This is a genomic window from Pseudomonas sp. RL_5y_Pfl2_73, assembly GCF_963970515.1.
Lineage (GTDB): Bacteria > Pseudomonadota > Gammaproteobacteria > Pseudomonadales > Pseudomonadaceae > Aquipseudomonas.
Genome location: NZ_CAXAPD010000002.1, coordinates 1 through 113553 on the forward strand (window position 1 = coordinate 1; position 113553 = coordinate 113553).

At 60.9% G+C, this 113553-nt stretch carries 106 protein-coding genes and 5 pseudogenes (1 of these 111 only partly in view); 43 read left to right on the plus strand and 68 right to left on the minus strand.

Annotated elements, in window-relative coordinates:
• Positions 1-458: 458 nt before the first annotated feature.
• Positions 459-941 (minus strand): Lrp/AsnC family transcriptional regulator, encoded by a 483-nt coding sequence (locus tag AACY42_RS01725; RefSeq protein ID WP_339475731.1) that lies wholly within the window; start codon positions 939-941, stop codon positions 459-461.
• A gap of 144 nt (positions 942-1085) precedes the next feature.
• Between AACY42_RS01725 and AACY42_RS01730 the strand changes: the two genes are divergently transcribed.
• The 3 genes and pseudogenes from AACY42_RS01730 to AACY42_RS01740 all read left to right on the plus strand — a co-directional run bounded on the left by AACY42_RS01730 (position 1086) and on the right by AACY42_RS01740 (position 2951).
• The gene (locus AACY42_RS01730; RefSeq protein WP_339475733.1) at positions 1086-1715 is read left to right on the plus strand and encodes a LysE family translocator; all 630 of its coding nucleotides are present in this window, start codon (positions 1086-1088) and stop codon (positions 1713-1715) included.
• 608 nt (positions 1716-2323) lie between these two features.
• Positions 2324-2500: pseudogene (locus AACY42_RS01735) on the plus strand (type II toxin-antitoxin system HicA family toxin); the annotation flags it as partial.
• A 40-nt stretch (positions 2501-2540) separates the two neighbouring features.
• The gene (locus AACY42_RS01740) at positions 2541-2951 is read left to right on the plus strand and encodes a type II toxin-antitoxin system HicB family antitoxin (RefSeq protein WP_339476459.1); all 411 of its coding nucleotides are present in this window, start codon (positions 2541-2543) and stop codon (positions 2949-2951) included.
• 152 nt (positions 2952-3103) lie between these two features.
• Here the strand turns inward: AACY42_RS01740 and AACY42_RS01745 are convergent, their stop codons facing one another.
• The gene (locus tag AACY42_RS01745) at positions 3104-3250 is read right to left on the minus strand and encodes a hypothetical protein (RefSeq protein WP_003198724.1); all 147 of its coding nucleotides are present in this window, start codon (positions 3248-3250) and stop codon (positions 3104-3106) included.
• A 176-nt stretch (positions 3251-3426) separates the two neighbouring features.
• Here AACY42_RS01745 and AACY42_RS01750 point away from each other — a divergent pair, with 176 nt between their 5' ends.
• Positions 3427-3831, plus strand: coding sequence for a low affinity iron permease family protein (locus AACY42_RS01750; RefSeq protein ID WP_339475736.1), 405 nt, complete (start codon positions 3427-3429; stop codon positions 3829-3831).
• 88 nt (positions 3832-3919) lie between these two features.
• On the opposite strand, the gene AACY42_RS01755 is transcribed toward AACY42_RS01750, so the two are convergent.
• Together AACY42_RS01755 and AACY42_RS01760 are read right to left on the minus strand one after the other, a co-directional pair.
• On the minus strand, positions 3920-4423 hold the full coding sequence (locus tag AACY42_RS01755) for a DUF4142 domain-containing protein (protein WP_339475739.1): 504 nt from the start codon (positions 4421-4423) through the stop codon (positions 3920-3922).
• Between the two features lie 343 nt (positions 4424-4766).
• The gene (locus AACY42_RS01760) at positions 4767-6116 is read right to left on the minus strand and encodes a sensor domain-containing protein (protein ID WP_339475742.1); all 1350 of its coding nucleotides are present in this window, start codon (positions 6114-6116) and stop codon (positions 4767-4769) included.
• 248 nt (positions 6117-6364) lie between these two features.
• On the opposite strand from AACY42_RS01760, the pseudogene AACY42_RS01765 reads away from it, so the two are divergent.
• Positions 6365-6578, plus strand: a pseudogene (locus AACY42_RS01765) (CopG family ribbon-helix-helix protein); the annotation flags it as partial.
• Between the two features lie 74 nt (positions 6579-6652).
• On the opposite strand, the gene fos reads toward AACY42_RS01765, so the two are convergent.
• Entirely contained in the window at positions 6653-7069 is a 417-nt protein-coding gene (gene fos, locus AACY42_RS01770; RefSeq protein ID WP_339476462.1) for a fosfomycin resistance glutathione transferase, read from the minus strand.
• 258 nt (positions 7070-7327) lie between these two features.
• On the opposite strand from fos, the gene AACY42_RS01775 reads away from it, so the two are divergent.
• A complete protein-coding gene (locus AACY42_RS01775; protein ID WP_339475745.1) occupies positions 7328-8563 on the plus strand; it encodes an aminotransferase class I/II-fold pyridoxal phosphate-dependent enzyme in 1236 nt (411 codons plus the stop codon).
• A gap of 13 nt (positions 8564-8576) precedes the next feature.
• Positions 8577-9740 carry an MFS transporter gene (locus tag AACY42_RS01780; RefSeq protein WP_339475748.1) on the plus strand — a complete coding sequence of 388 codons (1164 nt, stop codon included), beginning with the start codon at positions 8577-8579 and terminating at the stop codon, positions 9738-9740.
• Here the strand turns inward: AACY42_RS01780 and yiaY are convergent.
• Positions 9737-10885, minus strand: coding sequence for an L-threonine dehydrogenase (gene yiaY / locus AACY42_RS01785; RefSeq protein ID WP_339475751.1), 1149 nt, complete (start codon positions 10883-10885; stop codon positions 9737-9739). The genes AACY42_RS01780 and yiaY overlap by 4 nt on opposite strands.
• A 140-nt stretch (positions 10886-11025) precedes the next feature.
• Here yiaY and AACY42_RS01790 point away from each other — a divergent pair, with 140 nt between their 5' ends.
• A complete protein-coding gene (locus AACY42_RS01790) occupies positions 11026-12045 on the plus strand; it encodes a DUF4917 family protein (RefSeq protein ID WP_339475753.1) in 1020 nt (339 codons plus the stop codon).
• Positions 12046-12148: 103 nt separating this feature from the next.
• Here the strand turns inward: AACY42_RS01790 and AACY42_RS01795 are convergent, their stop codons facing one another.
• The 6 genes from AACY42_RS01795 to AACY42_RS01820 form a co-directional block, all read right to left on the minus strand.
• The gene (locus AACY42_RS01795) at positions 12149-12493 is read right to left on the minus strand and encodes a YegP family protein (protein WP_003198702.1); all 345 of its coding nucleotides are present in this window, start codon (positions 12491-12493) and stop codon (positions 12149-12151) included.
• Between the two features lie 82 nt (positions 12494-12575).
• On the minus strand, positions 12576-13157 hold the full coding sequence (locus tag AACY42_RS01800) for a DJ-1/PfpI family protein (protein ID WP_339475757.1): 582 nt from the start codon (positions 13155-13157) through the stop codon (positions 12576-12578).
• A gap of 140 nt (positions 13158-13297) precedes the next feature.
• Positions 13298-14515, minus strand: a complete 1218-nt coding sequence (locus tag AACY42_RS01805) for a class I SAM-dependent methyltransferase (protein ID WP_339475760.1) — start codon at positions 14513-14515, stop codon at positions 13298-13300.
• 210 nt (positions 14516-14725) lie between these two features.
• Positions 14726-15343: a TPM domain-containing protein gene (locus AACY42_RS01810; protein WP_339475763.1), complete on the minus strand. Its 618-nt coding sequence runs from the start codon at positions 15341-15343 to the stop codon at positions 14726-14728.
• A 27-nt stretch (positions 15344-15370) separates the two neighbouring features.
• On the minus strand, positions 15371-16114 hold the full coding sequence (locus tag AACY42_RS01815; RefSeq protein WP_339475766.1) for a TPM domain-containing protein: 744 nt from the start codon (positions 16112-16114) through the stop codon (positions 15371-15373).
• Between the two features lie 40 nt (positions 16115-16154).
• Positions 16155-16763, minus strand: coding sequence for a LemA family protein (locus AACY42_RS01820; protein WP_339475768.1), 609 nt, complete (start codon positions 16761-16763; stop codon positions 16155-16157).
• Positions 16764-17014: 251 nt separating this feature from the next.
• On the opposite strand from AACY42_RS01820, the gene bglX reads away from it, so the two are divergent.
• The gene (gene bglX, locus AACY42_RS01825; RefSeq protein WP_339475771.1) at positions 17015-19306 is read left to right on the plus strand and encodes a beta-glucosidase BglX; all 2292 of its coding nucleotides are present in this window, start codon (positions 17015-17017) and stop codon (positions 19304-19306) included.
• 140 nt (positions 19307-19446) lie between these two features.
• Here the strand turns inward: bglX and AACY42_RS01830 are convergent, their stop codons facing one another.
• The 5 genes from AACY42_RS01830 to AACY42_RS01850 all read right to left on the minus strand — a co-directional run bounded on the left by AACY42_RS01830 (position 19447) and on the right by AACY42_RS01850 (position 23693).
• A complete protein-coding gene (locus AACY42_RS01830; protein ID WP_339475773.1) occupies positions 19447-20604 on the minus strand; it encodes a phospholipase D-like domain-containing protein in 1158 nt (385 codons plus the stop codon).
• Position 20605: 1 nt separating this feature from the next.
• Positions 20606-21196, minus strand: coding sequence for a YceI family protein (locus AACY42_RS01835; protein ID WP_339475776.1), 591 nt, complete (start codon positions 21194-21196; stop codon positions 20606-20608).
• Between the two features lie 151 nt (positions 21197-21347).
• Positions 21348-21659, minus strand: a complete 312-nt coding sequence (locus AACY42_RS01840) for an amidase (RefSeq protein ID WP_339475779.1) — start codon at positions 21657-21659, stop codon at positions 21348-21350.
• Positions 21656-22750: a serine hydrolase domain-containing protein gene (locus tag AACY42_RS01845; RefSeq protein ID WP_339475781.1), complete on the minus strand. Its 1095-nt coding sequence runs from the start codon at positions 22748-22750 to the stop codon at positions 21656-21658. Before AACY42_RS01845 ends, AACY42_RS01840 begins: the two co-directional genes overlap by 4 nt.
• A 25-nt stretch (positions 22751-22775) precedes the next feature.
• Positions 22776-23693, minus strand: coding sequence for an acyl-CoA dehydrogenase (locus AACY42_RS01850; RefSeq protein WP_339475783.1), 918 nt, complete (start codon positions 23691-23693; stop codon positions 22776-22778).
• 153 nt (positions 23694-23846) lie between these two features.
• Here AACY42_RS01850 and olsB point away from each other — a divergent pair, with 153 nt between their 5' ends.
• On the plus strand, positions 23847-24602 hold the full coding sequence (gene olsB / locus AACY42_RS01855) for an L-ornithine N(alpha)-acyltransferase (RefSeq protein WP_339475785.1): 756 nt from the start codon (positions 23847-23849) through the stop codon (positions 24600-24602).
• Positions 24602-25396, plus strand: a complete 795-nt coding sequence (locus AACY42_RS01860; RefSeq protein WP_339475787.1) for a lysophospholipid acyltransferase family protein — start codon at positions 24602-24604, stop codon at positions 25394-25396. Before olsB ends, AACY42_RS01860 begins: the two co-directional genes overlap by 1 nt.
• A gap of 122 nt (positions 25397-25518) precedes the next feature.
• On the opposite strand, the gene AACY42_RS01865 is transcribed toward AACY42_RS01860, so the two are convergent.
• Complete coding sequence (locus tag AACY42_RS01865) at positions 25519-26103, minus strand: acyl carrier protein phosphodiesterase (protein WP_339475789.1); 585 nt, start codon at positions 26101-26103, stop codon at positions 25519-25521.
• A 156-nt stretch (positions 26104-26259) separates the two neighbouring features.
• Here AACY42_RS01865 and AACY42_RS01870 point away from each other — a divergent pair, with 156 nt between their 5' ends.
• The 4 genes from AACY42_RS01870 to AACY42_RS01885 all read left to right on the plus strand — a co-directional run bounded on the left by AACY42_RS01870 (position 26260) and on the right by AACY42_RS01885 (position 29527).
• Positions 26260-26562, plus strand: coding sequence for an ArsR/SmtB family transcription factor (locus AACY42_RS01870; RefSeq protein WP_339475792.1), 303 nt, complete (start codon positions 26260-26262; stop codon positions 26560-26562).
• 17 nt (positions 26563-26579) lie between these two features.
• Positions 26580-27746 carry an MFS transporter gene (locus AACY42_RS01875; protein WP_339475795.1) on the plus strand — a complete coding sequence of 389 codons (1167 nt, stop codon included), beginning with the start codon at positions 26580-26582 and terminating at the stop codon, positions 27744-27746.
• Between the two features lie 32 nt (positions 27747-27778).
• Entirely contained in the window at positions 27779-28828 is a 1050-nt protein-coding gene (locus AACY42_RS01880; RefSeq protein ID WP_339475797.1) for an alkene reductase, read from the plus strand.
• A gap of 174 nt (positions 28829-29002) precedes the next feature.
• Positions 29003-29527, plus strand: coding sequence for a hypothetical protein (locus AACY42_RS01885; protein WP_339475799.1), 525 nt, complete (start codon positions 29003-29005; stop codon positions 29525-29527).
• 199 nt (positions 29528-29726) lie between these two features.
• Here the strand turns inward: AACY42_RS01885 and AACY42_RS01890 are convergent, their stop codons facing one another.
• Positions 29727-30359: a TetR family transcriptional regulator gene (locus AACY42_RS01890; RefSeq protein WP_339475802.1), complete on the minus strand. Its 633-nt coding sequence runs from the start codon at positions 30357-30359 to the stop codon at positions 29727-29729.
• 267 nt (positions 30360-30626) lie between these two features.
• Here AACY42_RS01890 and AACY42_RS01895 point away from each other — a divergent pair, with 267 nt between their 5' ends.
• From AACY42_RS01895 to adeC, 3 genes are read left to right on the plus strand one after another with little or no spacing between them, the layout of a single operon-like run.
• A complete protein-coding gene (locus AACY42_RS01895) occupies positions 30627-31784 on the plus strand; it encodes an efflux RND transporter periplasmic adaptor subunit (protein WP_339475805.1) in 1158 nt (385 codons plus the stop codon).
• 3 nt (positions 31785-31787) lie between these two features.
• A complete protein-coding gene (gene emhB / locus AACY42_RS01900; RefSeq protein WP_339475808.1) occupies positions 31788-34952 on the plus strand; it encodes an efflux RND transporter permease subunit EmhB in 3165 nt (1054 codons plus the stop codon).
• Positions 34949-36403 carry an AdeC/AdeK/OprM family multidrug efflux complex outer membrane factor gene (gene adeC / locus AACY42_RS01905; protein WP_339475811.1) on the plus strand — a complete coding sequence of 485 codons (1455 nt, stop codon included), beginning with the start codon at positions 34949-34951 and terminating at the stop codon, positions 36401-36403. The genes emhB and adeC overlap by 4 nt, the downstream gene beginning before the upstream one ends.
• A gap of 211 nt (positions 36404-36614) precedes the next feature.
• Here adeC and AACY42_RS28510 read toward each other — a convergent pair.
• From AACY42_RS28510 to pcaR, 12 genes and pseudogenes are all read right to left on the minus strand, one after another.
• Positions 36615-36913 (minus strand): annotated as a pseudogene (locus AACY42_RS28510) (DUF6124 family protein).
• 53 nt (positions 36914-36966) lie between these two features.
• Complete coding sequence (gene pcaC, locus AACY42_RS01915; RefSeq protein ID WP_025212299.1) at positions 36967-37359, minus strand: 4-carboxymuconolactone decarboxylase; 393 nt, start codon at positions 37357-37359, stop codon at positions 36967-36969.
• A gap of 10 nt (positions 37360-37369) precedes the next feature.
• The gene (pcaD, locus tag AACY42_RS01920) at positions 37370-38170 is read right to left on the minus strand and encodes a 3-oxoadipate enol-lactonase (protein WP_339475816.1); all 801 of its coding nucleotides are present in this window, start codon (positions 38168-38170) and stop codon (positions 37370-37372) included.
• A gap of 12 nt (positions 38171-38182) precedes the next feature.
• Positions 38183-39547, minus strand: a complete 1365-nt coding sequence (locus tag AACY42_RS01925; protein ID WP_339475819.1) for a 3-carboxy-cis,cis-muconate cycloisomerase — start codon at positions 39545-39547, stop codon at positions 38183-38185.
• Between the two features lie 44 nt (positions 39548-39591).
• A pseudogene (locus tag AACY42_RS28515) lies at positions 39592-40206 on the minus strand (MFS transporter).
• 242 nt (positions 40207-40448) lie between these two features.
• Complete coding sequence (pcaG, locus tag AACY42_RS01940; protein WP_339475821.1) at positions 40449-41015, minus strand: protocatechuate 3,4-dioxygenase subunit alpha; 567 nt, start codon at positions 41013-41015, stop codon at positions 40449-40451.
• A gap of 1 nt (position 41016) precedes the next feature.
• A complete protein-coding gene (pcaH, locus tag AACY42_RS01945) occupies positions 41017-41721 on the minus strand; it encodes a protocatechuate 3,4-dioxygenase subunit beta (RefSeq protein WP_339475824.1) in 705 nt (234 codons plus the stop codon).
• Between the two features lie 37 nt (positions 41722-41758).
• Positions 41759-42964 carry a 3-oxoadipyl-CoA thiolase gene (gene pcaF, locus AACY42_RS01950; RefSeq protein WP_339476463.1) on the minus strand — a complete coding sequence of 402 codons (1206 nt, stop codon included), beginning with the start codon at positions 42962-42964 and terminating at the stop codon, positions 41759-41761.
• Positions 42961-43740 (minus strand): CoA-transferase subunit beta, encoded by a 780-nt coding sequence (locus tag AACY42_RS01955; RefSeq protein ID WP_053178376.1) that lies wholly within the window; start codon positions 43738-43740, stop codon positions 42961-42963. The genes pcaF and AACY42_RS01955 overlap by 4 nt, the downstream gene beginning before the upstream one ends.
• Positions 43737-44597 (minus strand): CoA transferase subunit A, encoded by an 861-nt coding sequence (locus AACY42_RS01960; RefSeq protein ID WP_339475836.1) that lies wholly within the window; start codon positions 44595-44597, stop codon positions 43737-43739. The genes AACY42_RS01955 and AACY42_RS01960 overlap by 4 nt, the downstream gene beginning before the upstream one ends.
• A gap of 228 nt (positions 44598-44825) precedes the next feature.
• Positions 44826-46172, minus strand: coding sequence for an MFS transporter (locus AACY42_RS01965; RefSeq protein WP_339475838.1), 1347 nt, complete (start codon positions 46170-46172; stop codon positions 44826-44828).
• Between the two features lie 140 nt (positions 46173-46312).
• Positions 46313-47155, minus strand: a complete 843-nt coding sequence (pcaR, locus tag AACY42_RS01970; protein WP_339475841.1) for a pca regulon transcriptional regulator PcaR — start codon at positions 47153-47155, stop codon at positions 46313-46315.
• A gap of 577 nt (positions 47156-47732) precedes the next feature.
• On the opposite strand from pcaR, the gene AACY42_RS01975 reads away from it, so the two are divergent.
• Positions 47733-47933, plus strand: coding sequence for a hypothetical protein (locus AACY42_RS01975; RefSeq protein WP_339475844.1), 201 nt, complete (start codon positions 47733-47735; stop codon positions 47931-47933).
• Positions 47934-48296: 363 nt separating this feature from the next.
• The gene (locus AACY42_RS01980) at positions 48297-49772 is read left to right on the plus strand and encodes an inorganic phosphate transporter (RefSeq protein ID WP_339475846.1); all 1476 of its coding nucleotides are present in this window, start codon (positions 48297-48299) and stop codon (positions 49770-49772) included.
• Between the two features lie 254 nt (positions 49773-50026).
• Here the strand turns inward: AACY42_RS01980 and ccoM are convergent, their stop codons facing one another.
• The 3 genes from ccoM to AACY42_RS01995 all read right to left on the minus strand — a co-directional run bounded on the left by ccoM (position 50027) and on the right by AACY42_RS01995 (position 50885).
• The gene (ccoM, locus tag AACY42_RS01985) at positions 50027-50143 is read right to left on the minus strand and encodes a cytochrome c oxidase subunit CcoM (RefSeq protein ID WP_014336959.1); all 117 of its coding nucleotides are present in this window, start codon (positions 50141-50143) and stop codon (positions 50027-50029) included.
• A gap of 144 nt (positions 50144-50287) precedes the next feature.
• Positions 50288-50449 carry a hypothetical protein gene (locus AACY42_RS01990; RefSeq protein ID WP_265066463.1) on the minus strand — a complete coding sequence of 54 codons (162 nt, stop codon included), beginning with the start codon at positions 50447-50449 and terminating at the stop codon, positions 50288-50290.
• Between the two features lie 94 nt (positions 50450-50543).
• Entirely contained in the window at positions 50544-50885 is a 342-nt protein-coding gene (locus AACY42_RS01995) for an aspartate-semialdehyde dehydrogenase (protein WP_339475857.1), read from the minus strand.
• A gap of 229 nt (positions 50886-51114) precedes the next feature.
• Between AACY42_RS01995 and rapA the strand changes: the two genes are divergently transcribed.
• A complete protein-coding gene (rapA, locus tag AACY42_RS02000; protein ID WP_339475859.1) occupies positions 51115-53961 on the plus strand; it encodes an RNA polymerase-associated protein RapA in 2847 nt (948 codons plus the stop codon).
• 98 nt (positions 53962-54059) lie between these two features.
• Here the strand turns inward: rapA and AACY42_RS02005 are convergent, their stop codons facing one another.
• The 4 genes from AACY42_RS02005 to AACY42_RS02020 form a co-directional block, all read right to left on the minus strand.
• Positions 54060-54902: a cache domain-containing protein gene (locus tag AACY42_RS02005; protein WP_339475862.1), complete on the minus strand. Its 843-nt coding sequence runs from the start codon at positions 54900-54902 to the stop codon at positions 54060-54062.
• Positions 54903-55090: 188 nt separating this feature from the next.
• Positions 55091-55960 carry an ATPase gene (locus AACY42_RS02010; RefSeq protein ID WP_339475865.1) on the minus strand — a complete coding sequence of 290 codons (870 nt, stop codon included), beginning with the start codon at positions 55958-55960 and terminating at the stop codon, positions 55091-55093.
• A gap of 106 nt (positions 55961-56066) precedes the next feature.
• Positions 56067-57059, minus strand: a complete 993-nt coding sequence (locus tag AACY42_RS02015) for an NAD-dependent epimerase/dehydratase family protein (protein WP_339475867.1) — start codon at positions 57057-57059, stop codon at positions 56067-56069.
• 85 nt (positions 57060-57144) lie between these two features.
• Positions 57145-58044, minus strand: coding sequence for a LysR family transcriptional regulator ArgP (locus tag AACY42_RS02020; protein WP_339475870.1), 900 nt, complete (start codon positions 58042-58044; stop codon positions 57145-57147).
• Between the two features lie 97 nt (positions 58045-58141).
• Here AACY42_RS02020 and AACY42_RS02025 point away from each other — a divergent pair, with 97 nt between their 5' ends.
• From AACY42_RS02025 to AACY42_RS02040, 4 genes are all read left to right on the plus strand, one after another.
• A complete protein-coding gene (locus AACY42_RS02025; RefSeq protein WP_339475872.1) occupies positions 58142-58744 on the plus strand; it encodes a LysE/ArgO family amino acid transporter in 603 nt (200 codons plus the stop codon).
• A gap of 175 nt (positions 58745-58919) precedes the next feature.
• Complete coding sequence (locus tag AACY42_RS02030) at positions 58920-59516, plus strand: superoxide dismutase (protein ID WP_339475874.1); 597 nt, start codon at positions 58920-58922, stop codon at positions 59514-59516.
• Between the two features lie 294 nt (positions 59517-59810).
• Positions 59811-61862 (plus strand): putative bifunctional diguanylate cyclase/phosphodiesterase, encoded by a 2052-nt coding sequence (locus tag AACY42_RS02035; RefSeq protein ID WP_339475876.1) that lies wholly within the window; start codon positions 59811-59813, stop codon positions 61860-61862.
• Between the two features lie 268 nt (positions 61863-62130).
• Complete coding sequence (locus tag AACY42_RS02040) at positions 62131-63474, plus strand: imelysin family protein (protein WP_339475878.1); 1344 nt, start codon at positions 62131-62133, stop codon at positions 63472-63474.
• Positions 63475-63682: 208 nt separating this feature from the next.
• Here the strand turns inward: AACY42_RS02040 and AACY42_RS02045 are convergent, their stop codons facing one another.
• From AACY42_RS02045 to AACY42_RS02060, 4 genes and pseudogenes are all read right to left on the minus strand, one after another.
• Positions 63683-64918 carry an RNA polymerase sigma factor gene (locus AACY42_RS02045; RefSeq protein ID WP_339475880.1) on the minus strand — a complete coding sequence of 412 codons (1236 nt, stop codon included), beginning with the start codon at positions 64916-64918 and terminating at the stop codon, positions 63683-63685.
• Between the two features lie 8 nt (positions 64919-64926).
• Positions 64927-65049: pseudogene (locus tag AACY42_RS02050) on the minus strand (polyketide cyclase); the annotation flags it as partial.
• Positions 65050-65076: 27 nt separating this feature from the next.
• Positions 65077-65421 carry a YciI family protein gene (locus tag AACY42_RS02055; RefSeq protein ID WP_003198606.1) on the minus strand — a complete coding sequence of 115 codons (345 nt, stop codon included), beginning with the start codon at positions 65419-65421 and terminating at the stop codon, positions 65077-65079.
• Between the two features lie 67 nt (positions 65422-65488).
• Positions 65489-65923: a YybH family protein gene (locus AACY42_RS02060; protein ID WP_339475885.1), complete on the minus strand. Its 435-nt coding sequence runs from the start codon at positions 65921-65923 to the stop codon at positions 65489-65491.
• A 142-nt stretch (positions 65924-66065) separates the two neighbouring features.
• Here AACY42_RS02060 and AACY42_RS02065 point away from each other — a divergent pair, with 142 nt between their 5' ends.
• The gene (locus AACY42_RS02065; protein ID WP_339475888.1) at positions 66066-66551 is read left to right on the plus strand and encodes a GNAT family N-acetyltransferase; all 486 of its coding nucleotides are present in this window, start codon (positions 66066-66068) and stop codon (positions 66549-66551) included.
• A gap of 115 nt (positions 66552-66666) precedes the next feature.
• On the opposite strand, the gene AACY42_RS02070 is transcribed toward AACY42_RS02065, so the two are convergent.
• Together AACY42_RS02070 and AACY42_RS02075 are read right to left on the minus strand one after the other, a co-directional pair.
• Positions 66667-67164: a GyrI-like domain-containing protein gene (locus AACY42_RS02070; RefSeq protein WP_339475891.1), complete on the minus strand. Its 498-nt coding sequence runs from the start codon at positions 67162-67164 to the stop codon at positions 66667-66669.
• Positions 67165-67243: 79 nt separating this feature from the next.
• Positions 67244-67906: a LysE family translocator gene (locus AACY42_RS02075; protein ID WP_339475893.1), complete on the minus strand. Its 663-nt coding sequence runs from the start codon at positions 67904-67906 to the stop codon at positions 67244-67246.
• A gap of 207 nt (positions 67907-68113) precedes the next feature.
• Here AACY42_RS02075 and alaC point away from each other — a divergent pair, with 207 nt between their 5' ends.
• On the plus strand, positions 68114-69331 hold the full coding sequence (gene alaC, locus AACY42_RS02080; protein ID WP_207966956.1) for an alanine transaminase: 1218 nt from the start codon (positions 68114-68116) through the stop codon (positions 69329-69331).
• Between the two features lie 120 nt (positions 69332-69451).
• Here the strand turns inward: alaC and AACY42_RS02085 are convergent, their stop codons facing one another.
• Both AACY42_RS02085 and AACY42_RS02090 read right to left on the minus strand, forming a co-directional pair.
• Complete coding sequence (locus AACY42_RS02085) at positions 69452-70804, minus strand: GntP family permease (RefSeq protein ID WP_339475902.1); 1353 nt, start codon at positions 70802-70804, stop codon at positions 69452-69454.
• A 92-nt stretch (positions 70805-70896) separates the two neighbouring features.
• A complete protein-coding gene (locus tag AACY42_RS02090) occupies positions 70897-71430 on the minus strand; it encodes a gluconokinase (protein WP_339475905.1) in 534 nt (177 codons plus the stop codon).
• A gap of 215 nt (positions 71431-71645) precedes the next feature.
• On the opposite strand from AACY42_RS02090, the gene AACY42_RS02095 reads away from it, so the two are divergent.
• From AACY42_RS02095 to AACY42_RS02105, 3 genes are all read left to right on the plus strand, one after another.
• Complete coding sequence (locus AACY42_RS02095; RefSeq protein ID WP_339475908.1) at positions 71646-72677, plus strand: LacI family DNA-binding transcriptional regulator; 1032 nt, start codon at positions 71646-71648, stop codon at positions 72675-72677.
• 169 nt (positions 72678-72846) lie between these two features.
• Entirely contained in the window at positions 72847-73401 is a 555-nt protein-coding gene (locus AACY42_RS02100) for a hypothetical protein (protein ID WP_339475911.1), read from the plus strand.
• Between the two features lie 306 nt (positions 73402-73707).
• Complete coding sequence (locus AACY42_RS02105; protein WP_339475914.1) at positions 73708-74130, plus strand: GNAT family N-acetyltransferase; 423 nt, start codon at positions 73708-73710, stop codon at positions 74128-74130.
• Between the two features lie 100 nt (positions 74131-74230).
• Here the strand turns inward: AACY42_RS02105 and def are convergent, their stop codons facing one another.
• Positions 74231-74770 (minus strand): peptide deformylase, encoded by a 540-nt coding sequence (gene def / locus AACY42_RS02110; RefSeq protein WP_339475917.1) that lies wholly within the window; start codon positions 74768-74770, stop codon positions 74231-74233.
• Entirely contained in the window at positions 74767-75717 is a 951-nt protein-coding gene (locus AACY42_RS02115; protein ID WP_057448927.1) for a YihY/virulence factor BrkB family protein, read from the minus strand. The genes def and AACY42_RS02115 overlap by 4 nt, the downstream gene beginning before the upstream one ends.
• A 247-nt stretch (positions 75718-75964) precedes the next feature.
• On the opposite strand from AACY42_RS02115, the gene AACY42_RS02120 reads away from it, so the two are divergent.
• Positions 75965-76342 (plus strand): hypothetical protein, encoded by a 378-nt coding sequence (locus tag AACY42_RS02120; RefSeq protein WP_339475923.1) that lies wholly within the window; start codon positions 75965-75967, stop codon positions 76340-76342.
• A gap of 176 nt (positions 76343-76518) precedes the next feature.
• Here AACY42_RS02120 and fadD1 read toward each other — a convergent pair whose 3' ends face one another.
• Complete coding sequence (gene fadD1, locus AACY42_RS02125; RefSeq protein ID WP_339475926.1) at positions 76519-78210, minus strand: long-chain-fatty-acid--CoA ligase FadD1; 1692 nt, start codon at positions 78208-78210, stop codon at positions 76519-76521.
• A 368-nt stretch (positions 78211-78578) separates the two neighbouring features.
• Complete coding sequence (fadD2, locus tag AACY42_RS02130; protein ID WP_339475929.1) at positions 78579-80267, minus strand: long-chain-fatty-acid--CoA ligase FadD2; 1689 nt, start codon at positions 80265-80267, stop codon at positions 78579-78581.
• A gap of 210 nt (positions 80268-80477) precedes the next feature.
• On the opposite strand from fadD2, the gene AACY42_RS02135 reads away from it, so the two are divergent.
• Positions 80478-81422: an alpha/beta hydrolase gene (locus tag AACY42_RS02135; protein ID WP_339475931.1), complete on the plus strand. Its 945-nt coding sequence runs from the start codon at positions 80478-80480 to the stop codon at positions 81420-81422.
• A 44-nt stretch (positions 81423-81466) separates the two neighbouring features.
• Positions 81467-81937 carry a MaoC family dehydratase gene (locus AACY42_RS02140; RefSeq protein ID WP_072342114.1) on the plus strand — a complete coding sequence of 157 codons (471 nt, stop codon included), beginning with the start codon at positions 81467-81469 and terminating at the stop codon, positions 81935-81937.
• A gap of 183 nt (positions 81938-82120) precedes the next feature.
• On the opposite strand, the gene AACY42_RS02145 is transcribed toward AACY42_RS02140, so the two are convergent.
• The 4 genes from AACY42_RS02145 to AACY42_RS02160 form a co-directional block, all read right to left on the minus strand.
• Entirely contained in the window at positions 82121-82984 is an 864-nt protein-coding gene (locus tag AACY42_RS02145; RefSeq protein ID WP_339475937.1) for an HlyD family secretion protein, read from the minus strand.
• 9 nt (positions 82985-82993) lie between these two features.
• Positions 82994-83200, minus strand: coding sequence for a DUF1656 domain-containing protein (locus AACY42_RS02150; RefSeq protein WP_003198565.1), 207 nt, complete (start codon positions 83198-83200; stop codon positions 82994-82996).
• The gene (locus AACY42_RS02155) at positions 83187-85187 is read right to left on the minus strand and encodes an FUSC family protein (protein ID WP_339475938.1); all 2001 of its coding nucleotides are present in this window, start codon (positions 85185-85187) and stop codon (positions 83187-83189) included. The genes AACY42_RS02150 and AACY42_RS02155 overlap by 14 nt, the downstream gene beginning before the upstream one ends.
• Positions 85188-85563: 376 nt before the next feature.
• Entirely contained in the window at positions 85564-86031 is a 468-nt protein-coding gene (locus AACY42_RS02160) for a PA2169 family four-helix-bundle protein (RefSeq protein WP_339475940.1), read from the minus strand.
• Between the two features lie 207 nt (positions 86032-86238).
• On the opposite strand from AACY42_RS02160, the gene AACY42_RS02165 reads away from it, so the two are divergent.
• Both AACY42_RS02165 and AACY42_RS02170 read left to right on the plus strand, forming a co-directional pair.
• The gene (locus tag AACY42_RS02165) at positions 86239-86475 is read left to right on the plus strand and encodes a DUF3820 family protein (RefSeq protein ID WP_339475943.1); all 237 of its coding nucleotides are present in this window, start codon (positions 86239-86241) and stop codon (positions 86473-86475) included.
• 17 nt (positions 86476-86492) lie between these two features.
• A complete protein-coding gene (locus AACY42_RS02170) occupies positions 86493-87680 on the plus strand; it encodes an aminotransferase class V-fold PLP-dependent enzyme (RefSeq protein ID WP_339475945.1) in 1188 nt (395 codons plus the stop codon).
• Positions 87681-87966: 286 nt separating this feature from the next.
• Here AACY42_RS02170 and AACY42_RS02175 read toward each other — a convergent pair whose 3' ends face one another.
• Genes AACY42_RS02175 through zwf form a run of 3 tightly spaced genes read right to left on the minus strand, consistent with a single transcriptional unit; the run spans position 87967 to position 90819 of the window.
• The gene (locus AACY42_RS02175; protein ID WP_339475947.1) at positions 87967-88632 is read right to left on the minus strand and encodes a bifunctional 4-hydroxy-2-oxoglutarate aldolase/2-dehydro-3-deoxy-phosphogluconate aldolase; all 666 of its coding nucleotides are present in this window, start codon (positions 88630-88632) and stop codon (positions 87967-87969) included.
• Positions 88633-88649: 17 nt separating this feature from the next.
• Positions 88650-89363, minus strand: coding sequence for a 6-phosphogluconolactonase (pgl, locus tag AACY42_RS02180; protein ID WP_339475949.1), 714 nt, complete (start codon positions 89361-89363; stop codon positions 88650-88652).
• A complete protein-coding gene (gene zwf / locus AACY42_RS02185; RefSeq protein ID WP_339475951.1) occupies positions 89350-90819 on the minus strand; it encodes a glucose-6-phosphate dehydrogenase in 1470 nt (489 codons plus the stop codon). Before zwf ends, pgl begins: the two co-directional genes overlap by 14 nt.
• A 196-nt stretch (positions 90820-91015) precedes the next feature.
• On the opposite strand from zwf, the gene AACY42_RS02190 reads away from it, so the two are divergent.
• Complete coding sequence (locus AACY42_RS02190; protein ID WP_339476465.1) at positions 91016-91876, plus strand: MurR/RpiR family transcriptional regulator; 861 nt, start codon at positions 91016-91018, stop codon at positions 91874-91876.
• A gap of 140 nt (positions 91877-92016) precedes the next feature.
• Here the strand turns inward: AACY42_RS02190 and AACY42_RS02195 are convergent, their stop codons facing one another.
• The 11 genes from AACY42_RS02195 to edd all read right to left on the minus strand — a co-directional run bounded on the left by AACY42_RS02195 (position 92017) and on the right by edd (position 105726).
• A complete protein-coding gene (locus tag AACY42_RS02195) occupies positions 92017-92871 on the minus strand; it encodes a D-hexose-6-phosphate mutarotase (protein WP_339475954.1) in 855 nt (284 codons plus the stop codon).
• A 299-nt stretch (positions 92872-93170) separates the two neighbouring features.
• Entirely contained in the window at positions 93171-94517 is a 1347-nt protein-coding gene (locus AACY42_RS02200; protein WP_339475957.1) for a carbohydrate porin, read from the minus strand.
• A gap of 127 nt (positions 94518-94644) precedes the next feature.
• Positions 94645-95805 (minus strand): ABC transporter ATP-binding protein, encoded by a 1161-nt coding sequence (locus AACY42_RS02205; RefSeq protein ID WP_339475960.1) that lies wholly within the window; start codon positions 95803-95805, stop codon positions 94645-94647.
• Between the two features lie 2 nt (positions 95806-95807).
• On the minus strand, positions 95808-96653 hold the full coding sequence (locus AACY42_RS02210) for a carbohydrate ABC transporter permease (protein WP_339475962.1): 846 nt from the start codon (positions 96651-96653) through the stop codon (positions 95808-95810).
• Positions 96646-97554, minus strand: a complete 909-nt coding sequence (locus tag AACY42_RS02215; protein ID WP_339475964.1) for a carbohydrate ABC transporter permease — start codon at positions 97552-97554, stop codon at positions 96646-96648. The genes AACY42_RS02210 and AACY42_RS02215 overlap by 8 nt, the downstream gene beginning before the upstream one ends.
• Positions 97555-97727: 173 nt before the next feature.
• Entirely contained in the window at positions 97728-99029 is a 1302-nt protein-coding gene (locus tag AACY42_RS02220; RefSeq protein ID WP_339475966.1) for an ABC transporter substrate-binding protein, read from the minus strand.
• A gap of 116 nt (positions 99030-99145) precedes the next feature.
• Positions 99146-100405, minus strand: coding sequence for a D-mannose isomerase (locus AACY42_RS02225; protein WP_339475969.1), 1260 nt, complete (start codon positions 100403-100405; stop codon positions 99146-99148).
• A 228-nt stretch (positions 100406-100633) separates the two neighbouring features.
• Complete coding sequence (locus AACY42_RS02230; protein WP_339475972.1) at positions 100634-102103, minus strand: ATP-binding protein; 1470 nt, start codon at positions 102101-102103, stop codon at positions 100634-100636.
• Positions 102093-102824, minus strand: coding sequence for a response regulator transcription factor (locus AACY42_RS02235; protein WP_339475975.1), 732 nt, complete (start codon positions 102822-102824; stop codon positions 102093-102095). The genes AACY42_RS02230 and AACY42_RS02235 overlap by 11 nt, the downstream gene beginning before the upstream one ends.
• A gap of 119 nt (positions 102825-102943) precedes the next feature.
• Positions 102944-103903: a glucokinase gene (locus AACY42_RS02240; RefSeq protein WP_339475977.1), complete on the minus strand. Its 960-nt coding sequence runs from the start codon at positions 103901-103903 to the stop codon at positions 102944-102946.
• Positions 103900-105726, minus strand: coding sequence for a phosphogluconate dehydratase (edd, locus tag AACY42_RS02245; RefSeq protein WP_339475979.1), 1827 nt, complete (start codon positions 105724-105726; stop codon positions 103900-103902). Before edd ends, AACY42_RS02240 begins: the two co-directional genes overlap by 4 nt.
• Positions 105727-105956: 230 nt before the next feature.
• On the opposite strand from edd, the gene gap reads away from it, so the two are divergent.
• From gap to AACY42_RS02280, 7 genes are all read left to right on the plus strand, one after another.
• Positions 105957-106958 carry a type I glyceraldehyde-3-phosphate dehydrogenase gene (gene gap, locus AACY42_RS02250; RefSeq protein ID WP_339475982.1) on the plus strand — a complete coding sequence of 334 codons (1002 nt, stop codon included), beginning with the start codon at positions 105957-105959 and terminating at the stop codon, positions 106956-106958.
• Between the two features lie 177 nt (positions 106959-107135).
• The gene (locus tag AACY42_RS02255; RefSeq protein ID WP_339475984.1) at positions 107136-107657 is read left to right on the plus strand and encodes an RNA polymerase sigma factor; all 522 of its coding nucleotides are present in this window, start codon (positions 107136-107138) and stop codon (positions 107655-107657) included.
• Between the two features lie 98 nt (positions 107658-107755).
• Positions 107756-108718 carry a FecR family protein gene (locus tag AACY42_RS02260; protein WP_339475987.1) on the plus strand — a complete coding sequence of 321 codons (963 nt, stop codon included), beginning with the start codon at positions 107756-107758 and terminating at the stop codon, positions 108716-108718.
• 119 nt (positions 108719-108837) lie between these two features.
• Positions 108838-111432, plus strand: a complete 2595-nt coding sequence (locus AACY42_RS02265; protein ID WP_339475989.1) for a TonB-dependent receptor — start codon at positions 108838-108840, stop codon at positions 111430-111432.
• Between the two features lie 181 nt (positions 111433-111613).
• A complete protein-coding gene (locus tag AACY42_RS02270) occupies positions 111614-112204 on the plus strand; it encodes a biliverdin-producing heme oxygenase (RefSeq protein WP_339475991.1) in 591 nt (196 codons plus the stop codon).
• Between the two features lie 72 nt (positions 112205-112276).
• A complete protein-coding gene (locus AACY42_RS02275; protein ID WP_339475994.1) occupies positions 112277-112702 on the plus strand; it encodes a YbaN family protein in 426 nt (141 codons plus the stop codon).
• Between the two features lie 34 nt (positions 112703-112736).
• Positions 112737-113553, plus strand: partial view of a CoA transferase gene (locus tag AACY42_RS02280; protein WP_339475996.1) — the 5' portion only. 530 nt of this gene lie beyond the right edge of the window; 817 of the gene's 1347 nt are visible here — the first part of the coding sequence; it begins with the start codon at positions 112737-112739; its stop codon lies beyond the right edge, outside the window.

Here is a 113553-nt window from a genome sequence, read left to right on the forward strand (position 1 = left end):
GACCAATGCTCATCACTGAGCAATAATCGGGGCATCGAAAGCTCGCATCGGTGTTGGGTCAGATCTTCAACGATGCGGGCTTTCTTTTTTATATCAATAGCTTAGATACAAACGGCAACAGCCCCTAGGAACCCGCTGAATTCAAGGCGCACAGCGCCCATAAAATTGCAGGCGCTTTTTGTGTTTGCGATGATGTTTTATGGTGGCTGTGCGTGGGACACCCTCGGGTGTGCCGGGTGCCTTGACTCCCGGTTCCTAGCCCACGTACGGCCGCCACCCGAATCTAGGAAAGGATGGCGGCGGTTTCTCAAGTCAAGGAGTGAATCTATGCGAAACGTAATTCCATCCTAGTACGTTTGAGAATGGGAGCCGCGAGACTCCCACCTAACGACAGAACAAAAAGCCCCGGTGTTTTTCACAGCGGGGCTTTTTGTATCTTGGCCGCCCACTTGTGTCGTTCATTGCTCGGTCCCCGGTAAATGCCCCAACGGCAGCGCCCCCGGCGTCTTCACCGTATGAATCGCAAAGTTGCTGCGGATATCACTCACACCCGGCAGTTTCAGCAGCCGCCCAGTGAGAAAACGATCGTAAGCCCGCAAATCCGGCACCACCACTTGCAACAGAAAATCCGATTCGCCTGAAACCAGAAACGCCGAGATCACTTCCGGCAACGCCGTGACGGCCTGGCGAAACACTTCGGCTTGTTCGTCGTTGTGCCGTTCAACCTTCACGCCGACAAATATCGTTAATCCGAGGCCCACTTCATCGCGGTCCAGGACGGCTTGGTAACCGCGAATGACACCGGCTTCTTCGAGTATTCGCACGCGGCGCAGGCAGGGTGACGGGGACAGGCCGATTTCTTCGGCCAGTTGCACATTGCTCAGGCGGCCATCGCGTTGCAGCGCGGCGAGGATTTTGCGGTCAAAGGCATCCAGTTTCATTAATTGGCAGTTTCCAATGGAATGACGCGAATAGCTGGCAGGTTATGCCAATTGGCGCAGCTTTAGAAGCCGACTTCGCAACCACCTGCCCTGCCCCTGCGCCATAGACTTGGCACTTGCGAATCGTCGATGAAGGGGTGTGGCATGGCAGAGCTCTGGTTGTTCCTGATGGCCTTGATGGTGGTCTACGTATTGCCCGGGCCGGACATGATTCTGCTGCTACAAACCGGGGCCCGTCAGGGCAGGGGCGCGGCGCTAGCGACGGCGGTGGGCCTGGGGATTGCTCGGGGGTGTCATGTTGCATTGGCGGCGCTGGGGCTTTCGGCCTTGTTCAAGACCGCGCCGTGGACGTTCGACATCGTGCGTCTGGCCGGTGCTGCTTACTTGTTATGGATCGGTTTTCAATGCCTGCGGACCACCTTGTTGCCGAGTTTTGAAGCTGCCGCAATCGAGGTCGGGAAACGGCGTTGCTACCAGGCGATTCGGCGTGGGCTGCTGACCAATCTGCTCAATCCCAAAGCCTTGCTGTTTTGCTCGGTGTTATTGCCGCAGTTCATCGATCCACGGGGCGGGCCGGGGCTGGGGCAATTCGTGACCCTGGGCGTGATGCTGGTCGGCGTCGGCCTGCTATTCGATAGCGCCTACGCGTTGGTGGGTGTCGCACTCGGTCGCTGGCTTCAGCGTTCGCCTTCGGCCCAGCGCGTGCAGCAGTGGTTATTTGGCAGTCTTCTGATTGGTTTTGCGGTACGGCTGACGTTTGTGCAGCAGTCATAGGACCTGGGGATAGGCTGATCGGACTCACAGATGGGAGCCCGGCAAATCGTACCGAAAAAACTGATGGCTGCTTCACAGCCCAGCGGAAGTCGGGCTCGCTCACGAATGCGTCGGGGCAGCTTGCGATGATGTTGACTGTGCCGACGCCATCGCGAGCAGGCTCGCTCCCACATTTTTTCCGAGTTGCTCTCAGGGATCGCATTCACCACAAATCCCCTGTGGGAGCGGGCTTGCTCGCGAAAGCGGTGTGTCATTTAACATTGATCCTGGCTGACCCGACGCATTCGCGAGCAAGCCCACAGGTTCCCGTTTCGCTTCTTAACTGACTGGCATTAGTCCCAAGTGGTCGGCATTTTTCAGCAGCAGCTAAACATCCAGGCTGCTGCGCCCCCCAGCGGGAGCAAGTTCCCTCGCCACACAAGCAATACGTCCGGCTTCACATCCCGAAATAAACCCGCCCCACCCCGCTGCCGTCCTTGTGCGACGCCGCTTCTAGACTTCGTTGCGATGACTGCGCATACCTCCCGAGGTTGCCTTCGGCGGTTATAGTGTTGATCACTCACCTCCAGTAGGTATAGTACCCACCAAGCACTCCACACGGAAGTGTTGTGAATAGCCGATTTTTGATAAGCCAGATCATTGCAGACGGTTGGTATCTGGTACGAGTTCGGGGCAGCCACCATCACTTCAAGCACCCGACCAAGCCGGGGCTGGTCACGGTTCCTCATCCGAAGAAGGACCTGCTCAAGAAAACGGCCATCAGTATTTTGCAACAGGCGCTGCTTCAGCCGGCCCGTTGCGCGACGTTCGTGGAGGACGATGAATATGCTTTACCCGATTGCGATTTCCATGGGCGATGACAAGCACGCCTGGGGGGTTGAAGTGCCGGATATTCCCGGATGTTTTTCCGCAGGCGACGACCTGGACGAGGCCATGGCGATGGCGCGTGAGGCCATTGAGGGGCATTTCGAGATTCTGGCTGAGGACGGCTCGCCGATTCCGCCGGCCAACACCGTCACCCTACACGCCGCCAATGCGCAATATGCCGGCTGCACCTGGGCGCTGGTGGACATTGATGTGACCAAGTACCTGGGCAAGGCGCAGAAACTCAACATCACGTTGCCCGGCTACCTGCTCAACCGAATCGATGAATATGTGTTGCACCATCCTGAAGAGAAGAGCCGTTCCGGCTTCCTCGCTTCGGCAGCGCTCAAGGTGTTGCAGCAAGGGCGGTGACCATCAATGCTGGAGAAAGAACTTGTGGGAGCGAGCCTGCTCGCGATAGCGGTGTGTCAACACCCTTGATGTTGCTGACCCAACGCCATCGCGAGCAGGCTCGCTCCCACAGGGTTTTGCGACAGCCCATTGGAGGGGTTGCGGGCGGCGGTCTATTTCTTTTCCGCTCCCGACTCTTGCATCTGCACCGAGGACTTAGTGCCATCGGTGTTGTCCTTGGTCTCGTTACCCGAATTGTCGAAGCAGCCTTGCAGGGCGAACAAACAGCAGGCAAGGCAAACAGTGCGTGCGAGGTTCATGGTGGACTCCGAAGCTGAGGGCCTTAAGGAGTGACCCGCCAACATGGCAATTGGTTGCGATGATTTTCAGGCTGCACGAAAAACCTTGCCGAACAGCGGCGCCTGAAAATGTAAGCAGAATTTTCATCAATTCATTGCTGTCACAAAGGACAGGTGCATCCATAAGGAACACAGCAATGACCTTCGCAAAAATCGCTCAAAAACTGGCCCTTTGGGCGGGGAGCCCCAAGACGTTTCTGGGGGCCATCGTGTTGTTGGCACTCTGGGCCCTCAGCGGGCCTTTTTTCCAGTTCAATGACACGTGGCAACTGATCGTCAACACATCAACAACGATCATTACCTTCCTGATGGTATTCCTGATTCAAAACACGCAGAACCGCGATACCGACATCTTGCACCTCAAGGTCGATGAGTTATTACGAGCGACCAAGGAGGCACAGAATGCAATGCTCGGCCTTGAGTCGCTGGACCTAAAGCAACTGGAGGCGTTGAGAAAGCATTACCAGGCCATGGGCCAGGGCGAAGCCAAGAGTCTTGAAGGGTTGGACGAAAAGAACAAAGTAGACCTGAACCAGTGCTGACGCAGATGCGCTGGAGGGTTCTCCTTTTGGCGGGCAAAAATCAGCCGGGACGCGAACGTCCCGGCCGTGAGTACAAAAACACAGCAGATCAGCGGCTGGCCTGCAGCGCCCTGGCCATTTCGAGATGGGTCTGCAGTTTAGGCAGGGTTTCATCGGCGAAGGCCTTGATCTCAGGCACTTCGGTGGTCTGGGCCTGCTGCTGGATCTGCGCGATGGCCTCTTCGGTGGCCTTGACCTGGCTGGCGGCATACGCAGCTTCGAACGACTCGCCTTCCTTTACCTGCGGCATCAGGGCCTTGGCCTTGTCCGCCACCTCCTCCCGGGGGGCGACAGGCAGGTCGAGCTTCTTGGCGATCTTCGCCAGGTGTTGATTGGCCGTGGTGCGGTCGTTGATGACCATGATGGTGTAATCCTTGACCTCCCTGGATTCGGCCTTCCCATGGGCCATACGACTGGCCTCGATGTCGGCCATGCCTTTGGCTGAAGCATCGTTGATGAATTCGGCAGGCGATTGGGCCCAGGCACTGCTGGCACCCAGGCCCATCAACACGATGAGACTGGTGGTGCGAAAAAAGCTGGCCATACGACTCATGGTAGCGCCCTCCTCTGATGAAAGTTCTGGTGGGTTATCCACCGTTGAATCAGAACCCACCATGAATTCAGCGATACGTGCGACCCGGCTTCCGGCCAATTTCGGCTTTCGGCGGGCTTTTATCGACGGTCGTGATGGTGGTTCTCCCACTTTTGCGACCCGATTCGGACACCTTCGTTCGATCATGAGCAATGTTTATCGGATAAATACCGCTTGAACCGGGCATGGTCCAACCCTCCCTATTCGTGAATGCAGGGCGCGCAGAGCCCTTCTTATATTCGAATTGGATACGAGATGAAGGTTTGAGAAAGGTACTTGTGCCACGACGAACGGTCGCACCCTATCAGATGCCGAACGTCCTGTGATTGTGGCGTTTGGCGGCATACATCGCCTCGTCGGCGTGGCGAAACAGGGCGACATCTTCAGTGCCATGGTCCGGGAAACAGGCCACGCCGATGCTCGGTTCGATGCTCAGGCAGTGCCCTTCCAGACGTAGCGGCTGGACCAGTGCATGGCGGATTTTTTCCTGCACGCTTTGGGCATCCTCCAAGGCCTGGATGCTGTGCAGCAGCACCACGAACTCGTCCCCGCCAATGCGCGCCACGGTGTCGGTGTCGCGGATACATCCCTTGAGACGCTTGGCCACCGCTTGTAACAGCATGTCGCCAACCCCGTGGCCATAGGTGTCGTTGACCTGCTTGAAGCGGTCAAGGTCGATGTACAACAAGGCCATGCGCCCGGACGCAGCGCGAGCGGCCGCCAGTGCGCACTTGAACCGCTCACGGAGCAATTCACGGTTGGGTACCTGGGTCAACTGATCGTACTGAGCCATGTGCTGCAACCGGGCATGCAACTGCTTGCGCTCGATGGCAATGGTGATCTGTGCGCAGACGTATTGCAGCAGTTCCTTGTCCTGCTCGGTATAGCGCTCGGTGTCTGGCGCGCTCTTGACGATCAGCGCGCCAATCGTGCCACTCTGCGAGTTCAGCGGCACACCCAGCCAGCACGGCGCGTCTGGCTGCGCCACAAGGTCGTCGAACTCCGGCGGCAACTGGCTGCAACCGGGCGTCAGGAGGATTGACTGGCCACTGCGAATCACCTCGGCGCACAAACGCGCGGTGACCGTGCCCGGTAATTCGGGCTGCCCTTCCCGGTCGTTGACGTGATAGGGGAAGTTAAGTTGCGAACATTGTTCGTCACACAACGCCACCGAAAAATTCAGCGCCGGCAGCCACTCGCCAATAATCAGGTGGATGCGCTCGAACAGCGCCAGCAGGTCCGCCGCAGCATGGGCCGCCTCGGAAATCGCATATAACGCGGCCTGTCGGGACTCAGCCTGCTTGCGTTCGGTGATGTCCCGGGCCACGGCAATGCGCAGTTGGTCCACCGGCGACCAGCGCGCCGACCACAGGATGTGCACCACCCGCCCGTCCTTGCGCAGGTAACGGTTCTCGAAATTGAGCTTGGGCTCGCCGTCCATGATCTCCCGCGCCGCCTCGAGGGTTCGCTGGCGGTCGGCAGGGTGCACCAGATCGATCATCGGCAGGCCGATCAGTTCCTGCGGCGTGTAGCCAAAGATCTGTTCGCAGGCAGCGCTGACAAATACGAAACGCCCTTGGCCGTCGACGGCACACACGGCGTCCAGCAGAAGGTCGATGTAGCTGGCCAGCGGCGCGGAACTTCGAGTTTCCATGGGGCTGGTGGTTATCCGGATAATGCTGCGGTGAGCGGAGCGGGTGATCGTCAGTTCGTAATGCTGACATAGCATCCAAGACTAACGCGCCCCCACGATACGATGAGAATAGCGCAGGCGATCAGACTGTAGAGGATGAGCCTCGTTATCGGGCGAACATTCACACATACAATGGAGACCAACGGGACTGGCGGCACTTCAAGGACGACGTAGGATGTTGTATTACAAATCACTACATCGAGATCATCATATCCGTCATGTCATTGCGCTTGCCCGATGAAGTCGCCGAAACCCGGCGGTATTGGCCAAGGCTACCGGCGCAGCAAGTCATTCCTGGCCGTCGATGCGCTACGCGGATACCTGGCCCGTGAAGCCTGGCAGATCAAGGAAATCCAGGAAGCCTTGCATGAGGCCGATGCAGCTGATTTCGCCAGCAACCAGGGGGTAAACGCGGTTGCAAACCCTGCGGCTGTTCGACACACGACGATGACCGCCCAACGCCTGATAGGCCAGTCACTCGACTCGATACAGCCCCATCACGGCGCCGAAAAAAACGCCATGCCGGCATACGGTGCCTGCCGACAGGCCTTCAACCGAGACGCCAGGTCACCCACATGGACTTCGAGTTTGTGCCCGTCCGGGTCGAGAAAGTAGAACGAATCACCCTCGCTGCGATTGTCTCGCCACGATGACACCTGGGCTGCGTTCAGCCGCGCCACCAGTAGCGGGAAATCCCCGGCATTGATGCTGAAAGCGTAATGGGTGTAGTCCGCCGCCGGCACGGGCCTGCGCAACGGGCCGAAAGCCAGGCACACCCACAAACCTGGCAGCGACAAATAGGCCCCGCTGTCCCACTTGGCTTCGAGACGCAGCTGCAATAGCTCGCCATAAAAAACCACACTGCGATCCAGGTCGGTGACGGCAAGGGTCAGATGATTGAGGCCTGAGAGCATCAGCAAGCTACCTTCCAGAAAAGAGTGATAACCCCGCGGGCTTGGGGCAAATCCAGGGTGCTCCGAAGCTCCGACACCACTGATGGATTCCCCGTCCAAGGTCCTAGGCAAAGTCCTACGCAGAAATCTCCAGTGACACTCAAGCACGCCGGAAACAGCCGATTCAAAGCCCTGCACAACAATCTGTAAAGTCTGGAAACACACCGCTATCGAAACACCCCACGGACAGCACCACCCACCAAGGAATGTAATCGCACCATGAACCAGACTGCTCAAGCGCCCCATCACTTCACCCACTACCGCAAGGTGATTTCCCTCGCAGACCAGAACTGGCAGGGCACTGAAGCCGGAAAAATCTCAGGGCTGAATGTCGAGGTCAAGACACCCAATGTGCTGGTCGACCAATACGGTCGCACCTTTCATCATTTCTGTACCACGTCCTACCTGGGCCTGGACTATCACCCCGCGTTGCTGGACGGCGCCATGACTGCCCTGTGGGAAACCGGAACCCTGCGGGTCGCCAACTCAAGGAATCGCTGCAAGCTGTCGATCCTGGACCAGTACGAAACCCAATTGTCGGAGCTGTTCGGGGCCAGTTGCCTCAGTGCCCTGTCGTGCAGTGCGGCAAGCGCCGGAATCCTGCCGCTGCTGGCCAGCGGCGCGTTCACCAACCAGTGTTCGCCGGTCATGGTGTTCGACAAATACGCCCATTACTCGATGAACCACAGCAAGGCCGCCTGCGCCGATGAAACCCAAGTCATCACCTGTCCGCACAACGACATGGATTTCATCGAAGACCTGTGCAAACGCCAGCGCTGCGTGGCATACGTGGCCGACAGCGCCTACAGCATGGGCGGATTGGCGGACCTGGACAGCCTGATGTATCTCAAGCAGCGCTATGGCCTGTTTCTCTATCTGGACGATTCCCACGCGCTGTCGGCGGTCGGGGAGTTCGGCGCAGGCCTTGTCCGTTCGCGCATCCCAGCCGTGGACGAGCGCACCCTGATCGTTGCTTCATTGGCCAAGTCATTCGGCGCCAGTGGCGGGCTGGTCATGCTTGGCAGTGAACGGCACAAGGCGCTGGTGCAGCGTTACGGTGGGCCGAGCTATTGGTCCCAGAGCCTGAACGCAGCGGCCATCGGCGCTGGCATGGCGTCGATTCGCCTGCACCGCAGTCGAGAATTCAGCGCCCTGCAGGAGAGTTTGCAAGCTAATATCCGCTTCTTCGACAGCCTCGTGCGCACTGAACAGCGTGGCAATCCCATGGCAATCCGCATGCTGCCCTGCGGTGAAGCGGCCCTGGCCAACAGCCTGGCCGTCGAACTGGCCGAACTGGGATATTTCACTTCAGCGGTTTTTTTCCCCGTAGTGCCGCAAGGCAAGGCCGCCATTCGCATTACCCTGCGCGCCGACATGGAGCCGAACGTGATTCGCTCGTTTTGCGAAAAGATCACCGAACTGCTGCTGACCCACGGGCGTGACATCCGCCCTTGAGACAGGACGCTCGATGAAGAACCGTACAACCCTGATCGTCACCTGCACCACCGTTTTCCTGGCACAACTGGGCATGAGCATCTACTTGCCGGCCCTGCCCGATATCGCCCGGGACCTGGGCGCCGATGCGTCCCGGGTTTCCTGGGGCTTGTCGGTGTACCTGATCGGCATGGCGTTGCCCATGTTGCTGTGGGGCAGCCTGAGCCAGCGGCTGGGGCGCAAGCCGGTCTTGCTGGCGGCCTTGGGGCTGTACGGTTTGGGCAATCTGGCCCTGCCGCTGGGCACCACCGTGGAGGCGTTCCTGACGCTCAGGTTGATTCAGGGCATCGGCGCCAGCGGTATCTCAGTGATGGCGCGGGTATTGATTCGGGACAGTTTCAGCGGCGACCTGTTGGCCAAGGCGCTGTCATGGATATCGATCGCCTTTGTGATTGCCCTCGGTATCGGCCAGTACCTGGGCTCGCTGATCCAGGCCGCTTTTGGCTGGGAGGCGATTTTCTACGGTTTGGGCGCCGTCAGCCTGGCCATGGCAGCGGCGGTGTCCCGGGCCAGGTTCCCGGTGCTGGTGCAAGCCGGCAACGGGCAATCGGCATGTGGCATCTACGGGCACATTCTCCGGCAACGCGCGTTCCTGCTGCCGGCCTTGGCCGGTGGACTGGGTTACGGCGTGATCGTCGCCTTCAACACCGCCGCGCCGCTGATCCTGCAGGAGCGCTTCCACTGGTCGCCCATTGAATACGGCCTGCTGGGCTGGCCGGTCAGTGCCGCGTACTTGCTTGGGGCGCTGGTGGTGAACGCTTTTGTACTGCGTACTGGTCAACGGCGAATGATGGGCTGGGGCATCGCGCTGGTGTTGGGCGGGAGCACGACCATGCTGGCAGGCAGTCTCACCCTGAGCAGCATCGCGCTGCTTTTCTGGTTGCCGTATTGCTTTGCGGTGTTCGGCCAGTCGTTGAACTACCCCATCAGCTTGTCCCTGGCCAACGAAGGTTCACCGGTGGCCGGCGCTTATGCCATGGCATTGAGTGGGTTCCTGCACCAACTGATGGCCTCGGTGATCGGCGCCATGGCCAGCCTGTTGTTGAGTCAACAGGCTTGGCCACTGGCGGCGTTGTGCGCACTGCTAGGGGCGGCGGCGATGCTCTGTGTGAGGTTCGTGCCGCCCCGGGTTGCTTAGAACGCGCTGCGGAAAATCTCTTCGATCTGTCGTTGGTCCGCGGCCCGTGGGTTGGTCAGGCCACAGGCGTCTTTCAAGGCGTTGGCAGCCAGCACCGGGACGTCGTTGAGGCGTACGCCCAGGTCACGCAAACCGGTCGGAATGTCCACGTCCAGGGCCAGTTTGCGGATCGCCGCGATGGCGTCCCGGGCCCCCTCTTCCGGACTGAAGCCGCGCGTATCTGCGCCCATGGCATGGGCCACATCGGTCAGGCGAACGGCGCACACCGACGCGTTGAAGCTCTGCACATGAGGTAACAGCACCGCGTTGCACACACCGTGAGGCAGGTCATAGAAACCACCCAGTTGATGCGCCATCGCGTGCACAAACCCTAGCGACGCATTGTTGAACGCCATCCCCGCGAGGAACTGCGCGTAGGCCATATTCTCCCGCGCGGTCAGGTCATTGCCGTCACGCACGGCCAGGCGCAGGTTGTTGCTGATCAGGGTGATGGCCTTCAGGGCGCAGGCATCGGTGATGGGATTGGCGGCAGTGGAGACATAAGCCTCGATCGCGTGGGTCAGTGCATCCATGCCGGTGGCGGCCGTCAGGCCCTTGGGCATCGCCACCATCAGCGCGGGGTCGTTCACCGACATCAATGGGGTCACGTTGCGATCGACAATCGCCATTTTCACGTGGCGTGTCTCGTCGGTGATGATGCAAAAACGGGTCATTTCGCTGGCGGTACCCGCCGTGGTGTTGATGGCGATCAGCGGCAACTGCGGCTTGCTCGAACGGTCGACGCCTTCATAGTCGCGAATCTGCCCGCCGTTGGTGGCGCACAGGGCGATGCCCTTGGCGCAATCGTGGGGTGAACCGCCGCCCAGCGACACGACGAAATCACACTGGCTCTCCTTCAGCAACCCCAGCCCGAGCTCGACATTGGCGATACTTGGGTTGGGCTTGGCGCCGTCGAAAATCACCGAGTCGACGTCTTGTATCGCCAACAACTCAGCCACCTTGGTGGCGACGCCGGCCTTGGCCAGCCCCGCATCGGTGACAATCAGGGCTTTGCGAAAGCCGTAGTTGCGAATAGCGGTCATCGCTTCATCGAGGCAGCCCAGCCCCATGATGTTCACGGCGGGAATGAAAAAAGTGCTGCTCATGGGGTCACGCTCCTGGTTGAGGCCGGATCGGCAGGGCCTACAGAATGACCGAGTAGTCATGACGTATCTTGATCTGGCTCAAGACTGGGTCGTGATAAAGTCGCGCCCTGCCTTTGCCACGTTTTGAGATGATCCTTGCGATGACCGATTTCCAGGAATACGACACCCGGCTCGAAGACTGGGAGGCCTTGCGCGCCGACACCGCCTTCAGCGGCCTGCTGGTGGGCAATGGAGCCAGCCGCGCAGTGTGGGATGATTTCGGCTATGACTCGCTGTTCGAAAATGCCCGCACCGTCGAGGAAAAACCCCTGAGCCCGTCGGAGCTGAGCGTGTTCGACGCGATGCAGACGCGCAGTTTCGAACAGGTGCTCGCGGCGCTGAAAACCACCAGTCGAGTGAACAAGGCCCTGGCCGTCAGCTCCGCCGCGCCGCGCAATCGCTACTACGCGATCAAGGAAGCACTGATCAACACCGTGCATGCGGTGCACATGCCATGGCGCCTGGTGCAACCATCGACCCTGGCGACGCTCAACCAGGAGCTGAGCCACTACCACACGGTGTTCACCACCAACTACGACCTGCTCAACTACTGGGCGATCCAGCAGGCGCCCGAGACCATCAGCGACCTGTTCTTCGGTGAAAACCACAGTTTCGACCTGAGCCAGGCGACCACGGACAAACCACGCCTGCTATATCTGCACGGCGGCCTGCACCTGGTACGCAACCAGGACGGCACGGCGCGCAAACTCACGTCCACCGAAGGCACCTTGCTGGGCAGTTTCGCCATCAACAACACGATCAAGACCCTCGACGACGTACCGTTGTTCGTCAATGAAGGCCCGAGCCAGGACAAGCTCAAGACCATCCGCAGCAGCGATTACCTATCGTTCTGCTACGACCAGTTGCTGCAGCAGGGCGACAACCTGTGCCTGTTCGGCCATGCCCTGGGCGAGCAGGACAACCACATCGTGCAAGCCCTGCGCCTGGCCGCACCGAAAACCGTAGCGATTTCGATCTACCCCCGTAGCCAGGCGTTCATCCAGCATCAGAAGCGGCATTACGCCAAAGTCTTCCAGGGGCTGGAGGTGCAATTACGCTTCTTCGATGCCAAGAGCCACCCACTGGGCGATCCGAAATTGTCGGTGCCGGTGGAGGTTTAAAGGCCAGGTAAAAACGTGTGGAGGGGGATGTATGTGTGGGAGCAAAGCTTGCTGCCACACATAAATCCCCCTCCACAGGCTAGGCGCCCTTATTGCTGCCCTGTCAGAGCGCAGCCACCGTCTTGTCCTTGATGACCGTCGTCGGTCCGTTGGCCTTGACGCTGGCAATGCCTTTGTCCCTGGCCGCGTCCGATGAATAAGCCTCACTGCTGCCAATCACTTCATGGTTGGCCGCCTTGAGGTTGAAGTACGGATGGCCATCCTTGGTGTTCTTAAGTTCATAGCGCTCGGTCAACGGACTGTTTTTCTGCACCGACGCAATGCCACCGTCGACACCGCTGCGGGTGGTGTACAACTCACTGGTCAAGATTGTCTCGGCGTTGGCCGCTTTGAGTACAAACCGAAACTGGCCGCTGCTGCTTTTGCTGATTTCGTACCATCCAGACATGATTTTTCTCCTGGCAATAGAAGACAAGCCCCGAGAGCAAAGACCCAGCGCACTTGCCCTGCCAGTCCGCTGTGCCGCGCCATTACAACGTGATGGCCGTGCCCAGCAGCGTCAGGAACCCCGCCAGCCAGTTTGGATGCGCGGGCCACGCCGGTGCCGTTGCGAGATTGCCCTGGACATGGCCTTCGGTCACGGGGATGTCGATATAGGTCCCGCCCGCCAGCCGTACTTCTGGGGCACACGCCGGGTAGGCGCTGCATTCACGTCCTTCGAGGATCCCCGCCGCCGCCAGCAACTGCGCACCGTGGCACACCGCGGCAATCGGCTTGCCCGCCAGGTCGAAATCACGCACCAGTTGCAGGACGGTTTCATTCAGGCGCAGGTATTCCGGCGCTCGCCCTCCCGGCAGCAGTAGCGCGTCGTAGTCGGCGGCCTGGACGTTGGCGAAGTCATGGTTAAGGGCAAACAAGTGCCCCGGCTTTTCACTGTAGGTCTGGTCGCCTTCAAAATCGTGGATCGCCGTGCGCACCGTCTGCCCCGCGGTTTTGTCCGGGCACACGGCGTGCACGGTGTGGCCGATCATCTGCAGGGCCTGGAACGGCACCATGACTTCATAATCTTCGACGTAATCGCCGACCAGCATGAGGATTTTCTTGGCGGCCATGGGAAGAGCTCCTTTGGGATGCGTGAGTGGTTAACGCATTAAAGGTAGCCCGGAGTGTTGGCAGGCGGGGGATAACCGCTCATTACCTGACGGGATGCACCTCTGCCCTTGCGGGAACGGGTCCTGTGGGAGCACCAGCCTCAGGCAAGGTAACCATCGGCCCGCAGCAGCGTTTCGAGGCAGTGCTCGGTAACGTGGTAGAAGGCCTTGAGTTCCTGAATCTTGGCCAGCAGCTCGGTGGGGTCCGCAGGCTCGGCGCGTTTGACGGCCAGGATCATCTTGTTCTTGTTGGTGTGGTCCAGGGAGATGAACTCGAAGACCTTGGTCTCGTAGCCGCATGCTTCCAGGAACAACGCCCGCAGGCTGTCGGTGACCATTTCCGCCTGCTGGCCAAGGTGCAGGCCGTATTGCAACATCGGCTTGAGCAAGGCCGGGCTCTGGATCTGCAAGCGGATCTGCTTGTGGCAGCACGGCGAGCACATGATGATCGAAGCGCCCGAGCGAATGCCCATGTGGATCGCGTAGTCGGTGGCGATGTCGCAGGCGTGCAAGGCGATCATCACATCCACCGCGCTCGGCGCCACGCTGCGCACGTCACCGTGCTGGAAGCTCAAGCCCGGGTGTTCCAGCCGCGCGGCGGCTTCGTTGCACAGCTTGACCATGTCTTCGCGCAGCTCGACACCGGTCACCACGCCTTCGGCCTGCAAGGTGTTGCGCAGGTAATCGTGGATGGCAAACGTCAGGTAACCTTTGCCCGAACCGAAATCCGAGACCCGCACCGGTTTGTCCAGGGCCAGCGGCGAAGACGTCAGCGCATGGCTGAAGACCTCGATGAACTTGTTGATCTGCTTCCACTTGCGCGACATCGCCGGAATCAGCTCGTGCTTGTGGTTGGTCACGCCCAGGTCGGCCAAAAATGGCCGGCTCAGGTCGAGGAAGCGATTTTTCTCACGGTTGTGCTCGGCAGATGGCACTTCCCGCAGTTGCTGGGGCTTGCTCTTGAACAGCGAGCTCTTACCCTTCTTGCTGTACTCCAACTGCGCCTCGTCGGTGACCGCCAGCAAATGCGCGTTTTTGAACGATGCCGGCAACAGTGCAGCAATGGTTTCCACACCTTCGGCCAGCGGAAAATTCTTGGTGATGTCGCGGGTCTTGTAGCGGTAGACGAAGGACAGGTACGGCTGGTCCTTGACCGTCAGCTGCTTGATGATCAGCCGCTGGAGGTCCGCTTCTTCACCCACGTACTTGGCCAGCACCAGCTTGATGAAGCCGTTCTGCTCAAGGCTGGTGCGCAGCAGCTCGATGAACTGGGCGTGATGATCCGGCGCGGGACGGACGGGCGTTGCGATGGCGGACATGAAAAAACGGCCTCGGGCGGGGCGAATCGGGAATGGCGGTATTTTAGGGGGGATGGGCAGCGAGGGCACGGAAAAGTTCGTGTGACGAGCAGTAACCTCTGTGGGAGCAAGGCTTGCCCGCGATGAATACGCCGCGCTTTGGCAGGCCAAACCGAGTGATCGTTCATCGCGAGCAAGCTTTGCGCCCACAGGTTTGTGCTGGCAGAAACTTCAGCCCAGCACCACCAACCGATTCGGCAATTCATTGCGCTCCTGGGTCACCGGCACGTGCTCCTTGAGCAATTCGCCGCAAGCTTCGATGCAGGTCACGAAACCCTGCAGGGTGTGCCCTTGGCGAACCTGCTGGGTGAACACTGCGACGATGGCATCCCAGCATTTGTTGTCCAGGCGCTTGGAAATGCCTTCATCGACCAGGATTTCCACGTACCGCTCCGCCTCGCAGACAAAGATCAGCATCCCCGTGCTACCCACGGTGTGGTGCAGGTTCTGTTCGAGGAATTGCCGGCGCGCCAGGTTGGAGGCCCGCCAGTGACGCACGGAACGGGGGATCAGGTGCGTGGTGATCCTGGGGATGCGAAACACCAGGCACAGCACAATGAAACTGACCCACTGCACCAACAACAGGCTGTGCATCGCCAGCCAGCCGCTGAGGTAATGGACCACACCGGGTACCACCAGGGCCAGCAGGCTGGCCCATAACAGTGGGATATAGGCGTAGTCGTCGGCGCGGGCGGCCAGCACCGTGACCAGTTCAGCATCGGTATGCCGCTCGACCCGGGCGATGGCCTCGGCGACCTTGCGTTGTTCGTGTTCCGTCAGTAATGCCATGTTAAAAGTGCCCGCTCATTATTATTGTCACCAGCCGCCCGACGAACCGCCGCCCCCGAAACTGCCACCGCCACCGCTGAAGCCCCCGCCACCTGCGCCGCTGAAACCTCCCCCACCGGAACCGCCCGAGCCGCCACGACCCGCCGGCAGGATACCGAGCATCTGGCAGACCAATATCGTCAAAATAAACAGGATCACCAGGAAAACGAACAGCCCTGGATGGCGCTCGACAAAATCGCCCTGCCCCTGCTGCCCATCCGCACGGTATACCGGCGCCGGCTCGTCCAACGGGCTGCCGCCCAGCACCACCAGCATCGCCGCGACACCGTCGTTGATGCCTTTGTTGAAGTTGCCGCTCTTGAAGGCCGGGGTGATCACCTGGTTGATGATCACCGAACTCTGCGCATCGGTCAGGCGATCCTCCAGGCCGTAGCCCACCTCGATGCGCAGCTTACGGTCATCCCGGGCGACGATCAGCAGCGCGCCGTTGTTTTTATCCTTCTGCCCGATGCCCCAATGGCGCCCCAGTTGATAACCGAAGTCTTCGATGCTGCTGCCCTGCAGGTCCGCCAGCGTGACCACCACCACCTGTTCGCCGGTGGCCTGTTCGTGGGCCTTGAGCTGCGCTTGCAGTTGCGCGCGCACCGACGGTTCGAGCATCTGCGCGGCGTCCACCACCCGCCCGGTCAATGCCGGAAATTTCAGCTCGGCCTGGGCCGTGATGGCAAACATCCAGAGCAACAGCACCAGGCCAAATTTCAACACGCGCATCGCAACTCCTGCGTGGGAGCAAGCTCGCTCCCACAATTTTTTAGAACTTCACTTCAGGGGGTTTTTCGGCATTGACGCTGGTGGCCTCGAAGGTTTCGCGGATCGGCAGGTCGCTGTACATCACGCTGTGCCACAGGCGCCCCGGGAACGTGCGGATTTCGGTGTTGTACTTCTGCACGGCCAGGATGAAGTCGCGGCGGGCCACGGCGATGCGGTTCTCGGTGCCTTCGAGCTGCGATTGCAACGCCAGGAAATTCTGGTTGGCCTTGAGGTCCGGATAACGCTCGACCACCACCATCAGCCGGCTCAACGCGCCGCTCAACTGGTCCTGGGCCTGCTGGAACTGCTTGAGTTGTTCCGGGTTGTTCAACGTGTTGGCGTCGACCTGGATCGACGTCGCCTTGGCCCGTGCTTCAATCACTGCGGTCAGGGTTTCCTGCTCGTGCTGGGCGTAGCCCTTGACGGTTTCCACCAGGTTGGGAATCAGGTCGGCGCGGCGCTGGTACTGGTTCTGCACCTGGCCCCAGGCGGCCTTGGCCTGTTCGTCCAGGGTCGGGATGTTATTGATGCCGCAACCGGCCAGCACCGTGGTGAGCAGCATCAGGGCCAGCATCGGCAAGCTGCGAAGGTGGTTCAGTCGTGGATTCATTGGAGGAAGCGCTCCCTGGCATGACATTGGAAAAAACCGGCCACCTATCTCACCGGCGCCTGGGGCATAATCTGCCGCCGCACTGGATTGAAACGGGTCGATGGGCTAAAAAATGCGCAGTGCGAAACTAAGTTCAGCCCAATGGGTTCGAAAGTGTGCTGCATTTAACTGAACAACAATAGCCGCTCCTCACATTTTGGCTGACCGGCGTGTCCTGATTACCGCCCTTTAGGCTTGCGAGAAAATTATTCATGAAGAAGCTGTGTTTGCTGGGCCTGTTTGTCAGTCTGGCCAGTCAATCCGTATTAGCCGACAACCTGCCAGCCCCCATAGAGAACAAGGACGCCTTCATCAGCAACCTGATGAAGCAGATGACCCTCGACGAGAAGATCGGCCAATTGCGCCTGATCAGCATCGGCCCGGAAATGCCCCGGGAGATGATTCGCCAGGAAATCGCCGCCGGCAACATCGGTGGCACGTTCAACTCCATCACCCGCGATGAAAACCGTCCGATGCAGGACGCGGCCATGCGCAGCCGGTTGAAGATCCCGATGTTCTTCGCCTATGACGTGATCCACGGCCACCGCACGATTTTCCCGATCCCCCTGGCCCTGGCCTCGAGCTGGGACATGGACGCGATCTACCACTCCGGCCGCATCGCGGCCAAGGAAGCGGCCGCCGACAGCCTGGACATCACCTTTGCGCCTATGGTCGACATTTCCCGCGACCCGCGCTGGGGCCGCACCTCCGAAGGTTTCGGCGAGGACACCTACCTGGTGTCGCGCATCGCCGGGGTGATGGTCAAGGCGTTCCAGGGCAACGGCGCCAACGCGGCCGACAGCATTATGGCCAGCGTCAAGCACTTCGCCCTGTACGGCGCGGTGGAAGGCGGCCGGGACTACAACACCGTGGACATGAGTCCGTTGAAAATGTACCAGGACTACCTGCCACCCTACCGCGCCGCCATCGACGCAGGTGCCGGTGGGGTGATGGTCGCGCTGAACTCCATCAACGGCGTGCCGGCGACCGCCAACACCTGGCTGATGAACGACCTGCTGCGCAAGGAATGGGGCTTCAAGGGCCTGGCGGTCAGTGACCACGGCGCCATTTTCGAACTGATCAAGCACGGCGTCGCCAAGGACGGTCGCGAAGCGGCGAAACTGGCGATCAAGGCCGGTATCGACATGAGCATGAACGACTCGCTCTATGGCAAGGAACTGCCAGGGTTGCTCAAAGCCGGCGAAATCGAGCAGAGCGACATCGACAACGCAGTGCGCGAAGTGCTCGCAGCGAAATATGACATGGGCCTGTTCAAGGACCCGTACCTGCGCATCGGCAAGGCCGAGGACGACCCGGCCGACACCTACGCCGAAAGCCGCATGCACCGCTCCGACGCCCGTGACGTGGCGCGCCGCAGCCTGGTCCTGCTGGAAAACCGCAACCAGACCCTGCCCCTGAAGAAGACGGCGAAAATCGCCCTGGTCGGCCCGCTGGCCAAGGCACCGATCGACATGATGGGCAGTTGGGCCGCGGCCGGGCGTCCTGCACAATCGGTCACCCTGTTCGACGGCATGACCCGTGCCCTGGGCGCTGACTCGAAGCTGATCTACGCCCGTGGCGCCAACATCACCGGCGACAAGAAGGTGCTCGACTACCTGAACTTCCTCAACTTCGATGCCCCGGAAGTGGTAGACGACCCGCGCCCGGCCCAGGTGCTGATCGACGAAGCAGTGAAAGCCGCCAAGGATGCCGATGTGGTGGTGGCCGCTGTAGGCGAATCCCGTGGCATGTCCCATGAATCGTCGAGCCGTACCAAGCTGAACATCCCGACCAGCCAACGCGAACTGATCAAGGCCCTGAAGGCCACCGGGAAACCGCTGGTGCTGGTGCTGATGAATGGCCGTCCGCTGTCGTTACAGGACGAGAAGCAGCAGGCCGATGCGATCCTGGAAACCTGGTTCAGCGGCACCGAAGGCGGCAACGCCATCGCTGATGTGCTGTTCGGCGACTACAACCCGTCGGGCAAACTGCCAATCACCTTCCCACGCTCGGTGGGACAGATTCCGACCTACTACAACCACCTGAGCATCGGCCGGCCATTCACGCCAGGCAAGCCGGGCAACTACACCTCGCAGTACTTCGATGACACCACCGGCCCGCTCTATCCGTTCGGCTATGGCTTGAGTTACACCGAGTTCAGCCTGTCGGACATGGCCCTGTCATCGACCACGCTGAACAAGACCGGCAAGCTCGATGCCAGTGTGACACTGGAAAACACCGGCAAGCGTGACGGCGAAACCGTGGTGCAGTTGTACATCCAGGACGTGACCGGTTCGATCATCCGTCCGGTGAAGGAACTGAAGAACTTCCGCAAGGTGATGCTCAAGGCCGGCGAGAAGAAAGTCATCCACTTCAGCATCACCGAGGACGACCTGAAGTTCTTCAATGCCCAACTCAAGTACGCGGCGGAACCGGGCAAGTTCAACGTGCAGATCGGCCTGGACTCCCAGGAAGTGAAGCAGCAAAGTTTTGAGTTGCTCTAACCCAACAACACTGCATGACCCTGTGGGAGCGGGCTTGCTCGCGAAGACGGTGTATCAGTCAGCAAGTGAGTCTGCTGACACACCGCCCTCGCGAGCAAGCCCGCTCCCACATTGGGTTCCAGTGATTTCAAAGATTGCGGTTAGCCCCGCCGACCCAGCAGATTCACCACCAACCGATCCACCAACCCCCACGCCCGCTGCTTGAAGCGCTTCCACAACGGTCGGCGCTGCCAGGCGTCGAGGCTGACTTGCAGGCTCTGGGTGAAGTCCCGCTCAAAGCTGGCCGCCACTGCACGGCTGAGCCTGGAGTCCAAGGCTTCGAGGTTGGCCTCCAGGTTGAAACGCAGATTCCAGTGATCGAAGTTGCAGGAGCCGATGCTGACCCAGTCGTCCACCAGCACCATCTTCAGGTGCAGGAAACACGGCTGGTATTCGAAAATCTGCACGCCGGCCTTGAGCAGTCGCGGGTAGTAACGGTGCCCGGCGTAGCGCACGGACGGGTGATCGGTGCGCGGGCCGGTTAGCAGCAGGCGCACATCAATGCCGCGGGCGGCAGCCTTGCGCAAGGAACGGCGTACGTTCCAGGTCGGCAGGAAATACGGCGTCGCCATCCAGATGCGTTTCTGGCCGCTGTTCAATGCCCGGGACAGCGATTGCAGGATATCGTGATGCTGGCGGGCGTCGGCATACGCCACCCGGCCCATGCCCTCGCCCACCGGCGGTACGCGCGGCAGGCGCGGCAAGCCGAAGTTGGACGCCGGTTTCCAGGCTCGCCGATGGCGGTTGGCGAGCCACTGGCGGTCAAACAGCAACTGCCAGTCGAGCACCAGCGGGCCGACAATTTCCACCATCACTTCGTGCCACTCACTGCGGTCGTCGAGAGGATTCCAGAATTCATCGGTCACCCCGGTGCCGCCGACCACGGCCAGGCGTTGATCCACCAGCAGCAGCTTGCGGTGATCCCGGTAAAGGTTGCGCACCCAGCGGCGCCAGCTCAGGCGATTGTAGAAACGCAACGCCACCCCAGCCTCGATCAGACGCTTGCGCAGGGCCAAGGTAAACGCCAGGCTGCCGTAGTCATCGAACAGACACCGCACACGAACGCCACGCTCGGCGGCCTGCACCAGCGCCTGAACCATCGCCTCGGCGCAAGTGCCCGCTTCCACCAGATAGAGTTCCAGCTCGACCTGTTCCTGGGCACGGGCGATTTCCACCAGCATGCGCGGGAAGAACTGCGGGCCATCGATCAACAGCTCGAAGCGATTGCCTTCACGCCAGGGAAATACCGGGCCACTCATATCAGCGCGCCGTGAAAATCAGCACCGCATTCACTGGCACCGAGAGGCCGATGGCCGACAACCCGGCCAGGTTTCGCAGCTTTTCCAGCCCCGGCACCAGATCGAAATCCGCCGCGTTGAGCACCACCGGCTCCAGGGTCACCACTTGGAAACGGCGCTCGTCCAGGCGCGTGGCCAGCAGCTCGACGGGGTAATCATGCTGCTTGCCGTGCAGGTTCACCGTCAGCGGCAGGCGCAATTCCAACTGCGCGCCGTTGGCCAGGTCCTGGATCGGCGCCAGGTCGATCTTTGCGGTGACAGTGGCTTCGGCAAATTGCTTGATCTCGAACAGCTCGGCCCGCATGCGCTCATCGCGCAGGGGAATGCCACCGTTGATGGACTCAAGTTCCACTTCCAGGCGCGCCAAGCCCTCGGGCTGGACTTGACCGTGCAGCACCAGGAACCGCTGGACCTCGGAAACGTTGCCGTTTTTGCTGCTGATAAACGACAGCCGCGACGACTCGCCGTCCAGGTACCAGTTGGCCTGGGCTGGTAGCGCGGCGCAGGCCAGCAGCAAGCTGGCGGCAGCGTGAGGGAAAAACCGCTTGAACATACACACTCGCAGGGCACATAAACCTGTGGCGAACCTTAACCGGGCCGAGGGCGCTTGCAAACTGTCTGTTGCAACAACTGCCCAGCAATACAGAGAACCTGGGGTGAAGGGGTTTATCTGTGGGAGCAAGGCCATGTTGCCAAAGGTTGGTTCAGGGCTCCAACCGACACCCCTGCCGCGCCCCCATCCACCGCGCGCTGTTGCTACGCCCCAACCCGCTGACGGTGATGCGTTTCGCTTCAGCGGTCTCGAGAAAATCACTGGTGGGCACTGACTGCTGCACATAACCACGGCAATACTCGGCCGGTTGCTGCATCACGTAGCGACACGAGCAATATTCCTTGGCGGTGTAGGCGCTGATGATGTCGGGAAAGGTCCGCAATGCCACCCGCTCCAGCCAGACCCAACTGAACAGGACGATGAGCAGCCCCGACAGCAGGCTAAGCAACACTCTGCGCTTCATGGCTGCACCGTCCCGGCGAACGCCGCTATGGCGCGCTTGAGCAGTTCGTTATGGCGATAGCTGCCGTCGCGGTCGTCGCCATAACGCACGATCACCAGTTTGGCGCTGGGGATAATGTACAGCGCCTGGCCCCAATGGCCCAGCGCGGCAAAGGTATCCGCTGGCGCATCGGGCCAGGGGTGGATCGCCGGATCGGCGGCGCGGTTGAGCCACCAATGCCCACCGGGCACGGCTTCATCCTGGCCGGCCTGGAAGTGGGCGAACGGCTGGCGATTGAACGCGACCCACGCCTTGGGGATCAGTTGCCGTTCGCCCCAGCGACCGTCCCGCTGCATCAACAACCCGACACGCGCTAGGTCTCGCGCGGTGAGGTAGGCATAGGACGATCCCACGAACGTGCCGCTGGCATCGGTTTCCCAGGTGGCGTGGTGGATGCCCAGGGGTTCGAACAAGGCCGTCCAGGGGTAGTCGGGGTAGCGCGCCGGGCCGACGATGGTTCTCAAGGCCGCCGCCAGTAGGTTGCTGTCACCGCTGGAATAACGGAACGCCTGCCCCGGCGGGTTGACGCTTGCATGCTGCGCAGTGAACGCCGCCATGTCATGACGCCCACGGGTATAAAGCATCGCCACCACCGAAGAGTTAAGCGGCGCGTATTCGTAGTCTTCCTGCCAGTCCAGGCCGGAGGCCCAGTGGAAAAGATCGGCCAGGGTCAGGCCCGGGTGCCGGCTCAGTAGCGGGTAGTACTTGGCTGCCGGATCATCCAGGGCAAAGCGCTTTTCCCCGTAGGCCACGCCGAACACTGTCGCCAGCAGGCTTTTGCTGATGGACCAGCTCAGGTGCGGGGTCTGGGCAGTGGTCGGGCCGGCGTAGCGTTCGTAGACCCGCCGACCGTCCTGGATCACCAGCAGCGCATCGGTGCGGATGCCCTCGCGGCTCGCATCGTCCCGGGGTGGGAAGGCGTATTGCGCCAAGGCTTCGATGGCCGGCCCGCTCGGGGTCGGGCCACTTGACCATTGCTCGCCGGGCCAGTCTTCGGCGTGGACGCTCATGCTGAGCAACAGCAGCGGGATCAGGAACCAGCCTTTGGACATGCTCGGGGCTCGCAGGATTGAACCTTCAGAGCCTATTCAGACTTGATGACAGTTTCGAGGCTTGTGTCGACAGTCCCAATGCCTTGGCCAAGCGCTTGGCCCGCGCCCCCGCCGCAATCTCCATCACCCCTTTATCCCGCTGCCACATCTCGTGCCACACCGCAGGCCCGGCGTTCAACGCATCGTTCAGTTCGCCGTCGAGCCCCTGGAACTGAGCGAACAACCCGCCCAGCAGCACATGCCCGGCCGCACTGGAAGGGTTATGCCGACTCACCTCCGCGCAACCGGCGAGCAACGCCAGCAGGCGCAATTGCAACGCTTGGGGCCAGGCACACTCTTGCCCGACGCCATGCAACCAGGCGGTCATCGCGCTGAGCACATAAAGGTCTTCCAGGGTGCGGAACGGTTTGACGTAGGCGTCCCAACCGTCGCCTGCCAGTAACTCGCACAGCGCGCCGTCGAGCAGGACGCGGCCATGGCTGATGTCCGGCATCAGGGCAATGGCGGGCAGTTTTTCCAGGGTTACGCCGGGCTCACCCGCATAGGCCACGGCCAAGTTCAGCCGTGGCGTTTCACCGGGTGCTTCGCAGCGAGCGGCAATCAGCAGCCACTCGGCGGCGTCGCCAGCGGTGACGAAATCCTTGCGTCCACTCAGGCGCAAGTCGTCGAGGCGGGTTTGCATGTCCGCCGGGCGCAGGCGGCGCTGTTCGGTGGCACACAAGGCGCCGAGGCTCGGGGGGGCGCTGGGCCAAAGCACCCGCAGCGCCGCCTGGTACCCCACCAGGAACGCCAGTCCCGGTGTCGCCATCAACCGCGCCCCGGTTACGGCCAGCTCGAACGGCGTTACCGGCCCCAAGCGTTGCAACAACGCTGAATATCCTTCGGCCAGGTCCGGATGGGCGGGCAGGCGCTCGCCGCGTTCGATCAGGGTGTGCCAAGGCATGAGAGGGCTCCTTGAAGGCTGTCATATAAGCATCACCAAAGCTTCATGGCGATGACACCGGGGCTACATAGCCTGACTTTGCACAACATGGCCGCATAAAGAAAGTCGATTGGCTCACCCCTAGACGGTGGACAGCCCGCACGGAGATTCGCTATGACCCAGATCGCCCGCATCAGCGACACCGGCAATGAACGCCGCCTGCAAGCCGAACGCCTGATCGGCGCCCAAGCCTTGCAAGAAGCACAGGCCCTGCGTTTCAACGTCTTCAGCGGCGAATTCAACGCCAAGCTCAAGGGCGCGGAAATGGGTCTGGACATGGATGACTATGATGTTCACTGCGCCCACATCGGGGTACGCGACCTGAACACCGGCCGCCTCGTGGCGACCACTCGCTTGCTCGACCACCAGGCCGCCAGCAGCCTGGGCCGGTTCTACAGCGAAGAAGAATTCAGCCTCCACGGCCTGGTCCATCTCAAGGGCCCGATCCTGGAAATCGGCCGTACCTGCGTCGACCCGGCCTATCGTAACGGTGGCACCATCGCGGTGCTCTGGGGCGAACTGGCCGAAGTCCTGAACGAAGGTAGCTACAGCTACCTGATGGGCTGCGCGAGCATTGCGATGCAGGACGGCGGTATCCAGGCCCAGGCGATCATGCAGCGTCTGCGCGAACGCTACCTGTGCACCGAACACCTGCAAGCGGTACCAAAAAAACCCTTGCCGACCCTGGACGTGCCGTCCAACGTCATCGCCGAGATGCCGCCACTGCTCAAGGCCTACATGCGCCTGGGCGCGAAGATTTGCGGTGAGCCGTGCTGGGACGAGGATTTCCAGGTGGCCGACGTGTTCATCCTGCTCAAGCGCGACGAACTCTGCCCGCGCTACGCCCGCCACTTCAAGGCAGCGGTCTGATGAGCCGGCTGCGGGTGTACGCGCGAATCGCGCGAGTATTGCTGGTGGTGACGCTGGGCCTGAGCATGGCCTGCGTGTTCGGCCTGTTTGAACGTGCCGGGATCGCCAACTCGATGGTCCGTCGCCAGCGCTGGTCGCGGTTCTTCATGGCACGGCTGAGCCGTGCCCTGCCCTTTTCAGTCACCGTCCACGGTCAACTGCCGCAACGGCCGATGCTGTGGGCCAGCAACCATGTGTCCTGGACCGACATCCCGTTGCTGGGGATGCTCACGCCGCTGTCGTTCCTGTCCAAGGCCGAAGTGCGCACCTGGCCGGTCGCCGGATGGCTGGCCGCCAAGGCCGGCAGCCTGTTTATCCGGCGCGGTTCGGGTGACAGCCAATTGATCCGCAAGCAAATGAGTCGCCATCTGGAACAGGCCCATCCGTTGCTGATGTTCCCGGAAGGCACCACCACCGATGGTCGCACCCTGCGCACCTTCCATGGTCGCTTGTTGTCGGCGGCCATCGATGCCGATGTCGCGTTGCAGCCGGTGGCGATCCGTTACCTGCGCAACGGTGAACCGGATTCACTGGCACCGTTCATTGGCGATGATGATTTGCTGTCGCACCTGATGCGGCTGTTCGCCAACGATCGCGGCGACGTCGAAATCCATCTGCTGGAGCCGATTGCCTGCCATGGCCAGGAGCGTGCGGCGCTGGCGTTTCAGGCGCAGCAGGCGGTGCACAGGGCGTTATTCGGCGAGATGCCAGAGAAACAGCAAGCGCCGATGCGACCTGCTGCGATTGCGGCCTGATTCGGATTTCTGTGAAGCCCCGTTGTGGGCTTGCTCGCGAAGACGGCAGTACATTCAACACAGATGTTGACTGACCCAGCGCCTTCGCGAGCAAGTCGAGCGCCGAACCGCCGCTCCCACATTTAGTTATTTGGTGTGACCTGGTTCAGCGCAAAATCCTGCAACTGCGGATAGAACAACCGAAAGTCTTCGCTCAACGGTTCATAGAGCCTGACCAGCTCTTCCTTCGCCCCGGCCAGTTCCTCTGGCCGGGACAGGCGCCGCGAGATGCCACGCAATACTTGCCCGATCACTTCGAACTCTCGATAAGACCCCAGCCAGTCATCCGCCGCCATGTACGGTGCTATATGCGCCAAGCGTCCCGGCAGTTGCGGTTCGGCGGCGAGGACTTGATAGACCTGGGAGGTGAATTCCATCAGCGGACCCTCGCCGTACAACGTCCAATCCCGCGCTAGGCAATGGTCGAAAAACACATCCAGCACGATCCCGGCATAACGCCGCCGAACCGTGGAAAAACGTGACAGGGCGATATCCACCAACGGGTGGCGGTCGGTGTACATGTCGATGCGTCGATGCAAAGCAATCGCCGCCTCGATCCGCGGGTCGAATTGCCCTTGAAGCGGCCCTTTGACGAAATCGCCATAAAGACTGCCGAGCAGTTGTTCCCGGCCAGGGCCGCCGAGGTGTAGGTGCGCGAGATAGTTCATGGTCCGCAGCTTAGCACCACCCCGCCAATATCGTTATAACCCGATATAGCGATCTTCTCGATGCTCAGATCAAATCCATATTTGTATATCGTAAAATAACGATTTAAGGTTCGTTCCATCGCGATATAGCGTTTTACTCACTCCGAGCTTGCCACCATGACCCTCGACCTCGACGAAATAATAAAAGCCCTGGCGCACCCAGTACGGCGAGACATCCTCAACTGGCTCAAAGACCCCAAGGTCCAGTTCCCCGAACAGTTGCACAACCACGAATTCGGCATTTGCGCCGGACAGATCGACCAGCGTTGCGGCCTGTCGCAATCCACGGTGTCTGCGCACTTGGCGGTGTTGCAACGGGCGGGGCTGATCACCAGCCAGAAGGTCGGTCAATGGCACTTCTTCAAACGCAACGAGGACCTGATCCAACAGTTCCTCAAGCAAATGAGCCAAGAGCTCTGACCTGACAAGGATCCATCATGCCCCTCTCACTCCTGATCCTGGCCCTGAGCGCATTCGCCATCGGCACCACCGAGTTCGTCATCATGGGCCTGTTGCCCGACGTGGCGGCGGACCTGGGCGTGTCGATTCCCGGTGCCGGCTGGCTGGTGACCGGCTACGCCCTGGGCGTGGCCATCGGTGCGCCGTTCATGGCCCTGGCCACCGCGCGACTGCCGCGCAAGGCCGCGCTGGTGGCGCTAATGGGGATCTTCATCATTGGCAACCTGCTCTGCGCCGTCGCAAGCGACTACAACGTGCTGATGTTTGCGCGCGTCGTCACCGCCCTGTGCCACGGTGCGTTCTTCGGCATCGGTTCGGTGGTTGCCGCCGGCCTCGTAGCGCCGAACAAGCGTGCCTCGGCCGTGGCCCTGATGTTCACCGGCCTGACCCTGGCCAACGTGCTCGGCGTACCGCTGGGTACCGCATTGGGCCAGCAAGCCGGTTGGCGTTCGACCTTCTGGGCGGTGACTGTCATTGGCGTAGTTGCGCTGATCGGCCTGATCCGTTTCCTGCCGGCCAAGCGCGATGAAGAAAAACTCGACATGCGTTCGGAACTGGTATCACTCAAAGGCGCCGGCCTGTGGCTGTCCCTGAGCATGACCGCGCTGTTCTCCGCCTCGGTATTCACCCTGTTCACCTACGTCGCCCCGCTGCTGGGTGAAGTAACCGGCGTATCGCCCCGTGGCGTGACCTGGACCCTGGTGCTGATCGGCCTGGGCCTGACCCTGGGCAACATCATCGGCGGCAAGCTGGCGGACAAAAGCCTGGCGAATACGCTGATGGGCGTCTTCCTGACCATGGCGGTGGTGTCCACCGTATTGAGCTGGACCAGCGTGGCGCTGATCCCGACCGAGATCACACTGTTCCTCTGGGCCACTGCCTGCTTCGCCGCGGTGCCGGCACTGCAGGTCAATGTGGTGACCTTCGGCAAAGACGCGCCCAACCTGGTTTCCACCCTGAACATCGGCGCCTTCAACATTGGCAACGCCTTGGGCGCCTGGGTCGGCGGCAGCGTCATCGACCATGGCCTGGGCCTGACGGCAGTGCCCCTGGCGGCGGGCGCGCTGGCCGTGCTGGCGCTGCTGGTCACCCTCATCACTTTCCGCCAGGGCGCTCATGCCGACCTGGCACCTGCCACTCACTGACTTTTAATCCTTCACTTGCGAGGTTGTATTTCATGGCGACAATTTTCGACCCCATCAAACTCGGCGATATCGAGCTGAAGAACCGCATCATCATGGCTCCGCTCACGCGCTGCCGCGCTGACGCAGGCCGCGTACCCAATGCCTTGATGGCCGAGTACTACGTGCAACGCGCCTCCGCCGGCCTGATCCTCAGCGAAGCCACCTCGGTCACGCCGATGGGTGTGGGCTATCCGGACACCCCGGGCATCTGGTCCAACGACCAAGTGCGCGGCTGGTCCAACGTCACCAAGGCGATCCACGGCGCTGGCGGCAAGATCTTCCTGCAACTGTGGCACGTGGGCCGGATCTCCCACCCGTCGTACCTGAACGGCGAAACCCCGGTGGCGCCCAGCGCGATTCAGCCCAAAGGCCACGTGAGCCTGGTGCGTCCGCTGGCCGACTTCCCGACCCCACGCGCACTGGAAACCGCTGAAATCGCCGACATCGTCGATGCGTACCGCGTCGGTGCCGAGAATGCCAAGGCCGCCGGTTTCGACGGTGTGGAAATCCATGGCGCCAACGGCTACCTGCTCGACCAGTTCCTGCAAAGCAGCACCAACCAGCGTACCGACAGCTACGGCGGCGCCTTGGAAAACCGAGCCCGCCTGCTGTTGGAAGTGACCGACGCGACCATTGAAGTCTGGGGCGCCGGCCGGGTTGGCGTGCACTTGGCACCACGCTCCGACTCCCATGACATGGGGGACGAGAACCGCCTGGAAACCTTCAGCTACGTAGCTCGCGAGCTGGGCAAGCGCGGCATCGCCTTCATCTGCTCCCGTGAGAAGGAAGGCGATGACAGCATCGGTCCGCAACTCAAGCAGGCTTTCGGCGGCCCATACATCGCCAATGAACGCTTCACCAAGGACAGCGCCAATGCCTGGCTGGCCGAGGGCAAGGCCGATGCCGTTGCCTTCGGAGTGCCGTTCATTGCCAACCCGGACCTGCCGGCACGTTTGAAAGCCGATGCACCGTTGAACGAAGCGCATCCGGAAACGTTCTATGGGAAAGGGCCGGTGGGTTATATCGATTATCCGGTGATGTAAATAACCTGCACTAATAAAAAGCCCCGACTTTAAATAGCCGGGGCTTTTTTATGACTTAAATATTTAGTCAACATCAATGGATTTTAAAACAAACCGTCACCCCTCATATTGTTCTCGTTGCCCCAAACAAACAGTCGACCAACAACTTTCAATAACCGATACAGAGAGAACAATATGAGTAATACCCCACAAACAACCGAACAAAGCCAACCGACCGATTCGACAGAACTGGAAAGACTCCATGAATATTACGACAAGCATATCCAAGCCCTGGAGGCCGCACCGAGCCAACGGAACAAGACCCGATTCATTCTGAAGGTCATAAACAATTCCGAGCAGGGTCTCGCTGTCAGTGAACATAGCCTTAATCTAAACGCCGAAATCCTGGCGTCCCTGCAACTATCCGATAAAGATGTCATCGCGTTCGCACAGGACTTCCCTTATATCCGCAACCTGGGTTCGCCCAGCAAGACCCTATATCGCCACTTTATTGTATTCGGCGACCAGACACGGGGAGCACGCGTTGAATTTGGTTTGCGTGTGAACACTACGTTCGGTGTCTTTACCCCAACGATAACACCGGTGCGAACGTGCAAAGTTACGTCTATAGGTGCTACCCCAATCGCTTGCACTGCGCGAATCACACGCGAATTACAGACAGAACCCTACAGCTTCAGCATGGAGGTCACGCTGGGCTGATCAATTCACTTCAGGCGTAGCGATGGATCAACCGGAAGCTTGGCGGCACGTCAGCGCAACAATTTCAGTACAAAATTTAGCCCTGACCCTCTATCAGCGCTCCTGTATGGCCTTATAAAGTATCCCGCCCATGGCAACCATGACGGCGTACGACCGGGTTCGGCTATTGACACAAACCGGCGCAATTACGCATTTTGTTTCATTTGCGCAGGCTGGGGCTCAAGTGCAGCATGTCCAGCCCGATCTCTACCCATCGCTCGGCCTCAGCCGCCAGGGCGAAGCTGTCAGGAGCCAGTAGCCACTGGTACAAGATGCCGTCGATGTAGGCATGAATGGCAACTGCCGCCCTTTCGGGATTCAGATCATCCGGCAACTGGCCGCGTTTCATCGCATTTCGCAACGACAGGGCAATGCGCACATTGCAGTCGAGGCTGACCTCGCGTCGCTGCTGGCGCAAATCGCACATTTCATCGGTGAATTCACACTTATGGAACAGGATCTCATTAATACGCCGGGTTTTCGGGTCCAAGGCCACCTGCTGGAACAAGCGCACCAGCAGCTTGCGAATACAGCCCAGCGGGTCAAGTTCCTCTTCATTCTCACTGGCACGGGCCAACTCATCGAGCGGCTCGTGCAGGGTATCGAGCATGGCCTGGAGCAGGTCCGCCTTGTTGCTGAAATGCCAATAGATGGCGCCGCGCGTCACTCCGGCCAGTGTCGCGATATCGGCCAAGGTCGTACGCGCCACGCCTCGCTCGAAAAAAGCCTTTTCGGCCGCTTCGAGTATCTGGCTGCGAGTCTCTTGGGCTTCCTCTTTGGTACGACGGACCATGGCAGTAAACACCTCAATCAGGATGCGTCAGCAATGCGTAAGAATCAGCTGAACAAAGTATGGGGCGACGTTTCTTTGGAACGCGTCCCCGATCTACTCAGGCCTTTGTCAGGCTTTTGTAAATCCCGATATTACGCAATTCGGCTGTTTACAAACAGCCGTGTACGTAAGTATATTTCTTAGCATCCTATTAATTCAATTACTGCTGCTTTTTTACCTTTCCACCTTTCGAGTGCGCCCGTTGCGCGCCTGAACCCGAGGATTTCCATGCAATTCAAGCCAGCTGTTACTGCCCTGGTTACTGCCATCGCCCTGGCATCGCTGCTCAGCGGATGCAAAAAGGAAGAGGCTGCCCCTGCTCCTCCGCCTCCTCAGGTCGGCGTCGTAACCCTCAAGACCCAGCCCTTCACCCTGACGTCGGAGCTTCCGGGGCGCACCAGCGCATTCCGCGTCGCGGAAGTACGGCCACAGGTCAACGGCATCATTCTCAAGCGCCTGTTCAAGGAAGGCGCTGACGTCAAGGCCGGTCAGCAGTTGTACCAGATCGATCCGGCCGTCTATGAAGCGACCCTCAAGAGCGCCGAAGCCAACCTGCGTTCCACCAAGTCGATTGCCGACCGCTACAAGCAACTGGTGGATGAACAGGCGGTGAGCCGTCAGGAATACGACACCGCCATGGCCAATCGCCTGGAGTCGGAAGCCAATTTGCAAACCGCCCAGATCAATGTGCGCTACACCAAGGTCTACGCACCGATCTCCGGCCGTATCGGCCGCTCCTCGGTGACCGAGGGAGCACTGGTAAGCAACGGTCAGGCCGACGCGCTGGCGACCATCCAGCAATTGGACCCGATCTATGTCGACGTGACGCAGAGTTCGGTCGAACTGCTACAACTGCGCCGCGAGCTGGAAAGCGGCCGTTTGCAAAAGGCCGGTGAAAACGCTGCCATGGTCAAGCTGACCCTGGAAGACGGTAGCCAGTACCCGCACGAAGGCACGTTGGAGTTCTCCGAAGTCTCGGTCGACCAAACCACCGGTTCCGTGACCTTGCGCGCCGTGTTCCCCAACCCTGACCACACCCTGCTGCCGGGCATGTTCGTCCATGCACAATTGCAGGCGGGGGTGAACAGCGCGGCGATCCTGGCACCGCAGCAAGGCGTGACCCGTGACCTCAAGGGTATGCCGACCGCCCTGGTCGTTGGCGCTGACAACAAGGTGGAACTGCGTCAGCTCAAGGCCAGCCGTACCGTCGGCAGCCAATGGCTGATCGAAGACGGGCTCAAGGCCGGCGATCGCCTGATCACCGAAGGGTTGCAGTTCGTACGCCCGGGCGTGGAAGTCAAAGCCACCGAAGCCACTAACGTCGATACCAAGAACCCGGCCCCCGCTCAGGCAGCTGATAAAGCAGCCGGCGGCAAAGGGGAGTAAACCATGTCGAAATTTTTTATCGACCGTCCGATTTTCGCCTGGGTGATTGCCCTGGTGATCATGCTGGTCGGGGCTCTATCGATCCTCAAGTTGCCGATCAACCAGTACCCGAGCATCGCGCCGCCAGCCATTGCGATCCAAGTGACCTACCCGGGCGCCTCCGCGCAAACCGTGCAGGACACCGTGGTGCAGGTGATCGAGCAACAGCTCAACGGTATCGACAACCTGCGTTACGTCTCCTCGGAAAGTAACTCCGACGGCAGCATGACCATTACGGCGACCTTCGAACAAGGCACCAACTCCGATACCGCGCAGGTCCAGGTCCAGAACAAGTTGAACCTGGCCACCCCGCTGCTGCCGCAAGAAGTGCAGCAACAGGGGATCCGCGTGACCAAGTCAGTGAGAAACTTCCTGATGGTGATCGGCGTGGTGTCGCGCGACGGCAGCATGACCCGGGAAGACCTGTCCAACTACATCGTGTCCAACATGCAGGACCCGATCTCGCGGACCGCTGGTGTCGGTGACTTCCAGGTCTTCGGTGCCCAGTACGCAATGCGAATCTGGCTCGACCCGGCCAAGCTGAATAACTACAACCTGACCCCGGTGGATGTAACGACCGCCATTTCCGCGCAGAACGTCCAGATCGCGTCCGGCCAACTCGGCGGCCTGCCTGCCCTGCCCGGTCAGCAACTGAACGCCACCATTATTGGCAAGACCCGCCTGCAGACCGCCGAACAGTTCAAGGCCATCTTGCTCAAGGTCAATCCGGACGGCTCGCAAGTGCGTGTCGGCGACGTGGCGGATGTCGCCCTGGGCGGCGAGAGCTACAGCATCAATGCCCAGTTCAACGGCGCCCCGGCCTCCGGTCTGGCAGTGAGACTGGCCACCGGCGCCAACGCCCTCGACACGGCCAAAGCCCTGCGCCAGACCGTCGAAGATCTCAAGCCGTTCTTCCCGCAAGGCCTGGAAGTGGTGTTCCCCTACGACACCACACCGGTGGTGAGCGAGTCGATCAAGGGTGTGGTTGAAACCCTGATCGAAGCGGTCGCACTGGTGTTCCTGGTGATGTTCCTGTTCCTGCAAAACTTCCGCGCCACCATCATCACCACGATGACGGTGCCGGTGGTACTGCTCGGCACTTTCGGGATCCTCGCGGCATTCGGCTTCAGTATCAACACTCTGACCATGTTCGGCATGGTGCTGGCCATCGGTTTGCTGGTGGACGATGCCATCGTCGTGGTGGAGAACGTCGAACGGGTCATGAGCGAAGAGGGCCTGTCACCCAAAGAAGCCACCAAGAAATCCATGGGCCAGATCCAGGGCGCCCTGGTGGGTATCGCCCTGGTGCTGTCTGCGGTGCTGCTGCCGATGGCGTTTTTTGGCGGCTCCACCGGCGTGATCTACAAGCAGTTCTCCATCACCATCGTCTCGGCCATGACCCTGTCGGTACTGGTGGCCCTGATTTTCACTCCGGCCCTTTGCGCCACCATGCTCAAGCCCATTCCCAAGGGTGAGCACGGCACGCCGAAACGCGGTTTCTTCGGCTGGTTCAACCGCACCTTCGACCGCGGCGTCAGAAGCTACGAGCGCGGCGTGGGCAACATGCTCAAGCACAAGGCGCCGTACCTGCTGGCCTATGTGATCATCGTGGTCGGCATGGTCTGGCTGTTCACCCGCATCCCAACGGCGTTCCTGCCGGAAGAAGACCAGGGCGTGCTGTTTGCCCAAGTACAGACACCGGCCGGTTCCAGCGCCGAGCGGACCCAGGTGGTGGTGGACAATATGCGCGAGTTCCTGCTGCGTCCAAGCAAGGATGGCGGTGAAGGCGATGGCGTGGCCTCCGTGTTCACCGTGACCGGCTTCAACTTCGCCGGTCGTGGCCAGAGCTCCGGCCTGGCGTTCATCATGCTCAAACCGTGGGAAGAGCGTGACGCTGAGAACACCGTGTTCAAAATCGCTGGCCGCGCCCAGCAACACTTCTTCACCTTCCGTGACGCAATGGTGTTCGCCTTCGCTCCGCCGGCGGTGATGGAACTGGGTAACGCCACCGGTTTCGACGTGTTCCTGCAGGACCGCGCCGGCATCGGCCATGAGAAGTTGATGGAAGCCCGTAACCAGTTCCTCGGCATGGCTGCCCAGAGCAAGATTCTGTCCCAGGTGCGTCCGAACGGCCTGAACGACGAGCCGCAGTACCAGTTGGAAATCGATGACGAGAAGGCCAGCGCCCTGGGCATCACCCTCTCGGACATCAACAGCACCCTGTCGGTTGCCCTAGGCAGTAGCTATGTGAACGACTTCATCGACCGTGGTCGGGTGAAGCGAGTGTACGTCCAGGGTCAGCCGAACGCGCGCATGAGTCCCGAAGACCTGCAGAAGTGGTATGTGCGCAACAGCGCCGGGACCATGGTGCCGTTCAGCGCATTCGCCAAAGGCGAGTGGGTCTACGGCTCGCCGAAGCTGGCCCGTTACAACGGCGTGGAAGCGATGGAAATTCTGGGGGCGCCGGCTCCGGGTTACTCCACCGGTGAAGCCATGGCCGAAGTCGAAGCCATCGCCCAGAAGCTGCCGGCCGGCGTCGGTATTTCCTGGACGGGCCTGTCCTACGAGGAGCGTCTGTCCGGCTCCCAGGCACCAGCGTTGTACGCCTTGTCGCTGCTGATGGTATTCCTCTGTCTGGCGGCGCTGTATGAAAGCTGGTCGATTCCGATCGCGGTCATGCTCGTGGTACCACTGGGTATCATCGGTGCCTTGATGGCGACCAGCCTGCGCGGCCTGTCCAACGACGTGTACTTCCAGGTGGGCTTATTGACGACCATCGGTCTGGCGGCGAAAAACGCCATTCTGATCGTGGAGTTCGCCAAGGAACTCCACGAACAGGGCCGCACACTGGTGGAAGCCGCCATTGAAGCCTGTAGGATGCGTCTGAGGCCGATCATCATGACGTCCCTGGCGTTCGTCCTCGGCGTGGTGCCGCTGGCGATTTCCACCGGCGCAGGTTCAGGCAGCCAGCACGCCATCGGCACCGGTGTAATCGGCGGTATGTTGACCGCCACCATCCTGGCGATTTTCTGGGTGCCATTGTTCTTCGTGACCGTGTCGTCGATAGGCCGTCGCAGAAACACCGACCTGCACGACACTCCTGAAACTTCCAAAGAGGCTGGCCAATGAGCAAGTCGCTACTCTCCCTGACCATCGCCGCCGTACTCAGCGGTTGCTCGCTGATCCCCGACTATCAGCGGCCCGAAGCACCGGTCGCGGCGCAATACCCGCAAGGGCCGGCCTACGAGTCGGCCAATGCGCCCGACCAGGCCGCCGCCGAGCAAGGCTGGAAACAGTTTTTCCATGACCCGGCATTGCAACAGCTGATCCAGGTCGCCCTGGAAAACAACCGTGACCTGCGTGTCGCAGCGCTGAACATCGATGCCTATGCCGCGCAATACCGCATCCAGCGCGCGGACCTGTTCCCGGCGGTCTCGGCCACCGGCTCCGGCAGCCGCCAGCGGGTGCCGGCACGGGCTTCGCAAACCGGTAACGCGGCGATCAGCAGTTCGTACTCGGCCACCCTGGGTATCAGCGCCTATGAACTGGACCTGTTCGGTCGGGTTCGCAGCCTGAGCGAGCAAGCGCTGCAAAGCTACTTCGCCACCGAAGAAGCCCGTCGCAGCACCCAGATCAGCCTGGTGGCCAGCGTCGCCAACGCCTACCTGACCTGGCAAGCCGACAAGGAACTGCTCAAGCTGACCCAGGAAACCCTCGGGGCCTACGAGCAAAGCTTCAAGCTGACCTCGCGCAGCGCCGAAGTCGGCGTAGCCTCGGCCCTGGACCTGAGCCAGGCTCGCACCGCGGTGGAAAACGCCCGCGTGCAACGGGCCCGCTACACCCGCCAGGTCGCCCAGGACGAAAATAACCTGACCCTGCTGCTGGGCACCGGCCTGCCGGCCAACCTGAACTCGCAACCGCTGAGCGATGACCTGCTCAGCGAAGTGCCGGCCGGGTTGCCGTCGGACCTGCTGCAACGTCGTCCGGACATCCTCCAGGCCGAACGCAACCTGCTGGCCGCCAACGCCAACATCGGCGCCGCGCGGGCTGCGTTCTTCCCGAGCATCAGCCTGACGGCCAACGCCGGTACCCTGAGCCCGGACCTGTCCGGCCTGTTCAAGGGCGGTTCGGGCACCTGGACCTTCGCGCCGCAAATCAACCTGCCGATCTTCAACGCCGGCAGCCTGCGAGCGAGCCTGGACTACGCCAAGGTCCAGAAAGACATCAACGTCGCGCAGTACGAGAAGTCGATTCAGACCGCGTTCCAGGAAGTCTCCGACGGCCTGGCCGCGCGCCAGACCTACAACGAACAGTTGCAGGCCCAGACCGACTTCGTCGCCGCCAACCAGGACTACTACCGCCTGGCCGAGCGTCGCTACCGCATCGGCGTCGACAGCAACCTGACCTTCCTCGACGCCCAACGCCAGTTGTTCAGCGCACAACAGTCGCTGATCACTGACCGCCTTGCGCAACTGACCAGTGAGGTCAATTTGTACAAGGCATTGGGCGGTGGTTGGAATGCCGAGACGGGCAAGAACGAACCGGTGGCGGAGAAAGCGCCGCCACTGAAGTTGTTCTGATTTGAAGTCTGAACGCTGAAACACAAAGCCCACCGGAAGGTGGGCTTTGTGTTTGTGTGTTTTAACGCCGGCCTGTATGGGAGCAAGGCTTGCCCGCGATAAAAGCGATGCGGTCTTTCAGGAACCTAGGCGCCTGTTTCGCGAGCAAGCTTTGCTCCCACAGCCCAGCGGGGCGATGCGACGTTTCACTGCATCTCCTCGCCCTACTTGGTTAACGCGGGTCCACGAGATCCAGCGCTTGATTGGCCAACAACTCACTCAAGTCAATCATCTGTGCCACGCCGAGCGCGACATGCCGGGGGAGCCTTTCAGATCGAACGTCAGGTCGTTGACCATGGCACTGGCTGAGGCCAGGGTTTCGCTGAGATTTGCTAGTAGGCACTCGGTGTCGAGGGTGTCGGGACCAGCCACAAATCTTGTGGGAGCGAGCTTGCTCGCGAAGAGGCCGGAGCATTCCGGCATAGAATCTCCCACAGGAGGATCAGTGCCGAGCACAAAATTTGTGCTCACTGAAGATCCCGTGTGGGAGCAACACTTGCTCCGACACGGATTGGCGGTGGATCTCAAGCCCGCGATTCGACGCCCAGTTCATCCCACACCGACTCGGCCAGGTGAAAGGTGGCATTGGCCGCCGGAATGCCGCAGTAGATGGCGCTCTGCATGATCACTTCCTTGATCTCGCTGCGGCTCACGCCGTTATTGGCGGCGGCGCGCAGGTGCAGCTTGAGTTCTTCATTGCGGTTCATGCCGATCAGCATGGCCAGGGTAATCAGGCTGCGGGTATGGCGCGGCAGGCCCGGGCGAGTCCAGATATCACCCCAGGCGTGGCGGGTGATCATCTCCTGGAATTCGCTGTTGAACTCGGTCAGGGCATTGAGGCTGCGATCGACGTGGGCGTCGCCCAGCACCGCGCGGCGCACTTGCATGCCTTCGTCGTAACGTTGTTTCTCGTCCACAAAAAACTCCTCAGGCACGGCCAGAATCAAGCAGGAAATCCAGCACCCGCGCGCTGAACGCGGCACCGGCCTGGACGTTAGACAGGTGAGCGGCGTAGAACTCGGCGTACTCAGCCCCACGGACCCGCTCCTGGATAAAGTGCCCTCCCGACGGCGGCGTCACGGCATCTTCGGTGCCAGCGATCACCAGCAGCGGCACGCGGATCGACGACAGTTGCTCGCGAAAATCGGCATCACGCACCGCGGCACAGTTGGCCGCATAACCCTGGGGCGAGGTGGAAGCGAGCATGTCGGTGATTTTTTTTGCCGCCGCAAGCTGGGCCTCGGCAAAGTCGGGGGTAAACCAACGGGCAATCGAGGCATCGCGCAGCGCCACCATCGCCGCCTTGCCGTCGCGCAACACGGTTTCGATGCGCGGGTTCCACACCGACGGATCGCCGATCTTGGCGGCGGTGTTGCACACCACCAGTTTGTGCAGCCGCTCGCCAGCATTGATCCCCAGCCACTGGCCGATCAACCCGCCCATGGACAAGCCACAGAAATGCACCTTGTCGAGGTTCAACTGATCAAGCATCGCCAGCACATCGCGGCCCAGTTGTTCGATGCTGTACGGTCCTTCGGTGACCAGCGACTGACCATGGCCGCGCGTGTCGAAGCGCAGCACGCGAAAGTGTTCACTGAAGGCCGCGACCTGTTCGTCCCACATGTGCAGATCGGTGCCCAGGGAATTGGAGAGCAGCAACACAGGGGCGTCTTTCGGCCCATCAAAACGATAGTTCAGATCGCCCTCGGCGAGTTTGACGAGTCCCACAACAATCTCCTTTCAGGCGTTCAAGGCAAGGTGTTCGGCCACGGCCCGGGCGACCCAGGTCTGGGCTTGTCCGAGGTAGTGCGCCGGGTCGAGCAGATGATCAAGCTCGGTCGCCGATAGCTGCGCAGTGACCTGAGGTTCATCCCCCAGCACATCGCGCAAATGCCGTTGCTCGGCCACGGCGCGCTTGCAACATTGCTCCAGCAGATGGTGTGCCGTGTCGCGCCCGACACGCTGGGCCAGGACGATGCTCACCGCTTCGGCCAGCACCAACCCCTGGGTCAGTTCCAGGTTGCGGGCCATGCGTGCCGCGTCCACTTCCAGCCCTTCGGCCAACAGCCGCGCCTGTTGCAAGGCACCGGATACCAGGCAGCAGATCTCCGGCAGGGTTTCCCATTCGGCGTGCCACAGGCCCAGGCTGCGCTCGTGTTCCTGGGGCATGGCGCTGAACAGCGTCGACAACAAGCCAGGCACTCGCGTCGCCGCACCGATCAGCACTGCCGCCCCCACCGGGTTGCGCTTGTGCGGCATCGTGGACGAACCACCCTTGCCCGGTGCCGACGGCTCGAACGCTTCGCCGGCCTCGGTCTGCATCAACAGGCTGATGTCGCGGCCCAGCTTGCCCAGACTGCCGGCGATCAACCCCAGTACCGCGCCGAACTCCACCAGGCGATCGCGCTGGGTGTGCCACGGCTGCTCCGGCAGGTTCAGTTGCAATTCGGCGGCCAGGGCTTCGGCGACAGGCAGCGCCTGTTCACCCAACGCGGCGAGCGTCCCGGAGGCACCGCCGAATTGCAGTACCAGCAAGCGCGGCTTGAGTTCTTTCAAACGTTGGCGACTGCGGGTGATCGCCCCCAGCCAACCGGCGATTTTCATCCCCAGGGTCACCGGCGTGGCGTGCTGCAGCCAGGTGCGCCCGGCCAGTGGCGTGGCGGCGTAGCGTTCGGCTTGTCGGGCCAGGGTGATCGCCAGTTGCGCCAGCTCCGCCTCGATCAAGCCCAACGCCTGGCGCAGTTGCAGCACCAGCCCGCTGTCCATCACATCCTGACTGGTGGCGCCCAGGTGCACGTAGCGTTCCGCCTCGGCGCTCTCGATGGCGATGCGCTTGCCCAACGCCTTGACCAACGGGATCGCCGAATTGCCGGCGCTGGCGATCGCTTCGCTCAATGCCGAAAAATCGTACAGCTGGGCCCGGCAGGCGTTCTCGATCGGCGCCACCGCATCCTGGGGGATCAAACCTACCTGCGCCTCAGCCCGGGCCAGCGCGGCCTCGACATCCAGCATGGCCTGGACCCGCCCCGCATCACAGAACACCTCGCGCATGTCGCGGGCCGTGAAGTAGGCATCGAACAGCTGATTGCCCGGTCGTTCGCTCATAAACAGTCCTTGAGTGCGCCGGCCTCACGGCCGGTGCGGTTGGGTCAAAGGTCGTGGTGCAAATACGCCGGCTGCTTGGGCAGGCGCAGGCTGAACAGGAACGCCACCCCCATCATCACCGTGACATACCCGTAAAAGGTGTTCTTCACACCCTGGGCCTTCTGGCTCAAGGCAACGTACTCGGCCGAACCGCCAAAAATCGCATTGGCCACCGCGTAGGCCAACCCTACTCCCAGTGCCCGCACTTCAGGTGGAAACATTTTCGCGCTTTTACCAGGCCGCTGATAGAAGTGTAGAAACTGACGATCGCCAGCGCCAACGTAATCAGGACAAACGCCAGGAACGGGCTGCTGGCGGCGCCCTTGTTCTCGCGCATTTCCTTGCTGCTGGTTTCCGTCAGGGAGTTTCGCAGGAACAGCGGTGCCCAGTAGGTGGGCAGGCAAGCGATGAGCAACGAGCCCAAGCACATCATCAGCACCGAGATCATCATCGAACTCTTGCGCCCGTGACGGTCCGCCACCCGGCGCGAAATAAATCGCGCAAAACCCATAGACGTAGAAATCGAACCATTCGACCAGGTTACCGGATGAGGCACCGACGATGGCGAAGATACGCTTGCTGCGTTCTTCACCGGTGTAGTGGCTGATTGGGATGGCCATGGGTTGCTCACTCGTTGGGGACTGACGAAGTCTAGACACGCTTAGTAATAGCCCCGTTCCACAAACAGACATTCAAGCAGCAGCGCCTGTACCGCCGCCATCGCGAGCAAGCTCGCTCCCGTAGGAGCTGTCGAGCGAAGCGAGGCTGCGATCTTTTCCCAATCACTTGAGTTTCAAGTGAAAGATCAAAAGATCGCAGGCTTCGCCAGCTCCTACAAAGCCAGCGGGAGCAAGGGATTCACTCAATAATCGAAGAACACCGTCTCGGCATCCGCACCCTGCAGGATCACATTCCACTGGTACACGCCCGACGCATCGGGTTTGCTCACGATCGTGGCGCGACGCTCCTCGGGTACGCAGGCCAGCAGCGGGTCGGTTTCGTTGGCCTGTTCACCGTCGAAGTAGATGCGCGTCAGCAAATGCTTGACCAGCCCGCGCGCGAACACCAGCACCACCAAGTGCGGTGCCTGGGTCGTCCCCTTCAACCCTGGCACGCTGCCCGGCTTGATGGTGGTGAATCGGAAGCGCCCTTCGGCATCCACCGGCACTCGGCCAAAGCCTTCGAAGTGCGGGTCCAAGGGTTTGTCCTGGTCGTCTTCCGGATGAGCGTATTTACCGGCGGCATTGGCCTGCCAGACTTCCAGCATCGCGTCGTTGACGAACTGACCATTGCCGTCGACCACCTGACCGGTGATCGCTACGCGTTGGCCGAGGGTTTCGGCGACGGTCAGGTCTTCGCGGTTCAGCCAGGTCAGGCCAATGTGGTAGTAAGGGCCAACGGTGTGGGACGTGGTGGCGGTGAGCGTCATCTTATTTCTCCATCGGCGTGGCATCGCGGCCGCGCAAGACGATGTCCCAGCGGTAACCGAGGGCGTAGTGAGGGACGGTTTTTTCCAGGTCGAAACGGGCGATCAGGCGTTCCTTGGCGCGGGTGTCCGGTACGCAGTTGTAGATCGGGTCGTAGGCCAGCAACGGGTCGCCAGGAAAATACATCTGCGTCACCAGCCGCGTCAGAATGCTCGGTCCGAACAGCGAGAAATGGATATGCGCCGGGCGCCAGGCGTTGTGGTGGTTACCCCACGGATAGGCGCCAGGCTTGATGGTCTGGAACTGATACCAGCCGTTGGCGTCGGTGACGGTGCGACCGGTGCCGGTGAAATTCGGGTCCAGCGGCGCGTCATGGTTGTCACGGTCATGGTTGTAGCGACCGGCGGCGTTGGCCTGCCAGATCTCCACCAGGATGCCCGGCACCGGCTGGCCATGCTCATCCAGCACGCGCCCGTGAATGATGATCCGCTCCCCCAGCGGCTCGCCGGCATGCTGGGCGGTCAGGTCGTGGTCCTTCTCTTGCACGCGGTCGGCACCGACAGTCGGACCGGTAATTTCCGACAGCGAATGAGGTAGGAACACCAACGGCTTGGACGGCGAGCGCAGGTTGGTGGACTGGTACGGTGGGTGCAGATATTCCGGCTGGGTGCCCGCTTGGGGGCGACGATAACCAGGTTTGTCAGTCATGCAGCGTTCCTCGATTTCTTATTAGTAGAACGACGCGTCAGACGCGTTCGATCGCCAGCGCCAGCCCTTGGCCGACGCCGACGCACATGGTCGCCAGGCCTTTCTTGCCGCCGGTCTTTTCCAGTTGGTGTAGCGCCGTCAGCACCAACCGCGCCCCGCTCATGCCCAGAGGATGGCCGAGGGCGATGGCACCGCCATTCGGGTTGACCTGGGGTGCATCGTCCGCCAGACCGAGGTCGCGCAACACCGCCAGGCCCTGGCTGGCAAACGCTTCGTTGAGTTCGATCACATCGAAATCCGCAACCGCCAGGCCCAGGCGCTCAATGAGCTTGCGCACCGCCGGCACCGGGCCAACGCCCATCACTCGAGGAGCCACGCCGGCACTGGCCATGCCCAGCACTTTGCCGCGGGGCGTCAGGCCGTGCTTCTTCACCGCTTCGGCCGACGCCAGGATCAGTGCAGCCGCGCCATCGTTGACTCCCGAGGCGTTGCCGGCAGTGACGGTCTTGTCGGAGCCGTTGACCGGTTTGAGTTTGCTCAGGGTTTCCAGCGTGGTATCGGCGCGAGGATGCTCATCCTGCTCGACCACGGTTTCACCTTTTTTATGGGTGATCCGCACTGGAACGATTTCTTCGGCAAAAAAGCCTGCCGCCTGGGCCGCTGCCGTGCGCTGTTGGCTGCGCAAGGCGAAAGCATCCTGGTCAGCGCGGGACACGGCGTAGTCATCGGCCACGTTATCAGCGGTCTGCGGCATCGCGTCCACACCGTACTGGGCTTTCATCAATGGGTTGATGAAACGCCAGCCGATGGTGGTGTCTTCCAGCTTCATGTTGCGGGAAAACGCCGCGTCGGCTTTGCCCATCACGAACGGCGCTCGGGACATCGACTCCACCCCACCGGCGATGGCCAGTTCCATCTCACCGCTGGCGATGGCACGGGATGCGGTGCCAATGGCATCCATGCCCGAGGCGCAAAGGCGGTTGAGGGTCACGCCGGGAATGCTTTCCGGCAGGCCCGCCAACAGCAGCGCCATGCGCGCCACGTTGCGGTTGTCTTCGCCGGCCTGGTTGGCACAACCGAGAAACACTTCGTCCACCGCGCTCCAGTCCACCGATGGGTTGCGCTCCATCAGCGCCTTGATCGGCACGGCCGCCAGGTCGTCGGCGCGCACGGCGGACAAACCGCCGCCAAACCGACCGATAGGGGTTCGAATCGCATCACAGATATAAACGTCGCGCATCAGGCTTCTCCCGGTGCCTGGCCGTGGGCCGCCGCGGTACGAGCTTCCAGGTCGCGCAGTGCGCGCAGCTCCACCTCGGTCGGCTCGGCGGTGGTTTGCACCTGGTCGGCGAAACGGATCGCCCACCCGGTGGCCGCAATGACTTGCTCTCGGGTCACGCCGGGGTGCAACGCGGTGACCACGAACTCATGGGTGCCGGCTTCCGGTTCCATAATGCACAAGTCGGTGATGATACCGACGGGACCGGCGCCCGGCAGGCCCAGGCGTTTGCGCGAATCACCGCCTTCACCGTGGCCGACTGAAGTGATGAAATCCAGCTTGTCGACAAACGAGCGAGCCGACTGCTTGAGGATGATCAACACACTCTTGGCAGAGCCGGCAATTTCCGGCGCGCCACCGGCACCCGGCAGGCGAACTTTCGGTTGATGGTAGTCACCCACCACGGTGGTGTTGATGTTACCGAAACGGTCGACCTGGGCTGCGCCTAGGAAACCGACGTCGATACGCCCACCCTGCAGCCAGTAGCGAAAAATCTCACCGGTCGGCACGACAGTATCGGCGGTTTCCGCCAGCTCACCGTCACCGATGGACAGCGGCAGTACGCTGGGCTTGGCACCGATCGGGCCGGATTCGTAGATCAGCACGACGTCCGGCGACGAGGTCAGCCGCGCCAGGTTGGCCGCTTTCGACGGCAGACCGATGCCGACGAAGCACACGGCATTGTTCTTCAAGCGACGCGCCGCGGCGACGGTCATCATTTCGTTGGTGGAGTAGGTCATGGTTTCACCTGCGAAGCGGCTGCCAGTCTGGCCTGGAATTCACTGAAGTCTTTAGTGCCATGGATGTATTCGTTGATCCATGCGGTAAAGGTCTCACGGTCCCGGGCGATCGGATCCCACGCCTGGTAGAAACGGTTGTCACGCTCGGTGTAGCCGTGGGCGTAGGACGGATGGGCACCACCCGGCACGAGGCACACGGCGCTCAATGCCCAGGTCGGCAGTACACAAGCGTTCATCGGTGCATTGAGGTCGTCGACGATTTCTTCCACGGTGACGATGCAACGCTTGGCGGCCAGGGCCGCTTCTTTCTGCACACCGAGGATGCCCCACAGCAGCACGTTGCCCTTGCGGTCGGTTTTCTGGGCGTGGATCACCGTGATGTCCGGGCGCACCGAAGGTACAGCGGCCAATACTTCACCGGTGAAGGGACAGGTCACGCTCTTGATCAGCGGGTTGACCTTCGGTAAGTCGGAACCGGCGTAGGCCCGCAATACCGCGAACGGCAGCCCGGAGGCACCGGCGACGTAGGCGTTGGCCAGGTCGGCGTGGCTGTGTTCCTCGATCTCCAGCGGGCGCGGCCATTGTTTTTCCACGGCGTCACGCAAGCGGTGCAGCGACCCTACGCCAGGGTTGCCGCCCCAAGAGAAAATCAACTTGCGAGCACAACCGGCGCCGATCAACTGGTCATAGATCAGGTCAGGCGTCATGCGGACCAGGGTCAGATCTTTCTTACCCTGACGAATGATTTCATGACCCGCCGCCGTAGGAATCAGGTGAGTGAAGCCTTCGAGCGCGACGGTATCGCCGTCGTTGACGAATTGCTTCACCGCGGCGTGCAGCGAAAGGATTTCAGCCATGGGGCAGGCTCCCGTTTTCCAGTAGACCGACATGAAGAAAAAGGCGCGAGGTTAAGCGCCGGAGTGACTGAAGATTAAGCCTGGGGGAAAAGCCAAACAATCCGATAATCGACTGAGTGTTCGTTTATCGAACAGATTGTTGTTTGGCTATCGATCTATCCAAGTGCACAGAACCCTGTGGGAGCCTTGCATGCCACCATTTGTCTTACACAGGGTCATGCCGTTGGCTCAGGTCGCATCCGCATGACTGACCATGCCCTTGATCACCACTGCCGTGGTCGCCAGAGCTGCCGGGATGACCAGGGCGGTCAGGACCTGTTCGAAGTTCCAGCCCAGGCCCAGCAGGGTCGCGCCCATCCAGGCGCCGAGGATCGCGCCGAAACGACCGATGCCCAGCATCCACGAGACACCGGTGGCGCGGCCTTGGGTCGGGTAGAAACGCGCGGCCAGCGAAGGCATCGCCGATTGCGCGCCGTTGACGCACATGCCGGCCACCAGCACCAGGGTGGCGAGTAAGGTGATGTTACCCAGGCTCTGCCCCACCGCGTAGGCAAACACCCCGGCCATCAGATAGAAAATGCCGATGACCTTGTGCGGATTGAACCGGTCCATCGCCCATCCCACGCCTACTGCGCTCAATACGCCGCCGAATTGAAACAGCGCACCGATAAACGCTGCCTGCTCCATGCTCGCGCCGCTGTCGCGCATCAGGGTCGGCAGCCAACTGGTCAACAGGTAGACGATCACCAGGCCCATGAAATAGGTCAGCCACAGCAGCAAGGTGCCAGCGCTGTAGGTACCAGAGAAGATCACCGCCAGCACATTGCGGGCTTTTACGGTTTTCTGTTCCGGCACACTGAAACTCGCCGCTTGGGCGACCGTGTTCGGTTCGATCGGTGCCAGGGTCTTGCGCACCTTGTCGGTGCCGCGATTGCGCACCACCAGGTAACGCGCCGACTCCGGCAGCCAGAACAGCAACACGACCGCCAGGATCAACGGCAGGATCCCGCCAATCAGCAGCAGGCTGTGCCAACCGAATGCCGGTATCAGCTTGGCGGAGATGAAGCCACCGCCGGCCATGCCCAAGTTGAAGCCGCAGAACATGCCGGTCACCAACAGGGATTTCTTGCGTTCCGGGGTGTATTCCGACAGCAAGGTGGTGGCGTTCGGCATCCCGGCGCCTAATCCCAGGCCGGTCAGGAAACGCAATACCAACAATTGATCGACGTTGGCGCTGTAGGCCGACGCCAGGCTGAACGCGCCGAACAGCAGGACCGCGCCCACCAGTACGACTTTTCGCCCGAAGCGGTCAGCCAGCGGCCCTGAGCCCAGTGCGCCGAACACCATGCCGATCAGCGCGGCGCTCATCACCGGGCCAAGGCTGGCGCGGTCGATGCCCCAGTCCTGGGACAACGCCGGGGCAATGAAGCCCATGGCCGCTGTATCGAGGCCGTCGAGGAAAACAATCAGGAAACAGAGAATCACCACCCGCCACTGGTAGCGCGAAATGGGCTGGGCATTGATGAAGGACTGCACATCGAGGCAGTTGCCTACGGAGGTCTGGGGTTGATTCATTTTATTTTTATTCCACGCGATAAACGCAGGCGAACGATCAGGGACCGGCGAAACACGCCGGATGACGCTGCGCGACATTAATGAGGGCAGGCAAATACCGTCAATTCATCGCCGCCGACTGTGTGCGTTTATCGAACAGCTTAAGTGAACAATTGCGCGCTCAAGTCGCGACTGGCCCCCAGCAGGCCCGGCAGGAAGCGCTGTTCCAGCTCATTGCGGCTGACCCGCCCGGCATGGGTACTGACATTCAGCGCCGCGACCACCTGCCCGGAAGCGTCGTACACCGGCACGGCAATCGAACGCAGGCCCTGCTCCAGTTCCTGGTCGACGATGCACCAGCCTTGCTGTCGTACCTGTTCCAGGCATTCAAGCAATGCCTCGGGGGTGTGCAAGGTGCGGCTGGTCTTGGCTTGCAGATCGACGTGGTCCAGGTAGTCACGCAACGAAGCATCATCCAGGGCCGCCAGGAGAATTCTGCCCATCGAGGTGCAATAGGCTGGCAGACGCCCTCCGACCGACAGATCGACCGAAATAAGGCGCTGGGTGGTGGCTGACCTGGCGATATAGAGGATGTCGTCGCCTTCGAGCGTCGCCATGTTGCAGGCTTCGTGCAATTGCTCGCTCATGCGGTCCAGGTACGGCTGGGCAGAAACGGCCAGGGGCGTCGAGGACAGATAGGCGTGCCCCAGGGTCAGCACTTTGGGCAGCAGCGAATAGGTCCGTCCGTCCGTGGTGGCGTAGCCAAGCTTGATCAAGGTATGCAAGCAACGTCTGACGGCGGCGCGAGGGATTTCCGTGCGATGACTGATCTGGGCGATGGTCAGGTGCCGCTTGCGTTCCTGGAAGGCCTGGACCACGGCCAATCCGCGGGCCAGGGACGTCATGAAATCAGGATCGCCGGTCAGGGCCTGGATCCGCTTGGCCGGCGAGGCGACGATCGGTGGCGCGACTGAAGTGAAAGCATTGCGCAATTGGTCGTTCATGTCTGGTCCTTCCACGGGAATGACGGCTATTACAAGCGGCTGCCCGACGGACAGACAAGGGTCGGACCGCCAACAGCGTTCGATTATCGAACCGACAACCGATAATCGCAATCCTCCCCCGTGTCATGAATTCGTCGCCGTCGAACGCTCGACAACAAGTTGAGCGAAAGTGACAAGCGATGTGACGTGAAGGTGTGAGCGATATTGAACTTGTCGCCTTGAACGGCCTCAGGATATCGGCACTAGCAAGCATCTTCTGAAACCTGATTGACACAAGTTTGCACATACAAACATCGATTCACACAACAACAGGCCTCTTTAAATTTTTCCCGATAGTGTTATTCAGCTGGACCGCTATAATGCAATTCAGCGACGGTGCGGCCAATCGACCGCTCCCGTACGCAGGCACCTTGGTTAAGACTTGGCGCCCGAAGCACCTTTAGGGTCGCTTCCCCTGTATTGGCAACAACACGAAGCCCTGATGCTACGTCAGCTGTCAGCTCTGGTGCCGTGGCCGTCTGCATGTCTACATGCAGTGCGTATCACCAGATTCCATTTCAATTAATTAGGTAAAACTGTGACGAAAGACGAACTGCGCGCGGAACTTGAGCGCCAGGAACAACGTTACAAGGAAGTTTACGGCGGGGAAGTCACCACCTACGCCGCGCAACCTGAACCGGAACGCAAACCCTGGCGTAAGCGCGCCACCGTTCAGGATCAGGCCTTCACCCAGGAACTCCAGAAAATGGAAAAAGAACTCAAACCCGAAGAGCAGTGACGCTTTGGGCCTGATGTTCTTGTGAAGAGGTCTCCGGCCGCCACCCAGGCCGGGAGCCGCAGCCGCGCCCGCCATGAGCGGGCCGCCATCCGCTCCCGTCCGACGGGCGGGAAGGGTCATGGCCGACCTTCTTTCAGATATTTCATACAACCACCCGTAGTGCTTCACAGCGGGCGGCGATCAGGTTCCGGGACACTTTGCGCCCCTGAATCAAAGGGTTACGCACCCCGCGAAAAACCTCGTACCAGAGTCATTCCTACAAATTATTTCGTTGAAGAATGTTACCGATGAGCAGGCAATGCATCGATTGCCAAGGTTTTCTGGCATAATCGCGCCCCCTTACGACCGGGTCAGAAAACCTTCATGATCGATTTATTCAGCGGACTGGATGCTTGGGTGCTTGTGAGCCTCTTGCTCGCCCTGGCTTTTGTCCTCGCCTTCGAGTTCATCAACGGCTTTCATGACACCGCTAACGCGGTTGCCACTGTTATCTACACCAAAGCCATGCCGCCTCATCTGGCGGTGTTCTTTTCCGGTGTGTTCAATTTCCTCGGCGTGCTGCTGGGCGGTGTGGGGGTGGCGTATGCCATCGTTCACTTGTTGCCCGTGGAGCTGCTGATCAATGTGAACACCGGACACGGGCTGGCCATGGTGTTTTCGCTGCTCGCAGCGGCCATTACCTGGAACCTGGGCACCTGGTACTTCGGTATCCCGGCGTCCAGTTCCCACACGTTGATCGGTTCGATCCTCGGCGTGGGTCTCGCCAACGCGTTGATCAACGGTATCCCGTTGGCCGACGGGGTGAACTGGCAGAAGGCGATCGATATCGGCGCCTCCCTGGTGTTCTCGCCCATGGCCGGCTTTCTGGTCGCAGCCTTGGTGCTGATCGGCCTGAAATGGTGGCGTCCGCTGTCGAAGATGCACAAGACACCGGAACAGCGCCGCAAGCTCGACGACAAGAAGCACCCGCCGTTCTGGAATCGCCTGGTGCTGGTGATTTCGGCCATGGCCGTCAGCTTTGTCCACGGCTCCAACGATGGCCAGAAAGGCATCGGCCTGATCATGCTGGTACTGATCGGTATCGTGCCGGCGCAGTTCGTACTCGACCTGGGCAGCACCACCTACCAGATAGAGCGGACCCGTGACGCGACTCTGCACCTGAGCCAGTTCTACCAACGCAACAGCGAGTCCCTGGGAGAATACCTGGCGCTGGGCAAAAGCGTGAAAGGCGATCTGCCAGAGAAGTTCCGTTGCAATCCGCAGCAGACCGAACCCACCATCGATGCCCTGCTCGACACACTCAAAGGCGTGGCGGACTACCATTCGCTGCCGTCGGAAAGACGTATCGAGGTTCGTCGCTACCTGCTCTGCCTGGACGACACGGCGAAGAAGGTCGGCAAGCTGCCAGGCCTGGCAGCCCGTGAGAAAGACGACCTGAACAAGCTGCGCAAGGACCTGACCGCCACCACCGAATACGCCCCGTTCTGGGTAATCCTGGCGGTCGCCCTGGCACTGGGTCTGGGCACCATGGTCGGCTGGAAGCGTGTGGTACTGACCATCGGCGAGAAGATCGGCAAGCAAGGCATGACCTACGCCCAGGGCATGTCAGCGCAGATCACCACCGCGTGCATGATCGGCATGGCGAACATCTTCAGCCTGCCGGTTTCCACCACCCACGTACTGTCCTCGGGCGTGGCTGGCACCATGGTCGCGAACAAGAGCGGCCTGCAAGGTGGCACCGTGCGCACCATCCTGCTGGCCTGGGTGCTGACCCTGCCAGCAACGGTGGCGCTGTCGGCCGGGCTGTTCTGGCTGGCGTCCAAGGCCCTGGGCAGCTGATTCCAGCGGCTCAAAAAAGAAGGTGCGATCCTTGCGGGTCGCACCTTTTTTTATGCCTAACGCTGAACAACTTGTGGGAGCGGGCTTGCTCGCGAAAGCGTCGGTTCAGTCAGCTACTCAGTGGCTGACATACCGCTTTCGCGAGCAAGCCCGCACCCACAGTTGTTTTGTGCCGAACAGGGGAAATTTGCCAAAAAAAATGGGCGACCGAAGTCGCCCAAAATGCCTTGCGTGCTCGTTGTAGCCGGAAAGACCTACGGTTTTTTCCGCTTGTGTGCGTCTTTCCAGATGAATAATCCAAAGCCTGCGAAAAACACGACCATGAGGCCAACCGTCAACACTCCGGCAAACACCACATTATCGAAAAACATGACTGGCCTCCTGGTCTTGTCCCTGTTGCGATGGGTTCAAGTTAACCAATCAGGCCTGGATAAAAATTGACCGGGGTCAATAGCGCCCGCAACGGGGTGAAAAGGTGGGGAAATAACTGATCTGCATCAATGGATCGAGGGGGCTCAGCGCTTTTTCGGTTTGCTTTTCGGCTTTTTCTTGGGCTTGCCCAACGGCATGGCCTGCTCGAAAGCTTGGCGGACTTCATTGAGGCGTTTTTCGTTGAGGTCGTGAACGCGCTTGGCGCGCTCGGCACTGAGGTCGATCAGCTTGTCGTCTTGGCTCATGGCGTCTGGGCATCGTGCAGTGAATTGCGGATGCGCCCATGATGCGGGCTGTTGGCGGCGTTGACTAGCCTGCGTACGTCGGCAGACACCTGAATCATATCTGGATATCGACCCACAAGCCCTGGCGCGACTCTTCGTCTATCAGCGGCACCACCGGCACAGTGTTGTCGGCGTTGAGTTCGGTACCCGGTATGGCCAGGTGCTCTTCAGGGTCTTCATCGGCCTCGCGGCGGCGCCTGTTGCGTTCATGCTGGCGACGTTGTTCCTCGCGCAACAGCAGCGCAGCCTCTTCCGGGTCGCGGTTTTGCAGGTCGATGGTGCTTTCGTTGGAGCTTTGCTGCACCGGGACCACGGGCGGTATGTCCGGTCGCTGGCGAACCGGATCCTGTTGAGCGGTGATGGGTACGGCGCTCAAAGGGAGAATGGGTGGCAACATAAAGGTCTCCTGTCTTCAGGTTGTCGGCTGGAAAAGTGGCAGCTTGAACCGCCGGTCCGAAACTTGTGACCCAGTTGGTATTGCAGCAATCCCCTGGTCCGAGCTTGTTTGATCGCAGGGCAAGCGTAAGTTCCGTGCCGTCGCTAACGAATCAGCGTACGTAAATCCTTTGGTCTGAGGGATCCTTCCGTTAATATAACCGGCTTTTTCAAGGCGGGAGTCAGGCAGCATGGCGCAGCAGTATCAACCGGGGCAACGCTGGATCAGTGACAGCGAAGCCGAGTTGGGTTTAGGCACCGTTCTGGCACAGGACGGCCGCTTGTTGACCGTGCTCTATCCGGCCACTGGCGACACTCGCCAGTACGCGCTACGGAATGCGCCGCTCACCCGTGTACGGTTCTCGCCAGGCGATGTGATCACTCACTTCGAAGGCTGGAAAATGACCGTACGCGAAGTCGATGACGTCGACGGGCTACTGGTCTACCACGGCCTCAACGAGCAGAACGAAGTCGTCACCCTGCCCGAAACCCAACTGTCGAACTTTATCCAGTTCCGCCTGGCGAGCGACCGTCTGTTCGCCGGCCAGATCGACCCGTTGGCCTGGTTCTCCCTGCGTTACCACACCCTGGAACACACCAGCCGCCAGTTGCAGTCTTCGCTTTGGGGCCTGGGCGGCGTCCGTGCCCAGCCAATCGCCCACCAATTGCACATTGCCCGTGAAGTGGCCGACCGCATTGCGCCGCGGGTGTTGCTGGCGGACGAAGTGGGCTTGGGCAAGACCATCGAAGCCGGCCTGGTCATCCACCGACAACTGCTGTCCGGCCGTGCCAACCGCGTCCTGATCCTGGTGCCGGAAAACCTCCAGCACCAATGGCTGGTGGAAATGCGTCGGCGCTTCAACCTACAGGTCGCGCTGTTCGACGAAGAACGCTTCATTGAAAGCGATGCCGGCAACCCGTTCGAAGACACTCAACTGGCCCTGGTGGCGCTGGAATGGCTGGTGGACGACGAGAAGGCCCAGGACGCGCTGTTCGCCGCTGGCTGGGACCTGTTGGTGGTCGACGAGGCCCATCACCTTGTGTGGCACGAAGATCAGGTCAGCCCGCAGTACGCGCTGGTCGAACAACTCGCCGAGACGATCCCGGGCGTGCTGCTGCTGACCGCGACCCCGGAACAACTGGGCCAGGACAGTCACTTTGCCCGCCTGCGCCTGTTGGACCCGAATCGCTTCCACGACCTCAAGGCCTTCCGCGCCGAGAGCGAAAACTATCGCCCGGTGGCCGAAGCCGTGCAGGAGCTGCTGGACAAAGGCCGTCTCTCGCCTGAGGCCCACAAGACCATCCAAGGCTTCCTGGGCAATGAAGGTGAAGCCTTGCTGACCGCGGTCAGTGATGGCGATGTCGAAGCCAGTGCCCGCCTGGTGCGCGAACTGCTGGACCGCCACGGCACCGGCCGCGTGCTGTTTCGCAACACCCGCGCCGCCGTGCAGGGCTTCCCTGAGCGCAAGCTGCACGCCTACCCGCTGCCATGCCCGGACGAGTACCTCGAGTTACCCCTGGGCGATCACCCCGAGCTGTACCCGGAAGTCAGTTTCCAGGCCCTGCCGGACGCCAGCGAAGAAGAACGCTGGTGGCGTTTCGACCCTCGGGTCGAGTGGCTGATCGACACCCTGAAGATGCTCAAACGCACCAAAGTGCTGGTGATCTGTGCCCACGCCGAAACTGCCATGGACCTGGAAGACGCCCTGCGCGTGCGTTCCGGCATCCCGGCCACGGTGTTCCACGAAGGCATGAATATCCTGGAGCGCGACCGCGCAGCGGCCTATTTCGCCGACGAAGAGTTTGGTGCCCAAGTGCTGATCTGCTCGGAGATTGGCAGTGAAGGCCGTAACTTCCAGTTCGCTCATCACTTGGTGCTGTTCGATCTGCCGGCGCACCCGGACTTGCTCGAGCAACGTATCGGTCGTCTGGATCGGATCGGCCAGAAGCACACCATCGAGCTGCATACCCCGTACCTGGAAACCAGCCCGCAGGCGCGGCTGTTCCAGTGGTATCACGAAGCGCTGAATGCCTTCCTCAACACCTGCCCGACCGGCAACGCCTTGCAGCATCAGTTCGGCCCGCGCCTGCTGCCATTGCTGGAAGAAGCCGACGATGGCCAGTGGCAAGCCCTGATCGACGAGGCCCGCAGCGAACGCGAGCGCCTGGAGGCCGAGCTGCACACCGGTCGCGACCGTTTGCTGGAGCTCAACTCCGGCGGTGCCGGTGAAGGCGATGCGCTGGTGGAAGCCATTCTCGAGCAAGACGACCAGTTTGCCCTGCCGATCTACATGGAAACCCTGTTCGACGCCTTTGGTATCGACAGCGAGGATCATTCGGAAAACGCGCTGATCCTCAAGCCAAGCGAAAAAATGCTCGACGCCAGCTTCCCGCTGGGCGACGACGAAGGCGTGACCATTACCTACGACCGCAACCAGGCGCTGTCGCGCGAAGACATGCAGTTCATCACCTGGGAGCACCCGATGGTGCAAGGCGGCATGGACCTGGTGCTGTCCGGTTCCATGGGCAACACCGCCGTGGCGCTGATCAAGAACAAGGCCCTCAAGCCCGGCACCGTGTTGCTGGAACTGCTCTACGTCAGTGAAGTAGTGGCCCCGCGCTCGCTGCAACTGGGCCGCTACCTACCGCCGGCCGCCCTGCGCTGCCTGCTGGACGCCAACGGCAACGACCTGGCCGCCCGAGTCTCGTTCGAAACCTTGAACGAGCAGCTCGAAAGCGTGCCCCGCGCCAGCGCCAACAAGTTCATCCAGGCTCAACGCGACCTGCTCACGCCACGGATCAACGCCGGCGAAGAAAAGATCGCCCCACGCCACGCCGAACGCGTGGCCGAGGCCCAACGTCGCTTGGCCGCCGATACCGACGAGGAACTGGCACGCCTGACCGCCCTGCAAGCGGTCAACCCAACCGTGCGTGACAGCGAACTGGTGGCCCTGCGCCAACAACGCGAGCAAGGGCTGGCGATGCTTGAGAAGGCGGCGTTGCGCTTGGAGGCGATTCGGGTGTTGGTGGCGGGCTGAGTTTGGCTGGATTCCCGATATGGGTCCCCGCTGTGGTGCTTTTATCGGGTGTATATCCGTTGCTGCGGTAACGGATATACACACCAAACGATGCCCCCTCAAGGACTGTAATACCCCACCGCCACCAGAAAATGCCCGACCTTCTTCAGGTACGCATGCTTGTCCTCGACCTTGCCGGTCACCGGGTTCTTCCAACGATACTCATACTCCCCCACATCCTGCTTGCCGATCATGGTCAGGATCGGCTCCCCCACCGGCTTGCCATCGGGGTCCTTGACCTTGGCAAAATCGGTATTGATCAAGCGCAGGTTCGTACCGTGGCCGACATACCGCCGGGTATTGAGGTCAACCACAAAGACATACAGGTCATCCTGCAAATAACCGCCCTTGAGGGAATTGACCGCCGCCAGCGTGGCTTTCTCGTTTTTCAGCAGATCGCTCGAGGCTTTGTCCAACAGCGCCCGGGCCTGTTCGGCGGAAGCCCGTGGCAGGTAGTAGCCGACGGCCAGGATTCGTTCGCCGACGCGCTGGAAGTACACGTGCTTGCGCTCGACCTTGCCGTCCGACCAGTTCTGCCAACGGTACTCGGCTTGCTGGATGCCACTGGCCTCAGGAGTTTTCAAGGCATCCTTGAACGCTTTGCGCAGGTCCGGGCCTAGCACTTCGGACACGTCTCGCCCGATCAGCGCCGAGGAAGGCCCGCCACTGGCGAGCATCACACCCTGGGTATTCACCACGAATACGTAGCGATCCTTGTCGACGAACTCCCCTTGGCGACTGAAGGCGGCAAAGGCTTTGTCGCCATTGTCGTGGTAATAGGCCAAGGCCTTTTCCAGCAGCGAGCGGGCCGCCTGGCCGTCATCCGGTGTCGCGGCATGAACCGGTGCCAGCCCCAGCACAAGCATTGCGCCCAGCCAGGCCATTCTGTGAAAAAAAACCATATGCGCGCCCCTCGTTCTTGTTGGTGTTTCAAGAGCGTAGACGGCGCGGGGGAGTAGGAGCTGACGAGTGCAACGAGGCTGCGATCTTTTCCCACACAATTGAGTCTTGAGCGAAAAGATCAAAAGATCGCAGCCTTCGGCAGCTCCTACAGGGGTAGGCGCGGGCCGAACATCAGGTCCACTCAGACTTATTGACCGCGGAGTTGCTGCTGCAAGTTCTGAATCTGCGCTTGTAAGGTGTTGATGTTGCGGGTGACCTGGCCGCGGAAGGCATCGAACTCGGCAGTGCTACCGCCCTTATCCTGCTGGCTCTTGAGCACGATCACGTCCTGCTCCAGGCGGTCGATGGCCGAGTTGGAGGTGGCTCTTTTCAGGGCGGTGATATCGGCACCGATGCTCTTGAGCTGAGCATCCAGGGCACCACCCTCGCCTTGGTTTTTCAGGGCGGACACTTCAGTCGCCAGCGTCTTGACCTGGGCTTGGAGCTCCGTGTTGGTAGCTTGCAACTGAGTGTTGGTGTTCTGCTGTTCAGTGGCCTGGGCAATGAGCTGGGCCAGTTCCTTGTCCAGGTCGGCGGACGGACCGAACGTGGCTTGCTGCAGTCTGTATTGCTCCTGCAACTTGCTGTCGAATTGCTTGCCCTGATCCTGCAGCTTGCTTTCCAACTGCTTGATCTGCAGTTTCAAGGCCTCACTGTCGCTCATCACATTGGACTGGCGGGCGACGACCTTGCCAGAAAACTCCTGCAGTCGTCCCGCCGCATCTTCACTGATCCGCGCGAAGCTCTCCTGGGTGGCCACCAGTTGCTGCTCCATCAGGGAAATCTGCTGAAAGCTCCACCAAGCCAGGAAGCCGAACGCACACAGCAGCGCGCCGACCAGTGCCCACAGCGGCCCGGTGCTGGGCCCCTTGACCTTGGCCGTGGCAACGGGCGCCGGGCGCGCTTGCAGGTGAGGCTGGCGGTTGGGCAGGAAATCATCGTCATCGGGAATGTCGGCCCGCATCCGCAGGCTCGGTACATCATCGAAGTCGTCGTTGGCATCGTTACGCATGGGCATGGTTCAACCTTTGGGAAACCGGTGATGGCTTGATGCGGTGAGTATAACCCCCTCGCCCGCCGCACCGATTGACCCCGAACCTGGCACTCGGTTCATGACGGGGCGATCAGCGGGCAGTTTGGACCTTCCACCAGGCACAAAATTCATCGAGGGCGGTCCACAGACTGACCCGCGGATCGTAATCGAGATGGTGCCGGGCCCGGCTGATGTCCAAGGTGAAATTTTTGTTCATGACCTGCATGCCCAGGCGCGACAGCGTCGGCTCGGGGCGGCCCGGCCACAATTTGCAGAAACCTTCATTCAGGGCCGCGATGCTGTAAGCCAAGCCGTAGGAACGATAACGCCGGACCTGTGGGACTTCCATCTGGCGCATCACATAATTGACCACATCCCACAGCGGAACCGGTGCCCCATTACTGATGTTATAGGCCTTGCCCAACGCTGAATCGGTAGCCAGCAGGCTGCTGAGCAGCGCTTCGTTGAGGTTTTGCACGCTGGTGAAATCCACTTTGTTCAGCCCGTTGCCGACAATCGCCAGGCGCCCCTTGCGCTGCATTTTCAACAGACGCGGAAAAATACTCATGTCACCGGCGCCGGTCACGAACCGCGGGCGCAGGGCCAGCACTTCGAGGCCGAACTCCTGGGCGCCGAAGACTTTCTGCTCGGCCAGGTACTTGGTGGCAGCGTAAGGGTGCTTGAAGCGCTTGGGCACTTGTTCTTCAGTCAACCCGAGGTGGTCACGACCGTCGAAGTAGATGGACGGCGAGGACAGATGAACCAGGCGACGAACCTTTTGCTTGAGGCAGGCCTCGACGACATTTTCCGTCACCTGGACATTGCCTTGGTGGAAATCCTGGTAGCGCCCCCAAAGCCCCACAGAGCCGGCGCAATGCACCACGGCTTCGACATCCAGGCACAAATCGCGGGCCAGCAGCGGGTCGCTCAGATCCCCTTGGACAAACTGTGCACCGCGACGCACCAGGTGCTCTACGCTCTCGGCCCGGCGACCATTGACCCGTACATCCAGGCCTTGCTCCAGGGCGAAACGCGCGAAGCGCCCGCCAATGAAGCCGCTCGCGCCGGTGACCAGAATTTTCATGAATGCTCCTAAGAAATGCGGTTACGAGCCTCGCACTACAACCTGCAAATTTATCTGTGCGCCGCTTTTACCTGCTGCTTGACGTCTATTGCGCCTCCCAAGGCACCAGCCACTGCCGGGAGGCGCGGATCAACTGTTCGGTCAACAAGCCGAGCAACTGCCCGCCATTGCGCCAATGATGCCAGTAGAGCGGCACATCGATCGGTTTATCTGCCAACAATTCCACCAGCACGCCGCGTTCCAGCTGTTCGCGCACTTGCAGCTCCGGCACAAGCCCCCAGCCCAGTCCGACTTCAGCAAGACGAATAAAACCTTCGGACGAGGGGCACAGATGGTGCTCGAAACCGCCGTCCACGCCCACCGACGCGAGGTAGCGGTGCTGCAGGAAATCATCCGGGCCAAACACCAATGCTGGCGTACGGGCCAGTTGATCAGCCCGCACCCCACCGGGGAAATGCCGGGCGATGAACGCCGGGCTGGCCAGCGCCCGGTAACGCATCGCCCCCAGCAAAATACTGCGGGCGCCCGCCACCGGACGTTCGCTGGCACAGACACACGCCGCCACTTCACCGGCGCGCATGCGCTTGAGGCCAACGGTCTGGTCCTCCACCACCAGGTCGAGCAACAGGTGCTGCTCGGCGCAGAAATCGCCTACGGCCGCCGCCCACCAGGTTGCCAGGCTGTCGGCGTTCAAGGCGATGCGCAAACGCTCGGGCAAGCCCTCTTCATCCAGGGCCGGCACCAGGCTTTGCAGGTCACGCTCAAGCAGCCGCACCTGTTGCACGTGATTGAGCAATCGTCGGCCGATTTGCGTAGGTGCCGGCGGCGTGGCACGTACCAGCACGGGCTGGCCGACGCGTGCTTCCAACAGTTTGATCCGTTGGGAAATGGCCGATTGCGACAAACCCAACACCTGGGCCGCGCGCTCGAAACCGGCCTGCTCGACCACGGCAGCCAAGGCAGAAAGCAATTTATAATCGAACATCAGTTTTCCTAATGAGCAATCAGTAATATTGGTTTTTCTTATACATCTCTTGCCAGGAGAATGACCAGCATTCGTACACCAACCGGGAATCAAACCTATGTGGCAAAGTTATTTGAATGGCCTGCTGGTGGCCCTTGGGCTGATCATGGCCATCGGCGCCCAGAACGCATTTGTGCTGGCCCAAAGCCTGCGCCGCGAACATCATCTGCCCGTGGCGGCGCTGTGCGTCACGTTCGATGCGCTGCTGGTCGCCGCCGGGGTTTTCGGCTTGGCGACCTTGCTGGCCCAGAGTCCGTTGCTGCTGTCGATTGCCCGCTGGGGCGGTGCGGCGTTCCTGCTCTGGTACGCCAGCCTGGCCCTGCGCCGGGCCTGCTCGAAGCAAAGCCTGCAACAGGGGGAAAACCAAGCCGTACGCTCGCTGCGGGCGGTGCTGCTCAGCGCCCTGGCGGTGACGCTGCTCAACCCCCACGTCTACCTCGACACCGTGCTGCTGATCGGTTCCCTCGGTGCCCAGCAGAGCGTGCCCGGCGCCTATGTCGTGGGCGCGGCCAGTGCCTCGCTGCTGTGGTTCTTCACCCTGGCTTTCGGCGCCGCGTGGCTGGCCCCCAGGCTGGCTCGTCCAAGCACCTGGCGGATCCTCGACCTGCTGGTGGCAGCGATGATGTTTACCGTGGCGGTGCAATTGATCGTCAACGGCTGATTATTCCAAACCGCTCTGGAACCTCTATTCCACACAGTTGTTGCGTGGTTATGCCGCACCCCCGGTGCTATGATCCGACTCCTGCGCCGCAAAGAGTACAAACTCCCCGGCGCTAGTCTGGCCGCCCGTGATCGGCCTTGCGCTCACCGCAACTGACCTGATTAGGAGAATCACCATGGCTTTCGAATTGCCGCCGCTGCCCTATCCACACGATGCACTGCAGCCGCACATCTCCAAAGAGACTCTGGAATACCACCACGACAAGCACCACAACACCTATGTCGTGAACCTGAACAACCTGGTGCCTGGCACCGAGTTCGAAGGCAAGACCCTGGAAGAAATCGTCAAGACTTCCTCGGGCGGCATCTTCAACAACGCCGCTCAGATCTGGAACCACACCTTCTACTGGAACTGCCTGGCGCCAAACGCCGGCGGTCAACCAACCGGCGCGCTGGCTGAAGCCATCAACACGGCCTTCGGTTCGTTCGACAAGTTCAAGGAAGAATTCAGCAAGACGTCCATCGGCACCTTCGGTTCCGGTTGGGGCTGGCTGGTGAAAAAGGCTGACGGTTCCCTGGCCCTGGCCAGCACCATCGGTGCCGGCAACCCGCTGACCAGCGGCGACACCCCGCTGCTGACTTGCGACGTGTGGGAACACGCCTACTACATCGACTACCGCAACGTTCGTCCGAAATACGTCGAAGCATTCTGGAACCTGGTCAACTGGAAATTCGTCGCCGAGCAGTTCGAAGGCAAAGCCTTCACCGCCTAAGCGCCGATGCCAGACAAGAAAACCCGGCGTCGTGCCGGGTTTTTTTTGCCGGGCAAAAATGACCACAGGCCAATACCTCGAGTCTGGAACCCCAAGAAAAAATCCCTGGAGACCTCAAGTTGCGGCCCCTTCCAACCGACACAATGGTCGTAGAGCAATCACTCTGGAAAAAACGTACACCGGTCAGGTTTCAAGCGAAAAACCTTGTGTTTGATTGTCCCTTTGACTGACATCACAGGATTGCCAATACTCATGGCAACTTGACGCTACCCGCACGGAACAAGGAACCACTCTTTGAAGCTGGAACTCAAGAACAGCTTGTCTGTGAAGTTGCTCCGGGTCGTGCTCCTCTCGGCATTGATCGTTGGCATGGTCTTGAGCTGCGCCCAGATCGTGTTCGATGCCTACAAAACCAAAAAGGCCGTCGCCAGTGACGCCCAGCAGATCCTCGATATGTTCCGCGATCCTTCGACCCAGGCCGTCTACAGCCTGGACCGGGAGATGGGCATGCAAGTGATCGAGGGCCTGTTCCAGGACGAAGCCGTACGCATGGCTTCCATTGGCCATCCCCGCGAAACCATGCTCGCCGAAAAAGCCCGGCCCTTGCAGCACTCCGAAAGCCGCTGGCTGACTGACCTGATCCTGGGCCAGGAGCGCACCTTCACCACGCAACTGGTGGGACGCGGGCCCTATAGCGAGTATTACGGCGACCTGAGCATTACCCTCGACACCGCCACCTACGGCGAGGGCTTCATCGTCAATTCGGTGATCATTTTCATTTCCGGGATGCTGCGGGCCCTGGCCATGGGGTTGGTGTTGTACCTGGTCTATCACTGGCTGCTGACCAAACCGTTGTCGCGGATCATCGAGCACCTGACCGAAATCAACCCTGATCGCCCCAGCGCGCACAAGATCCCGCAGTTGCGCGGCCACGAACAAAACGAGCTGGGCCTGTGGATCAATACGGCCAACCAACTGCTCGAATCCATCGAACGCAACACGAACCTGCGCCACGAAGCGGAAAACAGCCTGCTACGCATGGCCCAGTACGACTTCCTCACCGGCCTGCCCAACCGCCAGCAACTGCAACAGCAACTGGACAAGATCCTGGTGGACGCCGGGCGCCTGCAACGTCGGGTGGCGGTGCTGTGTGTTGGGCTGGATGACTTCAAGGGCATCAACGAACAGTTCAGCTATCAGACCGGCGACCAGCTGCTGCTGGCCCTGGCCGATCGACTGCGGGCCCACAGTGGCCGGCTCGGCGCACTGGCGCGGCTGGGGGGCGATCAGTTCGCCCTGGTCCAGGCCGACATCGAACAGCCTTACGAGGCCGCTGAACTGGCCCAGAGCATCCTCGATGACCTGGAAGCGCCGTTCGCCATCGACGATCAGCAAATCCGCCTACGGGCCACCATCGGTATCACCCTCTTCCCCGAAGACGGCGACAGCACCGAGAAACTGTTGCAGAAAGCCGAGCAGACCATGACCCTGGCCAAGAGCCGCTCGCGCAATCGCTACCAGTTCTACATCGCCAGCGTCGACAGCGAGATGCGCCGCCGTCGCGAACTGGAGAAAGACTTGCGCGAGGCCCTGTCCCGCGAGCAGTTCACCCTGGTGTACCAGCCGCAGATCAGCTACCGAGACCTGCGAGTAGTGGGCACCGAGGCCCTGATCCGCTGGCACCATCCCGAGCACGGCCTGGTGCCACCGGACCTGTTCATTCCCCTGGCCGAGCAGAACGGTACCATCATCGCCATCGGTGAATGGGTGCTGGACCAGGCTTGCAGGCAATTGCGCGAATGGCACGACCAGGGCTTCCTCGACCTGCGCATGGCGGTCAACCTGTCGACGGTGCAACTGCACCACGCCGAACTGCCGCGGGTGGTGAACAATCTCCTGCAAATGTACCGGCTGCCACCGCGCAGCCTGGAGCTGGAGGTTACCGAGACCGGTCTGATGGAAGACATCACCACCGCTGCCCAGCATTTGCTGAGCCTGCGCCGCTCTGGAGCGCTGATTGCCATCGATGACTTCGGGACCGGCTATTCATCGCTGAGCTATCTCAAGAGCCTGCCGCTGGACAAGATCAAGATCGACAAGAGCTTCGTCCAGGACCTGCTCGACGACGAGGACGATGCAACCATCGTCCGGGCCATCATCCAGTTGGGCAAGAGCCTGGGGATGCAGGTCATTGCCGAAGGCGTCGAGACGGTCGAGCAGGAAGCCTACATCATCGCCGAGGGCTGCCACGAAGGTCAGGGGTATTACTACAGCAAACCACTGCCGGCACGGGAATTGGGCCTTTACCTGAAGCAGGCCGAACGCAGCAAGGTTTCCATCATCTGATTCCGCCCGGGCGCCAGCCTTTGTAGGAGCTGGCGAAGCCTGCGATCTTTGGTTCGTTCGCTTTGGATTCAAGCGTCAGTGAAAAGATCGCAGCCTCGCTTCGCTCGGCAGCGCCTACAGACGCTACCTTAGGCGGCAATCTCCCATCATTAAATAAGAAATATTTACACCTACAACCCTTTACACATAATGCAAATCTTTCGCATTATGTCGCAGTTTTGCGCACACTCGCGCCCGTCCCATCCATTACCGAAGCAGGATGTTCGCCATGATTCGTATGCCCCTGGCTACCGCCAGTCTGCTGGCCATCGCTATTTCCCTCGCCGGTTGCGGCGAAGGCAAAGACAAGGCCTCCGCGCCGCAAGCGCCAACGCCTGCCGCCAGCACCGCGGCACCGGTCGCCCCTGCTGCTGCCGGAAAAATCGACGAAGCTGCCGCCAAGGCCGTTGTCGCGCACTATGCCGACATCGTCTATGCCGTCTACAGCGATGCCGAATCCACAGCGAAAACCCTGCAAACCGCCGTCGACGCGTTCCTGGCCAAGCCGAACGCCGAGACCCTGAACGCCGCCAAGGCTGCCTGGGTCGCCGCACGCGTGCCTTACCTGCAAAGCGAAGTGTTCCGCTTCGGCAACACCATCATTGACGACTGGGAAGGCCAGGTGAACGCCTGGCCCCTGGACGAGGGCCTGATCGACTACGTCGACCAATCCTACGCGCACGCCTTGGGTAACCCGGGCGCCACCGCCAACATCATCGCCAACACTGAAGTCCAGGTCGGCGAAGACAAGGTCGACGTGAAGGACATCACCCCGGAAAAACTCGCCGGCCTGAACGAGCTGGGCGGTTCCGAGGCCAACGTCGCCACCGGTTACCACGCCATCGAGTTCCTGCTGTGGGGCCAGGACCTCAACGGCACCGGCCCTGGCGCGGGCAACCGCCCGGCGTCCGACTACCTGCAAGGCGCTGGCGCCACAGGCGACCACAACGACCGTCGTCGTGCCTACCTCAAGTCCGTGACCCAACTGTTGGTCAACGACCTGGAAGAGATGGTCGGCAACTGGAAACCCAACGTGGCCGACAACTACCGCGCCACCCTGGAAGCCGAGCCCGCCGAAAACGGCCTGCGCAAGATGCTGTTCGGCATGGGCAGCCTGTCCCTGGGTGAACTGGCGGGCGAACGCATGAAGGTGTCCCTGGAAGCCAACTCGCCAGAAGACGAGCAGGATTGTTTCAGCGACAACACCCACAACTCGCACTTCTACGATGCCAAGGGCGTACGCAACGTGTACCTGGGCGAATACACCCGCGTCGACGGCACCAAGATGACCGGCGCGAGCCTGTCGTCCCTGGTCGCCAAGGCCGATCCGGCCGCGGACACCGCGCTCAAGGCCGACCTGGCCGACACCGAAGCCAAGATCCAGGTCATGGTCGATCACGCCAACAAAGGTGAGCACTACGACCAACTGATCGCCGCCGGCAACACCGCAGGCAACCAGGTCGTGCGCGACGCCATCGCCGCACTGGTCAAGCAGACCGGTTCGATCGAACAGGCTGCTGGCAAACTGGGCATCAGCGAGCTGAACCCGGACAGCGCTGATCACGAGTTCTGATCAACGCCGGCTGGCTGAAGGTTAACGCAGCCAGCCAAACCACAAAACCTGTGGGAGCGAGCTTGCTCGCGATAGGGGCTTAATCAGTCAACATCGATGTTGGCCGATTCTCCGCTTTCGCGAGCAAGCTCGCTCCCACATTGGTTTCCGATGCTCATAAAATGCGATGCACACCACAACTCCCACAGGGAGCGTTGCTTGTGGGTCATCATTGCAACCCCGCAAGCCGCCCCTCGATAAACCGCCGTTCCGGCAATTGCTGCGTCAACTCAAGCGCGCGTCGATACGCCGCCCTCGCCTCGTCCAATCGTCCCAGTTGACGACAGAATTGCGCCTGCGCCGAGTAGGCCAAGTGATAGTCGAGTAACTCCCCACGCCCCAGAATCGCCTCGACCAGGCGCAAGCCGGCTTCCGGTCCGTCGCGCTTGGCCAGGGCAGCGGCGCGGTTGAGTTCGATCACCGGAGACGGCACGGCCCTGAGCAGCACATCATAGAGTCCGACGATTTGCGGCCAGTCGGTCTGCTCTGCCGTCGGCGCTTCGGCATGCACCGCCGCAATCGCCGCTTGCAGGCAGTACGGCCCGAACCGGCGGGTCTTCAGCGCGGCCTCCACCAATGCACAGCCCTCGGTGATCATCTGGGCATCCCATAAAGATCGCGCCTGTTCATCCAGCAGAATCAGCTCACCGGTCGATGACGTTCGCGCCGGGCGCCGGGATTCGTGCAGCAACATCAACGCCAGCAACCCCATGACCTCTGCCTCGGGCAGCAACTCCATCAGCAGACGCCCGAGGCGGATGGCTTCGCGCGTCAGGTCTTCGCGGGTCAGCTCTGCGCCCATCGAGGCCGAATAACCTTCGTTGAACACCAGGTAGATCACCCGCAGCACGCTGTCCAGCCGTTCCGGCAGTTCCGCGCGGGACGGCACCTGGTAGGGGATCCTGGCATCGCGGATTTTCGCCTTGGCCCGCACGATGCGCTGGGCAATGGCCGCCGGAGCGGCGAGGAAAGCCCGGGCGATCTGCTCGGTGGTCAGGTCACAGACTTCCCGCAGCGTCAGGGGCACCTGGGCATCCGCTGCCAGGGCCGGGTGGCAACAGGTGAAAATCAGCCGCAGGCGATCATCTTCCACGTCTTCATCATTCCACGGGCCCTGCTCCAGCGCTTCGAGCTGGGCGATCAACATCGGCCGGGACGCGGCGAATCGCGCGCGCCGGCGCAAACTGTCGATGGCTTTGAAACGCCCGGCAGACACCAGCCAGGCCCGCGGGTTGTCCGGCACACCGTCGCGCTGCCAGCGCTCGAGCGCGATGAAAAAAGCCTCGTGCAAGGCGTCTTCGGCGAGGTCGAAGTCCCCCAGCAGGCGAATCAACGTCGCCAAGATCCGCCGCGAGTCTTGCCGATAAACCTGCTCAACCCGCGCCTTGACCGTTCCGGCCAACATCAGTCGCGCATGCCTTGGGGTCCCCTTTGGACCCGCAAGACGGGCTCGGTCCAGGTGCGGAAAGTCTTCTGACGCGGTGCGTCGATCATTCGGCTGATGGATAACGCGTAGGGGGCAGCTGCAAGGCTCATGAATAAAGTCCTGTTTGTATTTGTTGTTCAGGGATTCAGTTGGCGTACCGGTCGCACTTCGACGCAGCCGACCCGGGCCGCCGGGATATTACCGGCGACCTGGATGGCTTCGTTGAGGTCCTTGGCATCGATCAGGTAGAAGCCCGCCAGTTGCTCCTTGGTTTCGGCGAACGGGCCGTCGGTGATCGACAGCTTGCCGCCGCGCATGCGCACCGTGGTGGCGGTCTGCACCGACTCCAAGGCCTCGGCGGCCAGCATCCGCCCACTGCCCTGGATCGATTCGGCATAGGCCATGCACTCGGCGTCCTCCGGGCTGTCGGGCGAGTTGTGCAGCGTGTGTTCGTTGCTATACACCAGGCATAGGTACTTCATGGAAGGCTCCGTGATCGGACTGATCAACTATGGATGGCAGAATGAGGCTCAGCAAAAAAACTGACGATCAGGGTTGCAGGTCGAACAGCGCTGTCCCGGCCATTGGGTCGAACGGTGCAGACCAATGTTCATGGACGATCCGCCACTGCCCGGCTACACGCTGGTAGCAGGCCGTCACACGCATCCAGCAGGCCTGTTCCTCACCTTTTTCGTTGGTGCCGCCGCAATAGGCCAGCCAGTGGGCAAAAGCGATATTGTCGGCCGAGCTAATCTTGACCTGATGGAAGTCGAACTTGTGCGGGCCGGGGCACATTTCCATGCAGGCTTGCCAATGGGCCCGGTAAGCGGTCTTGCCCTTGAATTGCAAGGCCAGGATGGCATCGAACGAGACAATGTCTTCGTCATAGAGCGCCATGACCTTTTCGACGTCCTTGGCCATGACGGCTTGGCGATAGGTCTCGATCAAGGCCTGTATTTCGGTTTCAGTGGCTTGGGTATTCATGGTGATTCTCCGCAGCTTTTTTGTTGAAGACACCCTTTGTCGGTTGGAGAAACAGCGAATCGACACCCCAACAAAAATAATTCAAAGAAAAAAAAACGCTAGAATCCCAGCCCTATTCTGCCGGCAGACAACGGACGTTTTTGTGACCGCTCAGCTCGTACCCTACGAAAACCTGACCCCGCTTCAACGCGAACAGGTCAGCGCGATCGAAATCCACCCCGAACAGATCAAGTTCGCCGGCGATATCCACGGTGCCCTGCACACCCTGCTGTCCAAGCCCGGCCCCGGGGTCAAAGGGTTTGCGCTGTTGGCAGAAGAGGTACCGGTGGCCTTCCTGCTGCTTAAGCGCCCGCCGGTACTGCCCGCCTGGGCCAACGAACACAGCGCCACCCTGCATGCCCTGCAAGTGGACCACCGAGCCCAAGGCAAAGGTTATGGCAAGGCCTGCCTGCAGGCGCTGCCCGCCGTGGCGCGGGCCGCCTGGCCGGAAATCCGCGGGCTGGAACTCTCGGTCGACGCCGATAACGCCTCGGCCATCGGCCTGTACACCCGGCTGGGCTGGGTCGACAGTGGCGAGGCCTACAAGGGCCGCATCGGTTATGAGCGGCGGATGGGGTTGGTGTTCTGACACCTTGCCCCCGTAGGAACTGTCGAGCGAAGCGAGGCTGCGATCTTTCCACAGCCAATCAAGTCTTGAGCGACGTACAGAGCCAAGATCAAAAGATCGCAGCCTTCGGCAGCTCCTACACGGCGCCTGGACTTTTGAGCGGGATCCAGATCTCCAGGGTGCCTTCACCGGTCCTGGGGTTGAAGTCTTCGCTGTAGCGCTCGAACTCCGGCAATTGCGCCGCGGTATGACCGGAATGTGGCAGCCACTCGTTCCAGATGTATTGGAACGTGTCCGGTAGTTGTTTCAACGACCCCTTGTGTTCGAAGACGGCGTAATACCCCGACTGGATTTCGATCCAGCGGTATTGTTCCGGCAGACCAGCGAGCCGGCTGATTTCCACGCCAGCAATGTATTCGAACCCACCCTGCCCGTCCGGGTTACAAAACACGCCGTAGGTCACTTCATCTTTCTGCCCTGGCACCTTACCGAGCCAGGGCAGGAACTTTTCCCAGAGCAAAGGGATGTCTTGGGCAGTGTCCTGGGTAAAACGAGCACCAAAGCCGGCAATAAGCTGAAAACGCCCCTGTTCAAAGCGTGGTTCGGCTATGTAATCGCGTTTGAGCTTTTCCATGCAGTAACACTCCAGCAAACGTGAAGTCAGGCTTGGCAGTATAGAAGCCAAACCGTGATTGCCAGGGTCGTTTCGCCTGTCAAATGCCCGGCAAAGCACCGGCCCCGGCTTTTCCGACAAACTCGTTGTAGCCAGAAACAATCACGTATACCGCGAAATAGCAGAAGATCGCGGCGGATGCCCAATAGGAGTAACGCAACAGTTTATCTCCCAACAGTTTTCCGCCCTGGGTCGCCGCCAGACACAGGGCCGCGCACCACAGCAGTCCGGCGCAGAGAAAACCGCTGAGGAACAGCGCCGAGCTGAGCAAGGTTCCGCCGCCCGAACGAGCGATCAGCGAACCGCCCACCGCCGCAAACCAGAGGATGGCACTGGGTGATGACATGGCCAGGAAAATCCCGCGCAAGAACTCCTGGCGCGAGGAGTTACCCTGCACCTCGCCGGCCTCGGCCAGCACGGCGCTGTGATAGATCGCCGAATGGATCATCTTCGCCGCGAAATACAGCAACAGTCCCGAGCCACCCAGCCAGAGCACCCAACGCACCGCTTCGTATTGCAGCAGCACGGTCATGCCCGCCAGGGCCAGGACGGCGTAGACCAGGTCGCCCACGCAGGTGCCCAGGCCCAGGGCGAAACCCTGGAAGTAACCGCGCTGCATCGCCAGGGTGATCATCGCGATATTGGCCACGCCAATGTCCAGGCACAGGGAGAGACTCAGCAGAAAACCGCTGGAAAATTCCATCATTCATTCCGTTCGATTGGGTACAGCGAATTCAACTGCCCGCAGCCAGCGTTGATGGCTGGGTAGCGAGCTCGACAGTGTCGTCGAAAATAGTTGCGCGCCGCTACTGGACAATCGGCCATCAGCCCCCTTATCTTTCGCCGCAGGCCACCGCAGTGGCCAACGTCGCTCGGACGGTTCCGGGCGCTCACGTATCTCGAGGCAACAATGGCCGAACAAGGTTCGCCGCGCCGCTTTGCGCGCATCGATCGACTCCCCCCCTACGTATTCAATATCACTGCCGAGCTGAAGATGGCTGCGCGTCGGCGCGGCGAAGACATCATCGACTTGAGCATGGGTAACCCCGACGGCGCCACGCCCCCGCACATCGTGGAAAAACTGGTCACCGTCGCCCAGCGTGAAGACACCCACGGCTACTCCACCTCCAAAGGCATCCCACGCCTGCGCCGCGCCATTTCGCGCTGGTACAAGGACCGCTATGAGGTGGACATCGACCCGGAAACCGAAGCCATTGTCACCATCGGTTCCAAGGAAGGCCTGGCCCACCTGATGCTGGCAACCCTGGACCAAGGCGATACGGTGCTGGTGCCCAACCCCAGCTACCCGATCCATATCTACGGCGCGGTGATCGCCGGCGCCCAGGTGCGTTCGGTGCCGCTGGTACCGGGCGTGGACTTCTTCGACGAACTGGAGCGGGCCATACGCGGCTCGATTCCCAAGCCGAAGATGATGATCCTCGGTTTTCCCTCCAACCCCACCGCCCAGTGCGTGGAGCTGGACTTCTTCGAACGGGTCATCGCCCTGGCCAAGCAGTACGACGTCCTGGTGATCCACGACCTGGCCTACGCCGACATCGTCTACGACGGCTGGAAAGCCCCGTCGATCATGCAAGTGCCCGGTGCGAAAGACATCGCAGTGGAGTTCTTCACCCTCTCCAAGAGCTACAACATGGCCGGCTGGCGCATCGGTTTCATGGTGGGCAACCCGGAACTGGTCAATGCCCTGGCGCGGATCAAGAGCTACCACGACTACGGCACCTTCACCCCGCTGCAAGTGGCCGCCATCGCCGCCCTCGAAGGCGACCAGCAATGCGTGCGCGACATCGCCGAACAGTACCGCCAGCGCCGCAACGTGCTGGTCAAGGGCCTGCATGAACTGGGCTGGATGGTGGAGAACCCCAAGGCGTCGATGTACGTCTGGGCCAAGATTCCCGAAGCCTACGCCCACCTGGGCTCACTGGAATTTGCCAAGAAGCTGTTGGCCGAAGCCAAGGTCTGCGTCTCGCCGGGGGTGGGGTTCGGGGAATATGGGGATGATCACGTGCGCTTCGCGCTGATCGAAAACCAGGACCGAATTCGCCAGGCCGTGCGCGGGATACGCGGGATGTTCCGGGCGGATGGGTTGGTAAACAAACCTGGCGCCTGACGCAAAACCCAATGTGTGAGCGGGCTTGCTCGCGAAGACGGTGCATCAGTCATTATCTACTCGACTGACACACCGCCTTCGCGAGCAAGCCCGCTCCCACAGTTTGTTCAGCAGCGTTTATTAGACCACCAGCGACAGCAGCAGGATAAAGATCAACCCCACCACGGACAGGATGGTTTCCATCGCGGTCCAGGTCTTGAAAGTTTCGGCCACGGTCATGTTGAAGTACTGCTTGACCAGCCAGAAGCCTGCGTCGTTGACGTGGGACAGGATCAACGAACCGGCACCGGTCGCCAGCACCAGCAGCTCACGGTTCACACCCGGCATCATCCCCACCACCGGCACCACGATCCCGGCACCGGTAATGGTCGCCACCGTCGCCGAGCCTGTGGCAATGCGGATCACCGCAGCCACCAGCCACGCCAGCAGGATCGGCGAGATCTGCGCACTCACTGCCATGTGACCGATCACATCGCCCACGCCGCTGGTCACCAGCATCTGCTTGAAGCCACCACCGGCACCGATGATCAGGATGATCGCGGCGGTCGGCGCAAGGCTGGCGTCCAGCCATTTGAGCATCTGGTTGGCACCGATGCCCTGCTTGTAACCAAAGGTGTACAGCGACAGCAACAGCGCCAGCAGCAAGGCCGAGATCGGGTGGCCGATCATGTCCATCCAGGCGCGGAAGAGGTTGCCATCGGGCAGCGCTACGTCAGCAAAGGTCTTGAGCAGCATCAGGAATACCGGCGACAGCACGGTGATCAGGGTGATGCTGAAGCTTGGCAGTTCGGCGGAGTTCGTCTCACGGGACAGTTGGTCCACCAGTTCCTGGTTCGGATGACCGGGGATGTGTTTGGCAATGAACGTACCAAAGATCGGCCCGGCGATGATGGCTGTCGGCAGCGCTACGATCAGGCCATAGAGAATGGTCTTGCCGATGTCGGCGCCAAACACGCCAATCGCCAGCAGCGGCCCCGGGTGTGGCGGCACCAGGCCGTGGACGGCGGAAAGACCGGCCAGCAGCGGGATACCGATCTTGATGATCGACACGCCGGTGCGACGAGCAACGATGAACACCAGCGGGATCAGCAACACGAAGCCGATTTCGAAGAACAGCGGAATGCCCACCAGGAACGCGGCGAACATCATGGCCCACTGCACCTTGTCCTTGCCGAAAGCGCGAATCAGGGTCTGGGCGATCTGATCGGCCCCGCCCGACTCGGCCATCATTTTGCCGAGCATCGTGCCCAGCGCCAGGATGATGCCGACAAAGCCCAGCACGCCACCGAAGCCATCCTGAAACGCCTTGATGATGGTGCCGGTCGGCATGCCCGACGTCAGGCCAAGGAACGCGGCGGCGATGGTCAGTGCAATGAACGGGTGGAATTTGAACTTGGTGATGAGGATGATGAGTCCGATCACCGTGACCACTGCATCAAGCAGCAGAAACGTCTCGTGGGACATGCCGAACATGGGAGGTGTCTCCTGATTTGTTGTTGTTATTGAAGCAGTTATTGGTTAGCCGTCGGGGTAGCGCTATCTTTCTGACGCGCATTTTTTGAAAGTCAGCCGGCAAGCTTCAAACCATGGTCCAACCACCAGACGTAAGCCTGATGTGCCAGCTCCTCGACGCTGTGGCTGGACGCATCCAGAGCCAGGGTCAGGGGCTCGCCGACAGGGGATTCAAGGGTGGCAAACTGGCTGTCGATCAGGGTCGACGGCATAAAATGGCCGGGACGATGGGAAACGCGGTCGGCGGCCACTTCGGGGGTCAATTCAAGGAATACGAAGCCCAGGCCTGGCAAGGCGCTGCGCAGACGCTCGCGATAACTGTGCTTGAGGGCCGAGCAAGTCAGCACCGGGCGCTCGCCGGTGGCGTCGACACGGCGCAACTCATCGCACAGGCTGTCGAGCCAGCCGGCACGGTCGTCGTCGTTCAAGGGAATACCGGCGCTCATCTTCTGGATGTTGGCCGCAGGGTGAAAAGTGTCGCCTTCAATGGCAGCGGCGCCGCTCAACTGGCACAGCGCCTGGCTGACGCAAGTTTTGCCGCAACCGGCAACGCCCATGATGACCAGGGCGGTGATGGGATTATTCATATAACACCTCTGCGCGAAGACAGCGCTACCTTTGCCAGTTATGACACCGCAGCAAAAGCAGAAGTTGCCGACGCCTTCTTGTCATTTTTGTAGTTGCAGCCTGTTCGTTCACGACACCAGCACACAGGGATCAGGCAAACCCCACTTACGCATTTGCAGCCGCGTCGAGACAGCGCTACCTTAGTGCCTTGATTTTTGTTTGGCAAGCCGCCCTGATGACCGCCCCTAAAAACGATAAGAATACTCGCACTACCGGTCGCCCTACGCTCAACGAAGTCGCACGCCTGGCCGGTGTCAGCCCTATCACCGCCTCCCGTGCCCTGCGCGGCGTCAGCACCGTAGCCGTCGACCTGGTGGAAAAAGTCCGCCAGGCCGCCGTGGAGCTCAACTACGTCGTCAACCCCGCCGCCCGCGCCCTGGCTTCGGCCCAGAGCCATTCGGTGGTGGTGCTGGTGCCGTCATTGTCCAACTTGTTGTTCATCGACACCCTGGAAGCCATTCATCGGGTGCTGCGACCCAAAGGTTTCGAAGTGGTGATCGGCAACTACCACTACTCCCGGGACGAAGAAGAAGACCTGCTGCGCAACTACATGGCCTATCAGCCGCGTGGTTTGCTGCTGACCGGTTTCGACCGCACCGAAAGCGCCCGGCGCATGATCGAAGCCAGCAATATTCCCTGCGTGTACATGATGGAACTGGACCCCGGCGCGGGGCTCAACTGCGTCGGCTTTTCCCAGCTCAAGGCCGGCGAAACGGCGGCCGAGCACCTGATTTCAAAAGGCCGCAAGCGCCTGGCCTACATCGGCGCACAACTGGATCAACGCACCTTGCTGCGTGGCGAAGGTTTTCGCCGCGCCCTGCAGAAAGCCGGCCTGTATGACCCGGACCTGGAACTGCTGACCCCTCGCCCGTCATCGGTAGGCCTGGGCGGCGAATTGTTCCTGCAGTTGCTGGACAACCACCCCGATGTCGATGCGATCTTCTTCGGCAACGACGACCTGGCCCATGGCGCGTTGTTCGAGGCGCTGCGCTGCGGCATCAAGATCCCCGAGCAGGTCTCGGTCCTGGGCTTCAACGACCTGCCCGCGTCGGCTCACATGGTGCCGCGCCTGAGCAGCATCAGCACCCCACGGGAAGCCATCGGCCGTCGCGCCGCCGAACAGATGCTGACGCTGATGGCCGGCAACCGCATCGCGCAGCCAGTGGTGGACATGGGCTTTGAGCTCAAGGTCCGCGAAAGCACCTGAGCCGCCCCCCACCTGCACACCGGCGCGGTCGATCCATGCCGTCCGCCGGCAAGGGGTGGCCGCCCCGCTCGCCGCGTGCCTGTGCGCAACCCTTGGAATAGGGGCCTTGCGACGAGGGCATGGGAATTGCTCCTGCCCATCGCTCAGTCATTACCTACAGGTGTTCATCATGTTGGTCAGTGCAAAACAGCAAGCGATGGTCTTGCCACTCAAACGCCCGGGCGAAGATCCCACCGCCGAAGCCGCCAGCGGCCTGCAAAGTGCCGCGTTGCAGGCCTTGCGCAATAACATCCAGGCCCAGTCCAGCCAGAGCGCTAGCCAGGTCCAGGAGTCCTCCACCCGTCAAGCCACGCAGCAGGTCAACGCCGCCACCGCCATCAGCGACAAGGTGGACGAGGCGCTCGCCAAGACCCGCGTGCAATTGCAGACCGTTGCTTCACCAGCGTCCGAAGAACCCACGACGCTTGGCGGCTCTGCGACGGCAGAATTCAAGGACTACATGAGCAAGGCGCCCGAAGAGCGCCTGCGCGACAGCATCCTTGAAGAAATGGGCATTACCCGGGAAGAGTTGGAGGCGATGCCGCCAGAGAAGCAAATGGCGGTCAGCCAGGCAATTGCCCAGCGCATGCAGGACAAGGCGAGAATGGCCCAGGTCGAGAAAACCCAGCAGAGCGGCGCGAGCGACAACGCGTCGGTCGTGGACACCTTCCTCGCAGCCCTCTGAGCGCGGGCAGCACGTCAATAACAATGCATCAGCAGTGTTGAGCGGGGTATCGCCGCCCCGACTCAAACCTGCGACCAACCGAAACGACAGCGGTTCAATGCCCGAACAGGTTCACCTTCTTGGCCTTTTTGTCGGCGCGTTTTTCGTCGGCAGTCTTCGCCGGTTTTTTCTTTGCCGCTTTTTTTGAATCCATGCCTTTGGCCATGATACGTACTCCACTCATACGGGATGTGAAGTCAGGTATACACCTATCGCCGCACCTGCGTTCTTTTATAATCGCCCTCCCCTTATCGCCACGACCCTGCCATGTCCAAAATCCATTACGCAGCGCTCGAAAACTCGCTTTGGCCGCTGATGAACAAGTTTTATCGCGCCCACCAATCCTCGATGAAAGCCGTGCGTGACGCACAGCTTTGGGTGGCGCGACGCGATGAGATCGTCGCCGCCCTGTGCCTGCGGCCAGTGTCGGGTGGGCATTGGTTGACAGGGTTGTTCGTCGACCCGGCGTACCGCGTACAAGGCGTCGCCGCACGGTTGATCGCCGAAGCGGTGAACGGCGTGAATGAGCCGGTGTGGCTGTTCTGCCACCCGGACCTGCGCGGTTTTTATGAGCGGCGTGGTTTCAGCTTCGACCCCGAACTGCCCTATGCGATGGCCGAACGCCTGAGCCGGTATGCGCGCAGCAAGCCGATGATTGCGATGGGGCTTGTACCAAATACACAATCCTGAAGTGCAATACAGATCCAATGTGGGAGCAACTGTCTTGGATGGTTTATTTAGCCATCCTTTCCAGGGACAGCAAGACGCCCAAAAGTTCTGTGGTGGATTATCAATCGTCGGCCGTGGGGTCCAGGTCCGGGAACATCACCTCGGTAAACCCGAACTTGCTGAAATCACTGATACGCGACGGGTACAAGCGCCCGATCAGGTGATCGCACTCATGCTGCACCACCCGCGCATGAAAGCCCGACGCGTAACGCACGATAGGCTCGCCCTTGGGATCGAAGCCTTCGTAGCGGATGTGCTGGTAGCGCTCGACCGCCCCACGCAGGCCCGGCACTGACAGGCAACCTTCGAACCCCTCCTCCATCTGCGGGCCCAGGGGGGTAATCAGCGGGTTGATCAGGATAGTCTGGGGCACGGCCTCGGCGTCGGGGTAACGCTCACTGTGCTCGAAGCCGAAGATCACCAACTGCAGGTCCACGCCGATTTGTGGTGCCGCCAAGCCGACACCGCCGACGCTTTCCATGGTCTGGAACATGTCGTCGATCAATTGCCACAACGCTGGGCTGTCAAACATTTCGGCAGGCACCGACGGGGCAATGCGCAGCAGGCGTTCGTCGCCCATTTTCAGGATGTCGCGGATCATGGTCGGGCTTCATCAGGGTGGGGATGAGGGATGGAATGGTCGCGGCCCAGGCCCGACACATGCTGTTTTTCGTGCTCGCCCGCGCTCTTTTCGCCCGGGTTCTTGCCCTCGGTAGACATGTGTTCGATCACCGCATTCATCTCAGCACCGAGCAGCAGCACTGCCGAAGAAATATAGAAATACAGCAACAACACGATGATCGCACCGATGCTGCCATACATGGCGTTGTAGTTGGCAAAGGTCTTGACGTAAAACGCGAAGCCCAGGGAGGCGATGATCCACACCACCACCGCCAGCACCGACCCCGGTGTGATGAAGCGAAACTCCTGCTTGACGTCGGGCATCACGTAATAGATCAGCGCCACCGCCACCATCAGCAAGATCACGATCACCGGCCAGCGCACGATCGTCCAGAGCGTGACGATGAACTCCTCCAAGCCGACCTGGGCCGCAATCCAGCCCATCACCTGTGGCCCGAGCACCATCAGCGCCGCAGCGGCCAGCAACATGCCGGCGATGCCGACGGTGTAGAAAATCGACAGCGGAAAGCGCTTCCAGGCCGGGCGGCCTTCCACCACATCGTAGGCGGCGTTCATCGCGCTCATCATCAGCCGCACGCCCGCCGAGGCGGTCCATAACGCAATGACGATACCCACCGACAACAACCCGCCCTTGGATTGCTGGAGCTGGTCGATCACCGGGTTGACCTGCTCCAGGGCCTGGGGCGGCAGCACCAACTCCGATTGCAGGCGCAGCCAGGAGAAGAAGTCCGGCAGGTGCAGGAAGCCGATCAATGCGATCAAAAAGAGAATGAAAGGAAACAGCGAAAACAGCATTTGGTACGCCAATGCCGAGGCGTAGGTCGACATCTCGTCGTCGAGAAACTCGGTCACGGTGCGCATCATCACACGATGCAAGGGTAAGCCTTTCAAGGCCGGGAACATCATGTGCGTCTCCTTTCGCCGCAAAAAAAGAGGGGTCGCTTGGCGACACAGGGGCCGTTATCACAACAAAGTAGCCTGTTTGGCGACGTTGGATCAATTTCGTCTTTCATGCCCGACGCAGAATTGACCGACGATTGCCGAGCCAAGTTTCATTGTTCCTACAGGCGGGGCTTTATGTTTGCCTTGCAACCACCGAGAATGCCCCACGTATTCAGGCTGCAACCTGAAGCTTCAACCCCGTAGGAACGTTATGAAACTCGATAAAAAGCAGGCCATCGCCCGCAGAAACCAGGAACTGGGCGGCGCCGTACTGGGCGTCAATAACTGCCACTTCAGCGAATTGAACCGTAACCGCAACATCTTCTGGTTCGATCTCCCAGTGGCGCGCCTGGCCATCGGTCAATACGAATGGATTCACCTGCTGCTGCACACGCCGGCCACCGATGAGCTGCTGCACCTGAAGGTGCCGACCGTGTTCCTGCGCGAGAAAATGGAAGGCTTGGAAGTGCGCAACCAAGGTAAACGCAAGGCAGCCCTGAGCCTGGAACTGAGCGCCGACAAAGACTCCTACCTGCAGGACATGCGGCCGGGTGGCACCAATCTGGATTTTGCGCAGTTCAGGTTGTAACGTGATTCTCTAGGGCAAAGCTTTGGTGTGTATATCCGTTTTTTGCGTAACGGCGGCAACGGATATGTACCCAATCCAGCCCAAAAGAAAACGGCGCTTTCCCTCCCTCGGAAAAGCGCCGTTTCTTTAAGTGAAGAGCATTACCGCATCAGCGGTATTTGTCATTGGCAATGGGCTTACTTCTTCAGCCCCAGTTTCCTAAGTTCTTCATCCCGCAACTCGCGCCGCAGGATCTTGCCCACGTTGGTCGTCGGCAAGGCATCACGGAACTCCACGGCCCTGGGCACTTTGTAGCCGGTGACGTTGGCCCGCATGTGTTCCATCACCTGCTCTTTGGTCAACGTGACACCCGGTCGTGCGACGATGAATATCTTGATCGCCTCACCCGACTTCTCGTCCGGTATGCCGATGGCCGCGCACTGCAGCACGCCCGGCAGGGTTGCCAGCACATCTTCCAGTTCGTTGGGGTACACGTTGAAACCGGAGATCAGGATCATGTCTTTCTTGCGATCGACGATGCGCATGTAGCCGTCCGGCTGGATCAGCGCAATGTCCCCGGTCTTGAGCCAGCCCTCACTGTCGAGGATCTCGTCGGTGGCTTCCTGGCGTTGCCAATAGCCCTTCATGACCTGCGGACCTTTCACACACAATTCGCCGATTTCGCCCAATGGCTGTTCGACGCCCGCGTCATTGATCACCTTGCACAGCGTCGACGGCACCGGAATACCGATGGTACCGACCTGGATGTTCTGGATCGGGTTGACGGTAGCCACCGGGCTGGTTTCAGTCATGCCATAGCCTTCGCAGATCGGGCAGCCGGTTACTGCTTTCCAGCGCTCGGCGGCTGCCAGTTGCAGGGCCATGCCGCCAGACAGGGTGACTTTCAGAGCCGAGAAATCCAGCTTGCGGAAGGCTTCGTTGTTGCACAGGGCCACAAACAGCGTATTGAGGCCGACGAAACCGCTGAACTTCCACTTTGACAGTTCCTTGACCATCGCCGGCAAGTCACGCGGGTTGCTGATCAGGATGTTGTGGTTGCCGATCAGCATCATCGCCATGCAATGAAAGGTGAAGGCATAGATGTGGTACAGCGGCAGCGGCGTGATCAGGACCTCGCAACCTTCATTGAGGTTGGAGCCCATCAGCGCCTTGCACTGCAACATGTTCGCCACCAGGTTGCGATGAGTGAGCATCGCGCCCTTGGCCACGCCAGTGGTGCCGCCGGTGTATTGCAGCACGGCCACATCGTCGCTGGTGGGGTTGGCTTCGCTCACGGGTTGGCCGTGGCCCTTGCTCAGCACGTCGTTGAACTTGACGGCCTTGGGCAAGTGATAGGCCGGGACCATCTTCTTGACGTACTTGATCACGCTGTTGATCAACAGGCGCTTGAGCGGCGGCAGCAGGTCGGCGACTTCGGTGACGATGACGTGCTTGACGCTCGTCTTGGGTACCACGGTCTCGGCCAGGTGCGCCATGTTCGCCAGGCACACCAGCGCCTTGGCTCCGGAGTCGTTGAACTGGTGTTCCATTTCCCGCGCGGTGTACAGCGGGTTGGTGTTAACCACGATCAGCCCGGCGCGGATCGCACCGAACACGGCCACCGGGTACTGGAGAACGTTGGGCAGCTGCACGGCGATTCGATCGCCCGGCTGTAAATCGGTATGCTGTTGCAGGTACGCGGCAAAGGCACCGGACAACTCGTAGAGTTCACCGTAGGTGATCGTCTTGCCGAGGTTGCTGAATGCCGGCTTGTTGGCAAAGCGTTGGCAGGATTGCTTCAACACCGCCTGAATATTCGGATACTCGTCTGGATTGATGTCGGCAGCAATCCCAGCTGGGTACTTATCCTTCCAAAAGTCTTCAATCATGGAAGCCCACTCCTCAGCAACGCGAATTCTCACCGCATTTGATGCGATTATTATTGGTGTGTGTTTATTGGTGAATCTGGCTTGAATCAAGGCCGAGAAGTCACAAAAGCGCGCCGAGAGTAGCAGCTTTGCCAAGGGCCGCCTAGAGCCAAAAGCAGCCCCCACAGTCACAAACATAACTCATGAATATTTCATGGTCATTTTTAGAGTAAAAATTCTAAGCTCCTGCTAAATCCCCCTGAATACACAAACGACCGTGGGAGCGAGCCCACTCGCGATGCGGTGTATCAGCCAACATCGCTGTCACTGGTATACCGCTATCGCGAGCAGGCTCGCTCCCACAGGATGTCTACTGGACTTCTCTAACCTCAGGCGATATCCCGCAGCTCCCGTCGCAGAATCTTGCCCACCGGGGTCATTGGCAACGACTCCCGCAGCACGATGTGCTTGGGGATCTTGTAGCCGGTGAAGTTCTCCTTGCAGTAGGCCTTGAGCTCTTCAAGGCTGACCCCGGTTTCCCGCGCCACCACGAACAGTTTCACCGCCTCCCCCGAACGCTCGTCCGGCACGCCGATCACCGCGCAGTTGGCCACCTTGGGATGGGCCATCACCACGTCTTCGATCTCGTTGGGGTACACATTGAAGCCCGAGACGATGATCATGTCCTTCTTGCGGTCGACGATGCGCACGAAACCGTCCGGATCGATCACTGCGATATCGCCGGACTTGAACCAGCCCTCGTGGTCCAGCACTTCGGCTGTGGCCTCAGGCTTGTTCCAGTAGCCTTTCATGATCTGCGGGCCCTTGATGCACAGCTCGCCGCGCTCGCCGAAGGGCTGCTCGACGCCATCGTCGTTGATCACTTTCATCAGCGTGCCCGGCACCGGCATCCCCACCGTGCCCAACCGGGACTTGCCGCCATAAGGATTGGCACTGGCCACTGGCGAGGTTTCGGTCAGGCCATACCCTTCGGTGATGCCGCAACCGGTGATCTGCTCCCAGCGCTCGGCGGTGGCCTTGATCAGCGCCGTGCCACCCGAGTTGGTGACCTTGAGGTTGGAAAAATCCAGGGTCTTGAAATCCGGATGGTCCATCAATGCCACGAACAATGTGTTGAGCCCCAGCAGCAGCGAGAAACGCCAGTTCTTCAGTTCCTTGATGAAACCACCGATGTCCCGCGGATTGGTGATCAGCACGTTGTGGTTGCCGGTCACCATCATGCACATGCAGTTCGCCGTAAACGCATAGATATGGTAGAGCGGCAACGGCGCGATCATGACCTCCTGGCCTTCGCGCAGCAGTGGATGGCCGTCATCACCGAGCTGTCCCAGGCAGGCCCGGGCCTGTTGCATGTTGGCCACCAGGTTACCGTGGGTCAGCATCGCGCCTTTCGCCAACCCGGTGGTGCCGCCGGTGTATTGCAATACCGCAATATCGTCGAGACTGACTGTCAGCGGCTTGATGCCCTGGCCGTGTCCCAGACGCAAGGTGCTCTTGAAGGAAGTGGCCTGGGGCAGCGAATAGGCCGGGACCATTTTCTTGACCTTGCTCACCACCGTGTTGACCAGCCAGCCCTTGGCGGTGGGCATCAAGTCACCCATCTTCGCTTCGATCAGGTACTGCAGGTCCGTATCGGGCAACACCTCCTGGACTTTCTGCCCGAACATATTCAGGTACACCAGCGCCCGAGCACCGGAGTCCTTGAACTGATGACGCATTTCCCGCACGGTGTACAACGGGTTGGTGTTGACCACGATCAGCCCGGCGCGCAAGGCTCCGAATACGGCGATCGGGTATTGCAGAATGTTAGGCATCTGCACCGCGATTCGATCACCCGGTGCCAGGTCGGTGTGGGCTTGCAGGTAGCCGGCGAAAGCCGCGCTGTAGCGCTCGAGCTCGGCATAGGTGAGGGTCACCCCCATGTTGCTGAACGCCGGACGGTCGGCAAATTTCTTACAGGAACGTTCGAACACCTCGATCACCGACTTGTAGGTCCCCAGATCAACATCCAGGGGCACGCCGGCCGGGCGCTTGTCATTCCAGAAATCAGGTTGCATTGTTTTTGTCCTCTTTACCTGAGCATGTCCGGGCCGCGTCTGTATCGCTTACAGAGGCGGAGCTCTTGGGACACTAGCAGCTATGGCCAATCAGGCAAATATGGCAACCTGCGTCATAGATTGTGTGAATCTTCTTGCCATGGGCGAGACGCAATGGATGCGCTATACAATGCAGCGACGCTGCGTCTGACTTTGTGCAAAGGAATCGCCATGATCCACCAAACGTTCTGGCTGACCGCGACCGACCATAGCCGCCTGCTCGTCAACCAATGGCTGCCTGAAACCGCCCCGTTGGCGGTGATCATGCTGGCCCACGGCATGGCCGAACACAGCGGCCGCTATGCACGCCTGGCCCAGGCGTTGTGCGACGAAGGCTACGGTGTCTGCGCCATGGACTTGCGCGGCCATGGCAAGACGGGCGGGGAAGCGATTCTCGGCCACTTTGCAGACGAGGACGGCTGGGCCAAGGTCGTGGGCGACCTGGCCAGCCTCAACCAGCACATCGGTCAACAACACCCCGAAACCCCCATCGTGTTGCTCGGCCACAGCATGGGCAGCTACATCACCCAGGGTTATTTATTGCATCACAGCGCCAGCCTGCACGGGGCGATTCTCAGCGGCTCGAACTTTCAGCCGGTGACGCTCTACCGCAGCGCTCGCCTGATCGCCCGCTTCGAACGCTGGCGCCAGGGTGCCACCGGGCGCAGCGCATTGATCGAGTGGCTGTCGTTCGGCAGTTTCAACAAGAAATTCAAACCCACGCGTACCCCCTTCGACTGGCTCAGCCGCGACCCGGCCGAAGTCGACCAGTACGTCCACGACCCGCTGTGTGGCTTTCGTTGCTCCAATCAACTGTGGGTCGACCTGCTCGGCGGGTTGCAGCAAATCAGCAAAGCGTCCAATCTCGCCCAGATCGATCCGGGCCTGCCCCTGCTGGTGATGGGTGGCGAATGTGATCCGGTGAGCGAAGGCAAGCGTCTGAAGGATCTGGCCGACGCCTTGCGTGACGCCGGCATCCGGCACCTGCAATTGACGATTTACCCGCAGGCCCGGCACGAACTGTTCAATGAAACCAACCGCGATGAAGTGACCGCCGACGTGCTGGCCTGGATTGCCCAGGCCCTGAGCCGCAAGCGGCCGCCACGCAGCGAGTAGGCTTGCAGCGTTTTTTCCTTTACCCGTCACAGGATTTGAAACAGATGACCCAGGTTACCAACACCCCTTACGAAGCCCTCGAAATCGGCCAGACCGCCAGCTACAGCAAGACCGTCGAAGAGCGTGATATCCAGCTGTTCGCGGCGATGTCGGGCGATCACAACCCGGTGCACCTGGACGCCGAGTTCGCCGCCGCGAGCATGTTCAAGGAGCGCATCGCCCATGGCATGTTCAGCGGTGCGCTGATCAGCGCGGCGGTGGCCTGCGAGTTGCCTGGGCCGGGCACTATCTATATCGGTCAGCAGATGAGCTTCCAGAAACCAGTGAAAATCGGCGACACCCTGACCGTGCGCCTGGAAATCCTGGAAAAACTGCCGAAATTCCGCGTGCGCATCGCCACACGTGTGTTCAACCAGCGCGACGAGCTGGTGGTGGACGGCGAGGCCGAAATCCTCGCACCGCGCAAGCAGCAGACCGTGACCTTGCCGACGTTGCCTACGATTACTGTGGGTTGATTACCGCGCTCTAAAGTGAATGGCATGTGGCAAGCCGCCCGCTCTGTGGAGCAGGGCTTCTGTGGGAGCAAGACTTGCCCGCGATGATGGTGATGCGGTCCTTGAGCAGTAGGCGCTCGTTTCGCGAGCAAGTTTTGCTCCCACAGAGCAGGCGCCTTGCCACAATGGCCATTGTGCAACGAGTTACAGCTGGTCTTCGCGCACCTGCACGCTCGCCGTCATCCCGGCGCTCAAGTTCACCCCCTCCGGCACCTTGTCCAATTTGATCCGCACCGGTATCCGCTGGGCCAGGCGCACCCAGTTGAAGGTCGGCTCGACCTCCGCCAGCAACTGCGCATCGGGGTTGGTGTTGCGGTCGGTAATGCCACGACTGATGCTCTCGACATGCCCTTGCAGGGCATGGCCGGCGCTCATCAGCCAGATTTTGACCGGGTCACCGACGCGGATCCTCGGCAACTTGGTTTCTTCGAAATAGGCCTGCACATAGAACGTCGAGTCGTCGATCAGCGCCATCACCGGCTGCCCGGCATTCACGTAGTTGCCTTCGGCCAGGCGCAGGTTGGTGATGTGACCGTTGCGTGGAGCCAGGACCTGGCTGCGCGCCAGGTTGAGCTCGGCCACCTTGGCCTCGGCCTGGGCTTCACGCAGTTCGCCTCGAGCGATGCCGGCGTTGATCTGGGCGTTTTCCCGCAGTTCGGCACTGATGGCCTGGGGCCCAAGGGCGGCGCGGCGGGTGGCTTCGTGTTCGCGCAGGCTCAGTTGCTGCTGGCGCGTCTGGACCACGGCCCGAGCCTTCTCCACCGCCGCCTCGAAACGCTCACGGTCGATATTCAACAACACATCGCCGGCTTTGACCTGCTGGTTATCCACCGCCTTGAGCTCGCGCACCCAACCCGACACGTCGGGTGCAATCACCACCACGTCGGCGCGGATCCGCGCATCGCGGGTCCAGGGTGTGAGCATGTAGTACTGCCACAAGTGAAACCCGGCGAAGATCGCCACGGCCACCATGCACAGCGTGACGGCGACACGTACGGATGTACGCATGTTCAACTCCTATAGCGGCCCGAGGACCACGGTAATAACGGTCAGGACACAGACATACAGGGCGCAGTCGAACAAGGCCTCATGCCAGATCCAGCGCCCGGCCGGCACCAGGCTGAGCAACAGGCGCAACGCACCGGTCACCAGCAACGCCAGCACCACATAAATCAGGAACGGGCTAAGCAACACCCCGCCAATCGACCACTCACGCAAGCCCATGGCTGTGCTCCCGTCGTTCAGGTTCGTGCTGGTGGCACCAGGCGCGCCAGCTGTTTTGCAATTGCACCACCGCGCCCAGGGCCAGCTTCAGTGCGTCACCGGGCGGCTGCGTCGACAATACGTTCAGGAACTCGGCGCTTGCCGGGGCCAGCGCATCGGCCCGGTCACCGGCCGGGCCGTGCTCAAGCACCTGCTCCAGCGCTTCGAAATACCGGCGCTGCGCCCGGGTATCGGGCACCTGGGCGACGGCCAGGCTCAGGCGCAAATGCAACAGTTCATCGCCAATGTCCAGGCCCAGCAAACCATCGTCCCAGCGGCTACGCGCCTGCACCGGCAATTCGGGGTAATGCCGCGCCAACTGCAACAGCCGGTCGGCCATGCGCCCGCCGAACCAGCTTTCAGCGCCACGCAGGCTGCGATGGGTCAGGCGCACCAGATCGTGGAGGGTCGCGGACAGCAGGCGGCGGCTGTGCCAGGCCGGGTTACGCAAAACCAGCAGATTGAAGGCCAGCACCGCCGCGCCCACACCAATCATCATGGCCTGGGCGTTGTTGAAGAACGCCGCGACGTCGTACTTCATGGCATTGAGCGGTGAAATCAACACCACGAAATGCAGGCAGAACGACGTCGCCGTGGCGAAAATCTGCGGCTTGGCCATACCCAGCGCGCCGAAAAACAACGGCACGCCCATGGCCATGCCGAGCATCGCGAAACTGCTCCATTGCGGGAGTACGAGCTCACCAATCACGAACGCCGTTGGCACGGCCAACAGGATGCCGCGCAGAAAACTCATGCCGATCTGCGCGCCGTTTTCGCGACTGGCGAACAGGCTGCACACCACGCACGTCAACAGCATCGCGCCCGATGCGGCGGGCCAGGCGGTCGCCAGCCAGAAACCGGCAACGACCAAAAACGCCAGGGCGCTGCGAGCGCCGAAGACCATGGCCAGGGACAGATCACGATGAGGCGCCAGGGTTCGCGGTGGATCCGCCGCTTCCCTGCCCTCCTGCACCGCCGTCAAAGCCGCGCAAGCGGCCAGGGCGGTGTCGAGCAACAAGGCAAACCGCGCCAGGCAGTAACTTTGTGCCGAGCTGATCTGCGGGTCATGAGACGCATCCCACACCCGGGGGCGCAAGGCTTGCAGGGTCGCATCGTCGGCGTCGAGGGCTTGCTGCACCTCGTTCATCCACGGCCGGAGGGCCTTGGCCTCCTCGGGGTCGAGTTGTTTCCACTGCCGACGCACCGAGCGCGAAAGGCGCAGCAGCATCAGCAATTTCTGACTCAAGCCGCTGATAGCTCGGGCTCGCTGTCGGCCACGGCTGCCTTCGAACCAGGCATGTTCACGCTGGGCATCCACCGCGACGATCCTGCCCAGAATTTCCAGCAACCCTTTACGGGCCTGGGCATCGCCAGCCAGGGTCGCACGGGCGGCCTGCATGCCGCTCTGCCAGGCAGCAAATGCCTGACCGGCCAATTGCCGCTCGACCCGCAACGGCCAGAGCAAGGCACTGGCCGCCGTGGCGCAGACGATGCCCAGGCTGATCTCGGTGCAGCGCGCCACCGCTTGGTCGAATATACCCAGCGGGTGGGAAATGGCTGGCAAGGCAATGATCGCCACCGTGTAGCCGGCCAACACGAATGAATACGACCAGGCACTGCGCAGCAGCGTCGAACAGGCTGTGCACAACCCCAGCCAGAGCGCCAAGGCTAGCAGGAACAACCAGGGCGCCTGGGCAAACAGGCCCATGAACACCACCGACATGACGGTGCCCACCAACGTGCCAAGCAATCGCGCCAGCCCCTTCTGCACCACCATCCCGGACAGTGGCTGGGCGACGATGATCGCAGTCATCAGCGCCCATGACGGCTGCTCCAACCCCCAGCGCAGCGCCAGCCACAACGCCAGCCCAGCGCCAAGCACCGTCTTGATGGCGAACTGCAAAGCGAGACGGTCAGGGGCAAACAAGGCCTGGAAGGTTATGGGCACGCGAAAAACTCTTTGGGGGACGCCAGTAACAATAGATGCAATGCAGGGATAGGCGACGCAATTATTAGCTAGCTATCTATTAGAGTCCAGAGTTGTTTGTCGCCCAATCATGCGAACGCTTTGGCGGTCGCAGATTGCTCCCGCTAGAACCTGTAGGAGCTGGCGAAGCCTGCGATCTTTTGATCTTTTGATCTTTTGATCTTTTGATCTTTTGATCTTTCGCTTGAGATTCAAGTGTCTGGGGAAGATCGCAGCCTCGTTTCACTCGACAGCTCCTACACAGCGCCTACACAGCGCCTATGGGCCCAGCGAGGTGATCTCTGTCGACAAAAAAACGCCAGGCATGCTGGCGTTTTTTTTGGCGTTGACCGCGTGCTTAACTGTTGGCGCGCGTCTGGTTACGCAGTGCCTTGACCTGGTCATGGTTGCGTTGCACACCGTGGTACTGACGCTCAACCAGATCACGAATACCCACCAGGTTGTTCTTGCTGATTTTCTCCAGCGCTTCGTTGTAGGCCTTGAGCGCATGGTCTTCGCCGCGCTCGGCTTCGTTGAGCACCGCTTCTTCATCCTGGCCGGTGAACATGGATTTCACGTCCACCCAACGACGGTGCAGGTCACCGGCGACGCTGGTGGAAGTTTCCGGATCGCCGCCCAACGAGCGAACCGCCGCTTGCAGCTCGGCCGCAGCGGTCGCGCAATCGGCAGCACGTTGAACGAACAACGCCTTGAGCTCTGGGTGCTTGATGTCTTCAGCACAGGTCTTGAAGCCTTGCTGACCATCTTTGCTGATCTCAATCAGGTCGTTCAAGACGGAGATGGCTTCTTTGTTGGTGTCAGTCATTTTTCAGCTCCTTTGCTGGGGGAATAAAAAACCTGCAAGGGATATTGCATCGGCCATGCCAGTCAAATAACTCAGTTAATTTTCTTTAAAATCAGCAAGTTAATGAAATCTCAGAAAACTGTATCCGCGTTATTTGCATGATCTGTCATTTGGCCTGCATGCAGAATGCCTGTATTTTCGAGGCAGATTTGAATCAAGACGATTGCCATGAACCCGGAAAAGCTCGAATTGCTCATCACGCGTCAAATGCCGTTCGGCAAATACAAGGGTCGAATCCTGGCTGACCTGCCCGGTCAATACCTGAACTGGTTCGCCCGCGAGGGTTTTCCTCACGGCGAACTGGGTGGCTTGCTGGCACTGATGCAGGAAATCGATCATAACGGGCTGTCGGACCTGCTCGATCCATTGCGTGCCAAATATGGCAGACCCAAGCCTCGCCCCTGAGCAATTGAGCCCCCGCCATGCCAGAAAACACGCTACGCGCCCACGATGAAGCTTTCTGGCAGACGTTTGCCGGCCGCTACGACGTCGATCCCGACGGCCCGCTCAACCTGGAAAACGGCTACTTCGCACGTATGTCCCGCACCGTGGTGGAGGAGTACCAGCGCAACATCGAATTCATCAACCAAGGCAACTCGGTGTATGTGCGCCAGCATTTCGACCGTGAACACGGCGAAGCCATTCGTCGACAGGTGGCCCGGCTGATCCACGCTTCACCCCAAAGCGTGGGGTTGGCCGGCAGCGCGGTGGATGCCTTGCAGACGCTGATTCGCAACTACAACGGCCTCAAGCCAGGCGATCAAGTGCTGATCTGTGATCTGGAATACGCCTCGGTCAAAAGCGCGATGCGCTGGCTGGCCCGCCAGCGGGGCGTGGAGGTGATCGAAATCGTCCACCAGCACCCGGCCAGTTTCGAAAGCCTGGTGGGCACTTATCGCGAAGCGTTCATTCGCTACCCTCGCCTCAAGTTGATGATGCTGACCTACGTCAACCACCTCACCGGGCTGGTGATGCCGGTCCAGGCCATTGCCGAGAATGCCCGCGAGTTTGTCGTCGACATCATCCTCGACGGTGCCCACGCCCTGGGCCAGATCGATTTCGACCTGAAGAAGCTCGGGATCGAATTTGCCGGATTCAACCTGCAGAAGTGGATCGGCGGGCCCCTCTCCCAGGGCTTCCTGTACATCGCCCCGCAGCGGTTGGCCGACATCGACCCGGACATGGACGAAGACAGCTACCCCGTCACCGACATCCGCTCGCGCACGCCCCACAGCACGCCCAATATCCCTGCCTTGCTCACGCTGCCGCTGGTCTTCGAAGAACACCAGGCTCTGGGTGGCGCTTCGGCCAAAGGCGCGCGTCTCTGTTACCTGCGTGACCTGTGGGTGAGGGCCGTGCGCGATGTGCCGGGTATCGAAGTCATGACCCCGGATGACGGGCGTCTCTATTGCGCAATCACCGCGATGCGCTTCACCGCCCATACAGACCAGCAGGCAATGGCCGATCGATTGCTCAATGACTATGGGATCTTCACCGTGGTACGCAACACGAGCGTTGGGCCATGCATCCGCATCACACCCGGCCTGGTCACCCTGGCGAGCGACATTCAGCGGTTGACCCGAGCGCTGATCGAACTGAGCAGTACCTAGATCCCTTGCTCCCGCTGGGCCCTGTAGGAACTGGCGAAGGCTCGGGCCGCGTTCGGACGATCTTTTGATCTTGATCTTGATCTTTCGCTCTCGACTCAATTGTCAGTGGAAAGATCGCAGCCTCGTTGCACTCGTCAGCTCCTACACAGCTCCTATACGCAGCCCAGCGGGAGCAAGCTCGCCACAAGAATTTTGTACTGCCATAAAAAACCGGGCAAAAAAAAACGGCGCGCCGACCAAGCGCACCGTAAAACCGTAGAACACCCAACGAGGTTCGGTAAAACAATCAGTCCAGCAGTGCCAAGGCCTCGGCGGTGCATTCCTGAATGCGGGCCCAGTCGCCGTTCTTGATCCACTCAGGATCAAGCATCCAGCTTCCGCCCACGCACATCACGTTTTTCAACGCCATGTAGCTCTTGATGTTGGCCGGGCTCACGCCGCCAGTCGGGCAGAATTTCACTTCGCCGAACGGGCCACCCAAGGCCTTGATGGCCGCGACGCCGCCGCTGACTTCAGCCGGAAACAGTTTGAAGCGGCGATAGCCCAGGCCGTAGCCTTCCATGATGCCCGAGGCGTTGCTGATGCCGGGCAGTAACGGGATAGAGCTGTAGACGCTGGCCTCGAGCAGATCACGGGTGATGCCCGGGGTGACGATGAACTGCGAACCGGCAGCCTCGGCGGCGTCCAGCATCTGGCGGTCGAGCACCGTGCCGGCACCGGTCACCAATTCAGGACGCTGCTCGCGCAGCACCTGGATAGCCTTGAGGCCGTATTGGGAACGCAGTGTCACTTCCAGCGCCGTCAGGCCACCGGCAGCCAGGGCATCGGCCAGCGGCAGGATGTCCTGTTCACGGGCGATGGTGATCACTGGCAGAATCCGCGCCTTGGCGCAGAGGCTGTCGATCAGGGCAACTTTGTCCGCCATGGAAACGGTCGGGGATGGGTTTGTCATAGCGGCTGATCCTTGGTTCATGGGCACCAGTAAATCTCTAACGTAGGTTGCAAAAACGCGCGGATCGGCATTTCGGCGACATCGTCTCCCGCCACCGCAGCGTTCAGGGTGGTCAATTTCGACTGACCGGAAATCGACAGCACTTTGTGTTGCGCCGAAGCCAGCAAGGCACGGCTCATGGTCAAGCGCTGGTGCGGCACGGTCGGCGCCAGCATCGGCCAGCAACGACGTGTGCCGTTAGCGTCCAGGGCCTGGGCCAGGTTCGGGCTGTCAGGGAACAGCGAGGCGGTGTGCCCATCATCGCCCATGCCCAATACCAGCACATCGATCAGCGGCAGCTCGGCCAGCAGACGATCGGCCTGCTCGGCAGCTGCTTCCAGGTTGGCGCTGGCGCTGTAGAGGCTCAGGAACTGGGCCTTGGCCGCCGCGCCTTGCAGCAGGTAACGCTTGAGCAGGCCGGCGTTGCTGTCGGCGTGCTCAACCGGTACCCAGCGCTCATCGGCCAGGCTGACCACCACGTTGGACCAGTCCAGCGCCTGCTTGGCCAGGTGCTGGAAAAACGCCACCGGGCTGCGGCCACCGGAGACCACCAGGGTCGCCGCACCGCGCGTCTCGATTGCATTGCGCAACTGCTCGGCCACTTTCAGCGCCAGGCCTTCGGCCAGCACCACCGGGTTCTTGAACTCATGGGCGCTAACGCCCTGCGGCAGTTTCACTTCAGATATCGCCATACCATGACCTCCCATCCCGCGTGATCAGTGCAATGGAGCTCATCGGCCCCCAGGACCCGGCCGCATACGGCTTGGGCGCATCGCCGGATTTCTTCCACCCGGCGATCAACTGGTCACACCACGTCCACGCGGCTTCAATTTCATCTTTACGGACAAACAGGTTCTGATTGCCGTTCATGACCTCCAGCAACAACCGCTCGTAGGCATCGGGAATACGTGCGCTGCGATAGGTATCGGAGAAGTTGAGTTGCAACGGACCGCTGCGCAATTGCATGCCCTTGTCCAGGCCCTGCTCCTTGGTCATCACCCGCAAGGAAATCCCTTCGTCCGGTTGCAGGCGGATGATCAGCTTGTTGCTGATCTGCAAACGCTGCTCGGGCGCGAAGATGTAGTGGGACGGCTCCTTGAAGTGAATGACGATCTGCGACAGCTTTTGCGGCATGCGCTTGCCGGTACGCAGGTAAAACGGCACCCCGGCCCAACGCCAGTTGCGAATGTCGGCACGCAGGGCGACGAACGTCTCGGTGTCGCTCTGGGTATTGGAGTTGGGTTCTTCGAGATAGCCAGGCACTGCCTTGCCCTCGCTGTGGCCGGCGATGTATTGGCCGCGCACCACCTGGGTGGTCAGGCCTTCCGGGCTGATCGGCGCCAGGGCCTTGAGCACCTTGACCTTCTCGTCACGGATGCTGTCGGCGGACAAATCAGCCGGTGGGTCCATGGCGATCAGGCACAGCAACTGCAACAGGTGGTTCTGGATCATGTCCCGCAGTTGGCCAGCCTTGTCGAAATAACCCCAGCGGCCTTCGATACCGACCTTCTCGGCCACGGTGATTTCCACGTGGGAAATGTAGTTCTGGTTCCACTGGGTTTCGAACAGGCTGTTGGCGAACCGCAGCGCGATCAGGTTCTGGACGGTCTCTTTACCCAGGTAATGGTCGATGCGATAGGTACGGTTTTCCGGGAAGAACTGTGCCACGGCGTCGTTGACCTTGCGCGAAGACTCCAGGTCCGAGCCGATGGGCTTCTCCAGCACGACACGGGTGTTCTCGCTCAAACCAACCTTCGCCAGGTTCTCGCAGATCGCCCCATACACCGCCGCTGGGGTGGCGAAATAGGCAATGACCTGCTGGGCCGAACCGGCTGCTTCGGCCAAGGCGACGTAATCGTCGGCCTTGAGGAAATCCACGTGCAGGTAGGTCAATCGTGCCAGGAAGCGCTCGAGTACGGCTTCGTCCAGGTCTTTTTCACCGACGTAGCGACGCAGTTCGGCGGCGATGAATGCCAAGTGCGGCTGCTCGCTGCCGGGTTCACGGGCCAGCGCGATGATCCGCGTGTCCTCGTGCAACAATTGGGCGCCATCAAGCTGATACAGGGCAGGAAAGAGCTTGCGCAAGGCCAGATCGCCCAACGCGCCAAATAGGGCAAAGGTGCACGGTTCAACCGTAATCGAAGGCATGATGTTTGTTCTTTTATCAAGTTAAACTACAAATACCTTTTTTCAAGGCATCACTCAAGGAAAAATGTAGTAATAACCACAACATTTTTCGAAAATACCGATTCCGAGTGGTGGTCCGTCGGAGCCATCAGTAGGATAGGCCACCGCAAAGGGTCGTATCAAAGACCCGTCTTCCTAGGAATCTTGTATGGACCGCGTGCGAAATTTACTGGAACAGATCCAGAGTCGCCTTGAAGACCTGAACAAGGCCGAACGCAAGGTGGCCGAGATCATCCTGCTCAACCCGCAGCAGGCGACCCGCTTCAGCATCGCCGCCCTCGCCCAGGCGGCTTCGGTCAGTGAACCGACCGTCAACCGTTTTTGCCGTTCGTTCGGCGTCAGCGGTTACCCGGAACTCAAGTTGCAACTGGCCCAAAGCCTGGCCAGCGGCGCTGCGTATGTGAGCCGTGCGGTGGAGGCCGACGACGACCCGGAAGCCTACACCCGGAAAATCTTTGGCAGTGCCATTGCCTCATTGGACAGCGCCTGCCAGGCCCTTGATCCCAATTTGATCAGTCGCGCCGTAGACCTGCTGATCCAGGCCCGGCAAATCCACTTCTTCGGCCTCGGCGCCTCCGCCCCGGTGGCGCTGGATGCCCAACACAAGTTTTTCCGCTTCAACCTGGCGGTAACCGCGCACGCCGACGTACTGATGCAGCGCATGATCGCGTCGGTGGCCCATACCGGTGAACTGTTCGTGATCATTTCCTACACCGGCCGCACCCGCGAACTGGTGGAAGTGGCGCGCATCGCCCGGGAAAACGGCGCATCGGTGCTGGGCTTGACTGCCGAAAACTCGCCACTGGCCAAGGCCAGCACCCTGAGCCTGAACATTCCACTGCCCGAAGACACTGATATCTATATGCCGATGACCTCACGGATCATCCAGCTCACCGTACTGGATGTGCTGGCCACCGGCATGACCCTGCGTCGGGGCGTGGACTTCCAGCCGCACCTGCGCAAGATCAAGGAAAGTTTGAACGCCAGCCGGTATCCGGTGGGGGATGAGTTCAACTGATCCGATTCAGGGTTTTCGGCGCCCGATAACCCCTCTTCGCGAGCAAGCCAGCTCCCACAGGGTTTTTGTGAACACCCAAGATCCATTGTGAGGGCGGGCTTGCTCGCGAAAGGGCCAGCCGCCACACCCCACATCCTGAATCAAGCCCCCACTCGCGCCTGCAAACTCAGATGCGCCCGCTCCCCCGGTGCCAGGCACAGGCTGTCGGTGCCGCCACTGGCCGCTTCGACGCAGACGAATTCGCAGACCTCATCCCAACTCACCCCCAGCAACGGCCGCGCACCGGGATGCCAGACCACGGTGTCGGCGCTGGCGCCGGTGTCGATGCACAACTCACGCTGCCAAGCGTGGTCCTTGAGCTGCAACTCTCCCTCATGCTGGAACACTCGCTGGCAACCACCCTCGACCCGTAACTCGCCTTCCTGCTGGCAAATCGCACGGTTCAACTGGTCATAGCCTTGGGCGCCTTCGAGGCCAGACAGCGCTACCTCGCCGACATCACCAATACGCCAATAGGCGTGCAGCGCCTGGCTCAACTGGCACGGCAGGCTGTCCTGATGCTCGGTGCTCAAGCGCAGCTCCATGCGCTCACCCAGGTCTGCATGCAGGTCCACTTGCCAGTCGCACAACTGCAGTTGCCAGTGCAAATGCACACCGTCTTCATCGCTGCGGCTGTCGAGCAGTTTCCAGTCGATCAACCGCGCCCAACCGTGGGACGGCCAGGCGTTTTCACTGGGATGACGGCCATACCAAGGCCAGCACACCGGCACCCCGCCGCGTATCGCACCGACTTGCGGCCACTTGGCTGCACACCACAACCAGGGCTTCTGGCCTTTGGGCTGAAAATGTAGCAACTGTGCGCCCTGACGACTGAACACCGCTTGGCACAACGGGTGATCGATCAGCAACACATCGCGCTGCTGATAGCGCTCCCACGCGAACACCGGGCGCTCGCGCAAGGATCTGAAAAAGCGTTGTAGCGGATGCTCATGCATGGGCCGCGGTCCTGGAAATCATTGAATACCCAACTTTGGACGACACTTCTTTTTTGTGGCGAGGGAGCTTGCTCCCGTTCGGTTCTGGAGCTGTCGAGCGAAGCGAGGCTGCGATCTTTCCACAGCCCATTGAATCGAGAGCGAAAGATCAAACTCAAAAGATCGTCCGAACGCGGCCCGAGCCTTCGCCAGCTCCTACAGAACCCAGCGAGAGCAAGTCCTGCGCTCCCCAAAAAAAAGCGGACAGCCTTGGCTGTCCGCAAATATGCGCACATAGAGAGGAGCTTATCGCAACAGCGTTAGAACACCGACTGAATTTTCAGGCCGGCCACCAGCGCGTTGTCGACTTCATCCACACCACCTGGGTGAGTGATGTATTGCAGGTTGGGACGCACGGTCAGCCAGTTGGTCACGTGGAAACCGTAGTTGATCTCGTAGTTGTACTCGGTGCCACGCAACGGCGCGAACAGTGGATCATCGTAGTCGCTGACGCCATTGGCGGCGTTGACCAGTTCGGCGTTTTTCTTCACGTCTTCGTTGACATGGATACGGGAGAAACCGATCCCGACGTCATCTTTAGGACGCGCATCGAACGGCCCTTTGTACACGAACATCAGCGACTGGTAGTTGTCGACGAAGTTGGTTTCCTTGTCGTGGAAGGTGGCGTTGGCGGCGATGTTCAGACCGCGCGAAGCGTCACCGTTGTGGGTGGTGAGCTGTTGCTGCGCCACGAACCAGTAGCCGTCCTTGCTGCTGTGGCTGCGATAGGCGTTGCCGGTGGTCGCGGCGTCGTTGCCATCGTCGTCCTTACGGACGTCATCTGCCTTGGCCGTACTTTTGTAGTAACCGATACGGTACTCGCCCGGCAGACTATTGAGCTTGGGCGACCAGACCAACTCGATCGGAATGAGAGTGCCCTTGGTGCCACTGCCGCTGAGTTTATAGCGGTTTTTGTTTTCCAGTTGCGAAGGGTTCTGGTTGTAGGCACCGATCTGCGCGTAGAGCTCAGGCGTGAGGTTGTACTTGACGCGAATCGCCGCCTGCATGATCGGCCAGTTGTACCAGATGCCGGTTGCCCAGTTACCCGCTTGGGAACCGCAAAACGCCAGGTTCTGGAACTCGCACGGGAAGGTGTTGAAGTCTTCGCCTGGACCGTAATAACCGGCTTTGACATCCAGCTTACTGTCGAAATACTTTTGCTGGATCCACAACTGGGTCAGACGGGTGGTTTGCCCACGACCCCAGACTTCCTGGGAAGAACTGAGGGTACCGGCACGTGGATCGCCGATACGGTCGTTAGAGATGTTGCGACCATCACGCCGGGTGAACTGAATCTTGGCCGTTGTGTCGCCCCAGCCCGCCAGTTTTTCCAGGTCCAGCGCGACGCCCAAGCCAAACTGCTGGGACCAACGCGCCGTCTTGTCATCGTTGTAACCGCCGTCGAGGTTGGCGCCCATCTCACCGACGAAGTCAGCCTTGATATCGATACCTTGTTCGATCAGCTTGGTCCGCTCGCCCCCCCAGTCACCCGTCATCCACTGCGAATCGGCGCTGAACGCGTCGGCAGCGTGTGCGCTACCGGCCAGCATCATCGCCGCAACGGCTGATAGCTGGCAGATAAGCTGGGCGTTGTTTTTCTTCTTCATCCCTACATCCTCGTCTTTATTGTTATTAACTGTTTTTATCTAACGCGGTTTACAACGATTGCGGCGGATGTCCCCATCCACCGCATACTCCTTGCTGTGGAAGCAGGCCTGCTCCCCCATCTGTTCTTCATCGGCCTTTGAACTGCGCCACGTTCGCCGACCGGGCATCTGCCTGCGGCTGACCGGCCACGCCCAGGCGTTCACCGGACTGAGCGTCGAACAGCAGCACTTTCGACGGATCGAATTGCAGCGTCAGGGTCTCCCCGACTTGCGGCGCCACGTCCGGCGCCAGGCGGCAGCAGACCTTGGTGTCGTTGAGATTGACGAACACCAGGGTGTCCGGCCCGGTAGGCTCGGTGACCTGGACTTCGGCGCGAATGGTCGGCAAGCCATTGGACTCGCTGCCCGCCAGCATGATCTGCTCCGGGCGCATACCCAGGATCACCTCACGGTCTTCCAGGCCGGCGTCCTGCATGCCCATCGGCAGTTCGCAACGGGCCTGGCCACTGTCGAGCAGCGCCAGCAGGCGACCGTCCTTGCGTTGCAGGCGCAGTGGGATGAAGTTCATCGGTGGCGAACCGATGAAACTCGCCACGAACAGGTTGGCCGGGTTGGTGTAGATGTCTTTCGGCGTACCGAACTGCTGGATGATCCCGTCCTTCATCACCGCCACTTTGTCGCCCAGGGTCATGGCTTCGATCTGGTCGTGGGTCACGTAGACCGTGGTGGTCTTCAGGCGCTGGTGCATCAGTTTCATTTCGGTACGCATCTCGACCCGCAGCTTGGCGTCGAGGTTGGACAGCGGTTCGTCGAACAGGTAGATCTTCGGCCGCCGCGCCAGTGCCCGACCCATGGCCACGCGCTGTTGCTGGCCACCGGAAAGCTGGCCGGGCTTGCGATTGAGCAGGTGTTCGATTTGCAGCAGCTTGGCCACGCGGGTGACTTCTTCGTCGATGGCGGCCTGGTTCATCTTGCGAATTTTCAGGCCGAACTCGATGTTCTCGCGCACGCTCATGGTCGGGTACAGCGCGTAGGACTGGAACACCATGGCGATGTCACGATCCTTCGGGCTCATGCCGCTGACATCCTGATCACCGATCATGATCGCGCCACCGGTGATGGTCTCAAGGCCCGCGATGCAGTTCATCAGCGTCGACTTGCCGCAGCCCGAAGGCCCGACGAGAATCAGGAACTCACCGTCCTTGATCGACAACTCGATGTTCTTCAGGGTGTCCGGCAGGCCGGCACCATAGGTCTTGTTTACGTTGCGAAGTTCAAGCGTTGCCATGATTACCCCTTGACTGCGCCGGCCGTCAGACCGCGCACGAAATACTTGCCTGCGACCACATAGACCAGCAGGGTCGGCAGCCCGGCGATCATCGCCGCCGCCATGTCCACGTTGTATTCCTTGGCCCCGGTACTGGTGTTGACCAAGTTGTTCAGCGCCACCGTAATGGGCTGCGAGTCACCGCTGGAGAACACCACGCCGAACAGGAAGTCATTCCAGATCTGCGTGAACTGCCAGATGAGGCAGACCATGATGATCGGGGTGGACATCGGCAGGATGATCCGCCGGAAAATGGTGAAGAAACCCGCGCCGTCCAGCCGCGCCGCCTTGACCAGCGCATCGGGAATGCTGACGTAGTAGTTACGGAAGAACAGCGTGGTGAATGCCAGGCCGTAGACCACGTGCACGAACACCAGGCCGGAAGTGGTACTGGCCAGGCCCATTTTGCCGAGGGTGAACGAAGCCGGCAGCAGGACAGTCTGGAACGGCAGGAAGCAACCGAACAGCAGCAGGCCGAAGAACAACTGCGAGCCTCGGAAGCGCCACATCGACAACACGTAGCCGTTCAAGGCACCGATAGCCGTAGAGATCATGACCGCCGGCACAGTGATCTTGATCGAATTCCAGAAGTAACCGTCGACCGCCGCCCAGGCCTTGACCCAACCGATACCGCTGACCACGGTCGGCCAGCTCAGCAGGTTGCCGGTACTGATGTCCTCCGGCGTCTTGAAGCTGGTCAACAGCATGACCACCAACGGCACCAGGTAAAGCAGTACGGCGAGGATCAGTACCGCGTAGATCGCGATGCGACTCAGGCTGATGGAAGGTTTAGTAGCGAGACTAGTCATGACGCTTGGTCCTCAGCTCGGAGTACAGGTAAGGCACGATGATTGCGAGAATCGCACCGAGCATCAGGATTGCACTGGCCGAGCCCATGCCCATCTGACCGCGACTGAACGTGAAGGAATACATGAACATGGCTGGCAGGTCGGAGGAATAACCCGGGCCGCCGGCCGTCATCGCCGCCACCAGGTCGAAGCTCTTGATCGCGATGTGCGCCAGGATCATCACGGCGCTGAAGAACACCGGCCGCAGGCTCGGCAGCACCACTTTCCAGTAGATGCGCGGCATGCTTGCGCCATCGATCTGCGCGGCACGAATGATCGATTGATCGACACCGCGCAGGCCGGCCAGGAACATCGCCATGATGAAGCCCGAGGCCTGCCATACCGCTGCGATCACCAGGCAGTACACCACGCGATCCGGGTCGATCAGCCAATCCAGGCGGAAGCCTTCCCACCCCCAGTCACGCAACAATTTGTCCAGGCCCATGCCCGGGTTGAGCAGCCATTTCCAGGCCGTACCGGTGACGATCATCGAGAGCGCCATCGGGTACAGGTAAATGGTGCGGATGAAACCTTCACGACGAATGCGCTGGTCAAGGAACACCGCCAGCAACACGCCGATCACCAGCGTGATACCGATGAACAGGCCGCCGAACAGCGCCAGGTTCTTGCTTGCCACCCACCAGCGGTCGTTGTCCCACAACCGGGCATATTGCGCCAGGCCTGCCCATTTGTAGTTGGGCAAGAACGTCGAAGTGGTGAACGACAGGACGAACGTCCACAAGATATAGCCATAGAAGCCCACCAGAACGATGAACATGCTCGGCGCCAGCACCAGTTTTGGTAGCCAGCGCTGCAACACATCGAACGGCGAGGCCTTGCTGAACACAGCAACAGAACTCATGGGAAGATCCAAAACAAGGTTACAAGGACATCCCTTTGTGGGAGCAAGCTTGTGTGGGCGCTGCGCTTGCTCGCGATGAAGGCACCTCGGTCTTTCTAATGACCACGTCATCGTTCATCGCGAGCAAGCCTTGCTCCCACAGTCTCGCCCCCACATGGGGACTGCGGCGCTAATTACTTGGCAGACTGGACCGCTGCGCCCAGTTTCTTGGCAGCATCGGCAGGGTCGGCTTTCGGGTCGTTGATGTAGTTGGTCACCACATCAAAGAACGCCCCCTGTACGGCCAGCGTGGTCGCCATGTTGTGCGCCATGCTTGGCTGTAGGCCGCCGGACTTGGCGTCCGCCAGGAAGTCCTTGGCAGCGGTCTGTGCGCAGGAATCGAAACCGTACTTGGCCATGTCGCCCAGCATGTCGTTACGCACCGGGATCGAGCCCTTGTTGATGCTGAAGACTTTCTGGAAGTTCTCACCCAACACGACCCTGGCGATGTCCTGCTGGCCAGCCGCGGTGCCATCGTCCTTCTGCTTGAACACCGCCAGGGAGTCGATGTTGTAGGTGAAGGCCTTGTCGGTGCCCGGGAAGGCAACGCACTCGTAGTCCTTGCCGGCGACTTTCTTCGCCGCGGTCCATTCGCTCTTGGCCCAGTCACCCATGATCTGCATGCCGGCCTTGCCGTTGATGACCTTGGCCGCTTCCAGGTTCCAGTCCTGCCCTTTACCGTCAACGTCCATGTAGGTCGCGATTTTCTTCAGCTCGGTCAACGCCTTGACCATGTCCGGCCCGGTCAGTGCCTTGTTGTCCAGGTCGACCAAGGCCTTTTTGTAGCCATCGGCGCCCATGACCGAAAGCACCACGGCTTCGAACACGGTGCTGTCCTGCCAAGGCTGGCCACCGTGGGCAAGCGCGATGAAACCCGCGGCCTTGAGCTTGTCGCCCGCCGCGTAGAATTCTTCGAGGGTGGTCGGAGCTTTTTCGATGCCGGCTTTCTTGAAGACTTGCGGGTTGATCCACAGCCAGTTGACGCGGTGGATGTTCACCGGCACGGCAACGTAGTCACCTTCGTACTTCACGGTATCGGAGACTTTCTTATCGAGCAGGCTGTCCCACTTCTCTGCTTTGGCAACGTCTTTCAGCACGTCGGTGTCGAGCAGCCCGGTGGACGCCCATTCCTGGATGTCCGGGCCCTTGATCTGGGCGACACCCGGTGGGTTGCCGGCCACCGCACGGCTCTTGAGCACAGTCATGGCAGTGGAACCACCACCCCCGGCGACAGCGCCGTCCTTCCAGGTAAAGCCGTCTTTTTCTACCTGGGCCTTGAGCACATCGACCGCGGCTTTTTCGCCACCCGACGTCCACCAGTGGACGACTTCCACGGAACCTTTGGATTCAGCGGCAAGGGTAGTGACAGGGAATGCTGCGACGGGAAGCAAGGAAGCAAGAGAAATGACAGTAGCGAGGCGAGAAATCGCATTCATCTAGAATTACCTTTCTTGTTGTTATGCATGCAAGTCTGGTGCTTGCGCTGCATAGATTCTAATCAGAGGGAATCCCTTCGCAGGTAACGAAGGGACGTGTAAATGTCACGACATGGTTACACAGGCGAAGCGCTGGATAACCGCGCCAGGGCTGACGCCATGCTCGGTGCCAGGGGCAGGCGCGGAATCAAGACCGCCTGCCAGGCGTGATACAGGTCCGGCTTGCCCGGCCAGATGTCGGCGCTGGGGCAATTCTGCGGATCGAGTTCGTGATGCCAGCTGCCGTTGCAGCGGTCGATGAAATGTTTGTCACAGAACTCCCAGAAGCGCCGGTACCAGGCTTCGTACTTCGCCTCGTCGGTGCGTTTGAGCAAGGCGCTGGCAGCAGCCGCCGCTTCGGCGTGAACCCAGTGCAGGCGATGGCGAACCACGGCGCGGTTGTCCCAATCCAGGGTGTAGACAATGCCCGGCGCACCATCGACGCCCCAGCCGTGGTGGCAGTTCTGATCGAAGAGTTTTTGTGCGTCCTGGGCCAGCCAACCCGGGGTCAACATGCCGATCTGGACCCGTGCCGCTTCAAGGTGCAGCAGCAGTCGCGCCCATTCGAAACCGTGGCCTGGGGTGGTGCCATAGGGGCGAAAACCATCGGCAGGATTGTCCTGGTTGTATTCGCGCAGCGGCTGCCAGTGGCGATCGAAGTGCTCCACCACCAAGTAGTCATTGGTGGCGGCATGGCCGTGGATCACCCGTTCGACGATGTGCAGGGCGCGGGTCAGCCAACGTGGGTCGTCGGTGACATCGGCCAGGGCGAGGAAGGCTTCGGTGGCGTGCATGTTGCTATTGGCGCCACGATAGGCCTCTTCCTCGCTCCAATCGCGGTTAAAGGATTCGCGCAGCGCCCCCTCTTCTTCGCTCCAGAAATGCTCATCGATGATCCGCACCGCCTCATCCAGCAAAGCCTGGGCGCCGGGACGCTGGGCCACCACCGCGGAACTGGCCGCCAGGGCAACGAATGCATGCAGGTAGGCCGCCTTGCCCGCGCCGTCTTCATCAGGCCGCGTCGTGGCAAACCAGCCACCGTGCTCGGCGTCGCGCAAAGGGCCGCTCAGCGCCTGGACGCCGTGGTCTACCAGCTCGGCAAAGCCCGGCAGGCCCTGGATGTGGGCCATGGCGAAGCTGTGGGTCATGCGCGCAGTGTTCATGGTCTCGGCCTGGGCATCGGCCGGCAGATGGCCACGCTCGTCCAGGTTGCCAAAGCCGTCCGCCAGCTTCGACGCCTGGGCGAACGCCAGCAGCCGCAAGCCTTCGTCGGCAAGCCATTGCTGATGGGCAGGGGCATTCAGCCAACTGCTGAAGGCCGGTTGGAAGGTGTCCATTGGGTGGTACCTTTTTTCTTGTTTTGACGCAGGGAGTCTAAACAAGGGATGGCGAGGGGCAGGTAACGAAAGGGGCGAGTTATGTCACCGAGTTGTGACATTTACCTGGGAGAGGCGTTGAGGCTACTGGCGCCATCGCGAGCAAGCTCGCTTGTACAAGGAGATCGGTGTTCCATGACACCCACTGTGGGAGCGAGCCTGCTCGCGATGAACGATAACGCGGACCGATCAATCGACACTGCGGGGCAACTGCAACGTCACCCGCAAACCGCCTTCACGCAGGTTCTGCAAGCTCACTTCCCCGCCATGGCTGTGGGCGATGTTGCGGGCGATGCCCAGGCCCAGGCCATAACCTTGCTGTTGCCCGGCGAGGCGGAAGTGCGGTTCGAAGACTTGCTCCAGGCGCTGTTCCGGCACACCGGGACCTTCGTCGTCGACGTGCAGGATGAACGCGGCTTCATCGTCATCGATGTGCAGATGGGCGTTCTGCCCGTATTTCAAGGCGTTGTCGATCAGGTTGCCGATGCAGCGTTTGAGGGCCAGCGGCTTGCCGGGATATGGCGCCAGCGCCCGGCCATCCTGAGTCACCTGGCCGTTGCCGTTGGGCGCCAGGTAAGGTTCGACCAGGCAATCGAGCACATGGTTGAGGTCCACCGGCTCGATGTTTTCGTGGATGTCGGTGTCCTTGACGCATTGCAGCGCGCCTTTGACCAGCAGTTCCAGCTCATCCAGGTCACGACCGAACTTGGCCTGCAGGTTCTCGTCTTCCAGCAGCTCGACCCGCAGCCGCAATCGGGTGATCGGTGTGCGCAAGTCGTGGGAGATCGCGCTGAACAACTGGCTGCGTTCCGTCAGGTACCGACTGATGCGTTCGCGCATGGCATTGAACGCCCGCCCCACCTCCACCACTTCGCTGCCGCCGCCCTCGGCCACTGGCTCCACTTCGGCGCCCAGGGACATGTCTCGCGCGGCCCGGGCCAGACGTTTGAGCGGCCGGCTCTGCCAGTGCACCAGCAAACCGATGAACAGCAACAACAAGCTGCTGGTGAGCACAATGAAACCGACCTGTTGCTTGGGCAGGCCTTGCTCTTCAAGGCTGGTGTAGGGTTCGGGCAGCAGCGAGGCGATGTACAGCCATTCTCCCGGCGCCATCTGGATCTGCGTGACCAGCACCGGAGGGTTCACCGGTTCCAGGGTCAAGGCGTAGTGAGCCCACGAACGGGGCAGTTCATCGAGTTTGAGCCCAGCATTGAAAATCCGCAGGTCATCGGGGCTGACGAACGTCACCGAGATGTCGGCGCTACTGCCCAACGAGCGACGCAGCACATCGTCCACCGCCTTGAGCACCGCCAGTTTGCGCGGCGTGACCGGCAGCACATCCATGCCCAGGGGCTTGTCGTTGAGGGTGACGACAAACCGCGTGCCGCCCATGCTGCGCAACTGGTCCAGCACCAATGGCCGGTACGCCACCGGCAGAGAACGCAAATAACTGACGCTGGCGGTCATCGAATGGGCCAGGCTGCGGGCGCTGGTGACCAGACCTTCGAGCTGGGTGGCGCGCAGTTGCGCGACCCAGATCAGGCTCGACAAGGTCTGGGCGAACAACACCACCAGCAACGTCAGCAACAGCATCCGTCCTAGCAACGAGCGCGGCACCGGCACCCGTCGGGCGACTTTTTTGAACCCGTCAATGACCATTGCTGGCAACCACACTGGCCGCCAGTTGATAACCGCTGCCACGCACCGTGCGAATCAGCCGCGGCGGCTTGTCGGTGTCACGCAGGCGCTGGCGCAGACGGCTGACCGCCATGTCGACGATCCGATCCAGGGGCATCAACTCACGACCACGGGTCGCATTGCCGATGGTGTCGCGATCGAGGATTTCCTGGGGATGATCGAGAAACAACTTGAGCAGGGCGAAATCGGCACCGGAGAGAATCACCTCTTCGCCGTCGGCGTGAAACAGCCGATGGCTGACCATGTCCAGCCGCCATTCATCGAAGGCCAGCACTTCGCCGCCGGAGCGTTCCTGGCCAAATTGCGCCCGACGCAGCAGCGCCTTGATGCGCGCCTGCAATTCACGCGGACTGAAAGGCTTGCCCAGGTAATCATCGGCGCCCAACTCAAGGCCGATGACCCGGTCGGCCTCGTCGGAACTGGCGGTGAGCATGATGATCGGCACATGGGCCTGGCGTGGGTGCTGACGAACCCAGCGGCAAAGGCTGAAGCCGTCTTCATCGGGCAGCATCACATCGAGGATCACCAGGTCGCTCGGCGCATCGTTCAGCGCCTGGCGAAACCCGGCGCCGTCGGGTGTGGTCCGCACCTGGAAACCCGCACGACTGAGGTAGGTGTCCAGCAGTTCGCGAATCTCCTGGTCGTCGTCGACCAACAAAATCGATTTGTTCACTGAACTCACGGGCCTCGTCCTTGTTGTTTGGATGGGGGCGATTATGCCTGATGGATGAGGACTACAAACACACTACCCCCCTTGTGAGAGCGGGCTTGCCCGCCCCACAAGGGGTCGTATTTCAAACTTCAAGCGTGCGCCGACTGCTCCAACGCCACACCCGCGCCCATCAGGCCGGAGTACGGCGCGGTCACCAGCCAGACCGGAATGCCCTTGAAGTAATCGCTCATGCAGCCCTTGTCGGCGAAGCAGCGGACGAAACCACTTTCGAGGAAGAAATCGGCAAACCGCGGGACCACGCCCCCGACGATGTAGACACCGCCGCGCCCGCCCAGCGTCAACACATTATTGCCGGCCACACGCCCCAGCCAGCGGCAGAACTGCTCGAGCACTTCGAGGGCAATGGGGTCGCCAGCCAGGCCGGCGGCAGTGATGGATTCGGGGGTGTCGAGTACCGGCACATGGCCATCCACCGCGCAAATGGCCCGGTACACCCGAGGCAACCCGCTGCCACTCAGGGCGGTTTCGGCGCTGACATGGCCGATTTCGTTGTAGATGTGCTGCCACAGCTGGGTTTCCCGCGGGCTGCTCATGGGCAGGTCGACATGGCCGCCCTCCCCCGGCAACGCCGCGAAACGGCCTTCGCCCAAGTCCAGCAACGTACCAACGCCCAACCCGGTGCCTGGGCCGATCACCACTGCCGGGCGCAACGGCTCCGGGGTGCCTTCGCACACGACCCGGTATTCATCGGGATGCAAACGGGTCATGCCCAGGGCCATGGCCGAGAAGTCGTTGACCAGCACCAGCTTCTCCACTTGCAAGGTCTGGCAGAACGCCAGGTTGCTCAGGCGCCAATGATTGTTGGTAAAGCGAAACTCATCGCCGCTCACGGGACCGGCCACCGACAGGCACACCGAACCGACGGCGCCCGGCTTCAGGCCCAAGCCGTTCAGGTACACCTGGATGGCATCTTCCGGGCAGGCATAATCGGCCGTTGCCAGCACCTGAATGTTTTCCAGGGTGTGGTTTTTCCACAGCGCAAAGCGTGCGTTGGTCCCACCGATGTCACCGACCAAAGCCAGTTTCAATTAAGCGTCTCCAGGGCAGAAGTGAAGGCGCTGGCGCCCTGCTCCGCGGAGCTGAAGGCCATGCGCATGAAACCGAACAGCTCGCGACCGGTGCCGATGTTGTTGCCCAACAGGCCCTTGGCCGGCGTGCGCGCGGCGAATTCCTCGGCGTCCACCTTCAATTCCAAGGTGCCTTTGACGCCATCGACACGGATGATATCGCCCTCCTGCACCCGGGCCAATGCACCGCCGACATAGGCTTCGGGGCTGACATGAATGGCCGCCGGGATTTTCCCCGACGCGCCAGACATGCGCCCGTCGGTCACCAGCGCCACTTTGAAGCCACGATCCTGCAGCACGCCGAGGAACGGCGTCATTTTATGCAGCTCGGGCATGCCATTGGAGCGCGGCCCCTGGAAGCGCATCACCGCGACAAAATCTTTCTCCAGCAGGCCAGCCTTGAATGCATCGGCCAGGTCCTGCTGATCCTGGAACACCATCGCTGGCGCTTCGACAATCTGGTTTTCCAAGGCCACGGCGGAGACCTTCATCACCCCACGGCCCAAGTTGCCTTCCATCACCCGCAGGCCGCCTTCAGACGAGAACGCGCGAGCCACTGGGCGCAGGATGTTTTCGTCAAGACTTTCGATCGGGCCGTCGCGCCACACCAGCTCGCCGTCCTCGAGGAACGGTTCCTGGGTGTAACGGCTCAGGCCGTGACCGAGCACGGTGTTGACGTTTTCGTGGAGCAAACCGGCTTCCAGCAATTCACGGATCAGGAACGACATGCCGCCCGCCGCCTGGAAGTGGTTGATGTCAGCCTTACCGTTCGGGTAGACGTGGCTCAGGGTCGGCACCACCTCGGAGAGGTCGGCCATGTCCTGCCAGGTCAGTTGGATACCCGCCGCCATGGCGATGGCCGGCATGTGCAGGGTGTGGTTGGTGGAGCCGCCGGTGGCATGCAACGCGACGATGGAGTTGACCAGCGAGCGTTCGTCGACGATTTCGCCGATAGGCATGAAGTTGCCGCTTTGCTTGGTCATGCGCGTGACCTGGAACGCCGCTTCACGGGTCAGGGCATCGCGCAGTGGCGTATTCGGGTTGACGAACGAGGCGCCCGGCAAGTGCAGACCCATCACTTCCATCAACAACTGGTTGGTGTTGGCGGTGCCGTAAAAGGTACAGGTGCCGGGGCTGTGGTAGGACTTCATCTCCGATTCCAGCAGCTCTTCGCGGGTGGCCTTGCCTTCGGCATAGCGCTGGCGCACGTCGGCTTTTTCCTTATTGGAAATGCCCGAGACCATCGGCCCGCCTGGCACGAAGATCGTCGGCAAGTGGCCGAAGCGCAGCGCGCCCATCATCAGGCCTGGGACGATCTTGTCGCAGATGCCGAGCATCAGTGCGCCGTCAAACATGTTGTGGGACAGCGCCACCGCCGTGGAGAGCGCGATCACTTCGCGGCTCGGCAGACTCAGTTCCATCCCCGCCTCGCCCTGGGTCACGCCGTCGCACATCGCTGGCGTGCCACCGGCGAACTGGCCGACCGAGCCAATCTCGCGCAGGGCTTTCTTGATCTGTTCCGGGAAGGTTTCGTAGGGCTGGTGGGCCGAAAGCATGTCGTTATAGGACGACACGATGGCGATGTTGGCGGCGTTCATCATCCGCAGGTGATGCTTGTCTTCGGTGCCGCAACCCGCCACGCCGTGCGCGAAGTTGGCGCATTGCAGCTTGCCGCGCATCGGACCGTCGCTGGCTGCATCGTGGATCAATGCAAGGTAAGCCTGACGCGTGGCGCGGCTGCGGGCGATAAGCCGTTCGGTGACCTCAAGAACGCGGGGATGCATGTGTAGAACTCCAGGCTAACGGGTGTGGCGACCTGATTGTCTATGCTGATCAAAAGCCCACTGCACGCTGTGTAAAAGGCGAGACGACAGACGGTTTTTGACCATTCGGACCAGTTGATTCAGGTCACTCGTTGTAGATAAAACAAAATATTGCCATTAAAAAGGCTTGTTTTCTATTTTTATGCGAATAATCTTGTAATTCCAACAACAAATCGACGGCGGCGCATTTAATGACTCTTCGAATCGCAATCAATGGTTTTGGCCGCATCGGCCGCAACGTCCTCCGTGCACTGTATACCCAAGGCTATCGTCGCGACCTGCAGATCGTCGCCATCAACGACCTGGGCGACAGTGCAATCAATGCCCATCTGCTCAAGTTCGACACCGTCCACGGCACGTTCGATGCTGACGTGCAGCATGATCACGAAAGCCTGACGGTCAATGGCGACCGCATCTCTGTCAGTGCCATCCGCAATCCGGCCGAACTGCCCTGGGCGGCCGAGAAGATCGACGTCGTTTTCGAATGCACCGGCCTGTTTACCGACCGTGCCAAGGCAGCCGCGCATCTCAGCGCCGGTGCCCGCAAGGTGATCATTTCGGCTCCGGCCAAAGGCGCCGATGCCACCGTCGTGTATGGCGTGAACCACGATATCCTGCGCCAGTCCCACCAGATCATCTCCAACGCTTCGTGCACCACCAACTGCCTGGCCCCTGTGGCCCAGGTGCTGCACCGCGAACTGGGCATCGAAAGCGGCCTGATGACCACCATCCATGCCTACACCAACGACCAGAACCTGACCGACGTCTACCACAGCGACCCGTACCGCGCCCGTTCGGCTACCCAGAACATGATCCCGAGCAAAACCGGCGCCGCCGAAGCGGTGGGCCTGGTGCTGCCGGAGCTGGCGGGCAAGCTGACCGGCATGGCGGTGCGTGTACCGGTGATCAACGTGTCCCTGGTGGATCTGACCGTGCAACTCAAGCGCGAAGCCTCGGCCGAAGAAGTCAACGAACTGCTGCGCCAGGCCAGCCAGCATTCGAAGGTCCTCGGCTACAACACCCTGCCGCTGGTCTCCAGTGACTTCAACCACAATCCGCTGTCGTCGATCTTTGACGCCAACCACACCAAGGCCAGCGGCAAGCTGCTCAAGGTACTGGCCTGGTATGACAACGAATGGGGCTTCTCCAACCGCATGCTGGATAACTGCCTGGCGTTGTGTAACGCCGAATAATGTTCGGCACCGTAGGAGCTGCCGCAGGCTGCGATCTTTTCAGGCTCAATTGAATCGCGAGCGAAACATCAAGATCAAAAGATCGAAGCCTGCGGCAGCTCCTACGAGGAATCAGCGCTTGACCAAAAGAGTAGATGATAAGCATTATCATCTACTCGAACCGGATCGGGCCCTACCGTGAGTCAATCGCGCTTTCATCACGTCTTCCTCGCCCAGCGCACGCCGCTGCTGCGCACCCTCGAGCGCATGGTCAGCAACCCCAGCACTGCCGAAGACCTGCTTCAGGAAACCTACCTGCGCGTCACCCGCGCACTGGGCGAACGCACGGTCGAGCACCTCGAACCCTTTGTTTTCCAGACAGCCCGCAACCTCGCGCTGGACCATCTGCGTGCCCGGCGCATCCAGTCGCGGAGCGTGCTGGATGACGTACCGCCGGAGGTCGTCCACAACGTCGTCGCCCCCCAGAGCAGTGCCGAGGACGCCGCCCATGCCCAACAACTGCTTGAGCGCCTGAACGTCAGCCTCCAGGCCCTGAGTTCGCGACAGCAGCAGATTTTCATTCTCAGCCGCCTGCAGGGTCACAGTTACCAGCAAATCGCCGAACGCCTGGGCGTGTCCCTGAGCACCGTGCAAAAGGAACTGAAACTGATCATGGCGATCTGTGTGGGAGTGGCTGAACGCAGCCACGGCGAGCAGTGACCCGCCCCACGCTTCAGGCCATAAGCTGCGTACACGCTTGCCACTTGCTGCATACAGCTTGTAGCTTGAGCCCGTGCCGCTAATACCGAGAACCCACTGTGACGGACAATCACCGCTCTGCCGAGCCCACTGTGACGCAGGAAACCGCCCATGCCATGGAGCAGGCGCTGGACTGGCTGATCCTGCTGGACAACCCCAGCGAGGAACAGACGCGGCAGTTCCACGCCTGGCTGGCGGCCGATCCACGCCACGGCGAGGCGTTCGCCCGGGCCCAGTCGATCTGGAACGGCCCGCAGGTGATGGAAAGTGCCCGCCGACTTGAAGCCACGTCCAAGGTCTCCGTGCTGTCGCGCCTGCGCGCCCACTGGAAACCCCTGGCCACCGCCGCCGTGCTGTTTCTCGGCCTGTTCAACTTCAGCGACCTGCCCCTGCGCTTGCAGGCCGACCACCTGACCGTGGTCGGTGAGCGCCAGCGCTTGCAGTTGGAGGACGGCTCCAAGGTCCTGCTCAACACTGATTCGGCCTTCTCCAGCACGTTCAACGAACAGCGGCATGTGGCGCGCCTGTACAAGGGCGAGGCATTTTTCGAAGTCCCGGGCAACCGTAACCTGCCGCTGGAAATCGATGCCGGCCCGGTCATGGCCAGCGTCAGCGACACCACGTTCGCCGTGCGTTACCTCGACGGCGTGGCCCAGGTCCAGGTGCAGCGCGGCGACGTGGACCTGCGGGCCACCCGCAACGACGCCCATGTACGACTGTCGGCCGGCGAAAGCATCCGCATCGGCCCCAACGGCTTCGACCACCCGGCCCGGCTCGATGCCAACACTGACCTGGCCTGGGTCCAGGGTCGGCTGGTGTTCGAAAACCGGCCACTGAGCCAGGTACTGGCCGAGCTGCGACGCTATTACCCCGGCTGGATCATCAACAGCAACGAACAGTTGGCCAACGTTGCCGTGACCGGCAATTACCGCCTCGACCAGCCATTGGACGTGGTCCGTTCGCTAGCCAATATCACCTCGGCGCAGCTTCAGGAGTTCCCGGCGCTGGTCATCTTGAACTAAATGAGAATTATTTTTACTCGATAGGCTCCGCTGATTCGTCTCGTTATAGTCAATGCAATTGATTCGCATCCAGCGATGTGAATCTGCACCTATAACAGATGCGACACGGAGCGCTATCGATGTCCTCTCGCCTTACTTGCCGGTTTCTTGCCCCTTCTTGCACGCTGTCACTGCTCACCGCCGCCCTCCTGATGGCCGGCACTGCGCCGCTCGCCCTGGCCGCCACCACCGTACAACCCGCTGCACGTAACATGGGCGACTACACCTTTGCCATCGCCCGGCAGCCACTGGTCTCGGCCCTGAATGCCTTCACCACGGTCACAGGCTGGCAGGTCGGGATGTCGGCGGAACTGGCCGCAGGTGTCGCCTCGCCAGGGGTGAACGGCTCGCTGTCACCTGAAAAAGCCCTCTCGCGCCTGCTGGTGGGGACCAACCTGAGCTACCGCAAGCTGGGCGACAACAACATCATCCTGGAAAAACGCAGTGCTGGCAGCGCGCTGGAGTTGCAACAGGTGACCATCAGCGCCACCCGCCAGGAACAGGACATCACCAGCGTACCGAGCACGGTCACGGTCCACGACCGCCAGGAACTGGATCGCAACAACGTCAATACCCTCAAGGACCTGGTGCGCTATGAGCCGGGCGTATCGGTGGGCGGCGCGGGCCAGCGCGGCGGTATCAGCGGCTACAACATCCGCGGCATCGACGGCAACCGGATCCTGACCCAGGTCGATGGCGTGGAAATTCCCGGCGGCTTCTTCAACGGGCCTTACGCCAAGACCCAGCGCAACTACGTCGACCCGGAAATCATCAAGCGCGTGGAAATCCTGCGCGGCCCGGCCTCGGTGCTGTACGGCAGCAATGCCATTGGCGGTGCCGTCAGCTACTTCACCCTCGATCCGGACGACATCATCAAGCCGGGCGAGGACGTTGGCGCCCACCTGAAGACCGGCTACAGCTCCGCCGATGAGAGCTGGCTCAAGTCCGCCACGGTGGCCGGTCGCAGCGGACAGTTCGACGGTCTGTTGCACTACAGCCAACGCGACGGTCATGAAACCGAATCCTACGGCAGCCACAACGGCACCGGCCTGGACCGCACCGCGGCCAACCCGGAAGACGTGCGCGCCAACAACGTGCTGGCCAAGCTCGGCTGGAACTACAGCGATGACGCACGCCTTGGCCTGGTCTACGAGAAATACAAGGACGACCGCGACACCGACCTGAAAAGCGCCTATGGCGGCCCCTACTCCAACGGCCGCCCCACGATCCCCTCCTCCATGCTGCCCGGCGGCATGTACCAGTGGCGCACCGGCAACGACACCATCACCCGCGAGCGTTTCGGCCTGGAGCACAGTTTCGCCCTCGACAGCCTGCTGGCCGATCACATCAAGTGGAGCCTGAACCACCAGGTCGCCAAGACCGATGAGAGCACCGCCGAGTTCTATTTCCCCATCACCCGCCAGGTCCTGCGCACCCGGGAGACCCTCTATGAAGAGAAACAGTGGGTCTTCGACGCGCAACTGGACAAGGCCTTCAGCGTCGCCGACACCGATCACGCGCTGACGTACGGCACCACCCTAAAGCAACAAAAAGTCACCGGCTCGCGCAGCGGCAATGGTGTGTGCCTGGCGATCGGTGCCGGTTGCTCCGCGGTAGGCGCCATCAGCACCCGGGACGTGCTGGCAAAAGCCAGTGATTTCCCGGACCCGACCATCAACACCTACAGCCTGTTCGCCCAGGACCAGATCAGTTGGAACCGCTGGACCTTCACGCCAGGCCTGCGCTACGACTACACCCGGCTCAAGCCGCACCTGACCGAGGAGTTCCTCAACGCCGTGAACCCTACCGGCGGCGGTACAGTCAGCGACAAGAACAAGACCTGGCATCGCGTCTCACCGAAGTTCGGCGCGACCTACGCCCTGAGCGATGAGTACACCTGGTACGGCCAGTACGCCGAAGGTTTCCGCACACCGACCGCCAAGGCCCTGTACGGTCGTTTCGACAACCCCAGCGTCGGCTACAGCGTAAAACCCAACCCCGATCTGGAACCGGAAAAAAGCAAGAGTTACGAGACCGGCCTGCGCGGCCGTTTCGATTCCGGCTCGTTCGACGTGGCGGTGTTCTACAACAGGTACCGCGACTTCATCAACGAAGATGCCATCACCCCCGGCGCCGACCAGTTGACCTTCCAGAGCAACAACATCAAGCACGCCACCATCAAGGGCGCCGAAGTCAAGGGACGCCTGGACCTGGACGTGTTCGGCGCACCGAAGGGCTTGTACACCCAAGGCTCGGTGGCCTACGCGTACGGTCGCAACGACGACACTGGCGAACCGCTCAACAGCGTCAACCCGCTGAGCGGCGTATTCGGCCTGGGCTACGACCAGGACCGCTACGGCACTTTGCTCAGTTGGACCCTGGTCAAGAAAAAGGACCGCGTCGACGACAGCAACTTCAACTCGCCCGATGGCGTGAGCAGCCAGTTCAAGACACCGGGCTTCGGCATCCTCGACCTGAGCGGTTTCTACAAGGTGACCGACGACCTAACCGTCAGTGGCGGTCTCTACAACCTCACCGACAAGAAGTACTGGCGGTGGGATGACGTGCGCGGCTACGACAGCGTCGGCGAAGCGGCGGTGCTGAGCCCCGCCAACCTCGATCGCCTGACCGCGCCAGGGCGTAACTTCGCGGTGAACCTGATCTGGGATATCTGACGGCTCTGCACCGTAGAAGCTGTCTGCCGTAGGCGCTGTCGAGTGCAACGAGGCTGCGATCTTTCCCAAGACACTTGAGTCTCAAGCGAAAGATCAAAAGATCGCAGCCTTCGACAGCTCCTACACGAAGCGAGCGGCTGCAAGCTCCCTCGCCACAAGTTCTCATTTGAAGGATTTTTTCATGACCACACAACGTCCCGCTTCACGTTCCCAACGCCTGAACCAGATCACCCACGAGCCCCACAGCAAGCTCGACGCGCTGGTCAAGGCCCACGCCCCGTTCGAAACCCCGGCCAGCTTCGCCCGTTTCGTCGTCGCCCAGTACCTGTTCCAGTCAGAACTGGTGGCGCTGTACAACGACGCCGAACTGTCCGCGCTGATTCCCGACCTGCCGGACCGATGCCGGGCGGATGCGGCCGAGGCGGATCTTGTCGACCTGGACACCGAAGTCCCCGCGCCAGTGGCCGGTGCGGTGAAAAACCCGACTCAGGCTGAGGCCTTGGGCTGGCTGTTCGTCTCCGAAGGCTCCAAGCTCGGCGCCGCGTTCTTGATCAAGCGGGCCGTGGGCCTGGGGCTGAGCGAGGCCTTCGGCGCCCGGCACCTGGCAGAACCTGCCGGTGGGCGCGCCGAAGGCTGGAAATCCTTCACACGCACCCTCGACGGCCTGGCCTTTACCGAACAGCAGGAAGCCGAGGCGGACAAAGGCGCGCTGGACGCCTTCAACCGGTTTACGGTGCTGTTGGAACAGGCCTACGCGGCCGAGTTGGCCTGAAAATCACCGCTATTCTCTGTGGGAGCGGGCTTGCCCGCTCCCACAGAGATTGTGCATGACTGAAAAACGCTGATGAACCGCCCCTCAAAACTCACCCAACTGCTCTTCGCCCTGCTCGCCTACACCAGCCTGGCCATCGGCCTGGTCGCCATCGTCGTGCCCGGCTTGCCGACCACCGAGTTCATCCTGTTGGCCGCCTGGGCCGCGACCCGCAGTTCGCCGCGCCTGAGCGCCTGGCTGGAGAACCATCGTCTGTTCGGGCCGATGCTGCACAACTGGCGCAACGGCAAGGTCATCGCGCGCCGGGCCAAGGTCGGTGCCACCACCAGCATGCTGCTCTGTGCAGGATTGATGCTGGTGCTGATCGACCACGGCTGGCCGGTTTACCTCGCGCTCGCCGGCATGGGCCTGGGCAACCTGTGGATCTGGTCACGCCCGGAACGGGTGCCGGGCCCTTGCTCCCACTCGGACGCGCAGCGGCCCCCAACGGTTTTTTGATCTATGCTCGCCCTCTCATACTGGAGGGCTTTCGATGTCAGATCTGCTCACGTCCATGCAAGCTGCGCTCGGCCTGCCCACAACCCCAATCACCTTCACTGGCGCTGGCGCCCTGCCCTCGGCCTTCGCCGTCACGGGGCTGGCCAGCGCCAGCATTGCCGTGGCCGGCCAGGCAACCACCGAACTCATCCAGCAACAAACCGGTCGCCTGCCGCCTGTCGAGGTCGACCGGCGCCTGGCGTCGTTCTGGTTCTCCACCTCCCTGCGCCCTATCGGCTGGAGCGTGCCACCGATGTGGGACCCGGTGGCCGGCGACTACGCCAGTGCCGACGGCTGGATTCGCCTGCACACCAACGCGCCGCATCATCGCCTGGCTGTGGAAAAAGTCCTCGGCACCTGCACCGACCGCGCCGACATGGGGGCCAGCGTGGCCCGATGGAACAAGGCCGAGTTGGAGCAAGCCGTGGTCGATGCAGGCGGTTGCGCCGCCCAGATGCGTTCGTGGCAGGCCTGGCAAACCCACCCCCAAGGCCTGGCCGTCAATGCCGAGCCGCTGGTGCACCTGAGTGAAACGCCTGAAGAGCAGCGCAAACCCTGGCTCGGCTCCGTGACCCAGCCACTGGCGGGCCTCAAGGTGCTGGACCTGACTCGCGTGCTGGCCGGCCCCGTCGCCAGCCGCTTCCTCGCAGGCCTGGGGGCCGACGTGCTGCGCATCGATCCGCCGACCTGGAACGAACCCGGCGTGGTGCCGGAAGTCACCCTGGGCAAACGCTGCGCCCGCCTCGACTTGCATCGGGCCGATGATCGCGCGGCATTCGAAGCATTGCTCAAGGACACCGATATTTTTCTGC

Excerpts from the sequence above, each read along its gene's own strand:
- AACY42_RS02030 (WP_339475874.1), top strand. The coding sequence starts at position 58,920 with ATGGCTTTCGAATTGCCGCCGCTGCCCTATCCACACGATGCACTGCAG.
- AACY42_RS01815 (WP_339475766.1), bottom strand. The coding sequence starts at position 16,114 with ATGCGCGTGTTGAAATTTGGCCTGGTGCTGTTGCTCTGGATGTTTGCC.
- AACY42_RS01750 (WP_339475736.1), top strand. The coding sequence starts at position 3,427 with ATGACCTTCGCAAAAATCGCTCAAAAACTGGCCCTTTGGGCGGGGAGC.
- AACY42_RS01790 (WP_339475753.1), top strand. The coding sequence starts at position 11,026 with ATGACCGATTTCCAGGAATACGACACCCGGCTCGAAGACTGGGAGGCC.
- AACY42_RS02230 (WP_339475972.1), bottom strand. The coding sequence starts at position 102,103 with ATGGTCATTGACGGGTTCAAAAAAGTCGCCCGACGGGTGCCGGTGCCG.
- AACY42_RS01965 (WP_339475838.1), bottom strand. The coding sequence starts at position 46,172 with ATGAATCAACCCCAGACCTCCGTAGGCAACTGCCTCGATGTGCAGTCC.
- AACY42_RS02070 (WP_339475891.1), bottom strand. The coding sequence starts at position 67,164 with ATGGAAAAGCTCAAACGCGATTACATAGCCGAACCACGCTTTGAACAG.
- pcaR (WP_339475841.1), bottom strand. The coding sequence starts at position 47,155 with ATGAACGACCAATTGCGCAATGCTTTCACTTCAGTCGCGCCACCGATC.
- zwf (WP_339475951.1), bottom strand. The coding sequence starts at position 90,819 with ATGCCTTCGATTACGGTTGAACCGTGCACCTTTGCCCTATTTGGCGCG.
- alaC (WP_207966956.1), top strand. The coding sequence starts at position 68,114 with ATGGCCGAACAAGGTTCGCCGCGCCGCTTTGCGCGCATCGATCGACTC.
- AACY42_RS02010 (WP_339475865.1), bottom strand. The coding sequence starts at position 55,960 with ATGCCCATGCGTAACGATGCCAACGACGACTTCGATGATGTACCGAGC.
- AACY42_RS02170 (WP_339475945.1), top strand. The coding sequence starts at position 86,493 with ATGCCAGAAAACACGCTACGCGCCCACGATGAAGCTTTCTGGCAGACG.
- AACY42_RS02200 (WP_339475957.1), bottom strand. The coding sequence starts at position 94,517 with ATGAAGAAGAAAAACAACGCCCAGCTTATCTGCCAGCTATCAGCCGTT.
- AACY42_RS01925 (WP_339475819.1), bottom strand. The coding sequence starts at position 39,547 with ATGAGCGAACGACCGGGCAATCAGCTGTTCGATGCCTACTTCACGGCC.
- AACY42_RS01755 (WP_339475739.1), bottom strand. The coding sequence starts at position 4,423 with ATGAGTCGTATGGCCAGCTTTTTTCGCACCACCAGTCTCATCGTGTTG.
- AACY42_RS01845 (WP_339475781.1), bottom strand. The coding sequence starts at position 22,750 with ATGTCCAAAGGCTGGTTCCTGATCCCGCTGCTGTTGCTCAGCATGAGC.
- AACY42_RS01895 (WP_339475805.1), top strand. The coding sequence starts at position 30,627 with ATGCAATTCAAGCCAGCTGTTACTGCCCTGGTTACTGCCATCGCCCTG.
- rapA (WP_339475859.1), top strand. The coding sequence starts at position 51,115 with ATGGCGCAGCAGTATCAACCGGGGCAACGCTGGATCAGTGACAGCGAA.
- AACY42_RS01780 (WP_339475748.1), top strand. The coding sequence starts at position 8,577 with ATGAAGAACCGTACAACCCTGATCGTCACCTGCACCACCGTTTTCCTG.
- AACY42_RS02100 (WP_339475911.1), top strand. The coding sequence starts at position 72,847 with ATGTTGGTCAGTGCAAAACAGCAAGCGATGGTCTTGCCACTCAAACGC.
- AACY42_RS02120 (WP_339475923.1), top strand. The coding sequence starts at position 75,965 with ATGAAACTCGATAAAAAGCAGGCCATCGCCCGCAGAAACCAGGAACTG.
- AACY42_RS01805 (WP_339475760.1), bottom strand. The coding sequence starts at position 14,515 with ATGTCCGCCATCGCAACGCCCGTCCGTCCCGCGCCGGATCATCACGCC.
- AACY42_RS01745 (WP_003198724.1), bottom strand. The coding sequence starts at position 3,250 with ATGAACCTCGCACGCACTGTTTGCCTTGCCTGCTGTTTGTTCGCCCTG.
- AACY42_RS01840 (WP_339475779.1), bottom strand. The coding sequence starts at position 21,659 with ATGAAGCGCAGAGTGTTGCTTAGCCTGCTGTCGGGGCTGCTCATCGTC.
- AACY42_RS01955 (WP_053178376.1), bottom strand. The coding sequence starts at position 43,740 with ATGACCTACTCCACCAACGAAATGATGACCGTCGCCGCGGCGCGTCGC.
- AACY42_RS02095 (WP_339475908.1), top strand. The coding sequence starts at position 71,646 with ATGACCGCCCCTAAAAACGATAAGAATACTCGCACTACCGGTCGCCCT.
- AACY42_RS01995 (WP_339475857.1), bottom strand. The coding sequence starts at position 50,885 with ATGTTGCCACCCATTCTCCCTTTGAGCGCCGTACCCATCACCGCTCAA.
- AACY42_RS02005 (WP_339475862.1), bottom strand. The coding sequence starts at position 54,902 with ATGGTTTTTTTTCACAGAATGGCCTGGCTGGGCGCAATGCTTGTGCTG.
- AACY42_RS02075 (WP_339475893.1), bottom strand. The coding sequence starts at position 67,906 with ATGGAATTTTCCAGCGGTTTTCTGCTGAGTCTCTCCCTGTGCCTGGAC.
- AACY42_RS01800 (WP_339475757.1), bottom strand. The coding sequence starts at position 13,157 with ATGGCCGCCAAGAAAATCCTCATGCTGGTCGGCGATTACGTCGAAGAT.
- yiaY (WP_339475751.1), bottom strand. The coding sequence starts at position 10,885 with ATGAGCAGCACTTTTTTCATTCCCGCCGTGAACATCATGGGGCTGGGC.
- AACY42_RS02165 (WP_339475943.1), top strand. The coding sequence starts at position 86,239 with ATGAACCCGGAAAAGCTCGAATTGCTCATCACGCGTCAAATGCCGTTC.
- edd (WP_339475979.1), bottom strand. The coding sequence starts at position 105,726 with ATGCATCCCCGCGTTCTTGAGGTCACCGAACGGCTTATCGCCCGCAGC.
- AACY42_RS02215 (WP_339475964.1), bottom strand. The coding sequence starts at position 97,554 with ATGAGTTCTGTTGCTGTGTTCAGCAAGGCCTCGCCGTTCGATGTGTTG.
- AACY42_RS02265 (WP_339475989.1), top strand. The coding sequence starts at position 108,838 with ATGTCCTCTCGCCTTACTTGCCGGTTTCTTGCCCCTTCTTGCACGCTG.
- AACY42_RS01990 (WP_265066463.1), bottom strand. The coding sequence starts at position 50,449 with ATGAGCCAAGACGACAAGCTGATCGACCTCAGTGCCGAGCGCGCCAAG.
- fos (WP_339476462.1), bottom strand. The coding sequence starts at position 7,069 with ATGCTCTCAGGCCTCAATCATCTGACCCTTGCCGTCACCGACCTGGAT.
- gap (WP_339475982.1), top strand. The coding sequence starts at position 105,957 with ATGACTCTTCGAATCGCAATCAATGGTTTTGGCCGCATCGGCCGCAAC.
- olsB (WP_339475785.1), top strand. The coding sequence starts at position 23,847 with ATGACCCAGATCGCCCGCATCAGCGACACCGGCAATGAACGCCGCCTG.
- AACY42_RS02040 (WP_339475878.1), top strand. The coding sequence starts at position 62,131 with ATGATTCGTATGCCCCTGGCTACCGCCAGTCTGCTGGCCATCGCTATT.
- AACY42_RS02175 (WP_339475947.1), bottom strand. The coding sequence starts at position 88,632 with ATGACAAACCCATCCCCGACCGTTTCCATGGCGGACAAAGTTGCCCTG.
- AACY42_RS01730 (WP_339475733.1), top strand. The coding sequence starts at position 1,086 with ATGGCAGAGCTCTGGTTGTTCCTGATGGCCTTGATGGTGGTCTACGTA.
- AACY42_RS02020 (WP_339475870.1), bottom strand. The coding sequence starts at position 58,044 with ATGTTCGATTATAAATTGCTTTCTGCCTTGGCTGCCGTGGTCGAGCAG.
- fadD2 (WP_339475929.1), bottom strand. The coding sequence starts at position 80,267 with ATGCAACCTGATTTCTGGAATGACAAGCGCCCGGCCGGCGTGCCCCTG.
- AACY42_RS01860 (WP_339475787.1), top strand. The coding sequence starts at position 24,602 with ATGAGCCGGCTGCGGGTGTACGCGCGAATCGCGCGAGTATTGCTGGTG.
- AACY42_RS01810 (WP_339475763.1), bottom strand. The coding sequence starts at position 15,343 with ATGGCATTACTGACGGAACACGAACAACGCAAGGTCGCCGAGGCCATC.
- AACY42_RS02205 (WP_339475960.1), bottom strand. The coding sequence starts at position 95,805 with ATGGCAACGCTTGAACTTCGCAACGTAAACAAGACCTATGGTGCCGGC.
- AACY42_RS02090 (WP_339475905.1), bottom strand. The coding sequence starts at position 71,430 with ATGAATAATCCCATCACCGCCCTGGTCATCATGGGCGTTGCCGGTTGC.
- AACY42_RS01880 (WP_339475797.1), top strand. The coding sequence starts at position 27,779 with ATGGCGACAATTTTCGACCCCATCAAACTCGGCGATATCGAGCTGAAG.
- AACY42_RS02195 (WP_339475954.1), bottom strand. The coding sequence starts at position 92,871 with ATGCATGAGCATCCGCTACAACGCTTTTTCAGATCCTTGCGCGAGCGC.
- AACY42_RS01850 (WP_339475783.1), bottom strand. The coding sequence starts at position 23,693 with ATGCCTTGGCACACCCTGATCGAACGCGGCGAGCGCCTGCCCGCCCAT.
- pgl (WP_339475949.1), bottom strand. The coding sequence starts at position 89,363 with ATGGCGATATCTGAAGTGAAACTGCCGCAGGGCGTTAGCGCCCATGAG.
- AACY42_RS01725 (WP_339475731.1), bottom strand. The coding sequence starts at position 941 with ATGAAACTGGATGCCTTTGACCGCAAAATCCTCGCCGCGCTGCAACGC.
- AACY42_RS01875 (WP_339475795.1), top strand. The coding sequence starts at position 26,580 with ATGCCCCTCTCACTCCTGATCCTGGCCCTGAGCGCATTCGCCATCGGC.
- ccoM (WP_014336959.1), bottom strand. The coding sequence starts at position 50,143 with ATGTTTTTCGATAATGTGGTGTTTGCCGGAGTGTTGACGGTTGGCCTC.
- AACY42_RS02160 (WP_339475940.1), bottom strand. The coding sequence starts at position 86,031 with ATGACTGACACCAACAAAGAAGCCATCTCCGTCTTGAACGACCTGATT.
- AACY42_RS01865 (WP_339475789.1), bottom strand. The coding sequence starts at position 26,103 with ATGAACTATCTCGCGCACCTACACCTCGGCGGCCCTGGCCGGGAACAA.
- AACY42_RS02270 (WP_339475991.1), top strand. The coding sequence starts at position 111,614 with ATGACCACACAACGTCCCGCTTCACGTTCCCAACGCCTGAACCAGATC.
- pcaG (WP_339475821.1), bottom strand. The coding sequence starts at position 41,015 with ATGACGCTCACCGCCACCACGTCCCACACCGTTGGCCCTTACTACCAC.
- AACY42_RS02220 (WP_339475966.1), bottom strand. The coding sequence starts at position 99,029 with ATGAATGCGATTTCTCGCCTCGCTACTGTCATTTCTCTTGCTTCCTTG.
- AACY42_RS02210 (WP_339475962.1), bottom strand. The coding sequence starts at position 96,653 with ATGACTAGTCTCGCTACTAAACCTTCCATCAGCCTGAGTCGCATCGCG.
- AACY42_RS01870 (WP_339475792.1), top strand. The coding sequence starts at position 26,260 with ATGACCCTCGACCTCGACGAAATAATAAAAGCCCTGGCGCACCCAGTA.
- adeC (WP_339475811.1), top strand. The coding sequence starts at position 34,949 with ATGAGCAAGTCGCTACTCTCCCTGACCATCGCCGCCGTACTCAGCGGT.
- AACY42_RS01775 (WP_339475745.1), top strand. The coding sequence starts at position 7,328 with ATGAACCAGACTGCTCAAGCGCCCCATCACTTCACCCACTACCGCAAG.
- def (WP_339475917.1), bottom strand. The coding sequence starts at position 74,770 with ATGATCCGCGACATCCTGAAAATGGGCGACGAACGCCTGCTGCGCATT.
- AACY42_RS02085 (WP_339475902.1), bottom strand. The coding sequence starts at position 70,804 with ATGTTCGGCATGTCCCACGAGACGTTTCTGCTGCTTGATGCAGTGGTC.
- AACY42_RS02015 (WP_339475867.1), bottom strand. The coding sequence starts at position 57,059 with ATGAAAATTCTGGTCACCGGCGCGAGCGGCTTCATTGGCGGGCGCTTC.
- AACY42_RS01795 (WP_003198702.1), bottom strand. The coding sequence starts at position 12,493 with ATGTCTGGATGGTACGAAATCAGCAAAAGCAGCAGCGGCCAGTTTCGG.
- AACY42_RS01980 (WP_339475846.1), top strand. The coding sequence starts at position 48,297 with ATGATCGATTTATTCAGCGGACTGGATGCTTGGGTGCTTGTGAGCCTC.
- AACY42_RS02225 (WP_339475969.1), bottom strand. The coding sequence starts at position 100,405 with ATGGACACCTTCCAACCGGCCTTCAGCAGTTGGCTGAATGCCCCTGCC.
- bglX (WP_339475771.1), top strand. The coding sequence starts at position 17,015 with ATGAAGAAGCTGTGTTTGCTGGGCCTGTTTGTCAGTCTGGCCAGTCAA.
- AACY42_RS02025 (WP_339475872.1), top strand. The coding sequence starts at position 58,142 with ATGTGGCAAAGTTATTTGAATGGCCTGCTGGTGGCCCTTGGGCTGATC.
- pcaH (WP_339475824.1), bottom strand. The coding sequence starts at position 41,721 with ATGACTGACAAACCTGGTTATCGTCGCCCCCAAGCGGGCACCCAGCCG.
- emhB (WP_339475808.1), top strand. The coding sequence starts at position 31,788 with ATGTCGAAATTTTTTATCGACCGTCCGATTTTCGCCTGGGTGATTGCC.
- AACY42_RS01835 (WP_339475776.1), bottom strand. The coding sequence starts at position 21,196 with ATGTTCAAGCGGTTTTTCCCTCACGCTGCCGCCAGCTTGCTGCTGGCC.
- AACY42_RS02145 (WP_339475937.1), bottom strand. The coding sequence starts at position 82,984 with ATGCGTACATCCGTACGTGTCGCCGTCACGCTGTGCATGGTGGCCGTG.
- AACY42_RS02105 (WP_339475914.1), top strand. The coding sequence starts at position 73,708 with ATGTCCAAAATCCATTACGCAGCGCTCGAAAACTCGCTTTGGCCGCTG.
- fadD1 (WP_339475926.1), bottom strand. The coding sequence starts at position 78,210 with ATGATTGAAGACTTTTGGAAGGATAAGTACCCAGCTGGGATTGCTGCC.
- AACY42_RS02140 (WP_072342114.1), top strand. The coding sequence starts at position 81,467 with ATGACCCAGGTTACCAACACCCCTTACGAAGCCCTCGAAATCGGCCAG.
- AACY42_RS02275 (WP_339475994.1), top strand. The coding sequence starts at position 112,277 with ATGAACCGCCCCTCAAAACTCACCCAACTGCTCTTCGCCCTGCTCGCC.
- AACY42_RS02055 (WP_003198606.1), bottom strand. The coding sequence starts at position 65,421 with ATGAAGTACCTATGCCTGGTGTATAGCAACGAACACACGCTGCACAAC.
- AACY42_RS01885 (WP_339475799.1), top strand. The coding sequence starts at position 29,003 with ATGAGTAATACCCCACAAACAACCGAACAAAGCCAACCGACCGATTCG.
- AACY42_RS02135 (WP_339475931.1), top strand. The coding sequence starts at position 80,478 with ATGATCCACCAAACGTTCTGGCTGACCGCGACCGACCATAGCCGCCTG.
- AACY42_RS02045 (WP_339475880.1), bottom strand. The coding sequence starts at position 64,918 with ATGTTGGCCGGAACGGTCAAGGCGCGGGTTGAGCAGGTTTATCGGCAA.
- AACY42_RS01830 (WP_339475773.1), bottom strand. The coding sequence starts at position 20,604 with ATGAGTGGCCCGGTATTTCCCTGGCGTGAAGGCAATCGCTTCGAGCTG.
- AACY42_RS01740 (WP_339476459.1), top strand. The coding sequence starts at position 2,541 with ATGCTTTACCCGATTGCGATTTCCATGGGCGATGACAAGCACGCCTGG.
- AACY42_RS01960 (WP_339475836.1), bottom strand. The coding sequence starts at position 44,597 with ATGGCTGAAATCCTTTCGCTGCACGCCGCGGTGAAGCAATTCGTCAAC.
- AACY42_RS02150 (WP_003198565.1), bottom strand. The coding sequence starts at position 83,200 with ATGGGCTTGCGTGAGTGGTCGATTGGCGGGGTGTTGCTTAGCCCGTTC.
- AACY42_RS01890 (WP_339475802.1), bottom strand. The coding sequence starts at position 30,359 with ATGGTCCGTCGTACCAAAGAGGAAGCCCAAGAGACTCGCAGCCAGATA.
- AACY42_RS01820 (WP_339475768.1), bottom strand. The coding sequence starts at position 16,763 with ATGAATCCACGACTGAACCACCTTCGCAGCTTGCCGATGCTGGCCCTG.
- AACY42_RS01760 (WP_339475742.1), bottom strand. The coding sequence starts at position 6,116 with ATGGAAACTCGAAGTTCCGCGCCGCTGGCCAGCTACATCGACCTTCTG.
- AACY42_RS02060 (WP_339475885.1), bottom strand. The coding sequence starts at position 65,923 with ATGAATACCCAAGCCACTGAAACCGAAATACAGGCCTTGATCGAGACC.
- AACY42_RS02115 (WP_057448927.1), bottom strand. The coding sequence starts at position 75,717 with ATGATGTTCCCGGCCTTGAAAGGCTTACCCTTGCATCGTGTGATGATG.